The organism is Shewanella sp. 0m-6, assembly GCF_052977325.1.
The window spans coordinates 1-115,343 of record NZ_JBRIMD010000001.1 but is presented as its reverse complement, the minus strand read 5'-3'; the positions used below and the strand labels follow the sequence as shown (position 1 = coordinate 115,343).

107 protein-coding genes and 1 riboswitch (1 of these 108 running past the window's edge) are annotated in these 115,343 nt (G+C 45.4%); of the genes, 33 read left to right on the top strand and 74 right to left on the bottom strand.

Annotated features, from left to right (window positions below):
• The 3 genes from ACVBJC_RS00535 to pip form a co-directional block, all read right to left on the bottom strand.
• Positions 1-1,381, bottom strand: the 5' portion of a protein-coding gene (locus ACVBJC_RS00535; RefSeq protein WP_447159031.1) for a BCCT family transporter. 572 nt of this gene lie to the left of the window's left edge; only the first 1,381 of its 1,953 coding nucleotides appear in the window; its start codon is at positions 1,379-1,381; the stop codon falls past the left edge of the window.
• Positions 1,382-2,069: 688 nt separating this feature from the next.
• Positions 2,070-3,161 carry an NADH:flavin oxidoreductase gene (locus ACVBJC_RS00530; protein ID WP_447159032.1) on the bottom strand — a complete coding sequence of 364 codons (1,092 nt, stop codon included), beginning with the start codon at positions 3,159-3,161 and terminating at the stop codon, positions 2,070-2,072.
• Positions 3,162-3,478: 317 nt separating this feature from the next.
• Positions 3,479-4,438: a prolyl aminopeptidase gene (gene pip / locus ACVBJC_RS00525; protein ID WP_447159033.1), complete on the bottom strand. Its 960-nt coding sequence runs from the start codon at positions 4,436-4,438 to the stop codon at positions 3,479-3,481.
• Positions 4,439-4,802: 364 nt separating this feature from the next.
• On the opposite strand from pip, the gene ACVBJC_RS00520 reads away from it, so the two are divergent.
• Positions 4,803-5,948, top strand: coding sequence for a hypothetical protein (locus tag ACVBJC_RS00520; RefSeq protein WP_447159034.1), 1,146 nt, complete (start codon positions 4,803-4,805; stop codon positions 5,946-5,948).
• Positions 5,949-6,192: 244 nt separating this feature from the next.
• Here ACVBJC_RS00520 and ACVBJC_RS00515 read toward each other — a convergent pair whose 3' ends face one another.
• The 6 genes from ACVBJC_RS00515 to ACVBJC_RS00490 all read right to left on the bottom strand — a co-directional run bounded on the left by ACVBJC_RS00515 (position 6,193) and on the right by ACVBJC_RS00490 (position 12,138).
• Positions 6,193-6,837 (bottom strand): hypothetical protein, encoded by a 645-nt coding sequence (locus ACVBJC_RS00515; protein ID WP_447159035.1) that lies wholly within the window; start codon positions 6,835-6,837, stop codon positions 6,193-6,195.
• Positions 6,838-6,953: 116 nt separating this feature from the next.
• Positions 6,954-7,175 carry a hypothetical protein gene (locus ACVBJC_RS00510; RefSeq protein ID WP_447159036.1) on the bottom strand — a complete coding sequence of 74 codons (222 nt, stop codon included), beginning with the start codon at positions 7,173-7,175 and terminating at the stop codon, positions 6,954-6,956.
• 687 nt (positions 7,176-7,862) lie between these two features.
• A complete protein-coding gene (locus tag ACVBJC_RS00505; RefSeq protein ID WP_447159037.1) occupies positions 7,863-9,020 on the bottom strand; it encodes a M20 aminoacylase family protein in 1,158 nt (385 codons plus the stop codon).
• A gap of 82 nt (positions 9,021-9,102) precedes the next feature.
• Complete coding sequence (locus ACVBJC_RS00500) at positions 9,103-10,089, bottom strand: DMT family transporter (protein ID WP_447159038.1); 987 nt, start codon at positions 10,087-10,089, stop codon at positions 9,103-9,105.
• Between the two features lie 39 nt (positions 10,090-10,128).
• Positions 10,129-10,908, bottom strand: a complete 780-nt coding sequence (locus ACVBJC_RS00495) for a maleate cis-trans isomerase family protein (protein WP_220782605.1) — start codon at positions 10,906-10,908, stop codon at positions 10,129-10,131.
• A gap of 63 nt (positions 10,909-10,971) precedes the next feature.
• A complete protein-coding gene (locus tag ACVBJC_RS00490) occupies positions 10,972-12,138 on the bottom strand; it encodes a M24 family metallopeptidase (RefSeq protein ID WP_447159039.1) in 1,167 nt (388 codons plus the stop codon).
• A gap of 340 nt (positions 12,139-12,478) precedes the next feature.
• On the opposite strand from ACVBJC_RS00490, the gene ACVBJC_RS00485 reads away from it, so the two are divergent.
• The 4 genes from ACVBJC_RS00485 to ACVBJC_RS00470 all read left to right on the top strand — a co-directional run bounded on the left by ACVBJC_RS00485 (position 12,479) and on the right by ACVBJC_RS00470 (position 16,445).
• A complete protein-coding gene (locus ACVBJC_RS00485; protein ID WP_447159040.1) occupies positions 12,479-13,159 on the top strand; it encodes a helix-turn-helix transcriptional regulator in 681 nt (226 codons plus the stop codon).
• A gap of 19 nt (positions 13,160-13,178) precedes the next feature.
• The gene (locus ACVBJC_RS00480; RefSeq protein WP_012157267.1) at positions 13,179-13,562 is read left to right on the top strand and encodes a RidA family protein; all 384 of its coding nucleotides are present in this window, start codon (positions 13,179-13,181) and stop codon (positions 13,560-13,562) included.
• 84 nt (positions 13,563-13,646) lie between these two features.
• A complete protein-coding gene (locus ACVBJC_RS00475; RefSeq protein WP_447159041.1) occupies positions 13,647-14,825 on the top strand; it encodes a diaminopropionate ammonia-lyase in 1,179 nt (392 codons plus the stop codon).
• A 681-nt stretch (positions 14,826-15,506) separates the two neighbouring features.
• Complete coding sequence (locus tag ACVBJC_RS00470) at positions 15,507-16,445, top strand: YeiH family protein (RefSeq protein ID WP_447159042.1); 939 nt, start codon at positions 15,507-15,509, stop codon at positions 16,443-16,445.
• A gap of 413 nt (positions 16,446-16,858) precedes the next feature.
• Here ACVBJC_RS00470 and ACVBJC_RS00465 read toward each other — a convergent pair whose 3' ends face one another.
• The 8 genes from ACVBJC_RS00465 to ACVBJC_RS00430 form a co-directional block, all read right to left on the bottom strand.
• Positions 16,859-17,578: a DJ-1/PfpI family protein gene (locus tag ACVBJC_RS00465; protein WP_447159043.1), complete on the bottom strand. Its 720-nt coding sequence runs from the start codon at positions 17,576-17,578 to the stop codon at positions 16,859-16,861.
• 212 nt (positions 17,579-17,790) lie between these two features.
• Positions 17,791-18,975 (bottom strand): HD-GYP domain-containing protein, encoded by a 1,185-nt coding sequence (locus ACVBJC_RS00460; RefSeq protein WP_447159044.1) that lies wholly within the window; start codon positions 18,973-18,975, stop codon positions 17,791-17,793.
• A gap of 255 nt (positions 18,976-19,230) precedes the next feature.
• Positions 19,231-19,446, bottom strand: a complete 216-nt coding sequence (locus tag ACVBJC_RS00455) for a hypothetical protein (protein ID WP_447159045.1) — start codon at positions 19,444-19,446, stop codon at positions 19,231-19,233.
• A 32-nt stretch (positions 19,447-19,478) separates the two neighbouring features.
• Complete coding sequence (locus ACVBJC_RS00450; protein ID WP_447159046.1) at positions 19,479-20,240, bottom strand: DNA-binding protein; 762 nt, start codon at positions 20,238-20,240, stop codon at positions 19,479-19,481.
• A gap of 51 nt (positions 20,241-20,291) precedes the next feature.
• On the bottom strand, positions 20,292-20,837 hold the full coding sequence (locus tag ACVBJC_RS00445; protein ID WP_447159047.1) for a core component of ECF transporter: 546 nt from the start codon (positions 20,835-20,837) through the stop codon (positions 20,292-20,294).
• On the bottom strand, positions 20,834-21,514 hold the full coding sequence (locus ACVBJC_RS00440; RefSeq protein ID WP_447159048.1) for an energy-coupling factor transporter transmembrane component T: 681 nt from the start codon (positions 21,512-21,514) through the stop codon (positions 20,834-20,836). The genes ACVBJC_RS00445 and ACVBJC_RS00440 overlap by 4 nt, the downstream gene beginning before the upstream one ends.
• Positions 21,504-22,949 carry an ATP-binding cassette domain-containing protein gene (locus tag ACVBJC_RS00435; protein WP_447159049.1) on the bottom strand — a complete coding sequence of 482 codons (1,446 nt, stop codon included), beginning with the start codon at positions 22,947-22,949 and terminating at the stop codon, positions 21,504-21,506. The genes ACVBJC_RS00440 and ACVBJC_RS00435 overlap by 11 nt, the downstream gene beginning before the upstream one ends.
• A 16-nt stretch (positions 22,950-22,965) precedes the next feature.
• The gene (locus tag ACVBJC_RS00430) at positions 22,966-24,915 is read right to left on the bottom strand and encodes a TonB-dependent receptor (RefSeq protein ID WP_447159050.1); all 1,950 of its coding nucleotides are present in this window, start codon (positions 24,913-24,915) and stop codon (positions 22,966-22,968) included.
• 460 nt (positions 24,916-25,375) lie between these two features.
• On the opposite strand from ACVBJC_RS00430, the gene ACVBJC_RS00425 reads away from it, so the two are divergent.
• The 3 genes from ACVBJC_RS00425 (at position 25,376) to ACVBJC_RS00415 (ending at position 28,189) form a co-directional block, all read left to right on the top strand.
• Complete coding sequence (locus ACVBJC_RS00425; protein WP_447159051.1) at positions 25,376-26,734, top strand: isochorismate synthase; 1,359 nt, start codon at positions 25,376-25,378, stop codon at positions 26,732-26,734.
• A gap of 215 nt (positions 26,735-26,949) precedes the next feature.
• Entirely contained in the window at positions 26,950-27,609 is a 660-nt protein-coding gene (locus tag ACVBJC_RS00420; RefSeq protein WP_447159052.1) for a 7-cyano-7-deazaguanine/7-aminomethyl-7-deazaguanine transporter, read from the top strand.
• A 121-nt stretch (positions 27,610-27,730) separates the two neighbouring features.
• Positions 27,731-28,189 (top strand): GNAT family N-acetyltransferase, encoded by a 459-nt coding sequence (locus ACVBJC_RS00415; RefSeq protein ID WP_447159053.1) that lies wholly within the window; start codon positions 27,731-27,733, stop codon positions 28,187-28,189.
• A 667-nt stretch (positions 28,190-28,856) separates the two neighbouring features.
• Here ACVBJC_RS00415 and ACVBJC_RS00410 read toward each other — a convergent pair.
• Positions 28,857-30,995, bottom strand: coding sequence for a sensor histidine kinase (locus ACVBJC_RS00410; protein WP_447159054.1), 2,139 nt, complete (start codon positions 30,993-30,995; stop codon positions 28,857-28,859).
• 33 nt (positions 30,996-31,028) lie between these two features.
• On the bottom strand, positions 31,029-32,411 hold the full coding sequence (locus tag ACVBJC_RS00405) for a sigma-54-dependent transcriptional regulator (RefSeq protein ID WP_447159139.1): 1,383 nt from the start codon (positions 32,409-32,411) through the stop codon (positions 31,029-31,031).
• 276 nt (positions 32,412-32,687) lie between these two features.
• Between ACVBJC_RS00405 and ACVBJC_RS00400 the strand changes: the two genes are divergently transcribed.
• Genes ACVBJC_RS00400 through moaA (ACVBJC_RS00375) form a run of 6 tightly spaced genes read left to right on the top strand, consistent with a single transcriptional unit; the run spans position 32,688 to position 38,449 of the window.
• Positions 32,688-33,500, top strand: a complete 813-nt coding sequence (locus ACVBJC_RS00400) for a substrate-binding domain-containing protein (RefSeq protein ID WP_447159055.1) — start codon at positions 32,688-32,690, stop codon at positions 33,498-33,500.
• Entirely contained in the window at positions 33,497-34,204 is a 708-nt protein-coding gene (locus ACVBJC_RS00395; protein WP_447159056.1) for an ABC transporter permease, read from the top strand. The genes ACVBJC_RS00400 and ACVBJC_RS00395 overlap by 4 nt, the downstream gene beginning before the upstream one ends.
• 16 nt (positions 34,205-34,220) lie before the next feature.
• A complete protein-coding gene (locus tag ACVBJC_RS00390) occupies positions 34,221-34,979 on the top strand; it encodes an ABC transporter ATP-binding protein (RefSeq protein WP_447159057.1) in 759 nt (252 codons plus the stop codon).
• A gap of 52 nt (positions 34,980-35,031) precedes the next feature.
• Positions 35,032-35,634: a molybdenum cofactor guanylyltransferase MobA gene (mobA, locus tag ACVBJC_RS00385; protein ID WP_447159058.1), complete on the top strand. Its 603-nt coding sequence runs from the start codon at positions 35,032-35,034 to the stop codon at positions 35,632-35,634.
• Between the two features lie 8 nt (positions 35,635-35,642).
• The gene (locus tag ACVBJC_RS00380; protein ID WP_447159059.1) at positions 35,643-37,442 is read left to right on the top strand and encodes a bifunctional molybdopterin-guanine dinucleotide biosynthesis adaptor protein MobB/molybdopterin molybdotransferase MoeA; all 1,800 of its coding nucleotides are present in this window, start codon (positions 35,643-35,645) and stop codon (positions 37,440-37,442) included.
• A 20-nt stretch (positions 37,443-37,462) separates the two neighbouring features.
• On the top strand, positions 37,463-38,449 hold the full coding sequence (moaA, locus tag ACVBJC_RS00375; protein ID WP_447159060.1) for a GTP 3',8-cyclase MoaA: 987 nt from the start codon (positions 37,463-37,465) through the stop codon (positions 38,447-38,449).
• Between the two features lie 340 nt (positions 38,450-38,789).
• Here the strand turns inward: moaA (ACVBJC_RS00375) and ACVBJC_RS00370 are convergent, their stop codons facing one another.
• Positions 38,790-39,617 carry a DUF2971 domain-containing protein gene (locus ACVBJC_RS00370; protein ID WP_447159061.1) on the bottom strand — a complete coding sequence of 276 codons (828 nt, stop codon included), beginning with the start codon at positions 39,615-39,617 and terminating at the stop codon, positions 38,790-38,792.
• 479 nt (positions 39,618-40,096) lie between these two features.
• On the opposite strand from ACVBJC_RS00370, the gene ACVBJC_RS00365 reads away from it, so the two are divergent.
• Positions 40,097-40,285, top strand: a complete 189-nt coding sequence (locus ACVBJC_RS00365; RefSeq protein WP_447159062.1) for a hypothetical protein — start codon at positions 40,097-40,099, stop codon at positions 40,283-40,285.
• 630 nt (positions 40,286-40,915) lie between these two features.
• Here ACVBJC_RS00365 and ACVBJC_RS00360 read toward each other — a convergent pair.
• Together ACVBJC_RS00360 and ACVBJC_RS00355 are read right to left on the bottom strand one after the other, a co-directional pair.
• A complete protein-coding gene (locus tag ACVBJC_RS00360; RefSeq protein ID WP_447159063.1) occupies positions 40,916-41,077 on the bottom strand; it encodes a hypothetical protein in 162 nt (53 codons plus the stop codon).
• Between the two features lie 400 nt (positions 41,078-41,477).
• A complete protein-coding gene (locus ACVBJC_RS00355) occupies positions 41,478-41,732 on the bottom strand; it encodes a hypothetical protein (RefSeq protein ID WP_439267530.1) in 255 nt (84 codons plus the stop codon).
• 565 nt (positions 41,733-42,297) lie between these two features.
• Between ACVBJC_RS00355 and ACVBJC_RS00350 the strand changes: the two genes are divergently transcribed.
• Positions 42,298-42,750, top strand: coding sequence for a hypothetical protein (locus ACVBJC_RS00350; RefSeq protein ID WP_447159064.1), 453 nt, complete (start codon positions 42,298-42,300; stop codon positions 42,748-42,750).
• Between the two features lie 119 nt (positions 42,751-42,869).
• The gene (mutM, locus tag ACVBJC_RS00345; RefSeq protein ID WP_447159065.1) at positions 42,870-43,685 is read left to right on the top strand and encodes a bifunctional DNA-formamidopyrimidine glycosylase/DNA-(apurinic or apyrimidinic site) lyase; all 816 of its coding nucleotides are present in this window, start codon (positions 42,870-42,872) and stop codon (positions 43,683-43,685) included.
• Positions 43,686-44,274: 589 nt separating this feature from the next.
• Here mutM and ACVBJC_RS00340 read toward each other — a convergent pair.
• From ACVBJC_RS00340 to moaA (ACVBJC_RS00255), 18 genes are all read right to left on the bottom strand, one after another.
• Positions 44,275-45,996, bottom strand: coding sequence for an ArnT family glycosyltransferase (locus ACVBJC_RS00340; protein ID WP_447159140.1), 1,722 nt, complete (start codon positions 45,994-45,996; stop codon positions 44,275-44,277).
• A 59-nt stretch (positions 45,997-46,055) separates the two neighbouring features.
• Positions 46,056-46,721 (bottom strand): TVP38/TMEM64 family protein, encoded by a 666-nt coding sequence (locus tag ACVBJC_RS00335; protein WP_447159066.1) that lies wholly within the window; start codon positions 46,719-46,721, stop codon positions 46,056-46,058.
• Between the two features lie 2 nt (positions 46,722-46,723).
• On the bottom strand, positions 46,724-47,455 hold the full coding sequence (locus tag ACVBJC_RS00330) for a glycosyltransferase family 2 protein (RefSeq protein WP_447159067.1): 732 nt from the start codon (positions 47,453-47,455) through the stop codon (positions 46,724-46,726).
• Between the two features lie 346 nt (positions 47,456-47,801).
• On the bottom strand, positions 47,802-49,301 hold the full coding sequence (locus ACVBJC_RS00325) for a capsule assembly Wzi family protein (RefSeq protein WP_447159068.1): 1,500 nt from the start codon (positions 49,299-49,301) through the stop codon (positions 47,802-47,804).
• Between the two features lie 6 nt (positions 49,302-49,307).
• Positions 49,308-49,787: a pantetheine-phosphate adenylyltransferase gene (gene coaD / locus ACVBJC_RS00320; RefSeq protein ID WP_447159069.1), complete on the bottom strand. Its 480-nt coding sequence runs from the start codon at positions 49,785-49,787 to the stop codon at positions 49,308-49,310.
• Positions 49,788-49,992: 205 nt separating this feature from the next.
• Positions 49,993-50,673: a TIGR01621 family pseudouridine synthase gene (locus ACVBJC_RS00315; protein ID WP_447159070.1), complete on the bottom strand. Its 681-nt coding sequence runs from the start codon at positions 50,671-50,673 to the stop codon at positions 49,993-49,995.
• Positions 50,674-50,719: 46 nt separating this feature from the next.
• Positions 50,720-51,943 carry a sensor histidine kinase gene (locus ACVBJC_RS00310; protein WP_447159141.1) on the bottom strand — a complete coding sequence of 408 codons (1,224 nt, stop codon included), beginning with the start codon at positions 51,941-51,943 and terminating at the stop codon, positions 50,720-50,722.
• A gap of 82 nt (positions 51,944-52,025) precedes the next feature.
• Positions 52,026-52,703, bottom strand: a complete 678-nt coding sequence (locus ACVBJC_RS00305) for a response regulator transcription factor (protein ID WP_447159071.1) — start codon at positions 52,701-52,703, stop codon at positions 52,026-52,028.
• A gap of 3 nt (positions 52,704-52,706) precedes the next feature.
• The gene (locus ACVBJC_RS00300; RefSeq protein WP_447159072.1) at positions 52,707-53,228 is read right to left on the bottom strand and encodes a PepSY domain-containing protein; all 522 of its coding nucleotides are present in this window, start codon (positions 53,226-53,228) and stop codon (positions 52,707-52,709) included.
• Positions 53,229-53,271: 43 nt separating this feature from the next.
• Complete coding sequence (locus tag ACVBJC_RS00295; protein ID WP_447159073.1) at positions 53,272-53,622, bottom strand: NirD/YgiW/YdeI family stress tolerance protein; 351 nt, start codon at positions 53,620-53,622, stop codon at positions 53,272-53,274.
• Positions 53,623-53,753: 131 nt separating this feature from the next.
• Positions 53,754-54,860 carry an ABC transporter ATP-binding protein gene (locus tag ACVBJC_RS00290; protein ID WP_447159074.1) on the bottom strand — a complete coding sequence of 369 codons (1,107 nt, stop codon included), beginning with the start codon at positions 54,858-54,860 and terminating at the stop codon, positions 53,754-53,756.
• Positions 54,841-55,521, bottom strand: coding sequence for a molybdate ABC transporter permease subunit (gene modB, locus ACVBJC_RS00285; protein ID WP_447159075.1), 681 nt, complete (start codon positions 55,519-55,521; stop codon positions 54,841-54,843). The genes ACVBJC_RS00290 and modB overlap by 20 nt, the downstream gene beginning before the upstream one ends.
• Entirely contained in the window at positions 55,521-56,300 is a 780-nt protein-coding gene (gene modA / locus ACVBJC_RS00280) for a molybdate ABC transporter substrate-binding protein (RefSeq protein WP_447159076.1), read from the bottom strand. The genes modB and modA overlap by 1 nt, the downstream gene beginning before the upstream one ends.
• A 28-nt stretch (positions 56,301-56,328) precedes the next feature.
• Positions 56,329-56,781 (bottom strand): molybdopterin synthase catalytic subunit MoaE, encoded by a 453-nt coding sequence (moaE, locus tag ACVBJC_RS00275; protein WP_447159077.1) that lies wholly within the window; start codon positions 56,779-56,781, stop codon positions 56,329-56,331.
• Between the two features lies 1 nt (position 56,782).
• The gene (gene moaD, locus ACVBJC_RS00270) at positions 56,783-57,034 is read right to left on the bottom strand and encodes a molybdopterin synthase sulfur carrier subunit (RefSeq protein ID WP_447159078.1); all 252 of its coding nucleotides are present in this window, start codon (positions 57,032-57,034) and stop codon (positions 56,783-56,785) included.
• An 8-nt stretch (positions 57,035-57,042) separates the two neighbouring features.
• Positions 57,043-57,519 (bottom strand): cyclic pyranopterin monophosphate synthase MoaC, encoded by a 477-nt coding sequence (gene moaC, locus ACVBJC_RS00265; protein ID WP_447159079.1) that lies wholly within the window; start codon positions 57,517-57,519, stop codon positions 57,043-57,045.
• Positions 57,520-57,598: 79 nt separating this feature from the next.
• On the bottom strand, positions 57,599-58,123 hold the full coding sequence (gene moaB / locus ACVBJC_RS00260) for a molybdenum cofactor biosynthesis protein B (protein WP_447159080.1): 525 nt from the start codon (positions 58,121-58,123) through the stop codon (positions 57,599-57,601).
• An 81-nt stretch (positions 58,124-58,204) separates the two neighbouring features.
• A complete protein-coding gene (gene moaA, locus ACVBJC_RS00255; protein WP_447159081.1) occupies positions 58,205-59,185 on the bottom strand; it encodes a GTP 3',8-cyclase MoaA in 981 nt (326 codons plus the stop codon).
• Positions 59,173-59,309: riboswitch (molybdenum cofactor riboswitch) on the bottom strand. It overlaps the preceding gene by 13 nt.
• A 255-nt stretch (positions 59,310-59,564) precedes the next feature.
• Here moaA (ACVBJC_RS00255) and ACVBJC_RS00250 point away from each other — a divergent pair.
• Positions 59,565-61,214 carry an electron transfer flavoprotein-ubiquinone oxidoreductase gene (locus tag ACVBJC_RS00250; RefSeq protein ID WP_447159082.1) on the top strand — a complete coding sequence of 550 codons (1,650 nt, stop codon included), beginning with the start codon at positions 59,565-59,567 and terminating at the stop codon, positions 61,212-61,214.
• Positions 61,215-61,326: 112 nt separating this feature from the next.
• On the opposite strand, the gene ACVBJC_RS00245 is transcribed toward ACVBJC_RS00250, so the two are convergent.
• The 4 genes from ACVBJC_RS00245 to ACVBJC_RS00230 all read right to left on the bottom strand — a co-directional run bounded on the left by ACVBJC_RS00245 (position 61,327) and on the right by ACVBJC_RS00230 (position 65,133).
• Entirely contained in the window at positions 61,327-61,677 is a 351-nt protein-coding gene (locus tag ACVBJC_RS00245; RefSeq protein WP_447159083.1) for a DUF4870 domain-containing protein, read from the bottom strand.
• Between the two features lie 57 nt (positions 61,678-61,734).
• Positions 61,735-62,433, bottom strand: a complete 699-nt coding sequence (locus ACVBJC_RS00240; RefSeq protein ID WP_447159084.1) for an MOSC domain-containing protein — start codon at positions 62,431-62,433, stop codon at positions 61,735-61,737.
• 132 nt (positions 62,434-62,565) lie between these two features.
• Positions 62,566-64,023, bottom strand: coding sequence for a sensor domain-containing diguanylate cyclase (locus tag ACVBJC_RS00235; RefSeq protein WP_447159085.1), 1,458 nt, complete (start codon positions 64,021-64,023; stop codon positions 62,566-62,568).
• A 264-nt stretch (positions 64,024-64,287) separates the two neighbouring features.
• Complete coding sequence (locus ACVBJC_RS00230) at positions 64,288-65,133, bottom strand: PfkB family carbohydrate kinase (protein ID WP_447159086.1); 846 nt, start codon at positions 65,131-65,133, stop codon at positions 64,288-64,290.
• A gap of 326 nt (positions 65,134-65,459) precedes the next feature.
• Between ACVBJC_RS00230 and ACVBJC_RS00225 the strand changes: the two genes are divergently transcribed.
• Complete coding sequence (locus ACVBJC_RS00225) at positions 65,460-65,648, top strand: hypothetical protein (RefSeq protein ID WP_447159087.1); 189 nt, start codon at positions 65,460-65,462, stop codon at positions 65,646-65,648.
• A 51-nt stretch (positions 65,649-65,699) separates the two neighbouring features.
• On the opposite strand, the gene ACVBJC_RS00220 is transcribed toward ACVBJC_RS00225, so the two are convergent.
• The 13 genes from ACVBJC_RS00220 to ACVBJC_RS00160 all read right to left on the bottom strand — a co-directional run bounded on the left by ACVBJC_RS00220 (position 65,700) and on the right by ACVBJC_RS00160 (position 81,331).
• Positions 65,700-67,028: a coproporphyrinogen III oxidase family protein gene (locus ACVBJC_RS00220; RefSeq protein ID WP_447159088.1), complete on the bottom strand. Its 1,329-nt coding sequence runs from the start codon at positions 67,026-67,028 to the stop codon at positions 65,700-65,702.
• Between the two features lie 258 nt (positions 67,029-67,286).
• Positions 67,287-68,270, bottom strand: a complete 984-nt coding sequence (locus tag ACVBJC_RS00215) for a formate dehydrogenase subunit gamma (protein WP_447159089.1) — start codon at positions 68,268-68,270, stop codon at positions 67,287-67,289.
• Between the two features lie 80 nt (positions 68,271-68,350).
• Positions 68,351-68,920 (bottom strand): formate dehydrogenase FDH3 subunit beta, encoded by a 570-nt coding sequence (gene fdh3B, locus ACVBJC_RS00210; RefSeq protein WP_447159090.1) that lies wholly within the window; start codon positions 68,918-68,920, stop codon positions 68,351-68,353.
• Positions 68,921-68,949: 29 nt separating this feature from the next.
• On the bottom strand, positions 68,950-71,805 hold the full coding sequence (locus ACVBJC_RS00205) for a molybdopterin-dependent oxidoreductase (protein ID WP_447159091.1): 2,856 nt from the start codon (positions 71,803-71,805) through the stop codon (positions 68,950-68,952).
• An 18-nt stretch (positions 71,806-71,823) separates the two neighbouring features.
• Positions 71,824-72,021: a twin-arginine translocation signal domain-containing protein gene (locus tag ACVBJC_RS00200; RefSeq protein ID WP_447159092.1), complete on the bottom strand. Its 198-nt coding sequence runs from the start codon at positions 72,019-72,021 to the stop codon at positions 71,824-71,826.
• Between the two features lie 762 nt (positions 72,022-72,783).
• Positions 72,784-73,791, bottom strand: coding sequence for a formate dehydrogenase subunit gamma (locus tag ACVBJC_RS00195; protein ID WP_447159093.1), 1,008 nt, complete (start codon positions 73,789-73,791; stop codon positions 72,784-72,786).
• 53 nt (positions 73,792-73,844) lie between these two features.
• Positions 73,845-74,432 carry a formate dehydrogenase FDH3 subunit beta gene (fdh3B, locus tag ACVBJC_RS00190; RefSeq protein WP_447159094.1) on the bottom strand — a complete coding sequence of 196 codons (588 nt, stop codon included), beginning with the start codon at positions 74,430-74,432 and terminating at the stop codon, positions 73,845-73,847.
• Positions 74,433-74,458: 26 nt separating this feature from the next.
• Entirely contained in the window at positions 74,459-77,308 is a 2,850-nt protein-coding gene (locus ACVBJC_RS00185) for a formate dehydrogenase subunit alpha (RefSeq protein ID WP_447159095.1), read from the bottom strand.
• Positions 77,309-77,323: 15 nt separating this feature from the next.
• Positions 77,324-77,524, bottom strand: coding sequence for a twin-arginine translocation signal domain-containing protein (locus ACVBJC_RS00180; protein WP_447159096.1), 201 nt, complete (start codon positions 77,522-77,524; stop codon positions 77,324-77,326).
• A 177-nt stretch (positions 77,525-77,701) separates the two neighbouring features.
• Positions 77,702-78,376, bottom strand: coding sequence for a TorD/DmsD family molecular chaperone (locus tag ACVBJC_RS00175; protein ID WP_447159097.1), 675 nt, complete (start codon positions 78,374-78,376; stop codon positions 77,702-77,704).
• A 10-nt stretch (positions 78,377-78,386) separates the two neighbouring features.
• The gene (locus tag ACVBJC_RS00170; RefSeq protein ID WP_447159098.1) at positions 78,387-80,105 is read right to left on the bottom strand and encodes a 4Fe-4S binding protein; all 1,719 of its coding nucleotides are present in this window, start codon (positions 80,103-80,105) and stop codon (positions 78,387-78,389) included.
• Between the two features lie 111 nt (positions 80,106-80,216).
• On the bottom strand, positions 80,217-80,867 hold the full coding sequence (locus ACVBJC_RS00165; RefSeq protein WP_447159099.1) for a DUF3306 domain-containing protein: 651 nt from the start codon (positions 80,865-80,867) through the stop codon (positions 80,217-80,219).
• Entirely contained in the window at positions 80,864-81,331 is a 468-nt protein-coding gene (locus ACVBJC_RS00160; RefSeq protein ID WP_447159100.1) for a DUF3305 domain-containing protein, read from the bottom strand. The genes ACVBJC_RS00165 and ACVBJC_RS00160 overlap by 4 nt, the downstream gene beginning before the upstream one ends.
• A gap of 284 nt (positions 81,332-81,615) precedes the next feature.
• On the opposite strand from ACVBJC_RS00160, the gene ACVBJC_RS00155 reads away from it, so the two are divergent.
• Both ACVBJC_RS00155 and ACVBJC_RS00150 read left to right on the top strand, forming a co-directional pair.
• The gene (locus tag ACVBJC_RS00155; protein WP_447159101.1) at positions 81,616-82,458 is read left to right on the top strand and encodes a formate dehydrogenase accessory sulfurtransferase FdhD; all 843 of its coding nucleotides are present in this window, start codon (positions 81,616-81,618) and stop codon (positions 82,456-82,458) included.
• A gap of 47 nt (positions 82,459-82,505) precedes the next feature.
• Positions 82,506-83,411 (top strand): substrate-binding domain-containing protein, encoded by a 906-nt coding sequence (locus tag ACVBJC_RS00150; protein WP_447159102.1) that lies wholly within the window; start codon positions 82,506-82,508, stop codon positions 83,409-83,411.
• A gap of 4 nt (positions 83,412-83,415) precedes the next feature.
• On the opposite strand, the gene ACVBJC_RS00145 is transcribed toward ACVBJC_RS00150, so the two are convergent.
• From ACVBJC_RS00145 to ACVBJC_RS00135, 3 genes are all read right to left on the bottom strand, one after another.
• Positions 83,416-83,787: a nuclear transport factor 2 family protein gene (locus tag ACVBJC_RS00145; RefSeq protein ID WP_447159103.1), complete on the bottom strand. Its 372-nt coding sequence runs from the start codon at positions 83,785-83,787 to the stop codon at positions 83,416-83,418.
• A gap of 120 nt (positions 83,788-83,907) precedes the next feature.
• On the bottom strand, positions 83,908-85,038 hold the full coding sequence (rlmF, locus tag ACVBJC_RS00140; RefSeq protein ID WP_447159104.1) for a 23S rRNA (adenine(1618)-N(6))-methyltransferase RlmF: 1,131 nt from the start codon (positions 85,036-85,038) through the stop codon (positions 83,908-83,910).
• 66 nt (positions 85,039-85,104) lie between these two features.
• Positions 85,105-85,506 (bottom strand): flagellar basal body-associated protein FliL, encoded by a 402-nt coding sequence (locus ACVBJC_RS00135; RefSeq protein WP_447159105.1) that lies wholly within the window; start codon positions 85,504-85,506, stop codon positions 85,105-85,107.
• A 153-nt stretch (positions 85,507-85,659) separates the two neighbouring features.
• Between ACVBJC_RS00135 and ACVBJC_RS00130 the strand changes: the two genes are divergently transcribed.
• Entirely contained in the window at positions 85,660-86,223 is a 564-nt protein-coding gene (locus ACVBJC_RS00130) for a chorismate--pyruvate lyase family protein (RefSeq protein ID WP_447159106.1), read from the top strand.
• 51 nt (positions 86,224-86,274) lie between these two features.
• On the opposite strand, the gene ACVBJC_RS00125 is transcribed toward ACVBJC_RS00130, so the two are convergent.
• From ACVBJC_RS00125 to ACVBJC_RS00110, 4 genes are all read right to left on the bottom strand, one after another.
• Positions 86,275-89,079 carry an immune inhibitor A domain-containing protein gene (locus ACVBJC_RS00125; protein ID WP_447159107.1) on the bottom strand — a complete coding sequence of 935 codons (2,805 nt, stop codon included), beginning with the start codon at positions 89,077-89,079 and terminating at the stop codon, positions 86,275-86,277.
• A 1-nt stretch (position 89,080) separates the two neighbouring features.
• Positions 89,081-89,383, bottom strand: a complete 303-nt coding sequence (locus ACVBJC_RS00120) for a hypothetical protein (protein ID WP_447159108.1) — start codon at positions 89,381-89,383, stop codon at positions 89,081-89,083.
• Between the two features lie 143 nt (positions 89,384-89,526).
• Entirely contained in the window at positions 89,527-91,689 is a 2,163-nt protein-coding gene (locus ACVBJC_RS00115) for an MGH1-like glycoside hydrolase domain-containing protein (protein WP_447159109.1), read from the bottom strand.
• Positions 91,690-91,861: 172 nt separating this feature from the next.
• The gene (locus ACVBJC_RS00110) at positions 91,862-92,458 is read right to left on the bottom strand and encodes a YhgN family NAAT transporter (protein WP_447159110.1); all 597 of its coding nucleotides are present in this window, start codon (positions 92,456-92,458) and stop codon (positions 91,862-91,864) included.
• 217 nt (positions 92,459-92,675) lie between these two features.
• Between ACVBJC_RS00110 and ACVBJC_RS00105 the strand changes: the two genes are divergently transcribed.
• A complete protein-coding gene (locus ACVBJC_RS00105; RefSeq protein WP_447159111.1) occupies positions 92,676-94,307 on the top strand; it encodes a metal transporter in 1,632 nt (543 codons plus the stop codon).
• Positions 94,308-94,406: 99 nt separating this feature from the next.
• Entirely contained in the window at positions 94,407-95,177 is a 771-nt protein-coding gene (locus ACVBJC_RS00100; protein ID WP_447159112.1) for an NRDE family protein, read from the top strand.
• A 290-nt stretch (positions 95,178-95,467) separates the two neighbouring features.
• Here the strand turns inward: ACVBJC_RS00100 and ACVBJC_RS00095 are convergent, their stop codons facing one another.
• Entirely contained in the window at positions 95,468-95,890 is a 423-nt protein-coding gene (locus ACVBJC_RS00095) for a YybH family protein (RefSeq protein WP_447159113.1), read from the bottom strand.
• 140 nt (positions 95,891-96,030) lie between these two features.
• Between ACVBJC_RS00095 and ACVBJC_RS00090 the strand changes: the two genes are divergently transcribed.
• Positions 96,031-96,582 (top strand): lysophospholipid acyltransferase family protein, encoded by a 552-nt coding sequence (locus ACVBJC_RS00090; protein ID WP_447159114.1) that lies wholly within the window; start codon positions 96,031-96,033, stop codon positions 96,580-96,582.
• Between the two features lie 64 nt (positions 96,583-96,646).
• The gene (locus ACVBJC_RS00085; protein WP_447159115.1) at positions 96,647-97,273 is read left to right on the top strand and encodes a LysE family translocator; all 627 of its coding nucleotides are present in this window, start codon (positions 96,647-96,649) and stop codon (positions 97,271-97,273) included.
• A gap of 105 nt (positions 97,274-97,378) precedes the next feature.
• Here ACVBJC_RS00085 and ACVBJC_RS00080 read toward each other — a convergent pair whose 3' ends face one another.
• Complete coding sequence (locus ACVBJC_RS00080) at positions 97,379-98,632, bottom strand: mechanosensitive ion channel family protein (RefSeq protein WP_447159116.1); 1,254 nt, start codon at positions 98,630-98,632, stop codon at positions 97,379-97,381.
• 190 nt (positions 98,633-98,822) lie between these two features.
• On the opposite strand from ACVBJC_RS00080, the gene ACVBJC_RS00075 reads away from it, so the two are divergent.
• The gene (locus ACVBJC_RS00075) at positions 98,823-99,359 is read left to right on the top strand and encodes a TonB-dependent receptor (RefSeq protein ID WP_447159117.1); all 537 of its coding nucleotides are present in this window, start codon (positions 98,823-98,825) and stop codon (positions 99,357-99,359) included.
• A gap of 405 nt (positions 99,360-99,764) precedes the next feature.
• On the opposite strand, the gene ACVBJC_RS00070 is transcribed toward ACVBJC_RS00075, so the two are convergent.
• Positions 99,765-100,007 (bottom strand): hypothetical protein, encoded by a 243-nt coding sequence (locus ACVBJC_RS00070; protein WP_447159118.1) that lies wholly within the window; start codon positions 100,005-100,007, stop codon positions 99,765-99,767.
• Positions 100,008-100,361: 354 nt separating this feature from the next.
• On the opposite strand from ACVBJC_RS00070, the gene ACVBJC_RS00065 reads away from it, so the two are divergent.
• Positions 100,362-101,084: a DUF3157 family protein gene (locus tag ACVBJC_RS00065; protein WP_447159119.1), complete on the top strand. Its 723-nt coding sequence runs from the start codon at positions 100,362-100,364 to the stop codon at positions 101,082-101,084.
• Between the two features lie 555 nt (positions 101,085-101,639).
• Here ACVBJC_RS00065 and hutH read toward each other — a convergent pair.
• From hutH to hutC, 3 genes are all read right to left on the bottom strand, one after another.
• Positions 101,640-103,172 carry a histidine ammonia-lyase gene (gene hutH, locus ACVBJC_RS00060; RefSeq protein ID WP_447159120.1) on the bottom strand — a complete coding sequence of 511 codons (1,533 nt, stop codon included), beginning with the start codon at positions 103,170-103,172 and terminating at the stop codon, positions 101,640-101,642.
• Between the two features lie 40 nt (positions 103,173-103,212).
• The gene (gene hutU / locus ACVBJC_RS00055; protein WP_447159121.1) at positions 103,213-104,877 is read right to left on the bottom strand and encodes a urocanate hydratase; all 1,665 of its coding nucleotides are present in this window, start codon (positions 104,875-104,877) and stop codon (positions 103,213-103,215) included.
• A 179-nt stretch (positions 104,878-105,056) separates the two neighbouring features.
• Positions 105,057-105,761 carry a histidine utilization repressor gene (hutC, locus tag ACVBJC_RS00050; RefSeq protein WP_447159122.1) on the bottom strand — a complete coding sequence of 235 codons (705 nt, stop codon included), beginning with the start codon at positions 105,759-105,761 and terminating at the stop codon, positions 105,057-105,059.
• A gap of 176 nt (positions 105,762-105,937) precedes the next feature.
• On the opposite strand from hutC, the gene hutI reads away from it, so the two are divergent.
• Positions 105,938-107,182, top strand: coding sequence for an imidazolonepropionase (gene hutI, locus ACVBJC_RS00045; protein WP_447159123.1), 1,245 nt, complete (start codon positions 105,938-105,940; stop codon positions 107,180-107,182).
• Positions 107,183-108,161: 979 nt separating this feature from the next.
• Entirely contained in the window at positions 108,162-109,211 is a 1,050-nt protein-coding gene (locus ACVBJC_RS00040; protein WP_447159124.1) for a murein transglycosylase domain-containing protein, read from the top strand.
• 96 nt (positions 109,212-109,307) lie between these two features.
• Here ACVBJC_RS00040 and ACVBJC_RS00035 read toward each other — a convergent pair whose 3' ends face one another.
• The gene (locus ACVBJC_RS00035) at positions 109,308-110,456 is read right to left on the bottom strand and encodes an alpha/beta hydrolase-fold protein (protein ID WP_447159125.1); all 1,149 of its coding nucleotides are present in this window, start codon (positions 110,454-110,456) and stop codon (positions 109,308-109,310) included.
• A 406-nt stretch (positions 110,457-110,862) separates the two neighbouring features.
• On the opposite strand from ACVBJC_RS00035, the gene mtnC reads away from it, so the two are divergent.
• Positions 110,863-111,543 carry an acireductone synthase gene (gene mtnC, locus ACVBJC_RS00030; protein ID WP_447159126.1) on the top strand — a complete coding sequence of 227 codons (681 nt, stop codon included), beginning with the start codon at positions 110,863-110,865 and terminating at the stop codon, positions 111,541-111,543.
• A 54-nt stretch (positions 111,544-111,597) separates the two neighbouring features.
• On the opposite strand, the gene ACVBJC_RS00025 is transcribed toward mtnC, so the two are convergent.
• Together ACVBJC_RS00025 and ACVBJC_RS00020 are read right to left on the bottom strand one after the other, a co-directional pair.
• On the bottom strand, positions 111,598-112,527 hold the full coding sequence (locus ACVBJC_RS00025; RefSeq protein ID WP_447169946.1) for a hypothetical protein: 930 nt from the start codon (positions 112,525-112,527) through the stop codon (positions 111,598-111,600).
• A 336-nt stretch (positions 112,528-112,863) separates the two neighbouring features.
• On the bottom strand, positions 112,864-113,613 hold the full coding sequence (locus tag ACVBJC_RS00020; protein WP_447159128.1) for a DUF4344 domain-containing metallopeptidase: 750 nt from the start codon (positions 113,611-113,613) through the stop codon (positions 112,864-112,866).
• A gap of 120 nt (positions 113,614-113,733) precedes the next feature.
• Here ACVBJC_RS00020 and ACVBJC_RS00015 point away from each other — a divergent pair, with 120 nt between their 5' ends.
• Complete coding sequence (locus ACVBJC_RS00015; RefSeq protein ID WP_447159129.1) at positions 113,734-114,165, top strand: acyl-CoA thioesterase; 432 nt, start codon at positions 113,734-113,736, stop codon at positions 114,163-114,165.
• Between the two features lie 94 nt (positions 114,166-114,259).
• A complete protein-coding gene (locus tag ACVBJC_RS00010; RefSeq protein WP_447159130.1) occupies positions 114,260-114,532 on the top strand; it encodes a GNAT family N-acetyltransferase in 273 nt (90 codons plus the stop codon).
• Between the two features lie 49 nt (positions 114,533-114,581).
• Here the strand turns inward: ACVBJC_RS00010 and ACVBJC_RS00005 are convergent, their stop codons facing one another.
• On the bottom strand, positions 114,582-115,025 hold the full coding sequence (locus tag ACVBJC_RS00005) for an acyl-CoA thioesterase (RefSeq protein WP_447170474.1): 444 nt from the start codon (positions 115,023-115,025) through the stop codon (positions 114,582-114,584).
• Positions 115,026-115,343: the final 318 nt, after the last annotated feature.

The window sequence follows — 115,343 nt, the reverse complement described above, 5'->3', positions numbered from 1 at the left end:
ACAAGGTGAATGCCCAGAACAAACGGTTCCAACGCATCGGATCTTCGGTCACATTGGTTTGTACAACCGACGCCAGAATATAAGAAATCGAGTCAAACGTGGTGGCGGTAAAAATCACACATAACAGCGTAAATAGTGCGATGACGACAGTGCTAAACGGCAGTGTTTCTAAAATCGCGAAGATCGCGCGAGTCGCGCCCTCAGCATTAAGAATGCTAACCACATCAAGCTGTCCAGATAGCTGCAACGATAAACCGTAGTTACCTAGGATGATGAAGTACAATGAACAACCGAGTGAACCGAAGAACACCGCACCCGATACCATCTGCTTGATTGTTCTACCACGAGAAATACGCGCAACGAATAGACCCATACTCGGTGCAAATACTAACCACCACGCCCAGTAAAAAATGGTCCAATCTTGTGGAAAGTGTGTATCCTCAAAGGTTCCCATACCACCAAAAGGTTCAGCCCAAGTCGCCATAACAAAGAAGTTAGACAACATACGACCGATAGAATCTAGTCCGGTTTCCAACATGAAGATTGTTGGGCCACAAACCAATACAAACAGCAGTAAAGCTAACGCACCCCAGAAGTTGATATTACTCAAGATCTTGATGCCTTTATCCATCCCCATATAAGATGAATAAGCAAAGATGGCCGTACACACCATCAACACGCCAATTTGACTACCCGTCGAGGCTGGAATGCCAAACAAGTAGCTAATACCTTCGTTGATCAAAGGGGCCGCTAAACCTAACGTGGTTGCCGCGCCGCCTAAAAGACCGAAGATAAATAGAATATCGATGACTTTACCCAATTTACCAAAACTATTTGCTTCGCCAATAACCGGCATTAATGCCGCCGACACCTTAAGTACTGGCTGTTTACGCACATAAAAGAAGTAAGCGATAGGGATGGCTGGGATCATATAGATACACCAAGCAATTGGTCCCCAGTGGAACAAACCATAAGTGGCCGCCCAACGAACCGCTTCTTCACTTCCCGCTTCTAGCTGGAAAGGTGGGTTTTGGTAATAGTAAGCCCATTCAATCGTGCCCCAGTACAAGATACTGGCACCAATACCGCCACAAAATAGCATTGCCGCCCATGACGCCAACGCAAATTCAGGCTTTTCATCAGGATCGCCCAGTTTGATTTGGCCGATATCTGAAAACACGATATAGATCATGAAGAAAAAAGCAGCCAATCCCAGACCTAAATAGGCAAAGCCTAATTTGTCTGTCATAAACGTTTTAGCTACCGCAATCCATTGCGCCCCTTGTTCAGGAAATACCAGTAAGGGGAGAACCACAGAAAACAGTAATACTAACGCGCCGAAAAATGTCGGCTTGTCGATAAGCTCAAAGTGCTTTTTCATTTTTATTGTCCGCAACAACCTAAAAACAGATTTGATTAAGTGCACGCCACAGGCTGCTCGCCGCACTGAGAGAACCAGACGGGTTTGATACTAAGTTAAAGAGTATGAGTATTGTGTGTGAACGGTTTTTTTTGTGAGTCTTATAACACTCGAAAGTTATCCAGATTACGATTAATATGGACTAAGGATAAAATAATGTTAATTAGCCTAACTGTCGACAAACTTATCTCTCGAATCAATCAGAATTGTGACCAAGTTCTCACATAGTTTTACCCGCCAAAAATTAGGCGTTCAGAAAACAACCAAAACACAACCAACCCCTTTATAGACAGGCTTTATGGACACGCATAAAATGGTTATAACGCCTCACATATTTAGGTTAAAAGTATATAAATGAGGCTTTCGGGCAAAATCGAGCCTAAACATGCACAATTCACTTTATTAGGTTGTTCCAGCACATTAAATCAACACGACAGTTCTCTCTAACAAACAAGCTGTAACGTGGATTTTTCTGTGCGATTCTGCTGATTGAAACTGGCGGAGAGAGTGATTGATATAAAGGGAAGTTGTAAAAGTACCTGTAGAGGAGTGTGACAGGAGCGGCTAGAACAGTGTCAAAGTAGCAGGCACGATATCATCGTGCCATACAAAACAAGAATCGCTTAACGCTAACAGCGTCAGCAAACAATTATCGCCTCTTATACACCACACAGAAATTACCGCGCTTAGTACGGCACTTTGAACATCTTTCACAATCCACTTCTGCAGTACTCCCCTCAGACCAACGCTTAAGCAGGTGTGGCTCGGCAAGTAAAGGTCTTGAAAGAGCAAAGAACTGAATATTGGTACTCGCTGCAATCTCTTCAATGGCGCAGATATCCGCTAGGCCGCCAACGGTAATAATGGGGACGTTTACCTCCTGGCTAATCACAGCGCCATATTCACGGAAGTAACCTTCACTTTGTATGGTATAACCATCGAATGATTCACCCACTACGGCATTAGCATTACCGTGAATGTTACCGGATATAATAATTGCATCGACACCAATCGCAGCAAGCTTTTTACAGATAGTGCGGGTTTCAGCAAAAGTTAAGCCACCATCGAAAAACTCAGAGGCCGTTAACTTAACGAGAATTGGGTAGTCCTCGCCAACCAACTTGCGGATCTCAGCGTAGATCTCCAGCAAAAAGCGCATGCGGTTCTCAAGACTGCCGCCGTATTCATCCTCTCGCTGGTTGTAATAAGGGCTTAAAAACTGATTGATTAGATAGGTATGCGCAGCATGAATTTCAACCCCATCAAAACCAGACTCTTGCGCGCGGCGACTCGCCTGTGCAAACGCGTTAACGATGTAATCGATCTCAGGCTTAGTCATCGCCTTACCCAAGGTTTGAGTACCGCGCTCAGCAATGGCACTCGGGGCAAAGATCACTCGCTCACCCACATTGTAAGTGGTCTTAGTGCCACCATAAGCCAACTGCATAACAATCTTCGAGTCGTAACCATGTACCAGCTCAGTTAGCTTTTGGTATTCAGCGATAAACGAGTCATCGTACATACCCATCATGCCAGCATTAGGCTTTTCTTCAGCCACAATGTTGGCGTAGCCCGTGACGATTAATCCCACCTCACCTTTAGCCAGCTCTTCATACACCGAGTACAGCTTGTCGGTCATATGGCCAGTTTCAGTTGCCATATTTTCCCACGTCGCACTTCTTACAAAGCGGTTTTTCAGTGTCATGTTGCCAATATGGCTGGGTGAAAACAAAATGCTCACGTGCAATCCTCTTAAATCATATTCAATGCTAGCTAGCGACGTTGCCAAACAGTAAAAACACAACAGCCACGCATAAGGCATGGCTGTTGTGTTTTTACTGTTCTCTCTCAATCAATGTATCTTGATCAATATAAGAGCGCAGCAGGCGCAGGATCCTACGCGCAAAATATAAGAAATTCCTTAAGCTAGGTTCAGCTTTTAGAAATTAATCTTGCATATGATTACCCAGAGCATCCATCTATACCCAAATGACCTCAAGATGCTCGTTTCAGAGCTCTATAGTTTAATATGTTCGAAACACTCAGCCATGGATATTGCTACTTGTTAGCAAAGAAATCCGTCGCTTCTATCAATGCAGTTCTGATCCCGGGCTCGCTAACCGCGTGCCCTGCATCTGGGATCACTAAAAACTTCGCCTCTGGGAACGCTTTATGTAGATCCCAAGCCGCTTCAAAAGGTGTGATCACATCATAACGCCCTTGTACGATAACTGTAGGAATGTGACGAATGACATCGATATTCTCGAGTAGATAATTATCGCTTGGAAAGAATGCACGGTTTTCAAAGTAGTGGCACTCAACACGAGCAAATGCTTCGGCAAATTCATCTGAACTAAAGTGCTCTTCACGAGCCGGATCGGGTAACACAGATAACATGCTGCCTTCCCATTTTCCCCACACTCGCGCAGCAGCGATTCTTAACGCTTTATCATCACTGGTAAGGCGCTTGTAATAGGCATGAATCACATCATCACGCTCATCTTCAGGGATAAAACCAATATATTGCTCAAATAAATCAGGGAATAGCGTGTGCCCCCACTGATAGAACCATAAAATTTCTTTACGGCGCAGCAAAAATATTCCACGCAATACCAACTCATCAACAACTTGTGGATGATTAATCGCATAAGCCAGCGCCAGTGTGCTGCCCCACGACCCACCAAAGACTTGCCATGTATCAATGCCTAAATGCGCTCTAATCTGCTCCATATCGCTAATAAGACCCCAGGTTGTATTATCTTCGAGGCAGCCTTTTGGGGTACTTTTACCGCAACCTCTTTGATCAAAAATAACAATACGATACAAGGCAGGGTCGAATAAACGTCGACACTGAGGATCGGTACCAGCACCAGGGCCACCGTGCAGATATATCACCGGCTTGCCATTAGGGTTACCTGATTGCTCAACATAGATTTCGTGAACATCAGACACTCTCAGCATTTCTTGATGATAAGGTTCTATTGGCGGGTAAAGTTCGGCGATCTCATTGTTATTCATATACAGATCCTAATATTGTTATCTTGATGTGCTGTTCAGCAGCGAGATGTTGATTGCGTCAAGACGCTGCAGCCGTTTATCGAGGATAAGCATTGCGACTTTGACGATGCATTATTGCATACGCTAATCCAGCAAAATCATGAAACCTTTTCAGCTCAAAATCGAACATGAAAGTGCAAAAGGCTTGATGTTATGAATTGGGTCCATTAACGAGAAATATTGAAGTATATGATTCTAGCGGTCTTGGTTATTCTTGCTGAACACTTTGATTTAAAATCACTAATCCGCTAATGTGTCGCTTTAAATCCAAGCCTATCATTCAGCTTGGTTGACGTTTTTTTAGTCACCTCCAGAGACAAGCCCTATGTACACTCGGATGTTGCCTTGTATTTTCGCTTCACTAGTTTCAAGTATTACTTTTCCAGTATTCGCCGCCGATGACTTAAGCGGGATCTGGCAAGGCACCTTAGGCAAGAGCAAAATTCGTGTCTGCTTTAATGAATACGGCACAGGCAGTTATTACTATCAGCGTTACTTAACGCCAATTAGACTCGAGCAGGTCGATAACCATTGGCAAGAAGACAAGCAAACTGGCTTCTGGCAGTTTGATAATGTCAGCTATCAGCAACTTACGGGGCTCTGGTTCAATAAAGAACGCTTTAAAACCGAGAGGTTCAATAAAGAGTTGTCCAATACTGAGCCCTCTCAAAATAAGCCCACAAAATCATTAGCCATTACGCTTAAACGCCAAATCAGTCCTGATGGCATCAATGACTGCAGCAGCGACGCTTACAACCTACCGCTAGAGACAGCGCCAAAGCTTAGCCGTGGTAAATGGCAGCCATTTGAGAATGAAGACTCTGAGTCATCTACTTCTGACCAAGCTAATCCTCAGTTATCAGGATCTCCGCAGATTAGCTATCGCCAACTCAGCTATGGCACAGAAATCAGCTTGGAGCTTAAAGGCGAGCAAGCAGGCATACCGGCGATTAACCAGTGGCTAAAGCAGAAACTAACGAGTAAGACTCAACTTGCAGAAACCTTTGAAACCCGCCGCAGAATGTTGGCGCAAACCGGCCTGCCAATCACAGATGAAACCGGAGCTGAAATCGATTTTATTAACCAAGATTGGCTTAGCGTACGATTTTACCGCTGGGCAGCAGGTTATGGCGCCGGTGGCATCAATCGCACTTTCACTAGCTTCAATCTAAGTGATGGCCAAGCATTCAACCCATGGCAATGGTTTAAACAAGACGTCGCCCTTGATGAAATGCGCCACCAACTGCCACCAGCCCTACGCAAAAAACTGTTTGCCGACATGGAAGTTTATGAAGATTGCGACAACTCAGACGGCTCAGGCTATTTCTACCTCACCCTCAGCCCAAAAGGCATCGAGCTTTGGGAAACACCTAACGGCAGCGGCTGTGAAAACGAGTTCACACTCAGCCCCCAAGAGGCGATGCCGTTTGCCACCGAATACGGCAAGAGTCAGCTGAAGCTAATGGAGTAAGGCTCCATTGTTGACTCAGGTATTGGAACCTTAGAGTAGTCTTTAAGCCGAACTTAAATCGACTATCTGTGGTTCCAATGGCCTGCGGCCAGCGCATGTGCAGATACTTCCGTGACACGCAGCAAGTCCATCCATGGAGGCTCGGCCATGACGTCCATGTCATGGACGGTCACGGCCGTACCTACACTGGATTAGAAAAGCGGAACAACTAGCTTCCGTGTTAGCCATAAAAAGAGCTGGATATTTAATTCATCAAATAATCCGCTAACCCATTTAAGACTATAGGTAAAAACCAACCAATAAGGCCACCAATAATTAGGCTCGGAATCTGATATTTGAACTTAGACTTTTCTTTTAACTCTCGAGTTAATGTACTTATTTCTTGAGATTGGACATCAACTTTTACCGAATGTTTTGTAATTTGCTCTGAAATCATGTTGATCAAAGATGAATCAATCCCCAAACCTAAACGATTAATCAATATATTTTCAGACATCAAAATAGGTTTACCATGTTTTAAAATGTATGGGCAACCTTCGGAAAAAGCTATGGAGTCAGATTTGACAACTTTGATTAGATAGACTTGTTGAAAACGAGGACTATGCTCCTGAATTTCAATATCAGCGCCTTCAATGTAAGCTTTAGCATCATTGATAAGAACTCGGTCTACATTTTGAAAGCCCGAGCCATACCCTGCTTCAGAATAAGCACCAATCAGAATGTAGCCTCCGTTTAAATTACTCATACCAACAATATGCTCAGACAGCGATTTAGCTGTGATTGTCGCTGGTAATATGAGTCGCGTTTTGCCATCTACAGTTTCTTTAAAATCAGAAGCCCAATCTTGTTGAGAAGTATCCACTAGCGGCAGTACTACATTATCGTCCATAGCGTAACCTCGATAATTTCAATGCTAAATACAAATTAATTTAGGTACTCGATGAGCCACACCTGTTGGGTGATAATACGTATAACCTGCGGTGCCTAAATTTAGGGACGTAAAGATCAAAACATCAAGTCCATAGATGGATGGCACCGTAAATCAACTGATGAAGTGAGTATCCCTTCCGCTACCATGATTTTTCCGCGATTCCCCTCTGAAGATTCAACATCCCTGATCTCAGTAACGACAACATTTTCAAAGTAAGGGAGCGTATCACCCACCTTAATTAAAGATATGTAATCTGATTTCAATTCTTCTTTATTGAACTCTAAAGTAACTTGCATAATTAATCTCCTTATTATTGAGAAGCCATTATAGCACTAATGAAAAAAATATTTTCCCGCAAGCAACTGATACTATTGTGTTTAATTTTCCGTTACCTCTAATTATATTTACCTTGTACATTGTATTTATGAAAATTTGAACACAAACCTTTGATATTACTAAGCACAGTAATGAGCTATTTCTATTAGATTATTAATCTATGCATACCTATGGTTTTACAGCCTCTTTGGCACTGAAAGCTCACAGAAAACACCGACTTCCCCATCGGAGTTGCCGAAGTACGTTGGAATAAATCGCGTGAGCCCGACAGGGATGTCGGGTTAGCTTTCGCGGGGCAGGATGCCCCATCGGAAGCGTTAGTGATTTATCCTTAAGTATGAGGATCAACAACTTCGTTAGGGGCGGCAGGGGTGATCCAAGAGGGGATTGCTGTTGATCCCCTCTTGGCCGAGTGTGAGCTGGAAGCTCACGACCTTTACCAAGCGCAGCTTGATTGCTTACCGCCGTAAAGCATTAAATTCAGGCACAGCCTGATAAAATTATCAAACGAAGTTTGATTGCTTCCACCGAGCAAACGGTAACAAAAAGGCTATGAACCTAAGCTCATAGCCTTTCTATATCGACCTCGTTTGAGACGAAACTCAAACTCAGTTAACTCATGTGCAAATTACTTAGCCAAACACTGCTCAAGCTTTATTTAAACACTGCTCTACGAGGGTCTGCCAGTATCTCAGACCAGATACCAAGATATTGTCGTTGAAGTCGTAAGTTGGCTTGTGTAGCGCTACGCTACCACAATCACAGCCTGCGCCGTTACCCACTAGGATGTAACAACCTGGTGCTTCACGTAGCATGAACGAGAAGTCTTCACTGATAGTGAATGGCTGACAGCTGCCGTTAACTTTATCTTCGCCAACCACTGTTTCAGCCGCGCGAATCGCGAAAGCCGTTTCAGCTGGGGTGTTGATAGTCGATAAGAAACTGTTGTTAAACTTGTAAGTGTAATCAACGCCTGCAGACATACACTGACCAGCAACGACGCGTTCAAGTGCTTTTTCAATCTTGTTTAACGCGATATCAGTAAAGCTACGAGTATCACCCGTGATAGTCACTTTAGTTGGGATAACGTTAACCGTACCGTTAGTGGCAAACTCAGTGACCGAGATCACCGCAGTTTCGTCAATCGCGCTTAGGTTGCGCGATACGATCGTTTGGATTGCAGTGACGATTTGCGCGCCAACAACGATTGGGTCAGTGCCCATGTGTGGCATAGCCGCGTGGCCGCCGGTTGCTAGCACTTCGATTTCAAAGCTACTTTCACTGGCCATTACTGAGTGTGGACGCGTCACAAAGTGACCTGCTTCAATACCCGGTAGGTTGTGCATGGCGTACACGCCGTCGATTTTCCAGCGGGTAAATAGGCCGTCGGCGATCATCGCTTTAGCGCCTGTGCCACGCTCTTCATCTGGTTGGAAAATGAAGTAAACCGTACCGTCGAAGTTTTTAGTTTGTGCCAGCTCATGGGCTGCAGCAAGTAGCATTGCCGTGTGACCGTCGTGACCACAAGCATGCATGGCGCCAGTGTTTACTGATGCGTAATCAAAGGTATTTTCTTCATGAATATGCAGGGCATCCATGTCGGCACGCAGACCAATTGAACGGTCGCTATCGCCACACTTTAAAATACCTACAACGCCAGTACCGCCGATACCTGTGTGTACTTCAATGCCAAACTCTTCTAGTTTGCTTGCTACAAATGCTGCAGTCTCGTGCTCTTGGGTACCAAACTCTGGGTGCTGGTGAATGTGATGACGCCACTCGATAACTTTCTGTTCGATATTCATATTCTTTATCTCTTCTAACAAGCACCGGTGACTAGGTCACCGGTGATAAAAATGGTTTTTATTTGCTAACTGAATAACTCAGTTATTGGCTGCGGCAAGGCTTTGGCGCTAAAGGTAATTCAACTTCAACCTCTTCTGCTTTCACCTTGTTCTTGTTACCTAACTTCATGAAGGCAATCATTGAAGTGATAACCACTGCGATTGCGATTAAGCGCATCGGTGTTACCTGCTCACCTAGTGCAAATACCGCTAGGATGAATGAAGACAGTGGCATTAGGTTTAGCGCCATACCCGTACCGTCAACACCTACACGTTCCATACCGTAGATGTAAACTAGGTAGCTCATACCAGAGATACACACACCTAAGATAACGATACACATAATGCGTAGTGGCGAGCTAAATACATTCAATGCAGAGCTAAAGTCAGCGCCTACAACTAGCAGGTACAAACCAAAACCTAGTGCTGCGAATACAAACTGGTGGAACATAGTCGCAACTGAACCGTATTTCTCTGCTAGCTTGGCACGAGCGTAAGCCATTGTTGCAAAGCTTGCTGCTGAGCCGAAACAGATTAGGTGACCAATGTTGAAGCCTTGAGTCTCTGACTGTGGGTCCATCACTAGAATCGCCACACCTAGGAAAGCACCTAGCGCACACATGATTTGCATAACAGTGAAACGCTCACCGTGACGTAAGAAGCCAACACTTAAGATTAGGATTGGGATCAAACCTTGGATCACGCCGTTTTCAGAGGCGGTAATATAATCCAAAGATAGGAATGATAGGAAGCTGAAAGAACCTTGACCAATGATACCGCAACATGCAGCCCAGAAGATGTCCTTACGGTTTTCCCAGTTAAGTTTGAAATCGGCTTTCTTAGTCATCTTGCCCGTTGCAAGACCGATGTTGAAAATCAAACCTAGTGTAATAAATGCAACAGTGTAACGTAACCAAACAAGTACTTGAGGATCCATCACCTCAAGAATAGGCGTACCAACAATCCACGGAATACCCCAAAGTAGACCTACGAAAATAGCAGCCATCCAACCTTTTTGTGTATTAGTCATTATTATTTTTCCAACAATTTGTAATTGGTAGTCAACAGCTTAAGCTGTTTGATTATTAAGTAGTTTGCCGTAACCTGGGCATTGAGCCACGTTGCCGGTTAGGTGCATTGCATGCCAGAACATTGCAGAGTTGCTGCACACTACTGGGATGCCGAATTTCGCTTCGATCTCTTCAATATAATCAAGTACACGTAAGTTAGTGCATGACATAAATACTAATTCTGCGTCAGAATCTTTTAGCATCTGCTCAAGCGCTGCGAACATTGATTCTTTAGCGACTAGAGTGATGTCGGTATCGCGTTCGATACCAAGTGAACCTAGTGTTACTACGTCAAAATCTGCATCAGTTAACTGCTGGTACAGTGGGTAGTTAACGCTAGTTGGGTAAGGAGAAAACACAGCAATCTTTTTCGCATTCAAGTGCTTGAATGAAGCTTTTGCTGCTGTCCATGGGTTAGTCGCTGGGATGTCACCACGGTTTTGAGTCAATAAATCTGCGACTTTTTCTTCACCGATAATGATTGAAGCTGATGTGCAGCCAAATGCCATCACATCCATAGGTAGACCTGTTGCGATCAAGTCAGACGCTTCAACGATTCCGCTAGCGATTTGATCAAGTGCTTCAGGGGTCATTTCGCTTGAGTAGTAGACGCGAGAGCTAAATACGCCTGCTTGTGTGCCGAGTAACTTAGCCCAGTCCATTTCTAAACTGTGGTCAGTGCTTAACTGCACTAAGCCGATGTGTACACGGTTAATTCTTGGTGCCTGCTTGTGTTCAAGCGGCTGTTCAAACGAGGTAAAGGCTTCAAAACTCATCATAATGAGATTCTCTTCAGTATGATTTCTCCAGCTCCCTTTGGAGAAATCATTGGCTATATTAAGTTATTTAATAATCAATAGTTCTGGTTCAGCGCGCTTGCTTAACCACTCTGCACCGTTCTCGGTGATCACGATGTTTTCTTCGTGAACCATAGACTTGCCTGGTGCGTAAACCATGCCTGGCTCTAGTGTCATCACCATGCCTGGTACTAATATCGTGTTGTCTGTTGCCGTGTTTGATGGACGCTCAGTTAGCTCGATACCTAGGCCGTGACCTAGACGACCTACGTCGTTACCTAGCGCGCCATTAGCTTCTAGTACTTTCCACATTGCGTTGTAGATATCTGAAGTGGTGTTACCTGGGCGTGCAGCTTCAAAGCCCATAGTGGTTGCTTCGTAAGTTGCGCGGTAAGCGGCTTTAGTTTGCTCACTTGCGTGGCCAAATGCCCAGTTACGGTCAAAATCAGAGAAGTAACCGTCACGTACTGCACCGGTGTCGATGATTAGCACGTCGCCATCTTCGATTACGCGGTCAGTTGGACCCATAATGATGCTGTCGTAACCGTCTTGGCCTGAACCTGCGATGATGTATGGACATTCATCAGCGCCTTCCATCAGCATGTCGATACCGAACTGCTTACAAATTTCACGCTCAGTCATACCGGCTTTGGCATAACCTGGGATTTTGTCGAAACCGACGTTAGTGATACGGCAGATTTCACGCACCTTTTCAATTTCAGTCACTGACTTAACTTGGCGAATGTCGTGAATCGCTAGTGAAACGTCAACGAACTCTTTGCTTACTAAAGTGGTTAACTGTAAGTAGTTAGCAACAGGCATACGTAGGTGAGACTCAATACCTAGCGTGGCACCCACACGACCAAAACGTGAAGGTAGGCTGTTAAGCACGCTAGCTACAATGCTGATACCGTCGTCATCTGGACGTGGTGAAGCCCAAGTGCGGATGTCATCAACCCATGTACCTGCCATGCCGCTTGCACCGATTTCAGGAATAACGGCAATTGGCTTGCCTTCAGCAGGTAGGATTAGAAACCATGGACGAGTCGGGCTGTGCCAGAACTGAGTGTGGAAGCCTGAAAAGTAACGCACATTAGGCTCAGTAGTTAACAGAATCGCATCAACTTCTAGCTCGCGCATCTTCTGCTGAGCTTTAGTTGCACGCATCTCAAATTCTGCTGTTGTAAATCCACGCTGTAATATGCTTTTCATTTTTATCTCCACATCCCACACAACTGGCCTATTTGCCAAAAGGTCACTAAAGTGACCGGAAACCTGTTTTAGTCAACTATCGTTAACTTGGTGCGCATCATACTGTTTGCAGAATTTAAAAATGTGACACATATCTCATAGTCAAAATCTGTTAACTCAAGATGCATCATCAAACTGAAATTTCATGACCAAAGTCAAATATTTTGAACCACAGTTAAATATTACTTGCGTAAAAGTCCTAAAAAACGTCCCATAGTTACATAAAGTTGATTCAAGGGTTGAATTGTTAACTCAAAAAGTTGACAATAACAGCATCTATAGTTCACAAAAGTAATCTGAAATGATCAAAGCGGCAGAACAGGCATTCAAAACAGAATTTACAGCTAGAGATCGTGCGCTACTGCAAAGCTATTTCCATCTAGCTGAAAGCATGGCCGATCTAATAGGGCCTCACTGCGAAGTCGTGATCCATTCTTTAGAAAGCTTTGAACAGTCAGTGGTGAAAATCGTTAATGGTCATCACACCGGTCGAAAAGTGGGCTCGCCGATAACAGATTTAGGCTTAAAGATGCTGCGCCAGTACGAACAAACCGGCGAGCTGACCCCTAAGAGTTACTTTAGTAATAACAAAGGTGGCGAGATGTTGAAGTCGAGCACCTGCATATTACAGGGTGAGAAAGGCAGACCGATTGGCATGTTTTGCGTCAATATGAACTTGTCGTATCCGTTCCCTGAAATTATTAAGACCCTGATGCCAGATACAAGCCAGCATCACAGTTTTGATATGACCGAAAACTTCAGCGCATCAGCTGGAGATGTGGTTGAGCAAGCGCTAAACCACGCGATTTCAGAAGTTGAAGCTGATACCAGCGTTAACCTGAAAGGTCGCAATAAAGCTATTACTAAGGTGTTGTTTGATAACGGCATCTTTGAATTAAAAGAAGCAACTAACATTGTTGCTAACCATTTAAGTATTACCAAACATGCGGTGTACAAGTACATCCGTGAATTTAAATCCTAATTATCGAGATAACAACGCTATGAAAACTGTAATCCATACTGAAAATGCTCCTGCTGCAATTGGTCCATACTCTCAAGCTCTTGCTTTCGACAAGTTAGTATTCACCTCAGGTCAGCTACCACTAGATCCTGTGACTATGGCTTTCGTTGAAGGCGGCGTTAAAGAGCAAGCTTACCAATCTCTAAAGAACCTTAAAGCTGTTCTAGAGCAAGCTGGCGCAGGTACTGACACCGTACTTAAAACAACTTGTTTCCTAGCTAACATGGAAGACTTTGCTGTTTTCAACGAAGTTTACACTGAAGTATTCGGTACTGAAGCAGCTCCTGCTCGTTCTTGTGTACAAGCTGCTCGTCTTCCAAAAGACGCGTTAGTTGAAGTTGAAGCAATCGCCTTCATCAAATAATTTAGTTTTAAAGTAAGCCCTGCTGTCCACTTACCTTTAGTGAGTGGACAAATGCCTCCTTGTTCATAATTTATAGTGGTTACCATGCTAAAGCTGACTCAAAATGATTTCTTTAACGGCGAGACTTCTGATCTTTTTACAGCTCAGATCGCTGAACAAACTCGTCAATTCCACCAGCAGATCGAAGCTTACCAACCGACTCCGCTTATCTCTCTAGAGCAGCTAGCGGCGCGTCTTGGTGTTAAAGCGATTCTGGTTAAAGACGAATCTTACCGTTTCGGTCTAAATGCTTTTAAAGTACTGGGTGGTTCTTACGCTTTAGGTAAGCAACTTGCTGAGCACTTAAATGTAGATATCAGTGAAATTGATATGAAAACCGTAGCAGCTAAGTTAAGCGAGCCATTGGTTTTCGCTACAGCAACTGCTGGTAATCACGGAACAGGTGTTGCCTGGGCTGCACGTGAAATGGGTCAAAAGGCTGTTGTTTACATGCCAAAAGGTTCATCTCAAGCAAGTGTGACTCGCATTAAGAATTTGGGTGCTGAGTGTATCGTTACTGACTGTAACTACGACGATACGGTACGTATTGCTAACCAGACTGCAACTGAAAATGGTTGGATGCTAGTGCAAGATACCGCTTGGGAAGGCTACGACAAGATCCCAACTTGGATCTCGCAAGGCTATATGACTATGGCTGTTGAAGCGCAAGAGCAAGTTGAAGCTATGGGCCTTAAGCCGACTCACCTAATGCTACAAGCTGGTGTTGGCGCTATGGCTGGCGGCCTATTAGGCTACTTCGCTGACAAAGTTGGCGCAGCTAACTTCAAGACTATTATTGCAGAGCCTGCAAAAGCGGATTGTATCTACAACTCAGGCATAAAAGGCGAAATGGTTGCCGTTACTGGCGAGCTAAACTCTATCATGGCAGGTCTTGCATGTGGCGAGCCTAACCCTGTGACTTGGCCAATCCTAAAGCAGTGCAGCAGCTTCTTCGCATCAGTTGAAGACGAAGTGACTGCAACAGGTATGCGCGTGCTTGGTAACCCACTAGCTGGCGATACTAAAGTGGTTAGCGGCGAGTCAGGCTCACTAACGCTAGGTCTACTTTACATGCTAGCAAGCCGAGAAGAGTACAGCGAGTACCGTACACAGCTTGGCCTAGACCAAGATGCGGTTATCATGCTGTTCAGCACTGAAGGCGACACTAACCCAGACCGTTACCGTCAAATCGTTTGGGAAGGCATGCACAGCACTGCTAAATAAATTCACTGAATTTAGATGACAAAAAGCCGCTTAACTGCGGCTTTTTTGTTATTAAAAGAAAGGACGGACTACGTCCTGATAGGTCCTAGGTTCTAGATCCTAGGTGCTAGGTGCTAGATCCTAGGGCGTTCGCAGGCTCACAGCGTAAAGATAGAGCGCTCACAGGCTCGCTTCTAGAACGGTACTGCGTACCTACGAGGACGCCAACAAGTTGGCTGCTAGGAAAAGCATAAAAGCAGCCCAACAGAACCTCTTAGCTTTACCGTCTTAGCTTTACCGTCTTAGCTTTACCGTCTTAGCTTTACCGTCTTAGCTTTACCGTCTTAGCTTTACCTAGGACCTAGAACCTCGCACCTAGGATCTTTCTTTTCCTAGAACCTTTCTCGTCTTTCTGTAGGTCGGCATTTATGCCGACAAATTATTTATATAAACCAAGCTTGATGGGTTAAAGCCCAACCTACTAAAAAATATGCTTTTCCGTCTTAGCTTTTTTCCGTAAGCACAGCGTTCCGTCAGTGACGCAGTCACGTTCCCTAGGCTGCAGGCCGTCCGTCTTAGCTTTTCCTAAAACCTTCCAGACATTCAATTTTGCTGACTACAACCGTCAACACTATTTAATTTATTAAATCTTGTTCGAGCGTTATAATTATCAACCGATCTGCTATATACGACTGCCTTTTAATGACCAGCGAAACCCGCAACAAAACCCATTTAGCCATTTTTATTATTGTTGGTCTCATCTGCCTATTACCTATGGTGTCGTCTCCTGTGGCGCTAATTTTGGGCTTTACGCTTGCCAGCATAGGCTGGGCGCCGGATCAAATACATCTTGGCGCGCTGACCAAGAAGCTTCTGGCCTATTCGATTGTCGGTCTTGGATTTGGCATTCAGCTTGACGCCGCTGTTAGCATTAGCTTAGCCAATCTCCCCCTCATTTTGGGCTCGATTATATTCACGCTGATTTTAGGTTTTGCCTTAACGCGCCTACTCAAGCTAGATCATAAAACCGGCCACCTAATTGCCTCTGGCACCGCTATTTGTGGTGGCAGCGCCATTGCGGCCGTATCTCCCGCAATTAAAGCCAACAGCGAACAAACGGCTATTGCCTTAGCCACGGTATTTATTCTTAACTCGATTGCACTGTTTGTGTTTCCGGCCATCGGCCATGCTCTATCGATGAGCCAGCATGATTTTGGGGTTTGGAGCGCGATTGCTATTCACGATACGTCATCTGTCGTGGGAGCTGCTTCAGCTTATGGCAGTGAAGCCCTTACAACCGCTACGACGATTAAGCTGGCACGCGCACTGTGGATCATTCCAATCGCACTCATCAGTGCCATGTTGTTTAAAGGCGATAAAAATAAGATTGCTATCCCCTACTTTATTGGCTTTTATTGCTTAGCGATTGCGATTGCCCATTGGCTGCCGCAAGGCGAAGTCGTGTACGGGGCAATATTTGAGGTATCAAAACGATTACTGGTAGTGTGTCTGTTCTTGATTGGTGCCGGTATTACGATTAAGAAAATGAAATCAACTGGTCCTAAGCCACTCATTTTAGGCGTGTTGTTATGGCTGGCGATAGGTAGCAGTTCACTGGCGTACATTTTACTGCTTAACTAACTCATTACTGCTTAACTAACTCATTACTGATTAGTCTCATTACTGATTAGTGCGCTGTACAATCGCGCGATATAACCATAAAGCAGTGCCCTTACAGGCGCTGCTTTTTATTGCGACGTCTTACTACCTTCTCTATTACGATCTCGAGCGCTATGACGCCAAACCAATAAGCCAAGCAAGCAACTAAACGCACCTAAATCTATTAAGGCGCGCGTTAAACCGCTGGTGAGTAAAGAGGCAGTAATTAACACTGCGCAACACAATAATATTAGCCAGTTATTCAATGTAATCTCCCCTCTTAGGCAGGCTAAATGAATGGCTATTATTGGTGCTTAGTACTGATCTCGCCAATATCCTTTATTACTAATAAATAGCAATAACTACTAAGGCTAGATGATTTACTTATAAATGACCTAAGCTAAGTCCGCGGCATAAGGGTCATTATTGGGGTCTTCAATCCAGTTATATTCGGTTAGTGTTTGGATACGCTTCGCCTCCTGCTCGCCATGCAGGTGCTTGACCCAAAACAGCGCCGCGTCTGTGCCTGCCGATACGCCCGATGAGGTTAAAAACTTACCATCAAACACCCAACGCGCTTTGGGCTGCCATTGTGGATTATCGTTTAGTGATGTCACCCATTGAAACGCCATTTTATTGGTGGTGGCTTTACGCCCGTTAAGCACAGAAGTCATTGCCAGCAATGCGGTACCCGTGCACACAGTAAACACGTTTTGACTACGGTCAATCTGCTTAATAAGCCATTGGCGCAGTGCTGTATCGCTAACTAATGTGCGAGTACCTAATCCACCAGGAATTAATAGCAGATCGCAGTCATAACTCTCTGTTGTTAAACAATCGGCAACCACACGCGGCCCCTGATAACTTTTGACGATCTCTGTGGTGGCCACCAGCTTTATCTCGGTATTGGGCATATGCCCAAGCATCTCAACTGGGCCGTGTAAGTCTAGGGTTTCGTAGTCATCAAACACCAGTGCCAGTATGCGGTATGTGCCCTTGGTGAACGGTGTGTTAGTAGCAGATAGCTGCAAGCTTGTTTTAGCCTGTAGCGTAGGCGCAATAACACTGCCGGCCATCATCAGCGAAGCCCCTTTTATAAACTGTCTACGTTGCATTATTTGTTCCCCATCAATCTCAATATTTTATGTAGGCTTAGTCTATGACCAGTGAAATTAATTCAATGCTTATTCAGCCGAAATAACAAATCGTTCACCAAAAATAGAGGCGGCTCAAACTTTAATTTCTTATTGAGATCTAAGAGATGTGAAATCGGCACAAAAAAGCGCCCAATTAAGGACGCTTGATGTTCGATAAACCCGACTTTTCACTAGTAGAATTGTGTCGGATCGATATCTAAACTGCTTGGCGATATGCCTTTTTCGATATTAAATGACGATCGAAGCAGATCGACAATCTCCACCTTGGTGTAGCATTTATGCTTCATAGAGTAGAAGCACTTCACTTTGGGGTGTAATGCGTCTCGTCCTTTAGATTCCCATACAATCCCAATGCGACCATCTGATAGCTGTACTAACGAACCTACCGGATAAACGCCGACACAGCGGATAAATTCATAAACAAGTTGTTGATCTAAGTGAAATGGCGTCAAACTCAATAAGATCTTAAATGCGGCTGCAGGGCTCATAGCTTCTTTATAACAACGGGTCGCTGTTAACGCATCGAAGATGTCGACAATACAGCTCATCCGCCCATGAACAGGGATCTCATCCCCCTTCAATCCCAGCGGGTAGCCTTTGCCATCGAGTTTTTCATGGTGCATCAAACTAATATCTTTACTGACTTGAGATAACCCTGTGGTCTGCTCCATAATTTCAACAGCATAAGTTTGATGCAGCTTAACGTGCTCATACTCTTCGGCAGTTAATTTACCCGGCTTGTTTAACACTTCACTATCGACCTTAATCTTGCCAATATCATGCAAAATTCCACCAACCGCCATTTGACGCAGCATGTCAGTATCGAAGTTTAGGTAACGGCCGAAAGTCACCAGCAAAAAGGCGACATTAATAGAATGCTCGAGCAGATAGGCGTCTTTGGAACGCAAGGCTGAGACACATTTGAGGGCATCGGCATCGAGCATCACCGACTCAATCATGCTATCTGCTAACTGTTCGAACGGCTCGACCTCGACTGCCTTGCCTTGAAATGTTTCAGATAGCACTTTTTGGATGAGATCTTTAGCCTCAACAATCAGCTCTTTTGCCTGCTTTTGAGTAGTGGCACGTTCAACACTGACTTTTTTTACCACTGGCTTAGGCGCAGCTGTTGGCCGCTGTAATCCCAAGTCTGGTGCTGAGCGCTCAGCATTAACCCACACATGAGTCACTTGGCTCTTATGTAGTCTTAAAATGGCTTCAGCACTGCGAATTTGCCCAGCGCTCGCAATATTAACTTGGCTGTTACTTTTGTCTATTGCTTCAACAAACATACCTACTTTCAACTTAGAAACAGGTATCTTTATTAAGTTATTTGATTCGAATGAATCACCCATTATCTCTTAGGTCCCCGGATGATTTAGCCATAAATACAGCAACTAATTAGTCACGGTATCCCTCACAGATCTCTGATGTTGTGACCCGGCTTACGCAGAGCCCATCTTGTTATTTCCTGTAAGAAGTTGGCTATTCTATTCTCTGAACTGTTAAATCACCATAGACAAAGTTAATTAATATTCACTAATGCACGACAAATACACACCAACTTGTAAGAAAAAACGATATTTCATTACTCATGCAAATATCAATGGCTATTCGGCGCGCCGCTTATGACATTGAAAACTCGTCGGCTGCCAGCGGCGATACATACAGTTGTAACAAGAGCGAGCAACATTATCAGTATGCTCATCTTCGTCATCACTGAGAAATATCTCACAACTGGCGGCGGCGGCGCGGGCCGGCAGATAATCTTCTACGCCAAACTTAAACTGCCATAAGCCATCTACTTGGGTAAACCACAGCACCATACTCCCTCCTATTATCCTAAACGGTATGAAAATTAGTAAGGCTTTAACTGCTGCTTAGTCGCATTTAACCACCGGCCAGTCTCAGCGCTAACGAGTAGCGCAAATTGATACTGAGTGAATACCGCCTTGATCTTACCTTTAAGAAACAGCTGTTGATCATCTGCTAGCTTCTCTCCATCAACGGAGATCACCGCCTGTAATCCTGTCAGTGCTAATACCTCTGCTACGCTCATCTGTACTTCATCTGACTCATCCGCAGCTTGTCCTAGCTTTAGCTGGCCTTTCACGCGACCATCTTGACCGCTGAGACGTAAGCCCAACCCCGCAAGTGCACCGATCACGCCTTGGCCTGTACCGCCATGCTCAGAGAGATCAATGCCTAGCGCTTCAGCCAAGGTGTAAGCCTGCGGTTTTGTCTTTACTTCTACTTTTGCCTGCTGACCAAAAGCGATCAGTTGCTCGATGTCATAGCGGGAGGCTAAATCTAAGATGGCTAAACCGGGATCCGATGCCGCTGCCGATTCTTGCTTTAAATGCGCAATACAGATGGCTTTAATCTCATTAAAGCTCAATGTTGTAGCAATCTGAAAGCACATGGCACTATTGTGCGATGTGTAAGGAATATCAGGATGCACAAACAGTTGATGACGTGTCACCAGTCGACTAACAGCAAGTGCATTGTCTTCGGTTGATGCTACCACAGCCAGTTTTGCCGCAATCTCTTCGGCAATTTCGCCCGTGCCCTTGGTACCGATATCATCAGTATCATCAATGCAGATCAGCCACTCTTTCATCTAAAACCCTTATTTATTGGTGCAGTTATTAATTGTCATTTTTAAACGGCGTTACTTATCATCAAGCTGATCTCTATGTAGCAGATCGTGGGCATGCAGCCGCCTTAATACTGTGGGCACTAATAGCGCTGCCGCGATAGCAAATGCACCACCTTGTATAAAACTGAGTCCAAATTGAGCCAACGCAACTTGGCCGCTCATTCCTGCAAGCAAATTACCAACCCAACTTTTACCCGCCCAGGCTAAACAACCCACTAGCGCTAAAATAATGCTCTGCCAACGCACGCTAAACAGCCCCGCCATCATGAGTAACATCAGATCCATTGCCAATGCTGGCAGGCCAAATTTAAGCAATATCAACGGCCCTCCTTTGCCCACGCTTAACATCATGGCCACTAAGCCAGCGAGAAAACCACAAGCGGTAATGCAACCCACTCGGCCCACAGCGCCATAGCAAACCAAGTAAAAGAAGGTCATTAAGAACATAGAGTGCCCGCTCAATCCTAGCTTGAGGCGTAACATGCTTTTTAATACCACCAGCAAGGTGGCACAAAACCCAATAAATAGGGCATCTTGTAGATCAAATGGAGATTTCATTCATCCTCTCTTGTTGCAGGCCAATGTGTTGGCTGATTAACTTTACCGAAATGGCGTAATTTGGCTGCTTGTGCCATCTGCTTTGATAGCTTTAATAATTGGATCAGTACCGGGAGCACCACACAATAGATGAGCTCTGGCCAGTTTTTAGGGTTCCTCAGTGCCTTAGGGGTAATGTTTGCTCCTCGTAAGCACTGAATGGCGTATATTTCTTTGGTTTCTTGCAGCATATAGGGCAGCAAACCAATGGAAGCGGCGATGACAAAAGCCCATTTAGCGGGGAGCCCCCAACTCAACACCTCACCAAGGCGCTCCGGGCTCTGAGTACTCGATAGCCACCAGCCTGGTAACATGGCCAGGAATACTCGCAGCACCACAATCACCCCCTCTAGCAGTTGCGCTTCGCCATGTAATAGATAATAGAGCGGTAACGTTAATGCCAACTGCACGAGACCGAGTCTCAGTAAGGCGATGATCTTGTTCTTAAGATATAAACCATGAGCAACCAGTATTAGATCCACCAGCACTAGCCAGATGAGCCCAGTGTTGGGAAGAAAAAAAGCGCTACTCGATAAGACTAAGCTCAGTACTAACGCCAGCGCGCAGTATTGAGTCGCACTCAAACTCAAGCCTGAATGCTTATTGGCGCGCCGTCCTATGCGGTGCTTAGCCCACATTACGCGACTCTATTTGTTCTGCGCCATCAACCAGCTTGCCAGAGCCTATCAACCAGTAGCGATCAACCTCGAAAGCGGGGATCGCACGATGACTCGTAAGCAAGATCCCGCAGCCTTGCTTACTCAATTGCTGTAGTAAGTTCACCACCTTGTCGACATAGCGCTTATCAAGCCCGGCAAATGGATCATCAAGCAGTAAAATCTTAGGCTGCAAACAAACCAAAGAAGCCAGAGCGATAAGATGCTGCTGACCATAGGACAATTTATGCGGTGAGCACTTAGCCAGATGAGTTAAGCCCAAGGTGTCTAACATCTGCTCTGCACGCACTAAGGGGAGCTTGAAACGCTTTAAGCTAAATTGCAGCTCAGCGAGGACATTTTGCTCAAATAACTGACGATTTGGCCGTTGCATCAATAAACCTAAGTTAGCGCCATAAATCCCCAATTGCGGCCGCTTGCCCAGCACAGTAATAGGAAAGTTAGGGATATTGGCCTGAATACCTGCCAAGGTTTTAAGCAAACTGCTTTTACCTGCGCCGTTATCACCGACTAAGGCAATGACCTCACCACTAAACAGTGACAAGCTCTGCTGGCAGTCAAACAGACAATCTTGATCGATGAATCGAAAGTGATGTGGTTGTATTTTGATGAGGCATTCGCAGCTCTCAAGTTTAAAACCAGACTTGATACCAATGACAGCGTCTTTATCCGATCCCGAGGCTAGCTTAAAAGCACTCTCTTGCCCGTCACCTGATACGCCTTTGCCTGTAGCGGTTTTCTCTGTGCAGCTCCTTGTAGCGGTTAACACTCCCTCTTTTAGCACGCCATCTTCTAAGTGCCATAGGTAGTTAACTATGCCAGCAAAAGCACTAGGGTTATGCTCAACCATGACAATTGCAACGCCCTCATCTAACAGGGACTCGAGAACACTGTGCAATTCACGTACGCCACCGTCATCGAGCTGCGCCCAAGGTTCATCAAGCAGTAATAAAGAGGGCTTAAACACCAGCTGCGCTGCCATCATAAGCCGATATTTCTGCCCTAATGACAACACCTCTACAGGCGTATCTAAACTGATGTAAAGCCCTACTCGCCTTAGTGATTGCTGAACTTTTTCAACCATCTGCTCGGCATCAACACCGAGGTTTTCTAACGCAAAAGCGATTTCTGCTCCGGCACTTTTACGCAGAATTTGTACATTGGGATCTTGCATGACTAAGCCGACCAGCAATGAGGGGGCACGATACACCTCCCCACCATGGGGTCGAGTCAGCTCTGAAGCCATCAAGTGCAGTAAGCTTGATTTTCCGCATCCTGTCGGGCCGTTAATACAGTGGCATTCCCCACGATTAACCACCAAATTGAGATCATCCAAGATCTCACTTTGGTGCGAGCCATAGCCAAATTGAATCCCTTCTAGCGCTATGAGTTTCATACTTTCCCCCGAAAACCTAGATCTGCCAGTTTATGCCGACGAATACCTGACGACCCGCTTGTGGCATAAAGTCGCTTTGATAATAAAGCTCATCAAATAAGTTCGTTGCTCGAACATATAACTCTAAATTTTCATGCCAAATATTTTGGCTCAAACTTAGATCAACTAAGGTGTAATTATCTAATTGAACACCTTTGCCGTTGACTTGATCTATGATGCGCTCAGCATCTAAACGCGTCGTTAAACCAAAGGAGAAGTCATAACTCGCTTGTAAGCGAAGGTTGTGAGTTGGGCGGTATTGCAAACGCTCATTGGTAGCACGGTCTTCTGTATCTATGTAGCTATAGGCGAACGTTAATCCCAGATCATCGAAATATTGGTTAGTCATCTGTAGATCAACACCCATAAAGCGGTAGTCGCCTATATTTTGTTCTTGACCAAGATCATCTTTAGCAATGTAATCATTGGCATCAGTAACATAGCTACTAATGTCTAATTGGCTATCAAAAGGTAAAGATTGTTGTAGACCAAGTTCAAACTGGTGAGCTACCTCAGCCTTAAGATCCACATTACCGCTAGTAGCCGCATATAAATCACTAATTGATGGGTAACGTACTTTTTGTGCGATACCGGTATGAATACGGCTTGAATCTGTTACTTGATAAAATGCTGACGCTTGTGCTGAAAAGTCTGTTTCACTATTAATATCGCGATCATAATTATGTACAGCTGCACCTAAGCTGTAACCATATTTACCGTCATCTTGATATTGATACTCAGCAGCGCCGGTATAAATAACAATGCTTTCGTCAATATCGCTTTGGCCAGCTTGCCCGCCACCAGTGCCGTTGCCACCACTTTTAACGCTAACACTGCGCAATTTGTTGGTATAAGAGAACCAATCTTGCTTTTCTACAATCACTGACGTCGTTAATACCGCGCCATAATCAAATTCATTGATAAACTGTATGTTGGTACCACTGACTTTCGAGGTACTGTCCACAATACTGTTTACATTATTCATTCTATGGTTATAAAAGTTTTCAACCATATCTGTTTGATTATAATAAACAAAGCCACGTAGAGTCTGAGCATTATTTATTTCATGCGCCGCACCTAACTGCATGCTTTGCTCGTTATAATCTTCAACTCTTGATGGCGGTTTCTTACGATCTACTGTGGGTGATAGTCCCCATTTACCATCACGTTGGCTGTAGTTAGCCATCAGTTTGGTTGAATCATTGATGAAATAACTACCTTGAGCATAATAGTTAGTTAGTTTTCTATCAGAGTTAAAACGTACGTCACCGGTTTGATTTCTAGTATCTTCAAAATCATCTGCCATTGGTGTGCCATCTGTTTCTTGATGAGTCACACTCATAATGCCTTGCCAGTTATCGCCGCTACCCGCTGCACTTAAGTCGCCATTAAAGGTATTGTCATGCGCAGCCTCTAAACGACCAGAAAGAGCCGGCGCATTATCACCTTGCTTGGTAATAATGTTGATGACACCGGCACTTCCGCCAGGCCCGTACAGCACCGAGGTAGGGCCAACCGAAACTTCAACCCGGGCGATTTGATTGGTTGGAATAACAGTGGGATCAAACTGACCATCTTCAGTGCTACTTGCAGGTACACCGTTAATTAAGAACGTAATATGGCGAGTTTTTAAACCGCGAATATCAACTCTTGGAATGCCTGCAGCCCCTGTTCTTACATAGATACCTGGTACATTTTGAAGTACTTGATCTAAGCTTTGCGCGCCTGATGCCTTAATCTCGTCAGCATCGATGCTCCAGTGAGTAGTGGCCGCTTCAGTCACAGAAGCACGTTCACCATGCACCACGATAACGTCTGTTACATCTAAAATAGGGCTTCGCTCGAGCTCATCAGCTTGAACTTGATAAGCTAAGCTCATCGCCAATGCTAATGTGGATACTTTCAGCACTTTTTGTTTCATTTTCATCTAGTTTCATCATCCTAACGATCTGTTTTTCGCTATTCTCAAAAAGCTGCGCCTATCTCTCAAGTAAATAAAATCATAAAACAAACTTAGATCGACTAATTTGAACTTTAAGGTAAGAATGGAAACTCAATGACGGACAAATTGACCCACACTTTGTGTGCAAAGGACAAAAGGGGGCACGAATGTCACAGATTAAAAAACGCACACTGGGTATCGGTAATGGCTAAGTGGCTATAACTAAGGTTATTACTAAAGAATAAGGAAATGATTTCGGTTAAATCTAAACCATGCTGATAAAATAGTCAGTGGAAGCTCACACAGGTAGAGTAATCGACTTGACACTGCATGCTCAGACTATTAGTTTGTGGTAAAGATTCTTATTACCAATGTGCGATGGGTGTATCCCAATTAGAGGCAGCTCCTCTAAGCAAGCCCTAATGATATTTGTTTGGAGTACTTATTGACCATCCCCTTGCTGCCTCAAGCTATTAAGTCTTTAACCGACAAAATCAAATCCTTTACTCTTCAACCAAACAGCGACCCGATTGTGCAGCTGTCTGTGGTGGTTTCGCCGATCCCGGTGATTGCCTGGCTGGCAGCGCAAACCACTTACCCTAGAGTGTATTGGAAAGGCCGTGATACCCAGGAAGAAGTTGCAGCCATTGGCTGTTGCAAAGATTTTTTCTTTGGCGATGACGTTGATGATAGTGAGCTCTCTGCTGAGTATCAAAAACAGCGGTCCCTTACCAACAATCAAGACATACGCTATTACGGTGGCGTGGCTTTTGATCGCCGCAATGAAAGCTGGCCTGAATTTGGTAAAGCACATTTTATTCTGCCGCGCATCGAGCTTCGCCGCAGTGGTAACGAATTCAAACTATTAGTTAACCTCAATTTTACCGAGCAAGCTTTCGCTCAAGAAATTGATGATGCGCTACAGTCATTGCAAGCATTAGATGCACCTAAGCCATTAGCACCACCTAACAAAGTGGCACTGATGAGCCGTAGCGATCGGCCTGATAAGTATCGTTGGAACGAATTGGTTAATCGTGTCACCCATCCTAAATTTATTGAAGACACCCCTAAAGTGGTTTTGTCTCGACTGACTCAACTTGAGATCAATGAAGTCGTTGACCCTTGGATGTTACTGGCCTGCTGGCAAGGACGTAATCCAACCAGTTTTCAGTTTGGCTTTCAGTTTAGCCCAGACAGTACTTTTATCTCTTGCACCCCTGAGCGCTTATATCGCCGTCGTCAACGTGAACTATTTACCGAGGCGCTAGCGGGCACGACTGTGCGCGGGCTAAACCAAGAAGAAGACAAAGAACTGGCGCAGGCGTTACTGGATGACACTAAAAATAGCCACGAAAACCAACTTGTTAGACAGCATATCGTTAATGTTCTTAACCCACTCAGTAATTATGTCGGCGCTGATGAAACACCAACGGTATTCAAACTAAGCCACATTCAGCATCTGCACCGCTCTATTCGTGCCGAGCTAAAGCCCGGTGTGAATGACTTTCAGCTGATCCAGGCGCTGCATCCAACACCTGCCGTAGGCGGCTTGCCTAAAGAGTCAGCGATGAACTTTATTCGTCAGCAAGAAGGCTACGTTAGAGGCTGGTATGCGGGAGCATGTGGGTATTTTAATAAGCATGAAAGCGAATTTGCCGTGGCAATACGCAGTGCACTGATTGAACCTGGCCGCATCAATTTATTTGCTGGCGCTGGTATTGTTGCGGGCTCAGAAGCCGATAAAGAGTGGACCGAGCTTGAGAACAAACTCACTACGATTTTATCGATATTGACTGAGTTGTAACGCTTAATCCCTATTGCTAATCATACTCAGCACGCAGAAATTATGCTGCTGCTGAGATTTAAGCTTGCTCAAATAAAAAACTGCTCTATAATTTGCGCCCCCCTATATTCAGTAGGGGACGAACCACTCTGTTTAACCAAAAATTGTAAAATTATAGCGATGTTCGCTATTGCGGGTTCCCTAACCCCGCCCGATTTATTTAAAAAGGCCACAAGATGTTGATGTTAACCCCTGCACAGGTTCGCCGTGCATTACTGCTATTAGCAGGCTTTCATATTGTTATTATTTGTGCGAGTAACTACCTTGTACAACTTCCCTTTCAGATATTTGGCTTCCATACCACATGGGGCGCATTTAGCTTTCCCTTTGTCTATTTAGCTACCGATCTAACGGTTCGAATATTCGGCCAGCAAGCGGCAAGAAAAATTATCTTCCTCGCCATGGTACCAGCACTGATCATCTCTTATTTGATGGGCGTGGTGTTCCACCAAGGTAGCTTCCAAGGCGCTGAAGCACTACTTGAGTTCAACAGTTTTGTGTTCCGAATCGCTTTTGCAAGCTTCGCGGCCTATCTGGTTGGGCAGCTGATGGATATTTTTGTTTTTGCCAAGCTCAGAGAGACCAAGTCTTGGTGGGTTGCACCTTCAGCATCTACCATAGTCGGCAACCTGATAGACACTATCGTGTTCTTCGGCCTAGCCTTCTACGCTTCAACTGACGAGTTTATGGCAACACACTGGCCAGAAATCGCCACTGTCGATTACGGATTTAAGCTAATTGTTAGTTTAGGCCTGTTCTTGCCCGTATACGGTCTGTTATTAAAGTTCTTACAAGATAAGATCTTACAAGATTCGGCTCGCAAAACCGCCAGCTAACGGCAGTTAACGCTTAACAACAACTGGACTGACCTGTTATAATTTCGCCAATTCGTTCACCTTTCAGCCAATGGTTTGGTTGTATTACAGGGTGAACTGGCGAAGTTATTGAGAGTTAGAAATGTACACCATTGAAATTGAAGCCGTAACTGAGTTTACGCCTGAAGTGCTTGAGCTGATCCAGACTGTCTATTCTGCCATTCCTGAATTTGAACAAGGTTACGCTAGCCAAGAGATCAGCCAGCGCCTACTTGCTGGCCCTGCGTTATTGCTTGTTGCTAAAGTCGAAGGTGAAATTGCCGGTTTTAAACTTGGCTACCAAACTGAAGACCAGGTATTTTACAGCTGGCTAGGTGGAGTAACACCTGATTTTCGTGGTCTAGGTTTAGCTAAGAGCTTACTTGAGTATCAAGAACGCTGGGCGACTGAGCAAGGCTATCAACGTATCGACGTTAAAACCCGTAACTGCTTCCCTAGCATGCTAAACATGCTGATCAGTAATCAATATCAGATCACCGCTATGGTTAGCGATGCTCAAAATCACAGCCAGAATAAGCTGCACTTACAAAAGCATTTTTAATACTGCTGGGTATAACTGTTAGTGAAATAAGTGAGTAAATTGGCTAAAAGTGCGTAATAAAACTTGCAAACCCAAATGAGAATGATTATTGTTGCCTTGCGTTCCAAAACTCGGATTAACACATAAAGTTCTCATCATCTTTATCTGCAATAGAGTTTTATTAAGCACGACATTGCTCACACACTCTTTGTGGCCAGGATTATTTCCTGGCTATTTTTTTGAGTTAAGTTCAAAGAAATACATATTTCAGTCTGAAACTGAGTGGGTTTTCAATGTAAATAACGAAAGCTAAAATACTGTTTTAAATCAAGTAATATTTATTTTTGAAATAATTACGATTTGATTGGTTATTGTACTTGCAAGATCAAATGATAATGATTACTATTTGCATGCGTTCCGAAACTCGCTAATACTTAAAGGCATCTCATCTCCTTAAAGTTTGAGTTTTATTAAGCACGACATTGCTCACACACTCTTTGTGGCCAGGATTATTTCCTGGCTATTTTTTTATCTGTCATTCAGTTGTGCTGAGATTAATACCTGCATGTAGGCAAGCGACACCGCATTGGCCATACTCTTTAAAAGGCCCTGTTCAAGCGTTCTACTGAAACACTCTTGTTTAAGAGCTCTGAGCAAGAGCTCTTGTTTAAGCGATCTGATTAAGCAGCTAGTCTTTCGACATATCGCTATGCTTACCGCTAAACTGCAAGCCTTCATAGGGAGTATTACTCTGGTCTTCGATGGCCTTATGGTACAAACCAATAGTAAACAAGCTGCCCTTGCCTACTGTAGAACTCACCTCAATGGTGCCACCAATACGCTTAATAATGCCGTAACTCAGCGATAAGCCTAATCCAGTACCATCTTTACGCGTGGTGTAAAAAGGGTCGAAAATACGGTTAAGCTCTTCCTCTGGAATACCCTTACCTTCATCTTCGACTTCAATTTTCACTCCAACTGGCTCGCCATGCTGCACCCAGTCATAGGTACGGATCCAGATTTGGCCTTTACCGTTCATTGCATGGGCGGCGTTTACCACGAGATTAATAAGCACTTGCAGCAGTTGCGGGCGGTTCACCTGAATGGGATAACTCGCATTGAGTTCTTGGTTAAGCACCACTTGCTGCTTTTGAATCGAGTGGCGCACTAATACCAGCATCTCTTCGATAATGGGGGTGATCTGGTGCATCTCTAACGGGGCGTTAAACTCCCCAGGACGGCTGTATTGCAACAAGCTGCGGATAATGGTGCTAATACGACCCACTTGCTGGATCACTAGCTCAATCTCTTCTTCAACGTCATCAGCTCTATCGCCTAGCTCGTATTTAAGCAATTCCATATTGCCTAAGATCACCGCTGTCGGGTTATTGATCTCATGAGCAATACCCGCTGTAAGCTCACCCAACGCGGTCAATTTTTCATTGATCACCAACTGTTGTCGAGTCTCATTAAGCAGTGCCACATTAGCTTGTAGCTCTTCAGTTTTTTCTTGCAAGCTGCGAGTACGCTCTTCAACTTTAACTTCTAACTGCTCGGCTGCGGCTTGAATTTGGGTGTTGCGTCGCTGCAGAAGATCCAGCATGCGATCAAACTGCTCTGCGAGGTTAGACAGCTCATTGCCACTGTCTAGACCCAATGATCCTATGCGTAAATTACGACCCGATTGCACCGCTTTTACCACATGGTGAATACGCTCTATCGGTTGCAATAAGCTGTAGGCACCGCGATAAACCAGCCAACCAGAGACCAGCAACACCAACATCAAGATAGTCCCGAGCTCAATAATGTTAAGCAGGTAATTATGGATAAACGGCGACTCAGAAAATCCGGTATAGATCATACCGATACGTTTACCGTTAATATCTTCTAGTGGTGAATAGGCTGAAATAAACCAATCGTTGAAAACAAATGCTCTATCGACCCAGAGTAGGCCTTGATTAAGCACCTTTTCGCGCACTTCAGATGACACCAAACTGCCGAGTGCTCGACCTTGTTTGTCATCCCCTTGAGGGAAGAAATGCAGCGGAACGTTAGTACTGATGCGGATATTATCGAGGAAGATGGTGACAGTACCGATTGAGCGTTCTGGTAATGTGCCCTTGTCGTACACTAAGTCGCGAATGTGATCGACGATACGGGTGTCACGGTTAAGCATGATACCGCCATCTAAATACCAGGAAACGTTGCCATTGGTATCAGCAACGGGCAGTAAGCTTCTGCTTAACAGGCCACGTTTTTCTAAATGTTTACTGGGTTCTTGTGCCCGCAATGTCTTCATTACAGTCACTTGGGCTCTGTCGGCGAGTTCAGGGTCTATGCGGGCTAAACGGCTTGGTTCGAGTACCATTAAGCCAGAGAAAGGTGCCACGCCTTCGATGTGGGGAAGCATCTGCCTTAAATCGGGATCGGCCGCGGCTTCAGACACACTAATCAGCCGTAAAAAATCTAAGTTAAGATCTTTTTTGGCCTGGTCTAAAACCTGCTGCAGATTATTGCGCTGTTGCTTGGAGTCATTACCAATTTGGCGAAAATCATTCTGAAACGGCCAGGACTCCATCACCAACTCAAGCTGTTTTTCTTGATTATCCTGGACGGTAATTAGAGTACTGTTTGCCACGGTCAAATCGGCTTTGACCTTCATAAACAGCTGCTTACCTGTGTAGCTTATATTCCAATATATGGTAATAAAAACCAAACTGACTAAGGTTAGCAAGATAGGCAACAAGGTTAAAATCAAGATGCGATAACGCACCTTAGCCTGCATTTGCTGCCAACTCACACCAAACATATTGGAAAAAAACGACACAGCTACTCCCCTAGAGCGATCTCATTGTTATTGTTATTCTTCTTTATCGGCTTCGCCGCCGAACCACTCTTTGTATTTTCTATCTAGCGTCTTACGTGACACACCTAAATCGCGCGCGGCGGCTGATTTATTACCACCATGCACATCAACAACACGTGTCACATGGTCACGCTCAACGTCTTTAAGCGCCCATTGTAATGGATAACCCGACTCAACCAGCATTTCAGCCTTAGGTTGTGCTTTCCAGTACTCGGCGGGTGGCTTACCTAACAAAATGCAGCGTTCAATCATATTGCGCAATTCACGAATATTACCTGGCCATTCGTGTTGTTGCAGCTTTAATAGGTCTTCATGACTCCAGACCACCTCTTTTACCCCCAACTCTGCTGCCAACTGGCAAGTAAAGTGATGGGTTAGCTCAACGATATCTTCAGGGCGATCGCGCAGTGGCGGGATCACGATATCGAGCACGTTAAGACGGTAGTACAGGTCACGTCTAAAGTTGCCGGCTTCAACTTCTTCCGACAATTTACGGTTAGTTGCCGCCAACACGCGCACATCGATATTAATTTCTTTTTCGCTACCCACAGGACGAATGGTGCGTTGCTCAAGTACGCGCAATAATGCCGTTTGCATCTTAAGTGGCATTTCACCGATTTCGTCGAGGAAAATTGTACCACCTGAGGCAAAGCTAAATAAGCCTTCTCTGTTACCTTTTGCACCGGTAAATGCGCCCGCTGAATGACCAAACAGCTCACTTTCTAATAGCTCTGGTGCAATCGCGCCACAGTTAACGGGCACAAACGGCCCCTGGCGACCACTAAGAATATGCAACTGTCTGGCGACCAGCTCTTTACCCGTACCCGATTCGCCCTCAATCAACACCACGGCGTTGGTTGGTGCGACGCGTTCGATAATATGCTTCACTTCCGTCATCGCATCGCTTTGACCAATGATGGTCGAGGATTGGTTAAATGACACCTCTCGGCGCAGCATCAGATTTTCACGCTTAAGCAAGCGACGTTCAATACAGCGGTCAACCGCCTTCATCATCTGCTCTAAATGGAAAGGCTTCATAATGAAATCAGACGCGCCAGCTCGTAGTGCCTTGATCGCCACATCCATATCGGCATAGCCCGTCATAAAGATGATATCAGAGCGGCGTTCTTGATCGTTGAGCGCCTCATGCCATTCAATACCTGAACGACCGGGTAGACGAATATCAACAATTAACAGATCAAAATGACAGCGCGAACGCAGTTGCTCAGCATCTTCGACGCTGGACGCGGTTTCGACTAAAGCAAACTTTTTAGCAAGCGCTTTCTTTAAAAAGCTGCGCATGCCGGGTTCATCATCAACGATCAGTACAGATACTGCAGAAGGAAGTGGCTTCATATTATTTATTCTCTGTCCCACCTTGTCTGGCCGAGGGACAATTTGACTCATTATGCATCAAGTCTAACATCTAACCCGTTCAAATAGGTCACTATGAACCATGTAATCGCGATCTTGGGACATAATGTCTGTGCTTTTTTTGCCATCAACGCGACCAAGATCACACATGAGTTACAAATGTGAACTGAAATAACGCAAACCAAGCATGGCATCAAACTTGCTTTTAAGTCGATTGAATTCGATTTCAATCAGGTGCTCAGGTATCGAGTAGCCCATTTTATTTTCCAAGGAGTAAAAATGCTAAACCTTAAACGCGTTATTGGTCTTGCGGTTACCGCTGCGCTATTTGTTGGTATGCCAGCTCAAGCTAACGAAGTCATTAAGCTTGCTACCACGACTAGTACTGAAAACTCAGGTCTACTGAAGAATTTATTACCCAAATTTGAAGCTGAAACAGGCTACCAAGTACAAGTTATTGCAACAGGTACCGGCAAAGCCCTTAAGCTTGCTCGCCAGGGTGACGTGGACGTTGTGATGACTCATGCGCCAGGCGCTGAAGCAAAATTCGTTGAAGAGGGTTACGGCCGTCTACCACGTGGCATTATGGAAAATGACTTCGTAGTGCTAGGTCCAAAGAACGATCCTGCTCAAATTCGTTCAAGCAAAACCGCTGAAGAAGCCTTTGCTAAAATCGCTAAATCAGGTGTACCTTTTATCTCACGTGGTGACAACTCCGGCACCAACATGAAAGAGCTGCTTATTTGGAAGAATGCTAATATTACTCCAGAATTCAAAGGTTACACTGCAGTTGGTCAAGGTATGGGCAAAACGCTACTAATGGCTAGCGAATTAGAAGGTTATACACTATCTGACCGTGGCACTTTTGTTGCTTATTCAGGTAAAATAGATCTAGCAGTAGATTTTGATGGCGGTAAAGCACTGGCTAACCCATACCAAATCATACTCATCAGTGAAGCTAAGTACCCAACACTAAACCACAAGGGTGCTAAAGCATTGAGCGACTGGCTGATCGGCGCTGAAGCGCAAGGCATGATCAACAATTATAAAGTTCAGGGAGAACAATTGTTCAAGGCAACATATAGCGAATGAATGAAGGCTGGTTAGCCCTTATACAGCAGGCATTAAGCCTGCTGTTTTCATTGGACCCAGAAGTGTGGTCCATTATAGCTGTTTCTTTTTCAGTCTCATTTGCGGCTTTAGCGATCACGCTATTGCCTTCTATGGTGCTGGGCTTTCTGTTGGCCTTTACTCGCTTTCCTGGCCGCTGGTTAGTCACCAATCTAATCCAAACCTTGCAATCTATTCCAACAGTTGTCATCGGCCTGCTGGTCTATCTGCTGCTAACCCGCATGGGTCCCCTTGGCGATCTCAAATGGCTGTTCACCCAAAAAGGCATGATTTTAGGCCAGATGCTAATTTGCGCTCCTGTATTAGTTGCCATGAGCCAAGCGGCTTTTACCAGTGTCGATCGCCGTGCATGGGAAACCTCTCGAACACTAGGTGCACCAGCATTAAGTGCCATCTGGGCAGTCTGCAGAGAACTTAAAGTTCCACTATTATTAGCTATTGTTGCCGCGTTTAGTCGTATATTGACTGAAATTGGTTGTTCGATGATGGTCGGCGGCAATATTGCTGGCGTCACACGTAATATTCCCACCGCAATTGCACTGGAAACCAGTAAAGGTGACTTTGCCCAAGCGATTGCACTCGGACTTGTACTACTCGTTCTAGCACTCATTTTAAACTTTGCTCTAGGTACACTTAGAGGCAAAGCCGAGCCGAGGAGTCATTAAACAAATGGCATCTATCATGGCAGCGAAAACAGCAAGCAATAATACAAAAGCGGGTGCGAGGATCATTGCACAGGATCTTGAGATGCGTTTTGAAGGCAAGCATCTGTTTAGCGCTGCTAAATTAGTGTTTGAACAAAACCGTGTCATTCATCTACAAGGTGACAACGGCTGCGGTAAAACCACCTTGATGAAATTGCTCGCAGGCTTTATTCAGCCAACATCGGGGACGATTCAAGCCCAAGGCTTTAGCATTGCCCCCTGGTGGCGTAGCAACTCTATCACCGGCAAGGCCATTTATTTGCACCAGCACCCTTACTTGTTTGAAGGTAGCGTGTTGTATAACTTGACCTACCCGTTAAGATTCTTACACGCAGATACACAGCTTCTCAAAGCTCGAACCGAGCAAGCGATCGACAAAGCGCAGTTGCGCCACCTGTTGACCCAAGCCGCTTCTAGCCTGTCTGGCGGAGAAAAGCAGCGCTTAGCGATTGCTAGAGCTTGGATTATCCAGCCCAAGCTACTGATGCTAGATGAACCGACCTCTAATATGGATAAACACTCGCAACATTTAGTTTTGCAGATGATTAGCGACTTAAAACAGCAGGGAACTGGCATGTTAATTAGTAGCCATCAGACTTGTATGTTAACCAAAGTATGCGATCATGCTTGGCTGATTAGCGATAAAACCATTACCACCGATACACTTTGCGCACTTAAAAGCAGTAATGATGCGCAGGCTGAGTTTTCAGCTAATTTGAACGTATCGCTTGGGTAACTTAAATGAGCAAGTTTTAAGTAAAACTGCAATAAACAATAGGGTAACAGTGATGACAGCACGAGTTGATGCAGTAATCCTTGCTGGCGGTATGGCCAGACGCATGGGTGGAAACGACAAAGGTTTAGTCGAGCTAGAAAATCAGCCGATGATTAAACATGCTATTGATCGGATAAAACCTCAAGTTAAGGAGATCCTGATCAACGCAAATCGAAACCAAAACCGTTATTCTGAGTTTGGTTTTAAAGTGATCAGTGACCAAGATAGCGGCTATTTAGGCCCACTAGCTGGCATGATCACCGCAATGAGCAATACCGATGCAGAATATTTACTGGTCGTTCCTTGCGATTGCCCACTGTTACCAACAGATTTAGTCGCTAGAATGCTAGCGAAATTAACGGCTGAAGATGCCGAGCTCGCTGTGGCGAGTGACGGTAAACGCGAGCAACCTGTCGTCATGCTGCTCAAGCCAAGTTTACGTGCATCCATGAAAGCATTTTTAGATGCTGGCGAACGCAAAATCGATTTTTGGTACGCCAAGCATCACTATGTGGTCACCGAGTTTTCAGATCAGCCAAATGCATTTGTAAACGTGAACACACCAGAACAAAAACAGCAGCTAGGTGAAGCCATAGCTAATGAAAAAAATCACTAGAGGTGTAAATGAGCATACCTTTTACTAATCCGTTATCGATTCCTGTACTCGGATTCTGCGCCTACAGTGGCACAGGCAAGACCACATTGTTAAAGCAATTAATCCCTGAGCTTAATCGCCGAGGTGTGCGACTCGCAGTCATTAAGCATGCTCATCATAACTTCGACGTCGATATTCCAGGTAAAGACAGCTATGAAATGCGCAAAGCAGGCGCAAAGCAGATGCTGGTTGCCTCTCATGTACGCTGGGCGTTAATGACTGAAGACGCCAAAGACGGCGACCCTGAGCTACCACATTTGCTGAAACAGATTGAAGCCGACAAGGTTGATATCGTCCTCGTTGAAGGTTTTAAAAAGCTCGAACTGCCTAAAATTGAACTGCACCGCGCCGCTCATGGCAAGCCTTTCATCCATACCAATGATGATAATATTCAAGCCATTGCCTGCTGTGATGACACAGAATTACCCAGCGAACTACGCCGCTTAGACATCAATAATATTGAGCAAATCGCTGACTATGTGGGTGAGTACATTGCCGCATGGAAGCCATGCCCGGTTGATTTGCCGATGGCGCCAACCTGTGGCTGCGAGTTAGATAACAGCAGCACGCTGTCAGTGCGACAAGGTATCGATAAGATTTTATCTTACGTTAAGCCGGTAACCGCAACAGAAGCGGTTGAGCTTGATGAACTAGAGAACCGTATCCTTGCAAGCGACGCCATTTCACCTGTCGATGTGCCACAGCACACCAACTCAGCAATGGACGGTTACGCCTTTAAACTGAGTGATGACAGCAGCGCAGCGTACAAGATGGTTGGCGAAGTGATGGCTGGCCACGCTTACAACGGCACAATTGCCGCTGGCGAAGCCGTGCGCATTATGACAGGCGCACCATTGCCAGCAGGAGCAGACACGATTCAGCTACGCGAGCTTGCCAACGAGCAAGATGGCGAAGTGCGTTTTGAAGGTGAAATGAGCCTAGGCCAGCACGTACGCCAAGCGGGTGAAGACATTGCTCAAGGTGCAACAGCCCTTGCAGCCCACACTCGCTTGCACGCTGCAGAGCAAGGTTTACTCGCCTCACTTGGCTTTGGTGAGTTACCGGTATTTAAACGTCCAAAAGTTGCCGTGTTCTCAACTGGCGATGAAGTTTGCCAGCCAGGGGAGCCATTAAAGGCTAACTGCATATTCGATTCTAACCGCTACACCATCAAGTCGATGGCGAAAAAGCTAGGTTGTGAAGTGATCGATTTAGGCATTATTCAAGATTCAGAAGCGGCACTGGCGCAAGCGTTAAAAGATGGCGCCGCCCAGGCAGATATTGTGATCAGTTCAGGCGGTGTATCAGTCGGCGACGCCGATTATATTAAAACCGTACTTGAACAGGTCGGACAAATTAACTTCTGGCGCATCAATATGCGTCCGGGTCGCCCACTAGCCTTTGGCCAAATCGACGATAGCTTATTCTTCGGTTTACCGGGTAACCCAGTAGCAGTAATGGTGTCGTTCTTACAATTTGTACAGCCAGCAATTCGTAAGCTTGCAGGCGAGCAAAACTGGGCACCGGCTATGGTACCCGCGATTACCGACAAACCGCTGCGCAGCCGTACTGGCCGAACAGAGTTTACCCGCGGCATCTATCATTTAGCTGCTGACGGCAAGTTACATGTAACCACAACAGGTGCTCAGGGCTCAGGGATGCTTAGCTCAATGGTAAAAGGAAACTGCCTCATCGTAATAGGCGAGAAAGATGACCAGTTAAATCCAGGTGACACAGTTTATATTCAACCTTTTGCCGACCTTCTATAGAGGTCATGTAGGTAGTTAGTATGAGTTTAATCGTTGACACTTTTGGTCGCACGGTAGAATACCTGCGCCTATCAGTCACTGATCGCTGTGATTTTCGCTGCGTGTATTGCATGAGCGAAGATCCCTGCTTTTTAGGCAGAGAGCATGTGTTAAGTCTGGAAGAATTAGCTTGGGTTGCCCAAGCTTTTACCGAACTTGGCGTAAAGAAAATCCGCTTAACCGGCGGTGAGCCGTTAGTGCGCACCGACTGCGATCAGCTAGTGAAGCTATTAGGTAAGTTACCTGGGCTTGAAGAGTTGTCGATGACAACCAACGGCTCGCGTTTAACCCGCTTCGCGGCAGAGATGCATGATTCAGGGTTAAACCGACTCAACATCAGCCTAGATACGCTAAAGCCGGATCTGTTTACCACGCTGACCCGTAACGGCAAAGTTGACCGCGTTATCGCGGGTATCGACGCCGCCATTGCAGCGGGCTTTAAAAAGATTAAGATCAACGCGGTGATTTTGCGTGGTCAAAACGATGATGAAGTCTTAGATTTAATCGAGTTTTGCCGCGAGCGAGACCTAGATATCGCCTTTATCGAAGAGATGCCGCTTGGCGTTATCGACGAGCGCAAGCGCAGCCGCCATTGCAGCAGTAAAGAGATCCAGGACATTATCACCGAGCGTTACCCACTTATCGCCTCAAACCGCCGTACAGGTGGACCTGCGCGTTACTTCACCATGCCCGGCAGCGACATCCACGTAGGCTTTATCTCGCCACACAGCAACAACTTTTGCCACGAATGTAACCGTGTCCGCGTCACCGTAGAGGGCAAACTGTTACTCTGCTTAGGCAACGAAAACTCGGTCGACTTAAAAGCGATTGTACGCGAGTTCCCCGGTGACATAGAAAAGCTTAAAGTAGCGATTCTAGACGGCATTCAACACAAGCCAAAAGAGCACCATTTTGACCCCAACGGCGAAACCCAGATCCTGCGGTTTATGAATGCAACGGGCGGTTAACTGTTGCTTGAACAGTTAGTTTTCGCTTGTTGGTGGTCTGGTGTTTTCTGCAGCCACTGTGGTTAGCTTTGAATTAGCTGTACGCTAGATACATAAAACCCGACGTCACTGTCGGGTTTTATGTATATGCCTGTTTTGGGTAAAACATCAAAAATTGCAGATGATTTAACACCGAAACAGCCAAAAGTATCACGTTCGCTTAAGAACTTTTTTGCTTCTGGTCTATTAAGATTAGATGGGTAAAACAGGTTTTCGCTCCAAAACTTGGCATATTATTTATCTAAGCTAATGCGGTATGGGGCTATATCCAATATAACCTAATCGGCACACGTACTAGATCCTATATTCTTATTTCTTCTGTTATGACACTATAACCACTCGGATGAACACAAACCTTCAACACCTTAACATTTGGAAAGTATTGACTAGCAATAGCTAATATAACCTTCTGCTGTCCTAATGGCATTTTCTCTCCAATATAAATAGCCTCAAGAGCATCGATAGAGTAACGATGCAGACCTTCATTATGAGAGATAAAGCGCAATTCACCTTCATAATCCCATTGCTCATGTTTGGTTAAAATAGGTCGACAATACTCGATATCATCTTCACTTAAATAATCTAAGATGTTGAAATTCTTAGGCTCACTCACATAATCAACGGTACTCCAAGCAATTTTTGGATTAAGCACTTTGAGTGACCGATAAAACTCACTAGCAGAAAACTGCAAACAAAATCCAGAGAAGCCGTTTCCATAATGCGACCACATCAACATATTGGCATAGTTGGGATAAGGGTATTCGGGTATGTCCACTGTAGTTGAAAATACACACAATGAATTAAAAAAAGCCTCTCGCTGTTTTTTAAGTTCGATCATAGAGTTATTCATTTTTTCAATGAACACCTCGCTGTCAACTAAATACCTTTGCGTTGCGATTTCTAGGGCTTCTTGAGGAGCCACTTTACCTTTCAAAAACTCTGCACCAAACTTAATAAGTTGTGTGACTTTCTCATCCTCATCTTTCGGTTCTATATAGGAGACAAAACCTTCAAAAGGATCATTGAGATTTTTAACTTTTGAAAACCAGACAGCCCCTTCTGCTAACGCCGAAATAGAGTTATCGCTAAATGACGAGAATTTATAGATACGATCTGTAGGAAATTCCACATTCCCCTCCCAAAAAAATTAATAGCCCCTAACGAAACAGGTGTGTAATCCTTCTATCCGTACAGAACTTTAACCATTATAAATAAGTCTAGTTAATGTTCATCAATCGAATATAACCCATTGTTTTAAAATAACACATCAAATTACTTGATACACTTTATGTGTCTTTTCAGAATGTTAATTCCACTAGAAATAAGGTGTGAACCTTTGCCTCATCAATGGTTCCAATTGCCTGCGGCAGGCAATTGTGCAGATACTTCTGAGGCTCGCTTTTTCTCTTCATAATAGAACTGGCCCTGACCGCTCTGCGAAAACATCCTTGTTTTCGAAGGCCTAAGCCGCATCTACACCGGGTTAGAAAAGCTGGAAACTTTCAGTTCTGAGTTCTCAATATAAAAACAAAAAACAAGAGGCTCACCTGTAGTTACAGAAAACACCAGTTCCCCATCGAAGTTGCCGAAATACGGAAATGAAAATGCGTGGAACCATCATGGATGATGGTTCAGGCTCAGCGGGACATGGATGTCCCATCTGAGCCGTTAGGCGATTTTTATTGGAGTATGAGGATCAACAACTTCGTCGGGGCGGCAGGGGTGATCCAAGAGGGGATTGCTGTTGATCCCCTTTTGGCCGTGTGTGAGCTGGAAGCTCACGACTTTAGTTGTTAGACGAAGTCTAACTTAGAAGTCAGGCGCAGCCTGATGCACTACCAATGTGAAGCGAAGCGCCACGACCTTTATCAAGCGCAGATTGAAATCCACCATCTGTGGTTCCAATGACCTGCGGTCAGCGTATGTGCAGATACTGCCGTGACACGCGGCAAGTCCATCCATGGAGGCTCGACCATGACATCCATGTCATGGATGGTCACGGCCGCATCTGCACTGGGTTCGAAAAGCACAACCTTTCAACCTCTGCGTTAGACCTATAAAAAGACAAAGAAAAAACAAAGACACTGCAAGACCAACAACGACTCAAAGGTTACAGAAAACGCCAACTCCCCATCGGAGTTGCCGAAATACGGAAATGAAAATGCCGTGGAGCCATCATGGATGATGGCTCAGGCTCAGCGGGACATGGATGTCCCATCTGAGCCGTTAGGCGATTTTTATTGGAGTATGAGGATCAACAACTTCGTCGGGGCGTCATGGTGGATGCAAGGAGGATAAGGACGAGCAGTCCTCCTTGCCCGGGTGTGGGATGGAATCCCACGACGTTAATTGTTAGACGAAGTCTAACTTAGAAGTCAGGCGCAGCCTGATGCACTACCAATGTGAAGCGAAGCACCACGACCTTTATCAAGCGCAGATTGAAATCAACCATCTGTGGTTCCAATGACCTGCGGTCAGCGTATGTGCAGACACTGCCGCGACACGCTGCAAGTCCATCCATGGAAGCTCGCCCATGACGTCCATGTCATGGGCGGTCACGGCCGCATCTGCACTGGGTTCGAAAAGCACAACCTTTCAACCTCTGCGTTAGACCTATAAAAAGACAAGAAAAAACAAAGACACTGCAAGACCAACAACGACTCAAAGGTTACAGAAAACGCCAACTCCCCATCGGAGTTGCCGAAATACGGAAATGAAAATGCCGTGGAACCATCATGGATGATGGTTCAGGCTCAGCGGGACATGGATGTCCCATCTGAGCCGTTAGGCGATTTTTATTGAAGCATGAGGCCCGTATCTAATGCATGTAACTTCGTCGGGGCGGCAGGGGTGATCCAAGAGGGGATTGCTGTTGATCCCCTTTTGGACGTGTGTGAGCTGGAAGCTCACGACTTTAGTTGTTAGACGAAGTCTAACTTAGAAGTCAGGCGCAGCCTGATAGATTAAGCAAAAACGAGCAAGAGTCTCGCTACTCAAACATCTGATGACTCTTAATCAAAGTACAAGACGGATCATCTTCGCGCTTATTGATATTAACCAATTGGTAAGACGCTTTAATCTCTTTACCAATTTGCTGGTTTACCGATTCAACACCATTCGCCTCAACAGCTTTTAGGTAAGCCTGCATTAATTCACGGTCATTCTGAATAATCAAAAAAATTTCGTTAGATAACTTCTTATTTAGCTTCTGCACAGCCAATTGAGCAATTTCTTTAGGTAACATGATTGTTCTCTGCAAGTATCAGCTAGGTCGCTGATTTCATGTTTATTAAGCGACTATCCATCGAAAAAAATGAAATAGATTAACAAGCAGAAACCACGATTTCCCCATCGAAGTTGCCGAAATACGTTGAAGAAATAGTCGTAATGCCCCCACGGATGTGGGCATAGCTTTCGCGGGACAGGCCGTTCCTAGGCATTCATGCCTTCACGGCATTTGTGAATCCATTCACATCAGATGTCCCATCGGAAGCGTTAGGCTATTTCGAATAAGTACGAGGCCCGTATCTAATGCATGTAACTTCGTCGGGGCGGCAGGGGCGATCCAAGAGGGGATTGCTGTTGATCCCCTCTTGGCCGAGTGTGAGCTGGAAGCTCACGACTTTTATCAAGCGAAGCTTGATTGATTTAATAGTTAGACGCAGTCTAACTTAAAAGTCAGGTGCAGCCTGATGCACCAAAAAGTGGTAAATGACGGTACACCCACCGTTAGCATAATTTGTGGTTCCACCCACTTGCAGATACACTTATCAGATCCCCTAAATAAAACAAAAAGCTGAATTCCCAACATGGCTTTCTCTCGCAAAAAGTGGAACACCATCATCATCCTCGCATCTATTTTGATGATTTCAGTGCTTACCGTCATTGACGATAACAGCAAAATAACGCCACTGCAGACTCAGGCACTCTTCGACAAAGCTGCGCCGCTATCCCAGTTACAATACGGTGAGCTTTGGCTGCAAAAACGCCAGTCTGGTTGGCAATGTAGCAGCGAAGTGCTCAACTGTTTAGAGTGGTCTAATGCGTGGGAACAAGTGCATATCTCGGCACTCACCGATAATCCTGAAACTTCAGGCGAGCCTATAGAGTTGGTGATCCAGGTCGATGACCTGATTGATGCACAGCTGTGGATTTTATTTAGTGAGCAAGGCTTGCTAAAGTCACCTGCTGGGAATTGGTATCAGATCCCAGCAAGTTTACGTGAAAGCTTAATCCCTATTGTTCGTGCTCAAGCAAACTAAGCTAGTAATTTAGGCTAGCAAGCTAAGTGCGTAATATAGGCTCGAATCCTGAACGTAAAGTAAGTTCGTCGTATCGCGAAATTCAAGCCATCACTAAATAACCATAAAAGAGAGAATACATGCCGGAACTCCCCGAAGTTGAAGTCACCAGGCAAGGTGTATCGCCTTACCTTATTGGTAATGAAGTGACTGAGTTAATCATCCGTAACCCTTCACTTAGATGGCCAGTCCCCGACATTGCTAAGCAGATTATCGGCCAGACCATTCGTAATGTACGCCGCCGTGCTAAGTATCTGCTGATTGATACGGATGCGGGAACCACCATAGTGCATTTAGGCATGTCGGGTAGCCTTCGTATTCTGCCCGCCTCCACGCCAGTGGAAAAGCATGATCATATTGATCTGGTGCTCGCGAGCGGTAAAGCCCTGCGCTTTAATGACCCAAGGCGCTTTGGTGCTTGGCTATGGTGTGAACTGCCTGAACAAGCTCACCCGTTATTATCAAAACTGGGCCCTGAACCACTCACTGATGCTTTTAATGCCCCCTACCTACTTGCAGCCTTGGCCAATAAGAAAAAGGCCATAAAACTGTGTTTAATGGACAATCATATCGTGGTTGGCGTGGGTAATATTTACGCGAATGAGGCGCTGTTTGCCGCAGGCATTCATCCACAGACTGAAGCTGGCAAAGTCGATGCAGAGCGTATTACTATTTTGGTTAGCGAAGTGAAACAGATCTTGGCAAGGGCGATAGAGCAAGGTGGTACGACTTTAAAAGACTTTACTAATGCCGATGGCAAACCGGGCTACTTTGCGCAAAAGCTGCATGTTTATGGCCGCGGCGGCGAGACCTGCACTCAGTGCGGACATATGCTGAGTGAAATAAAGCTTGGCCAGCGGGCGACGGTTTTCTGTAGCCTTTGCCAAAAGCTTTAAAAGAAGGTACGAGAGCGTTCGCAAGCTCACTTCTAGGACCTAGGTTCTAGGACGGGCTGCGCCCTGCGAGGAAAAGCAAATGCAAAAGCCAAAACCGTAGCTTTGGCTTTGCTTAGCTTTTACGGCTTTTCCATCTTGACTTGTACCGTCTTAGCTTTTCCTAGGACCTTTTTTTCCTAGAACCTTTTTTAAACCGTCTTATCCTTTCCGTAGGTCGGCATTTATGCCGACAAATCCTATATAAAACAGAATTGATGGGCTAAAACCCAACCTACATATAGAGAACATACTTTCCCTTCTTTGCCTTTCCGGCTTTTCCGTCTTAGCTTTCCTAGGACCTAGGACCTAAGCTCTAAATCCTAGGACCTGCTTTTCCTAGAACCTTTTTTAAACCGTCTTAGCCTTTCCGTAGGTCGGCATTTAGGCCGACAAATCCTATATAAACCAGAATTGATGGGCTAAAACCCAACCTACATATAGAGAACATACTTTCCCGGCTTTTCCGTCTTCGCTTGAACCGTCTCAGCTTTTCCTAGGACCTAGGCTCTAAATCCTAGGACCTGCCTTTACTAGGACCTAGAACCTAAGATCAATCCATCCAGCGCCCTGGCGTCGGGGTGACATACTGATAACGTCTATCTGGCTCGGCGCATGTCGGTAGCAAATTATCTTTGCTTAACAATACCCAATCATCGCGATGAGCGACGCCCATGCTTTTCGCACCAGTAAAATCAAAACAGTTAAGCTGTTGATGATCGCCGACTAAGATAAAGCGCTTATCGCCTTCATGCATCCACTGCCATGCATTTCGCTCTTGCTGCTCAAGCGGGGCAAGGTAGCTAAAGTGGGTAATATCAACAGGAGAGAACAAGATAAACTGTTCTTTAAATTTAACTAAGCCAAGTTGACCATCTGGGCCTATCGCCTTAGCAGCGTTAGCCATTAAGGCTTGCGGCGTACGCATAGGCTCTAAAATACTGTAACCCCATGTGCTCATTACAATCCATGTCAGCGCTAGGCTAATCCCCATTCTCACCATGGCTTGTGAGCGGCGCAGCGTAATGAGCACAGCAAACCAGATAAAACCAACCGTCAGCAACAGATAGCCCATATGCGTTAAGTCAGCCGAATAATCGGCCATCGCCTTAACAACGACGGGATGATGAATTAGCGCCAAAATACCCGCTGTGGTAAACACTAAGCCAAGCAACCAAAGTAAGCCTGTTAGGCCCCACTCAAACCAACGCTTAGGCTCGGTACCTGTAATAATCGCCGATAACGCGAGTGCGAGCATTGGCAGTGCAGGCAAGATATACACGCCTCGCTTACCCGGACTGATACTGAAGAACACGATTACGAGTACTACCCAGACCAACAATATGGCAATGGTAGGCTCGGCTTTTACCTTGGCGACAAAGCGTTGCCAGTGAGCCACTATCAATAGCGGCAACGGGAACCACATTACAGGTATCACACTCATCAAGAAGTAATACCAAGGCTCAATATGGTGCCAAGCATTAACGTATCGCTCACCGGTTTGCTTAAACAAAATATTGTTTTGATACTGAATTAGCTCCGGGGTGCCTTGGCTTTGAACAATCAGCACCATAGGCACCAGCCAACAGGCAATCACCGCCAACATGGCCAATGGCCCTGCCAGGCACCACCATTTAAGGCGGCCTTTAAACAGATCTTTTTGGATCAGCGCATAAGCGATAATCGGGATAAGCATAAGTAGTGGTAAGAAACCCACACCTTTGGTAATAACCCCTAGCCCCATAAATGCCCAGCCAGCAAAATACCAGCGCCAATGGGGCCCCGTCATAAAGTGACGCAGCAAACCATAACAGCCCAAGGTGATCCAACACATCACCATGGCATCGATTTGCGCGTTTTTACTCTGAATTAAAAACTGCGGTGCCAACATCAACAGCAGAGCGGCATTACGGCCGACACGTACATTCCACAGTCTTGAACCTAGGTCATAAACGAGGAATAGTGTTAAAAACCCTGCTAATGCATTGGGTAGCAAGAAGGCGACTTTTAAGCTGCCTGTCAAGCCATAAAACAGCGCGATTGCCCACATAAATACGGGCGGTTTATCAGGGTAAAACTCCCCTCCGCGCTGGGGGAAAAACCATTGACCTGAATCCACCATCTCTCTGGCGACTTCGGCAAAACGGGGTTCATCAGCAGGCCAAGGCGAACGCCAGCCAATGCCGACAAGCAAAATCACTGCTGCAAACAGCAGCAGCATGCTCAGCACTTGATAATAGTCATCACTATTGAATCGTTGTTGTAGCGATTTCAATACCATTTTATTAGACCTTGTTGTTAAAGCCAGTTGTTAAAACTAGTTATTAAAACTTATTATTCATCGGTGACAATTTCATCTACCTGTTTACGCAAGCGTGTTTTATACAGGTATGCACCGATCAGAGAGGAGAAAATAAACAGCACAATACTAATGATTAAGTTGTTGTGGTCTGACAGGCCAATGCCTGCACCTGCAAAACTAAAGATAAGCATCTGCGGCAGGTAACCTATACCGCTACCGGCAAAAAATTTCCACGCACTCACATGAGTCGTGCCTGCAAATAAGTTGGTTAAAGCGTTACTGCCAATAGGTAACAATCGAATCATCAGTACCTTCAAGAAAGTACGATGAATGATCAACCTCTCGAAACGAAACAGTTTATCTTTGAAGCGTTTCTTAAGGCTGCTTCTGAAGGTTAACCGGGCAAAGTAGAAGGTGATCACGCAACCGAGCAGTGCTGACAATGTGGCCAGTAATGCACCATAAACGCCGCCTAAGGCAAAGCCCAATACAAAAGCGATGACCTGACGAGGCCCACCAACACTGGTGAATGCCGCCCCCATCACAAACAGTACCGCCAAGGCGCTGTTGCCATTACTTTCTACGTAGTTAGCCACCCAGTTACTATCGGTTAGGTGTTCAAATAGACCTTGCTGGGCAGCAAACATCAGCAATACCAGTATTGCGATAACGAATAATGTTTTAGCTAAGCGTTTCATTACTACTTGACCTGTGTGGTCTCAGTTTTAACTACATTGGGTAAACGCGTTCTGCGGTTAAGCCACATCACACCCATGATATCAACAATGCCCACCCACACACGGTTCCATGCGGTGTACTTTGACTCACCTTCCATGCGGTCTCTGTGATTGACTACCGAGACTTTTATCTCACCGCCATGGCGACGGATAAGTGCTGGAATATAGCGGTGCATATGATCGAAATAAGGCAGCTTTAAAAAGCTGGCTTTTGGGAAGACTTTTAAACCACAACCAGTATCTGGCACGCCGTCACCGAGTAGGGCGTCGCGAATTTTATTGGCGACACGAGACTGAAAGCGTTTCCAGGCGGTATCTTTACGGTTTTTACGGTAACCGGCGATACAAAAATCACTATGGGTCATGGTGGGAATAAGATCTAACATCGCGGGAATATCGGCTGGATCATTTTGACCATCGGCATCTAAGGTGGCAATGATGTCTCCACTGGCGTTTTGTACGCCTGTATGCAGCGCGGTACTTTGGCCGGTGCTTTTTTGATGACGAATTGCTTTCGTCGCACAACCGAGTCGCTCGCCGGTGCGCAGCAACTCACCAAAAGTATCATCACTGCTGCCGTCATCAACAACTATCACTTCAAAAGGCGTTTTATCTTTTAGGGCTCGATGGATCTCTTCGACTAAGGGACCGATATTAGCTTGCTCGTCTTTTGCTGGGATAACGACTGAAATCAAAATATGTACTCCAAAAAAGTTGTTAGAGCTAAACTTAGCCCTGTTCAATCTTTGACTGAAACCACTACCAAAGAGGTGTATTCACTATCGGCGAGCACTGGGAAATTCAGGCTTTCCTCTATGATCCTCACCAAACATCTCTATACAGAAACTGATTAAGCTTCTGCTGTAACCTACAGAAAAAGATAAAGATTTAAAAATAAAAACGTACTTTAACCCACTATTATGTAATTTTTAGTTAGTAGGCTCGATAGAGATCAGTACAAGCTGCATCTTTGCAGTGCCAACCTCATCTGCTTTAAATACTAAAAAGCCAACGCTTTTGGCGTTGGCTCTATTTAATCATCTAGAATTTGTACTCGTATGTACCAAATACGGTGGCATTGGTTTCGTTGTCTTGCACCTCAAATTCTGATTGAGACACAGTGCCACCCACGCTCATCATGCCATACCAAAATGGCATGCGATAGCTCAACTCCAGCATCAACAAGTCCTCTTTTTTCGGCTGTGGTGCCCATCCGTGGCTAGGGCTTTTACCATCTTTATTAAGCTGAGCATAACGCAGTAACGAGGTAAAACCTTTGCTATCAGCAAACTGACCGATTAAGCCTAAAACATACACATTAGCGTCACTGTCATAGGTGCTACCCAATGCGCGGCCGTAATAACGTGAACCACTTCTATAGGTTGAATGCTCATAGAAACAGTTAAAGGCATTTTCATCTTCACCGCAGAACACCATAGTATCTGTGTACTCGAGGAACAATTTATACTGCTGACCATCTAAGTTAAAACGCGTATCGGCACCGAACATTGAACCACAATCTACGATATCCCATGGCGCAGAGCTTTTAGCATCTTCACAGGTTCTTTCGTAATACACACCAAACGGCACATTGTACCAAGTATCGCTAAAGCGGATGTCGTATCCGGCCATCTGGTTGCCATAGTTACTACAGCCCACTTCATCGACGTTATCTGCACGGCAATCGCGCTGACCCGTTATCGATTTAAAGGCGCTGTCCCAAGTACACTCTTGACCATCACCACAAAATTGAGTGGTCCACGACAGCCCCATTTCAAGTTGTCTAAAGGGGCGAATCGAGCCTCGGAAATTCCATAACAGTGCATTAGGAGCATAGCGCTCCTCTTCAAATCGACTAATGCCTGCGGTAAAGGTCCAAGGGCCGAGCCAAGATAACCAAGGCGTCTCGAAAGCCTGTGCATTATTACGGCTCAGCATTAACGACGGCATTGGCCTCGCGTTATTCGACTTATGCAGCGCCGAGTCAAATCCCGGCCCCCACCACTGTTCAACAGCGCCAAAGGTAAACATCCAGTTACCCAGTGCCATCGCAAGATAGGAGTCATCGAAACGAAACTCTTCGTCATCACTCGGTTTATAATTGGCTGACGCCGATAGCTTATAAGCAAATCGCTCGCCTACGTACTCGTATGATGCACCCAGCTCACCTTGCTCACGATAATCTGAGCCAAAGTGTTGAAACCGCGCTGGGTCGCTTGCTGCCGCAAGCTTTATACTGGTATTACCGCGATTATCGACCGCATTACGGTAGTAATAATTCACCCGCGAATAGGCATCGATTAATGCAGGTGTGAGCGTTGATGGCTCAGTGTTTGCAAGATCCGCCCCAATACCTGACCACATTAATGGATAGGTATTAACCGGAACCGTAATCACACCCGCATCGGCCAGGGCTTGAATATCGGCTCTAAGGTAGATATCTGAGGTGTCGACCCAAGGTGCTGCAATGCTAACACTTGAGTAAACCAGTGCTAATACCGATAAAAGCTGAATGGCAGATGTTTTAATAAATTTAAGCATGGACAACTATTTAGCCTTAACCGTTAATGCATTTGCGACTTCAGCGTGAACAAACTGGCTAACATCGCCGCCATGAAGCGCAACCTCTTTGACTAGGGTCGATGAAATAAATGAGTTTTCTTCTGCCGGAGTTAGAAACACGCTTTCAAGATCAGGACTCAAACGACGATTCATATTGGCTAGTTGGAATTCATACTCGAAGTCTGATACTGCGCGTAATCCTCTGACCAAGACGCTAGCATTTTGCTCCTTTGCGAAATCCACTAATAAGCCACTAAAGCCGACCACCTCGACGTTATCGAGGTGAGCCGTGACTATTTTTAATAAATCGACACGCTCTGCAAGGGTAAATCTAGGCTGTTTAGAGGGATTCGCCGCAATGCCAATAATCACGTGCTCAAATAAATTGGCGGCACGCTCAATAAGATCGGCATGACCATTGGTAACTGGGTCAAATGTTCCAGGATATATGGCTCGCTTATGCACGTTTAAGTCTACCCTTAGTATTGTCACTCAGTGATATGAGCGACCATAAAATTCATAGCCCAATGATAAGGACTTTTTAGGGGCACTATCCTACTCGTTATCGCCTGAATTGTGAATGCAAAAGCCAATATAAGCCACAATACTTACCGATTATTGACACTTAAACCCACAAGACGAAACATAAATAAAAAACGTGCTAACGCATCTAGCTTTTCTTTAGCTTAGGCCAAGATAAATCATGAGGCTGCTGCCAAACGTTAAGTTGCGCACTGACTGCGGACTGTTGGAAGAACTCTCCGGAGGTTGGTGCTGCAATATATTGATACTGCACACCTAAGTAATCGAACTGCAGGCAGTAAGCATGCAGATAGCCCCTATCAGCATCCGCTCCGCCGTAAAGACTATCGCCTAAGATAGGCACACCTATGCTAGCGAGTGCGACTCTAAGTTGATGCGTTTTACCACTATGGGGCTTGAGCAGATACAAACGATCGCCCTCTGCAATAGAATGAGAAAAGAACTGGGTAATTGCCGGGTTGTCTGTCGTGCGAAGGAGTTTATGCATGCTACGACGAGATTTGGCCATGTCACCAATCACCCAGCCTTGCTTCTTTTTAGGCTTTCCCTTTGCCAGTGCGAGATAATACTTTTGCACTAAATGCGTTGAAAACATGCGAGTAAACTCAGCCGCAGCAGCACTAGATTTAGCAAGGATAATAAGCCCAGAGGTCATGGTATCGAGTCGATGGACGGCGTAGAGCTTAATCCCAAGATCGGCCTCGGCTTGAGCAACTACGCCAGCGCTACCGTCTTGGCTATGGAAATGCACCTCGGCGGACTTATTAATAACAATAAAGTCGCGTTCATCGGCAATGACTTGATACATAGATTGAGATTTCCAGGAATTGGCAGTAGCTCGGCTAGCGCAAAGATTAAAACGTAATAATAACCTTTAGACCAGGCTGATTATCGGTTAAGGCTATTTTAGCATTATGACGCGACAGAATCGCCTTCACCATAGATAAACCTAAGCCCGTGCCTTTATGGTGACGACTCGGATCTAACCGCACTAAGCGCTCGAATACCTTCTCACGAGAAGTCTCAGGGATCCCGGGGCCATTATCTTGAATTGAAATAACATTACGGTTCTGAGAAATGCTAATTTCAGCGCCCTCACCCGAATATTTAATCGCGTTATCGACCAAGTTAAACAGTGCCTGAAATAATAGATACTTGTCGCCACTGACCTGAAACTCTTCACCCGTGCTGAGCTTCAACGACTGACCGTTAAACTCGGCCATCGCATCGGCCATTTCAAATAGATCTTGGCTGATATTAATTAAGCTAACATCTTGCAGTTCGAGTGTTTGCTGCCCCTCTTCGATGCGTGTTAATGACAACATGGCGTCGAACGTCGCCAAACAATGATCGAGTTCTTCAGTGAGAATAGCGCAACTTTCAGCAAGCTCAGCCTCTGGCTTACTCGGTAACTGCTCAAGCCCAATACGTAGGTGAGACAAGGGCGTACGCAGATCGTGGGCGATATTATCGGTAACCCCACGCACTGCCGCTAAGTTCTTCTCTAGGGCATCGAGTACCCCATTAAATTGGCGTGCCAGCATATCAAACTCATCTTGACGCCAGCTCACTGGTAATCGAGTCGAATATTGTCCCCGCTCAATCCGCTTACTCAAGCGGTTGTACTGTACTAGGCGGCGTAAAATAGCTTTAGAAAATAGATAGCCCAGTGCTAGCGTTAGCACTACGGTCAGCATCAGTGCGGTAATTGCCGCATTAGTGAATTTGTCGATTAACGCGCCAAGCTGGTCGACACGGGTTGCGATGAGCATAGGGCCATAGCGAGTCATCACCATGCCACCCGTTAAGATATGCAGCTTTTCGGGCCCACCGGTAAATACCGGAAACTCACGTTTCTCGGGAAGCATAGGCATATCTTTGGGGATCATACTTAGCGAACCAACCAGATCGAGGGAGTCACGCCAAACAATCAGGGCAACTTTAGGGTCGGCACCGCGCACCTGAGTCGCAAAACTGCGCCTATCAAGTGTTAACGCCATCTGTTGGTAACGGGTCTTTTCTGCATCTAGATGTAAGTCCAGCTGATGCTCTTGTTCATTTATCAGCTGGCGATACATGCCCAGTAACAAGGTGCCAATAATGACCGTTACTAGGGCTGAGAAAATGATGGTAATGCGCCAGGCACTACTCTGATAGGGCTTAATGCCCTTGGCGTAACCGATATCCGGCACCTCGAACAGTTTCGATTAATTCGCCATGACCAAGCTCTTCAAACTTACGTCTTAGCTTAGCAATATGCACGTCGATAACATTGGTACGTGGATCGAAATGGTAATCCCACACCGCTTCAAACAGTAGCGTGCGACTGATCACTTGGTTTACATGCTCCATCAGGTACTTAAGTAACTGGAATTCTTTTGGCTGCAGCATGATCTCTTGTCCATCTAAGGTCACTTTGCGTGTCAGCAGCTCGATGCTAAGCGGACCAACAGTCAAGTCGGTAATAGTGGGCTGAGATTCACCACGTTGCATTAATTTTTCAGCACGAACCAACAACTCAGAGAAAGCAAACGGCTTAGTCATGTAGTCATCGCCACCCGCTCGCAACCCTTTGACTCGCTCATCAACATGACTGAGTGCAGACAAGATCAACACAGGTGTTTGACTGCCGGTCGCGCGCAGCGCAGCTAACAGTTTTAGCCCATCGAGCTGTGGCAACATACGATCTAAAATGATCAAGTCGTACTTCATGCTGGTAGCCAGCAATAAGCCTTGGTGACCGTCTGTTGCTGTTTCTATATTGTGCCCTTGCTCAACAAATCCCTTAACGACATAATCGATGGTAGTCGCGTCATCTTCAACCATGAGTATTTTCATGTTTTAGTCCCATTTGAGCAGTGGTAATAATTGTTTATTTTCAATATCGAAGGCTAACTGACGTTTACCATCAATATCAAGAATTTCTAATTCTATATAGCTAATACCTAGATCGTTGTCGACTTCAGCTTTGACAATGTAGCCGCTGGTTTCTTTACCGACTAAGGTAAGCATATCAGATAGCGATAAACCATTTTCCTGCAGCATAACCACACCCGCAAGCTCATCGTTATCGTCTTTTTTAATACGGCCGACTTCGCGCTCTTTTAAGCTGCCATCTATGGCTCGATATTCATATTCTGTAATGGTGTTAGCTTGCTGATCGATCATCTTGAATTCATAAACCAATTCACCATGTTCGATATTCGCTTCAAATTCAGAGATCACGCCCACATGTTGCTGTTCAAGCTTCTGCACCATTTCTGTAGGCGAGGGATAATCTCCCGTAGACAGCAATGAATACAAGCCTTGTCCAGCAAACGAACTACCAGAAACTAACAATAAACCAATTAGCCAGCGAGCCATGGCTCCTCCGAAAAATAAACGCTAAACCACTTTCAATAAAGGATTATTCAGAAATCAGACGTATGCTGTCAATTTCTATTTCAATACCGCTCCACTCATCATCAACTTCACCGACAAGCTTCACTTTCGAGTCGCTAGAAACTTCGATGTCACGCAGCAGCTTATTATCGATTTCAACTTCGACATTACCGCTGTCATCACGGAAAAGGTACTTTTCATCGCCTAGGCTTTGCACTAAATAGCCTGTCAGCTCTACAGGAGTATCGTCTTTTGCTGTCGCTGCGTCAGAAGCGGTTTTAATCTGACTTACTGGACCTGGACCATTATATGCGGCCATAGCAGGAAGGGTTAACACTGCAGACAACATGATTAAACCCGTTAATTTTTTTGACATAACATAATACTCCTCTTACATGTAGGAGCACATGATATGACACGCTATATAACATCTAGATGGTGCAAAGATTAAACTTTGATCATATGCGTGAAGCCGAGTCTAACTTGGCTAAATTGTCTGAAAATAAGTTACTTTTCCAGTATATGGATTAACTCAGATTTTAGCGCCACCGTTGTTTGCGTGCCGACGCTTAGGGCTAACTTTTGTGCTAAATGTAGTGGTACTTCGGCATGAATTTTATGCTGCACGCCAACGACACTTGCCAGCACTCGCACTGTCTCCCCCATGATCAACATCGAGTCGATAGTAATATCCAGTTTATTGAAGCTACGGCACAAACGGCCTTTTTTAATCGAATTGAAACGCACGCCTTGATTGGGGATCACCCAGCGGACTTTAGCACCGACATCTAAGCTTTCAAAATAGGTACTCGCAATGAGGTGCTCACCAAACTTAAGCCAGGTGATCTGTCGCTCCGCTTCTTGCGCAATCACATCGGCGTCGAAGATGTTACGCAGGCCCATCTGTTTGGCAACGGCTTCATCGCGTGGACGAGTTAATACCTCACGTGGCCTGCCTTGCTGCAACATTTTTCCTTGGCTAATCAAAATCATGCTGTCAGCTAATAACATCGCCTCATTCAGATCATGGGTCACCATTATCACCGGAATCGCTAACTGCTCTTTAAGCCTAGCGAGCTCCAGATAAAGACGCTCACGGGTTTCTCTGTCAACTGCCGAGAAAGGTTCATCGAGTAGTAATACTGACGGCTCTCGCGCCAATGCTCTAGCCAGTGCCACCCTTTGACGTTGTCCGCCAGAAAGGTGCGCAGGCAGTCTGTCGGGTAAACCATGTAAGTTCACTCGCTCAAGCCAATCTTTTGCCCGCGCTTCACGCTCGGCTTTAGGTATATGGTCCAGCGCTGCCACCACGTTCTCTAACGCGGTTAAATTAGGGAACAGTCCAAAATGTTGTGGTACATAACCTAAGTGACGTTGCTGCGGCGTTAGCTGTATGCTCTGCTGGCGATTAAACCACTGCTTATCACCGTAACAGATCTCGCCATCTTCTGGCTGAGTCAGACCTGCTATCATCCGCAGTAGCGTCGACTTACCGCCTCCTGAGGGACCAACAACGGCCAAGACCTCTCCAGCCTTACAGCTGAACTCGGCATCTAACTTAATATGTTTGGTCTGTTTAATGCGGCAATATAGATCAGCGACGGTTTGCGACATGCTGGCCTCCAACACGACGCGACAAACTAGTGGTCAATGCCAATACCGTTATCGCAAACAGCAGTAATACCAGCGACATATTACCCGCACTGGCAAAATCAAATGCCTGCACGCTGTCGTAGATAGAGATAGCAATGGTTTTGGTTTCACCGGCAATATTACCGCCCATCATCAGCACCACGCCAAACTCACCCAGCACATGGGAGAAGCACAACACTATAGCCGTTAATACGCCCGGCCACACCATAGGAAGCTCAATCTTGAACAGCACTTTAAAGCGACTCATACCGCAGCAGGCAGCCGCATCACGCACATCTTCAGGCACGGCTTCAAATGCGCGCTGAATAGGCTGAATAGCAAAGGGGATATTGACTAAGATGGAGGCTACGACTAAGCCAGAGAAGTGAAATACCAGCTGATGCCCAAGCAGTTGCTCTAGCATTCGACCTAGCCAAGACTCACTGCCAAGCCCCACCAGCAAGTAATAACCAATAACCGTAGGTGGCAACACCAGCGGCACCATGACTAAGGCTTCTACCCAGGACTTACCGGGAAAATGTCGATAAGCCAAAAAACGTCCCGCTAGAATCGCCAGCGGGATCAAGATCAGTACAGTGACACTACTGAGCTTGATTGATAGCAATAGCGCTTCCCAATCCATTACTGTGTCGCTCTCGCAAAGCCGTAATCGGCAAAGATATCCTGAGCGGGTTCAGACAGCAGGTAGCTATAAAATAGTTTGGCAGTTTCACCCGCTTTTAGGGTTAGCACCATGCGCTGATCCAATGGCGTATAATATTCTTGTGGGATAACCACATAATTTGCACGCGCCTTAAAACGTTCCGCCGAGGCTAGCGACAAGGCAACTAAGCCACCTTGAGTGGCACCACTAAGTGCAAACTGTGCCGCTTGAGACACGTTTTCGCCAAACACCAGATAGGGTTGAATCGGTTGCCAAAGTCCCAGCTTTTGCAACACTTCTTTGGCGCGCTCACCGTAGGGAGCATGGTCAGGATTAGCGATGGCGAAGCGTTTAAGCTTATTTGCAGCCAGCAACTGCTTAAGCCCCTCTAAGTTAGGGTTAAGCGTTAGTGGCGATGACTTAGGCGCTGCAATGGCGAGTTGACCCACTGCGTATATCACCCCGTCATCGAGCGTCTGCTTAGCTTTGGCTAGCTGTTTGATATAACGCTCATCAGCAGAAAGGAACAGCTCAAAGGGAGCACCATGCCTAATCTGCGCAACAAAATTGCCAGAAGAGCCATAGGAGATCCTGACTTTACGGCCAGTCTCTTGAGTAAATTGCTTAGCGATATCATCCAGTGCAAACTTAATACTCGATGCAGCCGCTATCGCGGGCACATCTTGTGCTGCTAGCGCACCTTTGCTTATTGCTAAAAATGGCAGCAATAGAGCAAGCACCATAACCCTAAACTTCATTGAGCCGATCTCCTTGCTAAAGCGTTTGCTACGCTTTTTTATCCCACATTTTTGCAGCTTGTTCATCGGCGTCACGGGCCTCTACCCAGTTAGCGCCTTTGTCACCGGCTTCTAATTTCCAAAACGGCGCTTTGGTCTTAAGAAAATCAATCAAGAACTCACAAGCAGCAAAAGCTGCCTTTCGATGAGCACTGGTTACGCCGATAAAGACAATCTGCTCACCCAGCGCCATAGCACCCACGCGGTGAATAATCGTGACGTTATTGAGCGGCCAACGCTCACGCGCCTGCGCTTCAATCTGGTTCAATACCGCTTCGGTCATGCCTGGGTAATGCTCAAGAGTGAGATCGGTCACCGCACTGCCATCGTTAAAGTCACGTACTTTACCGACAAAAGTCACCACGGCGCCATCGCTATTGTCTTGACTGATTAAGTGGTATTCCTCTGGAACATTAAAGTCCTGGGTCTGAACACGGATCATATTAACCTCCGGTAACCGGTGGGAAGAATGCCACTTCATCACCATCTACAATCGCCGCATCCCACTGGCTAATGGTTTGGTTTACAGCCACCAATAGCTTGTCAGACGCCAACACTTTGGCCCATTTATCGTCGGTAGCGGCTAGCGTTGCACGTAGACCTTCAGCGGTTTGCGTGTGCTCACCGGCTTCAACTTTTACGCCAGCGGTGCCAAGTAGTTCTCTAACTTGTGCAAAAAATAATACGTTAATCATATTGGTCTCTATACCTTAAAGTGCCCAGACTTACCGCCACGTTTCTCAGTCAAACGCACCTGAGAAATCACCATATCTTTTTGCACCGCTTTACACATATCGTAGATAGTCAGCGCCGCAACCGAAGCGGCTGTAAGCGCCTCCATTTCAACCCCTGTTTTGCCCGAAAGCTTACAAAGACTGCGGATCCACACGCGGTTATGCTCAGGTTGCGCTTCTAGTTCAACTTCAACTTTGGTCAGCATCAGCGGATGACAAAGTGGAATAAGATCAGAGGTCTTCTTCGCCGCTTGTATGCCCGCAATACGTGCGGTAGCAAACACATCACCCTTGTGATGACTGCCGCTCATGATCATCTCTAAGGTTTCACTCGCCATTTCAATATAGGCTTCAGCTCGTGCTTCTCGCTCGGTAACAGACTTATCTGTCACATCTACCATGTGAGCATTACCATCTGCATTGATATGGGTAAAAGCATTGGTCATTGGGTTTACGCCTTTTATAAAATATGGGTCATAGAATATGAATCAAAAAGAGTACCGTAACATTGGCCTCTAGTGAGGCTTATTCGGTAATTTTTTTCACATGCATCACAAAGTTACAAGGACGATGAGTTGCATCAAGTTGTTCTTTAATCAGCTTATTCCAGCCAGTCTTGCAGGCACCTGTTGAGCCAGGAAGACAGAAAACCGCAGTTTTATTGGCAATGCCACCTAAGGCACGCGACTGCACTGTCGAGGTGCCAAGCTCGGTATAAGTGATATGACGGAAGAGCTCACCAAAGCCTTCGATATCTCTATCGAATAACGGCTTTACCGCTTCAGGGGTATTATCTCTATCGGTAAAACCGGTGCCCCCCGTGGTGATAATCACCTGTACGTTATCGGATGCAATCCATTGAGAAAGCACCGAACGAATTTGGTATTTATCATCTTTGATAATCTGGCGTTCGGCAAGCTTATGCCCCGCCGCTAACAGTGCGCTTTCAAGAAAAGCACCTGATGTATCAGATTCAAAATCACGGGTGTCAGATAAGGTTAAAACAGCAATGTTTAGCGCCGTAAATTGGCTTTGAGTGCAGTGTCCCATTATGGTCTCTTATTTATCAGAGTCTAGCGACGATTATACCTAGCTTCTGACGCAACTAAGTTGCGTCAGATCAGAATTTAATTAGCCACCAATAGAAGCGAGGTGCTGTGTCACACCAGTGATGCCGTCATGCAAGAAGTGCGTTTCTTTCTTCTGCGCAAGTTGACCGTGTAAGCGCTCTATTAATTCAGCTTGTTGATCTGGTGTTTGCAGTAAATCACGCAGATCGACACCGTTTTCTGTGAACAAGCAAAGGTGTAATTTGCCTTTGGCCGATACCCGCAAACGGTTACAACTGGCACAGAAATTTTTCGCATAAGGCATGATAAGCCCAATACGACCTTGGTAATCTTGGTGACTGAAGTTTTGCGCTGGGCCATCGTCAACCGCTGGCGTATCAAACTGCCAACCCGCCTGCTCAAGCTGCAACTTGATATCGTTACCCGCTAGATGATGCGCCTTGAAATAGTCGTGACCTAAGCCCGTTTCCATTAGCTCAATAAAACGCAAATCAATAGGCGTGTTTTTAATCCAATGCAAGAAGCGCGGTAAGTCTTTATCATTAAGACCTTTAAGCAATACCGCATTGATCTTCACCCGCTCAAAGCCCGCTTCTAGAGCAGCATCCACACCACGCATCACTTCATCAAACTTATTCTCACCAGTGATCTGGTAGAACATTTTCGGGTCTAAACTATCGACCGAAATATTGATGCGTCTTAGCCCTGCGTCATACCATTCTTGGGCATGCTTAGCTAAGCGATAACCGTTTGTCGTAGTCGCAATGGTATTAATCTTATCGTTATCTTTAACGATACGAATAATATCAGTGAAGTCTCTTCGCAAAGATGGCTCGCCACCTGTGATACGGATCTTCTGAGTACCGACTTTTGAAAAAGCCGAGACTAAATGTTCGATTTCGTTGAGATCGAGAAATTTAGGCTTACCGTCTGGGCGGTAGCCATCGGGGAGGCAATACGTACACTTAAAGTTACATACGTCAGTAACTGACATACGTAAATAATGAAACCGTCGACCAAAGTTGTCTTGTAGTTGGGACATGATCACCTTTCCAAGTAAGGGGAGGTGAGAGCATTTCTTTTCTCACCCCGGTGGCGTTATTGCCACGGCTAAAAACCCGTATCTGTCTCGACGTAGGGTAAGAAGCTCGGAGAACCGTCAACCTTGATTATAGGCGTATTTCTGTGACAAACCATACCCCAAGAGCCAGAATTGCTGGCCAAAAGCACCAAATGCAAAGATTTTGTGACAACGATCATGCAATGAGCTGCTTAAAATATCTGCACTGTTATCGTGGAAACACTGTGCCCTTGAGCGATTTTCAGGTAAGGTGAACTAAAACATTAAAACACCCGTTTATAGTGTTGTTGACTCAATTAGCGCTATTGTCATCGGGGGAGAAAGAAGGAAAGGTGATCTGATGGAACGCGAATCGATGGAATTCGATGTTGTAATCGTGGGGGCGGGTCCCTCAGGATTAGCAGCAGCATGTCGTTTAATGCAAATATCTCAAGATAGTGGCCAAGAGCTAACCGTCTGCGTAGTCGAAAAAGGCTCCGAAGTGGGTGCGCACATTTTATCTGGCGCAGTATTCGAACCCAAAGTACTTGATGAGCTATTTAACGATTGGCGCGATAAAAATGCCCCTCTACTTACCGCTGTCACCCATGATGAAATTCACATGCTTAACTCGCCAATCGACGCGCGAGCCATGCCAAATGCGTTTGTACCAAAAACCATGCACAACCAAGGTAACTACATCATCAGCGTCGGCAACCTATGCCGTTGGTTAGCTGAGCGTGCTGAAGAGTTAGGTGTCGAAGTCTTCCCTGGTTTCCCTGCAAGCGAGTTGCTGTTCAACGAGGATGGCAGCGTTAAAGGCATTCAAATTGGTGACATGGGTGTTGGCGAAGACGGTCAGCCCAAAGATGGCTATGAGCCAGGCATGGAGCTGCACGCCAAATACACCGTATTTGCTGAAGGCTGTCGTGGTCACTTAGGTAAACAGCTCATCGACAAGTACCACCTCGACAATGGCAAAACCCCACAACATTACGGTCTAGGCTTTAAAGAGATCTGGACCGTACCCAGCGAGCAACATGAGCTCGGTAAAGTGGTGCACACTGGCGGCTGGCCATTAACTGAAGGCGCCTCTGGCGGCGGCTTTATGTATCATATGGAAGATAATCAGATTGCAGTGGGCTTAATTGTCGACCTTAACTATAAGAATCCACATTTAAGTCCGTTCGATGAATTCCAGCGTTATAAGACTCACCCAGTTATCGCTCAAACGCTAACCGGTGGTGAGCGTGTTGCATACGGCGCAAGAGCTATCACTAAAGGTGGTTTAAACTCACTCCCTAAACTGACCTTCCCGGGCGGTATGATTATCGGTTGTGATGCTGGCACACTCAACTTTGCTAAGATCAAAGGCACTCATACCGCAATGAAGAGCGGCATGCTAGCTGCTGAAACACTAGCACAGGCCATGATGGCTGGGGTTGAAGCGGGTAAAGATCTCGATTGCTTACAAGACAGACTTGATAAAAGCTGGCTTAAAGAGGAGCTATATTCTTCCCGTAATTTTGGCCCAGCTATGCATAAATTTGGTACCTATCTTGGCGGTGCATTTAACTTTGTCGACCAAAACTGGTTTGGCGGTAAGCTGCCTATCACCCTAAGGGACGAGAAACCTGATTATGCGCAGATGGCAGAGTCGAGTGCCTACAGCAAAATTGATTATCCTAAGCCGGACGGTAAGTTAAGTTTTGATAAGCTTTCTTCAGTGTATCTCTCAAATACCTTCCATGAAGAAGATCAGTTATGTCATCTACGTTTAAAAGATGTTCGTATTCCAATTGATGTGAACCTGGTTAAATTTGATGAGCCTGCCCAGCGATACTGCCCTGCTGGCGTGTATGAAATTGTCGAAGAAGCAGGTGAGAAGAAGTTTATTATCAACGCTCAGAACTGCATTCACTGCAAGACCTGCGACATTAAAGATCCAAGCCAAAATATCACCTGGGTAACCCCTGAGGGTGGCGGTGGACCAAACTACCCTAATATGTAGCATCCAATATGTAGTTTGATTGCAGAACTAAATAAAGAGCCAAATAAAATGCCTATCGGATATTTCCAATAGGCATTTTTGTTTAAGGTATCTTACCTAGGCGGTAAAGAAATTAATAAACCCTAGGCTTAATGAAGTTAATCGTCAGCGGATATTTATAACTCTCACCCTCGCTTGCTTTAATTATCGCGATAATAGTAAAGACGATATCGGCTATTGCGAATAGCGCAATGAGAATAAAACCAATACCCACCAACATCAAAATGGCACTCACAGTGACATAGATAAGCATACTGATTTTAAAGTTTAAACAGTTACGACCGCAGCTCTCAACCAGAGGAAACTCATCACGTTTCATTAACCAAACGATTAAGGGCCCTAAAATACTGCCAAACGGGACAAGGTAACCAGAAAAACTAGCAACCTGTACAATAATCCCCATATTTTTTTCATCTTGCGTCATACACACCACTCCTTGCATTAATTGTGGCCATTAGTTAGCCCCTTATCAGATAAAGCCTTAAGGAGTTTGTGGGCCATACAGGCGCATTTGCCAATCTTCGATGGCATTGTTCTCTATTCGTCGCTGTAAACTATTGACCCAGGCAGCCGCTAAACCTTCGCAATCAAGCAAACGTTGATATTGCTCTGCGTTAAATTCTGGCAAGAAATAGATATGCATAGCCTCTGCCACACTGATATCCGTTAAGCGCTTAATCCGCTCGATGGTATCGGTTTCAACAACCGTGCCGGGCTTTAATACTCGGTAAAACCAACCACATCGTCCACTTTGCTGCATCGCCAAAGCAAACTCATTATGACCAAACTGTAAATTGAGCTTAAAACAGGGAGAGCGCGGTTGAGTTACTTGCAGTTCGACCTCACCGATTTTGATGATATCGCCAATATTCACCTCGGTTTCATCTAAGCCAACAGTACTGATATTCTCCCCCATAGCAGGGGCATCTTTAAAGCTCGCCATCATGTCCCAGCGACGATACTGACCATAATGCTCCCGAGGGAAATGATGCAACACTCGATCGAGTCCACCATGGTGCTTAACATCGGCCTGAGCATCTCCGGCAACGCCTTGGATACCGACTTGCAATTGAACCGCACGGCGCTTGTGATTAATCCCAGAGGTCACGCTACCTAGCCCAACGATGACTTCACCCTGGTATAAGCCTGAGATCTGCTCCACTAATGTTTGAGGTGCCATTAATATCTACTCTGCTGAAAAACTTGAACTATCCTAACATCGTCAGCAAAAGATGCAGTAACTTGATTTAGGCTGAGGCCCCCAGAGCTAAGCAATAGAAGATCCCCACATTTCTGTAGCCTAGGGCACGCGCTAATAAGACAGCACGACTCGATTACGTCCTTGCTCTTTGGCTTGATAGAGCGCGATATCGACACGATTGATCAGGTCTTCGGCATTTTCTGTTGCCCGGTGCTGCGCAGCACCACAACTCAAGGTGACATTGATTTCACAACCATTGACGCGTAATAGTCGCTCAGCCACCTGCTGTCTTATCTTTTCGGCTAGCTCACTACTCTGGCTTAAACTGCTATTAGGCAGCAAGATTAAAAACTCCTCGCCGCCCCAACGACACAACAAGTCATCCTCTTTAAGCTGACTTTTGAGCATATGGCTAACGGTTTGGATAACCAAGTCACCAATATTATGTCCGTAAGAGTCGTTGACCTGTTTGAAATGATCGATATCGACTAATAATAGCGATATCGGACTATTATCAAGCACTGATCTTGCCAATGAATGAGCAAAATGTTCTTCAAAAGCTTGTCGATTAGCCGCGCCAGTGAGCTTGTCGGTTGATGCCATCAATTCCAACTTACGTTGATACTTCCCCAGAGTCATATTGGCGATTATCAGGATCCCAATAGTCACCAACAAACTTAAACCAATATTTATCCAAAAGGTGGTTAACAGCTTTTGCTCTCCCCGCGCCTCATTCTGTTCCACAATTAAGTACCACTTAAACTCCGGCACTAAACGGCTATTAAGGAAGATGGTGTTGCCATCTTTTTGATACGAAAATGCGGTGCTTGGGCTGGTCAGTATTCTTGTTGCAAGCTTTTCAAGCCCAGGACTCGTTTGCAGCGTCGACGCGCCACTATACTGCTCACTCTGCAGAGTAATGTTGCCTTGCCTGTCACTAAAATATACGCTGCGATTATAACGAGTCTGATAGAGCTCGATGAGATGCTTTACACTTTCAACCGCTAACCCTACCCCTGTCACGCCGATAAAGTTACCTTCAAAGTCAAACACCTTATAGTTAACGTAAATAACGGTTCGATTTAGATCTGCTGAATCGGGATCAATATTGACCTCAAAATGTTCAGATTCAGGTAGAGAGCGAACTCTAAAATACCAAGCATCCTCAGGATCAATATCTTTAATCTGTTTGAGCACGCCACTTGAGTGGTAATACTTACGTGAGGCTTCGGAAACAAAAAAGCTAGTGACAGTGCCGTACTTCTCTTGGATCTCTTTCAAATAGCGAATAAGTTTTTCTGGATTCTTTTCTTGGTTAAGGGTCCAATCACGAACAAAAGTATCTTGCGCCATCAATGACGAGATAAAGATAGGCCTAAGCAGATCTTGTTGAATTTCAGAGTAGATATTGTCACTGGTCAGTGGCAGGTTATTATCTTTAACCTGTTCACTGAGTGAATCGTGGGCGACTTGATAACTGATCCCACTGGTCACCACGAAGGCAACTAATAACAATAAGGATAAAATCCATATAAAGCGTTTCTTATCGTTAAAAAACCTATCGCCCATAAACCGTCCTTGCTTAACATCTAAAGCCACAGTCAATAAAACCTAGCCAGCGTTAACTATTTGTTAAATTTTCTCAATCGTAACTGAAAACCCATGGGCTCGCATCGACTTTTAGTCTTTTTATAGCGATTTGATAGAGGCTAGAAAAAGAAAGCCCTGTCGCAGTGACAGGGCAAAAGGAAGTGAAAAAGTTACATTCAGAGATGATTCAATACCAATTCTAGGCTGAATTGATGTCAGTGACATGACACCAATATGACAAGCTCATGGCGCTTCAGTGAGATATTGCTTTAAGCCTTTTCCAGGAATAGAGCTATGACACGCCACTGCAAAGCCGGACCAAATAGCGGCCTCTTGCATCGATTCGATAATATCTTTATGACTCACTAAGGCGTGAATCAGCCCTGCCGCGTAGGCATCGCCTGCACCAGTTGTATCCACAACGTTACTCGGGACTGCCGCAACCGTTACAGGCTCTGCTGCGCTATATAAGATCGCCCCGTTTTCGCCGTCGGTAACCACAAAATATTTGAGATTGTCACCCGCTATCGATGTTGCAAAATGCCAAAGATCTCCATCACAACGGCCCTGCATATCACTTAAGGATGCGATTAATACGTGGCATGGGCGCGGACGTTGATCTTTAGCCAGTTGGGCGACGACCCAACAATGCTGCATTGCAGTTTTGGCCCAACTCACCGCCCCTTCGCTTGAAGAGTTAATATAAAGGGCATCAATATTTTGCCAGTTCGGTGGTAATGGTAATTCAAACTTAGGTCGCTCAGGCCGGATAATGGTTCGCTCACCATCCGGCGTCATCATCAGTAGCATCTCACAAGTATTACCCGCGCGGCGCTGGATCAAGCTGCAGTTAATCCCCTGAGTACTGGCTTCGGCTATCAACCAATCACCAACATCATCACGGCCCACCTCGGTGACAAGGGTGACTTGGTTACCCGCCCACACTAAACCTATGCCCGTGTTAGCTCCGCCGCCACCTAAGCGCTGACCACCATCTTGATAATGGAATCGCCCACCGGGCTTGATAGGTTGATTTAGGTTAAAAATACGATCGCAGTTGAGGTTTGCTACCAACAAGATATTCGCCATAACAGCTCGATATAAGCAAGAGTTCACTCGATAGTAAGAGATTTTATTCAGGGTTCCAAGCTCTGGCCAAGAAATCAACAAACAAAGCCTCTGTAATGCTTTTATTACCAGCGATGTAAGCGATCTCTTAAACTAATGTGAGAGCTTATAGTCAGTGGCTTTAGCCCTGTTTTTTCAATTTACGGGTAACTTATTGAAAAAAATCCACTCCATACAGAGTAATTCACTGGGTATAAGCTACCCTTATCGTATCTGAGTTGATACTGCGCTATGCAAATCAAATTTACGATTTATGATATTGGTAAGCCTACTTACAGGATAGTTGAATGGACTCAATTATTGGCATGCTCGATCAAATGGAATTTGGGGCGACACCTGAAGCACAGCTTGCTCGTTATCAAGCGTGTTTATGTGAATTTGAACAACTGCAGTACACCGATGACTATGTTTTGCAGATCAAAGAAGATATTAAGAAGTTACAGCACCTTATAGAAAAAAAGGGTGAAGCTATATAGCTTCACCCTTTTTTGTTGCTGAACCGCATATAACGGGACTCGCGAGATTGTTTACATGTCGCAGGCTTTAAGCGGCTTGCGCAACTGAGCTCGTACGTTATCCATACCTGAATAGAACTCTTTCATCATCAGTAAGCCCATCATCTTACCGTTATCGGTCACAATCAACTTATCAGGGTCAGTTGGATCGTTCTTAATCGCACCGATGGCTTTCATCGATGTCATCTCTTTAAACAGAGCGGTATCAAGATTTACACCAAAAGTATCGCGGAAATATTTACGCGATAAACGGCCAGAGAACATACCGAGTAAGAAACGATATTGCATCACTTCCTTACGACCATAATTCTTCTGTTGATCAACACCCATACGACCATCAGCAATGCGTTCTTGGTAATTTCTGAGTGAGAATGTATTCACATAAAGCGTGTCATTTAAGAAACTAAATGAACCTGAACCGACACCTAGATACTCATCATAATCGATAACGTATTCATCAAAGCCTTCGTTATTCGCCTTACCAAACGCCCAAGCTGATAACTGGTTATATTGACCATTCAAGCTATTCAGGATTTGACGATACTGACGCGCCATATCACCATGGGGGGCTGCTAACTTACCTTTGACACTCTTACGTGTTTGGTGAGTAATCATCAGCGGATAAGTCGTAATTTGGCGAGGGTCCAAACGAGAGGCCATATCCAAGTCATGCTGGATCACCTCATCGGTCTGGCCACGGAAGCCAAAAATAAGATCGACGTTAATGATCGGAAACAGCTCTTTAGCCGCCATAATCTTATCGAAAGTCTCTTGTCCAGAACCGAACTTATCAAGACGGTCTGTCATCGCGAGGATATCATCATTAAAGCTCTGCACCCCGATCGACATACGATCGACCAAGCCTTCTAGCTGTTTAAAGCCAGGGCTATCTAAGTGCTGTGGATCTGATTCACACGACACTTCTTTTATACTTGGGAACAACTTCTTTGCGTGCTCGATGGTACGGGCAAGCTCATCTTCTAATACGGTTGTGGTACCGCCACCGATATACATAGACTCGAAGTCATAGCCTAACGCTTTAACCATATCCATCTCTTTACGCAGAGAGATAAAATAGGCGCGTGCCTTATCTTCTTTAAATAGGAAGCGGTGGAAGGTGCAGAATGAACACAAGGTGTGACAGAAAGGCACATGCGCATAAAGCATGTATTTCTTACCCTCAATTGGGTTTGGCATCATTTCAGCCGAAACGGTGTCCAGTCTTAAATTGCGATCAACATAAAACTGCATGACTTTCTCCATACCGCTAATCATCCAGTTAGGCGTGGTGATATTGGCGCTATAGGGTTGAGCAGTTCCAGGCAAAATAATTGAAGACATAAAAGTTCCTATAAGAAGAATGCTAATGACAAAAGAATCGGAAATTGGAATGCAATTGAGGTGAACAAAATTAGCACGTTAAATGAGCATAAAACGTGATTAGGTTATAACTTAGCGTTTCCTATCAATGAAATGTAGTTTTTTTTGTTAAGCAGATCATACTTTAGCGATTGCGCATAAATTGTACGACGAGTACTTAATATAAAAACACCCCAGCTACGAATAGCTAGGGTGTTTAGGCGTTAAGCATAAAGAGGATTACTCTTTGTACTTAAGCGTACCGTTCTCTTTGATTTCATCGAACCAAAGATTGTGGTGTTGGCTTGCCCAAGTTTCATCACAGTAACCAGAAACCATACACTCCATACCACCTTCAGACATAACCGTTGCCATAAAGATATGCACGATTGAGAAAGCAGTAATGATGATAGCACTGACAGAGTGAAGTACTAACGCAATTAGGCTTAATGTACGGCTAGGCTCGAACCAGTTCGGGAATAGCAATAACATACCTGATGCAGAAATCAGTAGGCCAAAGGCAGCGAATGCCCAGAACCATAATTTCTCACCCGCGTTAGCAAAACCAGCGTCTGGATGCTTACCTTTAAATGGACCGAAATTGATGTAACCACCAACAACCATCATCCACTTAATGTCGTACATCTTAGGCATCTGATTTTTAGCCCATAGCGTAACCATAAGCGCCCACCCCAACATGAACGGGATCGCCATGATGTCGTGAACTTGCTTAGCAGCGTTTACCATACCAGCCCATAGGCCTTCACCGATGTACGGCTGGACGAAATAACGACCAGCAAGTAGCGTTAAGCCTGTCAGGATCAATAGCAGGCAAGGAATAGCACCTAACCAGTGAATTGATACGTCAAACTTAGACCAACGGTAAACCAGCTTGCCTGAGTAACCACCGTGAAGCTTAGAAATGCCATTCACTTTGATAAACAGAACAAAAATAATGATCATGCCGAAAAGGGCAGCCATTAATGCTGGAGCAAGAATATCACTACGTAGCTCTAAAACACGTAAGTCATACGTGTTGATTGCTTGACCGTGAAACTCGCTTGTTGATGTTGTACGACCTTCTTCGCCAGCTTTAAGCTGAGCCCAAACTTGGCCGTTGTTGATATCAACAGTGTCACCTAGTTTGTCTGAAGCATTGGCAAATACTGACACACTGAAAAACAGTGCAATTGCCACGCCTATGTGTTTTAACCATTTGTTCATAATACGTCCTCTGTTACCACTAAGTGGTTCAAGTCAATGAACCACTCAGGGTATGTTGGATGTTAGTCAACCTAAGTTGATTAACCCCAAGCTGCGTTTTTAGAACCACGGTATGCAACACGCTCACGGAAGATTGAAGAAACAATCTCAGCATCACCCGCAAGTAGCGCTTTAGTTGCACACAACTCAGCACACATAGGTAGCTTGCCTTCAGCAATTCGGTTTGCACCGTATTTCTGACGCTCTGCTTCAGAGAAGTTCTCTTCTGGGCCACCGGCACAGAAAGTACACTTGTCCATCTTACCGCGAGCACCGAAAGCGCCGCCTTGAGGGAACTGAGGAGCACCAAATGGGCAAGCATATAGGCAGTAACCACAACCGATACAAGTATCTTTGTCGTGCAATACGATGCCATCTTCAGTCTTGTAGAAACAGTTTGCAGGGCAAACAGCCATACAAGGTGCATCACTACAGTGCATACATGCTACTGAGATAGACGCTTCGCCTCTCTCACCATCATTGATAGTCACAACGCGACGACGTTGAATACCCCACTCTAGAGCAGAGTCGTTTTCGTTCTTACATGCTGTGACACAACCGTTACACTCGATGCAGCGCTTGGTATCACATAAAAATTTCATTGTAGCCATTCTGGCAATTCTCCTAGCTAATTCTGCTATTACGCTTTAGTGATCTGACACAGCGTTGCCTTGGTTTCCTGCATCTGAGTCACAGGGTCATAACCATAAGTCATTGCAGTGTTACAAGATTCACCGATAACGTAAGGAACAGTACCTTCTGGATAGTTAGGCGCTAAGCTTTCACCTTCCATGACACCCGCAAAGTGGTAAGGCATCCAAGTTACACCAGGCTTAACGCGTGGAGTGACCATAGCCTTAATCTTAATGCGACCGCCTTCAGCACCTTCTAGCCATACTGTGTCACCGTCTTGAATGTTACGGTCAGCAGCATCAGCAGGACTGATTTCAACAAACATCTCTTGTTGAAGTTCAGCCAACCATGGGTTTGAACGCGACTCTTCACCACCACCTTCATACTCAACTAGACGACCAGAAGTCAGACCTAGTGGGTACTTATCTGTGTTGTCCACCTCTTGGATTGACTTGTACAGAGTTGGTAAACGATGAACTTGCATATCGTCATAAGTTGGGTACTTAGACACAAGATCACGACGAGGCGTGTATAACGGCTCACGGTGAACAGGCACTTGGTCTGGGAATGTCCAAACGATACAACGCGCTTTAGCGTTACCGTATGGGATACAACCGTGCTTCATCGCTACGCGAACGATACCGCCAGATAGATCGGTCTTCCAGTTTTTACCTTCTGCTTGCGCTTTTTCGTCAGCAGTCAGTTCATCCCACCAGCCAAGCTGCTTAAGCATAGCGGCAGAGAATTCTGGGTAACCGTCTTGGATTTCAGCGCCTTTAGAGAAGCTACCGTCAGCCAAGATGTTTTCGCCTTTATACTCAACACCATAACGTGCACGGAAGTTACCACCGCCGTCTAGAACATGTTTGCTTGTGTTATAAAGGATCTGTGTACCAGGATGCTTCTGCTCTGGCGTACCCCAACATGGCCAAGGTAGACCATAAGTTTCGCCTTTAGCAGGACCGCCAGCAGCTTCAAGAGTCTTGTTGCTGAAGGTACCCCAGTTCATTGTGTGCTCTTTAATACGCTCTGGGCTTTGACCAGACATACCAATCGTCCACATACCGCGGTTAATTTCGCGAGTGATGTCTTCGATAACAAGAACGTCGTTGGCATCTTTAGCGATACGCTTAGTATATTCGTTAGCAAAACCAAGCTTTTGAGATAGACGGTACATGATCTCAAGGTCGGTCTTAGATTCGAATAATGGCTCGATAACCTTTTCGCGCCACTGCTGGCTACGGCCAGAGTTAGATACTGAACCTTCAGTTTCAAACTGAGTTGCAGCAGGCAATAGGTAAACACCATTCTTACGACGGTGCATAACACCCGCCATAGTTGGGAATGGATCCACAACAACAACAGTGTCCATCTTGTCTAATGCATCACGTACGTCGCGCTGACGCGTTTCAGTGTTAACTGATTGACCCCAGAAAAATGCCATGCGAACACGATCTTTCTGAGCTAGCTTTTCAGGTGTTTCTAAAACACCGTCGTGCCAACGTGAACAAGGAATACCAGGTGTGTTCATCGGAACGCGACCTAAGTATGAGTTTTGATCGAAACGACCTTTAACCCAGCTAGGATCTAGTTCCCAAACGTTAGTCCAGTGATCCCATGCGCCTGAAGTCAAACCGTAATAACCAGGAAGGTTGTCGAACAATAGACCTAAGTCAGTCGCACCCTGAACGTTATCGTGACCACGGAAAATGTTAGTACCGCCACCAGATACACCCATGTTACCTAGGGCTAGCTGAAGGATACAGTATGCACGAGTGTTCGCGTTACCCACGTGATGCTGAGTACCACCCATACACCAAACTACAGTGCCAGGACGGTTGTCGGCCATAAGCTTAGCGGCTTGGTAAACTTCTTCTTCGCTACATCCAGTGATGTCTGTAACTTCTTTTGGTGGGAACTTCTTCGCTTCAGCGCGAATGCTTTCCATCTCAAATACACGCTCTTTAATGAACGTCTTATCTTCCCAACCATTTTCAAAGATGTGCCAAAGCATACCGTAAATGAATGGGATATCCGTACCTGGACGCAGTGCACAGTGAAGATCAGAGTGAGCTGCTGTACGAGAGAAGCGTGGATCAACAACGATTAATTTAGCGTTGTTTTTCTCTTTAGCGATCAAGATATGCTGCATTGCAACAGGATGCGCTTCAGCAGGGTTTGCCCCGATGAAGAAGATTGCGTTTGCATTCTGGATATCGTTGAAAGAGTTAGTTTGCGCACCGTAACCCCAAGTGTTAGCAACACCGGCTACCGTGGTAGAGTGACAAATACGTGCTGAGTGGTCGACGTTGTTCGTGCCCCACATAGCCGCAAATTTACGATACATGTAACAGCCTTCGTTCGAGAACTTAGCGCTACCCATAAAGTAAACAGAGTCTGGACCTGATTCTTTACGAATGGTCTGCATTTGGTCGCCAACTTCGTTGAAAGCCTGCTCCCAAGAGATTTTCTTCCACTTGCCATCAACAAGCTTCATTGGATACTTAAGACGCTTTTCACCGTGACCGTGTTCACGAAGTGCAGCACCTTTAGCACAGTGACCGCCCGCGTTGAATGGGTGATCGAAAGCAGGCTCTTGACCTGTCCATACGCCATTTTGAACTTCTGCGTAAAGACCACAACCTACCGCACACGCACTACATACAGTACGTTTGATTTCAGTTGGTACATCATGTGGGATATCTTTGGCTTCTGCTTTGCGCATCATGCCTGTACCCAACAAAGAAGCCGCAGCAATACCACCAGAGGTGATACCAGCTTGCTTCATAAACTGACGACGGCTAATACCTAGAGACTTTTTCTCTACCGTAGATGCCGCGTTGGATTTGCGAGTTAACTTCATCGCTTAAATTCTCCTAAACTAGCCGCGTAAGCTATTGTAATAACTGCGTATATGCGCAGTTTCATGATAGCCATTGTCATTGTTCGAGCTGACTTTACTTTCACTTGCTTGAGCAACACTCACGCCCGTAGCGGCGATAGCAACACTTGCAGTGCCACCAATGGTCAGTGCTTTCAGCAAAGATCTGCGGTTCAGATCAGGCTGTTGCTTCTTCATTTTTACTCCTGGTAGAAAGGAATACTCTGGTTATAAAAACTTAAGATACGTTTAAAAATTGGACGGCATACACTTCAACTGAATCATTTGTAAATAAAATGATCAACATTGTAAAAAGTGTTTACTTATTAAAGGTATCCATTCAAATCACCTGCGTAATATAAAGAATTTTATGTCAGGAAAAATTGATCTGAATCTGGTTAAATTTCTACTTTGGGACAAATTTTACCGGAAGTGTTAAGCAGCGCATGTTTACAGAACTAAAGACGGTATAGAGCACTAATAAATCCGCAGTTACGGCAATAAAACAGTTAACAAAAATTTAGCAACTACAGTACTTTAAAGCCGATATATAAGCTAAATAGCAACTATTAACATATATAGCCCTTAGTGCTGGTTATTTGTACTAAACTGACTATTTAAGACAAGAAATCATTAGCGGGTTCGGCAATAAAGACAGACTACAAATCTGTCCATACACAAAACGTTAATATCTCTTAACCACTGCAGTAAAACTTTTACCTTTTAAAACAACCCCTCCCAGTCCTATCGCTGACGCACTTTGCTAAATGGGGGAAAACGGGCGTTAAACAAAAGTCGTTACAATCGCATTTTGTCTAACCCGTCCGAATTAAAATCCATCAGTATAGAAAAGTGAACGACTCAGAATGTGTTTGGCAAACTCATTCAACGCAGAAGTAGACAGCAAAAAAAATGCCCCGACTAAGTCGAGGCATTTTTCATATGATAATGGATCTAGCGTTAGTCTTTATAAACGATACTATTACCATCTTTCATTTCATCGTACCAAACATTGTGATGTTGGATTGCCCAGTTTTCATCGCAATAGCCCGATACCATACACTCCATACCACCTTCACTTAATACCGTTGCCATCCAGATATGCACGATAGTAAATGCGATAATAATAATCGCGCTGATAGAGTGGATTAATAACGCGGCCATCGAGGCTTCACGTGGTAAATCTAAACCTGGTAATACAAGCATTAACCCAGATGCGGCGATAAATAAACCGAAAAGAGTTAAGCTCCAAAACCACATTTTCTCACCAGCGTTAGCAAATCCACTGTCAGGATGCTTACCTTTAAATGGGCCAAAGTTGATGTAACCACCAACTACGAGGAACCATTTTAAGTCATACATCTTGAAGGTCTGCATCGGCATCCACTTAACAACACACAAGACCCAAGACACGATAAATATCGGTCCAACCCAGTCGTGTATTGTCTTACTACCATAAATCAGTGCAGCCCACAGGCCTTCACCGATATAAGGTTGTAATACGTGTTTACCCAGCATGATATTTAGACCCGTGAAGATTAGCGCCAAACAAGACGTCGCTAATACCCAGTGGATCCAGAGATCTGCTTTAGACCAACGTAGAACCATTTTTCCTGAAAAGCCTTTACTCAATTTAGAAGGGCCGTTCACTAAATAGAAAAATAGAAATGCTGCAAATACGCCAACAACAGTAATACCCATCACAGGGGTTAAGTACTTATTGCGAACGATTTCGCCCTCATTACCTACAACGTTAATTAGAACACCAGTCTCAATACCTTTTGCAGTGGTGTAACCCGAATCACCAGCCTTAACGGCACGCCAAAGATCGACGTCATTGGTTGCAACTTTTTGCTGATTCGTTTGACCATCCGCTGCCATTGCAGAAGCGCTAAGCCCTAACCCCATTGAAAGTACCAATGGAATAACTAGCAGTGCAAACAGGCTGCGCAGTGATTTCATAAACATATTCACTCCTTTATTGGACCGCAAGCCAAGGCTTGCAGCCCTATTCAGCCAGACTAGCCAGTGGTTGGGGTATAACCCCAAAGCGCTTCTGGTGCACCTCGTGCGGCAGAACGTTCACGGAAGATGTTAGAAATGACTAAAGCATCCCCCGCAAGTAGTGACTTAGTCGAACAAAACTCTGCACATAAAGGTAATTTCCCTTCTGCAATACGGTTCGCACCGTATAATTTCTGCTCTTCTTCAGAGAAATCGGGCACTGGACCACCCGCGCAGAAGGTACATTTATCCATCTTGCCGCGACTACCAAATGCATCCTTCTTAGGGAACTGAGGCGCTCCAAAAGGACATGCATAGAAACAGTAACCACAACCGATACAGGTTTCTTTGTTGTGTAAGACGATGCCTTCATCAGTACGATAGAAGCAATCTGCAGGACAAACTGCCATACAAGGTGCATCGGTACAGTGCATACATGCCACTGAGATTGATGCTTCACCCGGCTCACCGTCATTGAGCGTAACCACGCGACGACGTTGAATCCCCCACCCAATAGCAGAAGCATTGGCGTTTTTACATGCTGTGACGCAACCGTTACACTCGATGCAGCGTTTGGTGTCACATAAGAATTTCATGACTGCCATAATGGCTTATCTCCTCATCAAGTTAATTAGGCTTTACTGACCTGACACAAGCTCGCTTTCGTCTCTTGCATCTGTGTCACAACATCATATCCATAGGTCATTACGGTATTAGCAGCTTCGCCAATAACGTAAGGAACCGTTCCTTCTGGGTAGTTCTTCTCTAGGCTCTTACCTTCAAATACACCCGCGAAATGATATGGCATGAAGCATTCACCTGGTACAACTCGTGGAATGACCATGGCCTTAACGGTGATTTTCGCACCTTCAGGGCTATGAACAAACACTGTGTCATTATTACGAATACCGCGATCGGCTGCATCAGCTGGATTGATCTCGATAAACATCTCTTGCTGAAGTTCAGCAAGCCATGGATTCGAACGCGTTTCTTCACCACCACCTTCATATTCGACCAAACGTCCAGTCGTAATAATAAGTGGGAAATCTTTAGCGAAGTCCTTCTCCTGAATAGTCTTATACAGGGTAGGCAGACGTGCAACCATACGGTCTTCGTACGTTGGATACTTAGCCACTAAGTCACGACGAGGCGTATATAACGGCTCACGGTGCAGTGGGATATCATCAGGGAAGTTCCAAACAATACAACGTGCTTTCGCATTACCGTAAGGAATACAGCCATGCTTAATCGCTACTCGCTGAATACCACCAGAAATATCGGTCTTCCAGTTTTTACCTTCAGCAGAGACTTTCTCCTCTGCTGTCAGATCATCCCACCAACCAAGCTGCTTGAGCATCTTGTCGGTAAACTCAGGGTAACCATCTTTGATTTCACTGCCCTTAGAGTAAGAGCCTTCAGCCAAGATGTTAACGCCGTCATGCTCAACACCATAACGGGCGCGGAAGTTACCGCCACCATTCATCACTTCGCGACCGGTGCGATACAGGATCTGAGTACCTGGGTGCTTAAACTCTGGCGTACCCCAACATGGCCAAGGTAAACCATAGGTTTCTCCCTTAGCTGGGCCACCCGGTGCTTCAAGCGATTTGATATCGAAAGTGCCCCAGTTTTCTTGGTGCATCTTCAAACGCTCAGGGCTTTGGCCTGTGTAACCAATGGTCCACATACCTCTGTTGAACTCACGCGTCATATCTTCAATCAACGGCTCATCACCGTTCACTTTGATATGCTTACAGAACTCTTTTTCAATGCCCCATTTCTTGGCGAGCTTGTACATGATCTCGTGATCAGGCTTAGACTCAAACAGAGGTTCAATAACCTTGGTACGCCATTGCAACGAACGGTTTGAAGCCGATACCGAACCATAGGTTTCAAACTGAGTACATGCAGGCAGTAGATACACGCCATCGGTACGCTCGTGCATAACACCTGCCATCGTTGGGAATGGATCCACAACAACCACGGTTTTCATTTTGTTCAGTGCTTCACGGACTTCACGACCACGGGTTTCAGTGTTAACTGACTGCCCCCAGAAGAATGCCATGTGGATGTTATCTTTCTGAGCAATCTTAGACTTGTCTTCAAGTACACCATCGTGCCAACGTGAACACGGGATCCCCGTCGAAGTCATTGGATCTTGACCTAAACGTGGCTCAGGGTCGAAGCGGCCCTTCACCCACTCATAATCTAAATCCCAGACGTTACACCAATGCTTCCAAGAACCTGTTTTTAGACCGTAATAACCCGGTAGAGTATCGAACAACAGACCCATGTCAGTTGCACCCTGTACGTTATCGTGGCCACGGAAAATGTTAGTACCGCCACCAGATACCCCCATGTTACCTAGGGCTAGCTGTAAGATACAATATGCACGAGTGTTGGCATTACCCACGTGATGCTGAGTACCACCCATACACCAAACGATAGTGCCTGGCTTAGTTTCAGCAAGTAACTTAGCGACGCGACGCATTTGCTCTTCGGTTGCACCAACAATATTAGCAACTTCAGCAGGGTGATACTTCTTCACCTCTTCGCGAATACGTTCCATGCCGTAAACACGCTGGTCGATAAAGGTTTGGTCTTCCCAACCATTTTCGAAGATGTGCCATAACAGACCATAAATGAAAGGAATATCCGTACCTGGACGAATATGCACGAACTCATCAGACTTAGCTGCAGTTCGGGTGAAACGAGGGTCGACAACAATAATTTTTGCGCCGCGCTCTTTACCAATCAAAATATGTTGCATAGCAACGGGGTGAGCTTCACAAGGGTTTGAGCCGATGAACATCATCGCCTTCGCATTGCGAATATCGTTAAAAGAGTTAGTTTGCGCACCATAGCCCCAAGTGTTTGCAACACCGGCTACAGTGGTAGAGTGACAAATACGTGCAGAGTGGTCGACATTGTTGGTGCCCCACATTGCCGCAAATTTGCGGTACATATAAGCTTGTTCGTTAGAGAACTTTGCACTACCCATGAAGAATACAGAGTCTGCACCCGATTCTTTACGAATATCTAGTGCGTGTTGGCCCACTTCTTCAATCGCTTGATCCCATGAAAGACGCTTCCACTTACCGCCTTCTAGCTTCATAGGGTATTTCAGACGCTTTTCACCATGGCCATGCTCACGAAGCGCGGCACCTTTTGCACAGTGTCCACCCGCATTAAATGGGTGATCAAATGCTGGCTCCTGAGTTGTCCATACACCGTTTTGAACGCCGGCATAAACGCCACAGCCTACAGAGCAGTGAGAACAGATAGTACGTTTAGTTTCGGTGGGAACATCGTGGGGGATAAATTTAGCTTCTGCTTTACGCATCATTCCTGCGCCAAGCATAGATGCCGCTGCAATACCGCCTGTCGCGAGGCTTGCGGACTTGAGGAATTGGCGACGGTTTAGACCTAAGACTGGCTTATTGCTTTTGACAGCTTGGTCTGCTTTGCGGGTTAATCGCATCACACTCTCCTTTAATTAGTTACTGCGCAATGTGTCGTAATAACTACGAACATGGTCAGACTCTTGATAACCAATACCTTTTTCCGCAATAGGTGCGACTTCAGGTTCTGCGGCAAGAGCTTGTCCACTTGCAGTTGCAACTGCGCCAGCCGCACCGCCGATAGCCAATGCCTTTAGCAGTTGACGACGGCCCATGTCGGAAGCTTGCTTCTTCATAGTGTCTCCTTAGATTTACTAAAATTAAGATAAATTGCTTATGTTTAAACGCTCTATCCAGTTCTTGTGGGCTTCTTGCTGAGAAGAATCCCTGTTTTTGTCTATGTCAGCTCAGGCTGAGTCAAAATTGAGCCCAAGCACTGAACTGACATAAATCCAAACCTCTACCGATAGCGATTAAGACGCTAGCTCATTGGTAGAAGGCTCAATCTTTTCAGAAGATTCTGCTTCACTGCCTGGGCAGTTAACCGGAATATTCAAACTTAACTGTTCAAACTCTTTCGCTTCGAGAACGAAAAATGCTTTAGCAAGCTGAGCAACGGTTGCATAAAAAGCCGCACTTGGCGCTTTAGCTAAGTTATCGCAAAAACGCTCAATCCAGCTGCCCATATGGCGTTGGTAGAAAGCTAGCTGACGGTAACCTGGCGCTTCTAAGATCAAGGTGCCCATCACTTCGCAAAGTGCTGCCACATGATCTTCAGGCTCTTTAACGTCTTCTTCACGCTCAAAACCAAGCTGCATCAGGTCATTACGTAGCAGCGCTAATGGCTTGTCCATTAGTGAACCAGTCATGAACCAGCTACCATAAGGTAGGATCTCACCACAGCCCACACCGAGGAATACGCTGAAATACTCATCTTCAAGCTGTTCTGAACTAAACTGCTGAGCAGCCAATTTAAGTCCAACCCAAGCCTTAGTCATGTCGCTATCGTCATCAGCATCAATTTCTAAACCCGCTAAGAACTCAAGGAGTTCAGGGCTAGGTTGACGACGTAATAGCGCAGCAAACAACTGATAAATATCGGCTCTTAACTGATCGTTTTCTGAAACTTCTCTTACTAATTCGGTCATGGCTAAACTCTTATCGCAGTTGCTTTTCAGGATCTTGAAGAATGTCTTCAAACATGTCTTTTACTCGACAGTCACCACACATTTTTAAACGCTCTGTGTTGGCACTGAAGGCACTGTGGGTTCCTACCACTTCTAACATCCGCTTCACCATGGATTGTGTTGCGAACGGTTCGCCGCAAGTAATACATTCGAAGGGAGCTTCCTCATGCAGGGTTTTACGCTCCTGACGCGCAGCTTTATCAAAATTAACCTGAGACGTTAAGCTGATAACTTTCTCAGGGCATGCTGTTTCACACAAACCACACTGCACACAATCTTGCTCAACAAAATAAAGCGCTGGTCGATCACCGCCATCGGTCAATGCCATCGTTGGACAGGTCGCCACACAAGACATACACAAGGTACAGTTTTCAGTGTTAACACTGACTTGACCGTATGGCAGGTTGCTCTGTGACAAACACGTATCGACAGATGCAGCCTGTTCATTTAGATGATCGATTGCGTTGTAAATGGTTTCACGCTTAGTGGTTGCCACAAACTCAGCAGGCACTATCACTGGCCAGCTTGCACTGGTAACAAGCAACTCTGAAAGCTCTTTAGCACCGGCTTCGTTAAGATGAGCCTCGGTGATAAGGCTCACGCGTCGCGGTTGCCCCATTTCATCAAGAATGTCGTTGGCTAGCGCTAATTCACCATTAAGCATTTGAGTTAATGTTGGCGCAGTCGCATCCGTTTGCAGGATTAATACCTGACGCGCACCCCATGCTAATGCTGACAACCAATGGTCCATGCTCGCAACGGTGATCTCCTCCATTGCAATCGGGATGATTTCACCCGCGAGGGCTTCAGTTATCGCCTCTTCGCCCTTACCCATATCATGAAATAGGATCACTGGAGCAATTTGTGCTTGGGAGCGGAAGTTCGTCACCAGCTTATTCAGGTAGGTATGCATAGCTTGCGGCGTTGGCAAGTCATAACTAATAGCACCTGTTGGGCAAGCATTAGTACAACTACCAGCACCGTGACAAAGGTAAGGATCAATTTCGATCATCTTCCCTACGCTAGTAATCGCATCGGCGGGACAGAAGTTCAAACAACGAGTACAGCCTTCATTGCCGTGACGGTAATGGGCACAAATATCACTGTTAATTTTAACGTAGCGTGGCTTATCGAATTGGCCAACCAGCTCTGGAAGCTGCTCTAGCGCTTCATCGAGCTTAGCTTGGTCTTGACCCACATAGAAATAGCCTGGTGGCAGCATTTCAAGATTGATGCAAGGGCTCATGCTAAGGTCGAGAATAAGGTCGAAGTGGGCTTTACGAATGGCGACAGTACTTAATTCTGCATTACCGTTTTCGTGTTCAACCTTGACTTGAAACTGACCTAAGAAACCTTTAATTTCAACAAGCTTGTTGTAATAGCTCTCTACGTCTTCAGCAGCAGTCATTACTTTTTCAAGATGGGCTTCGTCCTGGCTAGTGATTGGCTCGTTCGCCAAAATGGCGCACTTACCCATACTAGACAACTTGTCCGCAGCTAAACGTGCCAAATCTTCTGGCCCGATAACAAGAACATTACCTTCGGTGGTGTAGCTAATGGTCGGTGGGATCAGATTTTGAATCATCTGAGTCCCAGCAAGGACCTTTTGTCGAACCTCTTTGAGTCCAACTTGTGTTTCACTATTGCTCACATTGCGTTCCTGAACAGTTCTTTGGCTGTTTCTGTACATGAGTATCGCTGTTATCTCATCGCGCTTTTCATTAGCACCAGCTTTTATTACTCTCTAAATACAGCAATTCACATACCAAATTTGTGGAAATAAAAACACTCTATAGTGACGTTAAACAACTTTATCGGTCGTAACATCACTGCTTTTTGGTTCATTTTGGGACAAGTCGTCTTTATTGTCGTCCAAAATGTCCGATACAGCTTTTGTATCATTAAGGTGTTCATTCTGATCGGTATTTTCAGCTGCAATCATCTCATCTGATGCTGCCTCAACGCCGTCTTTGGCTCCATTCTCATCATCTTCATCTTTGAAGTTATGGCGGAATACTTTCTTAAATAGCTCAGCAGAGACATCAGCTGTTAGCTTAGGCTGATTACTGTAATCAAGCGCATATTCAAGCAAGCCATCAATTTCGCTGTAGTGTGGCTGCTTCCATAGTGCCTTTAGTGCTGCAGCTTTTGCAGCCGGGTCTACATTAGCGCCCATAAAGCTGGCAAAACTACCACCGACTTCAATTTTTTCAGGATCAGGCAAGTCCTCTGCACGCAAAATCTTATCGGCTTGCGCTTCAGCTTGTGTGTCGTCAGAGGCTGGGGTTGAATCTGATGCTGTTACTTGCTCTGCTTCAGCTTGCTGTTGGGCTGCTAGCGCCTGCTCTTCGGCTTGTTGCTGTGCCGCGGCTTCTGCGGCAGCGACTTCCGCTTCACCCTCAGCCTCTACTTGTTGCTTACGTAAATTCCAGCGGGATAAAAATCCACTCATGTTCTGTCCGCCATGTGGTTAGTACTTGGCCCTTGGTTCTTACGGCGATCCACATGTTTACGGCGATGTGCGCTAATTTCGACTTCACCATGACGAGTAATGAACGCTTCAATCCAGCAGGCAATAGCCTTGGGCATAGGGATGTTTAATACTGGGGTATCAGCTTCTAAACAACCGGCTGCGACATTTTGGTCAGCAGATAAGGCAACTGGGATCCACTCACCTTCGAGCGTTTCATCACAGACGATATACAGCATCGCGTTATCCATATCGATATTGATACGGTAGCTGCCGCGCTCATCTTTGTGTAGCTCAAGTAGAATTAGGTAGGCACCTTCAGGTGCGGCGTGGGTGGCAGGAAGTATCTGATCGACCTCCCACTGTACTGAGGTCCATCTTCCGACTTGCTTCTCGGTCTTCTTAAGAGAAACGTACATTGGCCATTGGCTTTCGGTATGTTGCATTCAGTCTCCGTCTTGCCTGAGGTGGCTGCCGATATAGCAGTCCAACTATATAAATACTCCCCTAAGCTAAAGCAATATATGTGCCATACGATATCAATTAAATAGTTTGAACTAGATCAACTATTCCAAGCAAAGACTAGGACATTTTGTCTAAATAGCAATTACCGATAGGACATAAAAGGGCGACCCTAACACTAGAACTGTGATCTACTGCTAATTTATTCCCCCTATAAAATTAGGTACAGATATTGCTTAGAACTAGGCGCAATTATTCCCTTTAACAGATGATGGGTCACATGACAGCATACAAAAGCAATCCAAAGTTAATTAAAACCAATACTGAAGTCCCTCTTACGATTGCTGTAACCGCCATTAATGAAAATGGTGAAAAAGTAGATAAGTTCATTGCTTGCGAACGCCCTCTCACTGTTTATCTAAATTGGCAGCCTATTGTGACGTTAATGACACTTGGCGCCCGAGCTGAAGCATTGTCATTAGGCTATCTTAAAAACCAAGGATTCATCTCAGATATCAATAAGCTAGAATCTGTCATCGTTGACTGGGATGTGAATTCAGCCGCCATCATTACCAGTGAGAAAATTGAAAATCTAGATGAAAAACTGTCTGAAAAAACCGTCACAACAGGCTGTGGACAAGGTACGGTTTACGGCGACTTTATGACTGGACTTGATGACATTAAGTTACCCACGCCTCAGTTAAAACAGAGCATGATCTATAGCTTGCTTAAAAATATCAGTGCCTACAATGAAACCTACAAAAATGCCGGTGCAGTGCATGGTTGTGGCTTATGCCAAGAAGACCAAATTGTTGGCTTTGTTGAAGATGTCGGTCGTCACAACGCTGTTGATACCTTAGCCGGTGAGATGTGGTTAAACCAAGATTCGGGTAACAACAAACTGTTTTACACCACAGGACGTTTAACCTCTGAGATGGTGATTAAAGTCGCCAAAATGGGGATCCCAGTGGTGTTATCCCGCAGCGGCGCAACACAGATGGGATTAGAACTCGCACAACAGCTTGGAATTACCATGATTGCTCGCGCTAAAGGTCGCCACTTCTTAATTTATAACGGTGCTGAGAATATTGAATTTGATGCAATTGCCTAACCGAATAGACCTAATAACTAGTATTAAATGCGCAACAAGGATTAATCATGACCGAGCCGACTGACCTGATCTATATGAGTGCCAAACAGGTATCTGAGTACCTAGATCTCAATGAGAAGAAAGTCTACTCAATGGCCAACGACCGCATTCTTCCCGCGACTAAAATAACGGGTAAATGGCTATTTCCAAAGATCTTAATCGATAGATGGGTGATGGATTCATGCCACAGCGGCATGCTATCTGATCGTATGCACATCACAGGTAGCGATGACCCACTCTTGTCAATGTTGGTCGCTAGAATGATGTCACAGGTGGGTAAAACCGAGCTCATCAGTTACAGCTCTACTGGTTCACGCTTAGGTTTAGACTTGCTTTCACGAGGTTATGCCGATGTGTGTACTCTGCACTGGGGCAGTGTTGAAGAGCGTAGTGTTCGCCACCCTGCTTTGTTACAGGGTTACGCTAACCACCAGCAATGGGTCATGGTGCACGGCTATACCCGTAAACAGGGCTTAATGATGCGTCCAGACATGCATCACCGCTGTCAGGAGTTGGACAAAGTGTCCCAACAGTCTTGGCGTTGGGTCGCTCGCCAAGCGGGAGCCGGTAGTCAACAACACCTTGAACAGTGGCTGATGAAGCAAGGTGCTTCATTTGAAGAGCTAAATTCAAGTATTGTGGCACAGAGTGAACGAGAGTTAGCGGGTTATATTGCTCGTAACAATGCCGATATCGGTTTTGGCTGTCAGTCGGTGGCACTCGAAAGTGGCTTGAGTTTTGTGCCACTCGTCACAGAGTCTTTTGATTTTGTCATGCCGCAGGGGATCTACTTTAGACGCCAGCTGCAAAGACTTTTCAACTTATTAGCTGAGCCACAAACCCAACAACTAGCAGCTACGCTTGGGGGATATGACTTAACAGATTGCGGTAAGTTACTCTGGAATGGCCAGTAATAAACTAGAACGGCTTACATTGGGTACCTTGATGAAATACCATTTGCCATAAATCTCGATTTTTTCGCCAGATAGAACTGCGAATTGAAAAGCTGATGACATTCTCATCAGCTTTTTTTAATGTAGCTCGATAGGTTACCTGACAAACATCAGGCGCCAACTCTCTCACTGCAAATTGGCTAGTTTCAATCAATGGCATACGTTCATCGGGCAATCTAGAAAGCACTTCCGCTTTGCCAAAGCTATAGCCGCTGGCTGCAAACTCTAGAAAATCATCACTCAGCAAACGCTCCAGCTCAGCACGAGAAGCTCTCACTTCAGGCTTTTGCAGATAGAGTTCTAGCTCAACAAGTAGGTTTTCCAGTTTGAAGTTCACAATAGAATCCCGTAGCGCCAGTAGATTTATCCCTTTATCAGTCTAGGATAGCTTTTGATATTTTTGAAGTATCTCAGGTGCTTATTTAGCGATTAAACCTGACCACCTTCTGAAAGGTTACTACTGCGCATCACGAAACTGTTGCCACAACTCTCTTTGTTCAGGTTTAAGGAAAGTCCAAGCTAACACTCGAGTAATTTTATTTCCCTGATGCATCTCGATCTCTTTCACCTCATCGGCTTGTACTTTTTCAAGTAAGGCCATCGCCGGTTTCAAGTTTTCTTTTTTAGACACCAAGGTGGTAAACCATAAGCATTGATTGGCAAAATCTCGACTCTCGCTAATCATCACTTGTAAAAACTGCTGCTCACCGCCCTCACACCATAACTCAGCTTTTTGCCCGCCAAAGTTCAGTACTGTGTTCGACCTATCCGCGATCGCTTTAGGTTTATCCGCAGCAAGTTTTACTGATTTAGCTCTATTTGCCGCTAAGTTTTTAATTTTACGAGCTGTACCTTCATTCGCCTCGGCCAAAGAGGCATGAAACGGTGGGTTACATAAGGTCAGATCGAAACGGTCATCGGCTTGGATCACACCACAAAAAACCTGTTTTGGATTTGTTTGTAGGCGTGCACCAAAGTGATCACTGATCTCTGGATTATGAGCAAATATTGTTTGTGCATTCGTTATCGAAAGCGGATCCACATCACTGCCCACAAAGTTCCATCCATAAGACTGGATCCCCAATAATGGATAGATAACGTTGGCACCGGTACCGATATCTAACACCTTAACTCTCGGCCCTTTAGGTACTCGTTTCTTACTGGATTTCTTAACCGCGAGTAGATCTGCCACATAGTGAATGTAATCGGCACGACCAGGGATCGGCGGGCATAAAAAGCCAGTTGGTATATCCCAGTTATCAACGCCATAATGCAATTTCAACAGCGCGGAATTGAGCATTTTAACCGCTTGTGGATCGGCAAAGTCTATCGATAGATTACCGTAGGGATTAGGCTTAACAAACGGTTTTAACGCTGCAAAGGCTGCGATCAAAGCTGGAAAGTCATAGCCCTGGTTGTGCACATTTCGCGGATGCAGCGACTTAGTCGTTTGCCCCTTAACAATCGCAGTTTTCTGCCCCTTAGTCGCAGGCTTTGAATGTGGCGATGTAGAGGCTACTTTTCGCTTGGGTGCTGAAGGCTTACTCGCCTTGCGCTCTTGAGTTGAAGATTTAGTTTTATGACTCATGTTTTAACGCGCCAGCACCTGTAAAAGAGCAAACACTACAAATGTTTGCATTGAAAATTAATCTTATTAATCATAAAGGTATTTAGTAAACAGTAAGTTTACTACCAGAGGACTACCCGTTTCTTGTTCCAGAAGTTGATTCACTTTCTCGTAGCATTGACGACGGATCTCTTCCTTACCCGTTAAAGACTTCACCTTGTCTTCAGTCTGGTTGCCTAAGATCTCAACAATCGCAGCTCTTAACAGAGGATCATGCCTCTCTAAACTAACCAGTTGTTCTGGTTTTTTAACCATTAATTCGACACTTAGTCTGACATAGCCCAACTTCTTTCTATTGGAAATATAGTTAGTCACTATCTCAGGTTCGAAGCCATAGTAAGCGTACTCTTCTAGCGGCTTATTGTCGGCTGCCACAGCACTAAAGCTGCTGCAGAGCGCCACGAGTAGTACGGCTATTATTTTGTTCATCTTCAAACTTACTCCCTAGTCGATATTCGATGAGACCGAGTCTCATTCCATGTTGTTACATGCCGAGCTAATCACTCTGAGTCGACAACCTCTACCTGCAACGGCATGGGCATGCTAGACTGCTTCGGTTTGCTGTATTGTACCGAGAATTTGATGACTGTGACTAGGCTAAGCTTCCCTTATGGTGAATCAATCCAATGGTTTTCACCAGAACAAATCGCCAATTTACCTACGCCACCTTTTAAGGACTGGCTATTAAGCACTTGTAGCTTAACGCAAAAACTAAAAAAGCAATGCACTCACTTTGAAGTCCGAGTTCTTGGAGAGGACACCCTAATTCCCCCTGTAGAAGAGGCCTTTGGCAACGAAAGCATGTGGATTAGAGAGGTGTTACTCGTTTTAGATGGGATCCCGTGGATTTTTGCGAGAACCCTAATCCCTGGGCGATTACTAGAGAAAAAACAACAAGATTTTCTAGGCTTAGGCGGCAGACCATTGGGCGAATTACTCTATTCAACCGATGAGTTTACTCCAGGCAGAATTGAAGTGGCGCATTTTGAAGCCTGCAGCAAAATAGCTAAACTGGCAAAATCACTGCAACAAGATGTCAGTGAAGAGTTGTGGGGGCGCCGTCGCTACTTTCAACATGAAACCGAACAATTGGTGGTGAGCGAGGTTTTCTTACCCGCCGCTCAAGCAGCCATCGCTAAACTTTAGCGCTATCGCTGGCATAGAAAACGATCTGTTTTATGCCAGCGAGTCATGCTGTTATTGGCGACGATACACACCCAGTAGAGCAAGCATTACCAGCGACAACCAACCTAAACTTCCACCTCCAGAAGAGCCCGCAGGCTCAATAACTGCAGCTGCCACCGTAATGAGTTCACTCTTTTGCGCTGTTTGCCCCATACTGTCTGTCACCGTTAACTTAACGGTATAGCTACCTGCTACGCCATAAGTGTAACTAGGAGATTGAGCAGCGCTGGTATTGCCATCGCCAAAGTCCCAAAGGTAACTCAAGTCACCATTACCGCCTGTCGACTGATTGATGAAGCTCACTAATAAGTTAGATGTGGTTTGAGTGAAGCCCACCTCTATCGCTGACCCCACAACAAGGTTGGCGTTATTGGTAAAACTTATGCCATTACCATCTGTTACGGTTACCGTGATGAGGTAATTACCATCAGTTGCGTAGGTGTAGCTGGGTGAAGCCTGACTACTGGTGCCATCAGTGGTACCAAAATCCCATGCGTAAGTATAATTGCCATCACCACCACTCGCATTGGCGGAGAAGCTTGCTTCTCGACCTTGTAAGCTATAACTAATACTGCTGTTGAGCTCTTGTGAGTCTGCTGGCGTTTGGCTGGTATACCTAAACTGCACCATCGCATTACTGCTATTGCCTGATTGAGTCATCACCTCCATGGTTAAGCCCAATTCCGGTAACACAGTGCCAGACTCCTTTTGCAGTGGCGCACTGTAATCATTGGCATCATCGAATAACTTAGCCGCCCCAAGGTGTTCATCGTTAAGGTAGCTCGACTGGTTAAATAAGCTAAAAGCTGCATCTCTGACTTGAACACTCGAATCATTGCTGCCAATTAAGTTTTGATCAGCATCGACCACACTAATCAAGCTATAGCCGGGGTGGTTGCTCACTTCATTGTTAATGTACTCTTGGTTTTCAAACCATAATACAACCCCAGGATCATAAGATTTAGATTTAAGACCTTTATCAATACCTTGCTGGCTTCTTAGCTGAACAATGTAACGCCTGTCTTTACCTGGACGCTTATTACTTACTCTGGCAAACCCTGCATAGGCAATATCAGCCTCTAACTCACCACCATTAAAAAATATCGTATCGGTGTTATCGAGCATGATGTCGATATCATCGATCACTATGCCATAGTCACCCACGGCCTGATCCGTCACATATCGCACCGAGAGACGTACATCTCGGCCAGCATAAGGACTCAAATCAAACAGCAGGTTAACCCAAGCATCTGCGCCTTCGGCGCCAGCTAAATCGCTAGATTTACCGGTAATAATATTGCGTTCATTATTCTTCGAGTTACTCGCCTTAGTGTACTGACCAGCTATAGGTACACCATCGACCAGCAGCTGCGCGTAATCATAATCTTGCTCAATGCTCCAATGTGCTTGCATCGATAATACAAGTGGGGTGGCAGCGGGTAATTCAACATCGAATGACATGGCATGATTAATCATATCGCCTTGATCTGAATAGTACTGATACGAGCCGCTATATGGCTGTTTAAACTCAACATCCACAGCAGGGATTGGAATTGAGATTTGGTTGACCTGCTCATGGTTGACCGCCTCTACAAGATTAATATCTAACCCAGTATCGGCAATAGAATCGAGGGGCACAATTTGCTCAGTAACCCAATTACCGCCATAGATACTCTGTAGGTAAGAACGCGCATAAGGGCTAAAGCCTGATGGCATTGAGCCAGCAAGCGAACCGGCCCAACTCCCTCCCGCCATGAGCGACCAAAACCCTACCGGAGCCCCTTTACCGAGCTGCGTCGTGTCATACTCGTCAGGCAAGCCTAGGTCATGGCCAAATTCATGCACACATACACCCAGTGCCGCATCAATGGGCTGAATGGTATAGCCCGAAAGCTTAATGGCTGTTCCAGGTAGCATATAACTGCCCCCATCGACAAACGAGCGATGGGACCAGATAGCATCGGCGCCCAACATCCCTCCACCCGCTTCTTCACCAATGCTCGAGTGGAAAATCATCACATGGTCGATAATGCCATCGGCTTCATTTGTTACACCGTTATTGTTTAAGTCAAAAGGATCTTCGATATCATAGCGAGCTAATTCAGCATCACTCATACCAGCAACCGCAGCAGTAACAGCTTCTTTGACTAAATCAGACACCGCGATGTCGTTATCATTATCATTGGGATCGTTACCGCCATAAACAGCCGCATTATTATCCGCTCGATACCAGCCCTTTACATCACCGGTAAAGAAAAAACTGCCACCCGATTCGGCTTGATAGTATTGATACCCTGTCATCAAGGTTTGCCCTTGAGGACCGTCATAACCCGTTTCAGAAAATAACAATGAGCGATAATGTTCGACCGAATAATCGTTATAGAACATCTGAGTATCACTACTGGTTAAGCCATTGTCGTTATGGGGAAGATCTGGGAAATCGATAAGTACGGTAAGCACTTTGACCGTTTTATCATTAAAACTCTTCACCAAGGGTGATGAATTGCTAGCTAACTTCGCCCGCTGTTTAGCCCGCTCAAGTCGTTTAAATTGCTGCTGTGCTTGGATCAATGGGATTTTCTTCACCCCACCAGCTCGTTTAGTAAACGCCTCTATCGCTTGCTGTTTTTCAGCTTCAGTTGCGTCAGCAGAAATATCTCCGCGTTTAACCAGCCAATATAGCACCTGCTCTTTATTGATAATGTTGGCATCAGCAGTCGTACCCGATGTCACCGGAACTGCCAGAGCGATAGGAGAAAATGAAATGAATGCACCCAAAAATACTGTGAACAATTTAGTTTTAAGCAATTTATTCATACTACTGACTTCCTTTTTTACAGTCTTTGAATGCCTTTTGACGCTTGCGGATATATTCGTTTACCGCCTCTTGCGCTTCAGCCTCAGTCATCTGCTCAGTAATCAAGCCACGCTCTTTAAGGTTAGCCTGTAATTTACTGGTATCGTGAATGGGTGACATAGAGCTGCACAAGGCTTGCTTGCGAGGAACATCGCTATGGGAGTCGGTAATAATCGACTGCTGTTGTATCTCGTGAGAGCGACTATTGCAGGCCGATACCAAAACAACACTAAGAAAAATAAAGACAAAAACAGAGACTTTCATAGACCACCCAACACTGCTGAATCACAAAACAATAACAATAACAGCAATACATTAACAGTCAGATTGATATATTTAGGTGGTCAATTTATTAAAAATAGGATTATCGACTAATTTTCATTGAGTTAGCAGCAAAAACATTGTGATTAATTATTATTCACATCGGTCAACCATGATTGATAAATAAGCAATAGTACAGAAGCTGACCAACTAAAATTAGTGCAGTGCAACCCCTCACCTGTGAGTGGGTTGTAATTTTCCCGAATCGGACTCTGGCCCAAAATCCCCTCTCCCTGCATCACCAATTGTGTTGCAAGCGCCTGAGCTTGCGAGTGATAACCGTAACGCTCAATCCCTTGCAAGCCAAATAATGCCTGATCTAACCACACTGGTCCGCGCCAATACTTTGCAGCAGCAAAGCTAGGACTGTCGGCACTCACTGTTGGAAATGGAATCAAGGTGCCAAATTGCGCAGCCCCAAGATGACGTTCAACAATAATCTTGGCCTGGGCATCACTTGCAGCCCCAGCCCAAAGGGGAAGCCAGCCTTCAACGCCCTTACCTTGCTCTATCATCAATTCGCTGCCTGTTGCAAAATAACGAATATCATAGAAAAACCCTGATTCAGGATCATACATCTGCATCTGGATCTGCTTGGCTAACCTCGTCGCCTCCACATCCCACTTCTTGGCATCACCATTACCCAATGCCTCAGCCATCTGCTGCAAAAAACGTTTCTCAGCATACAGATAAGCATTAAGATCAACCGACTCCTGTGATACCGAATAACCTACTAATTGACCTGCACTATGGTTTTGCCACACAGTTAATGCACCATCCACATCAAATCGTGGCGCGTTATCCATTCCCGACTCCCACGCAGCCGCTTCAATAACAGCTTCCGCATTAATAGAGCCATCTTCATTGAGGTGCATTGGATGCAGATTAGCGCCGTACTCGGCTAAACCGTTATCGTTGTTGTCACGGTTGCGATACCACCATTCATGATACGCCACCAATTTGGGATACATGGTCGTGAGAAAGCCCACATCCTTATCTTGCTCGTAGATCTGCCACACCGCCCACGCGGCCAATGGCGGCTTACCATTACGCTCGTTCCAGTTGCCTCCACCACCACCACGCTGACCATCTTTATTGTAAAAAATGGCGTCAGGCAGATTGCCTGCATCTTGTGGTCTTAACGGATCTTGCGCCGTAAATTGATAATCAAACATGGCGAGTACATTCGATTTCGCCAACTCAGTATCGAATCGGGCTAATGCAACCGCCTGCTTCCAGGTATCCCAGGCCCATACACCGTTAAACCATTTATAAGTAATCGATGGGGTAATCGCATCATGGGCAAGCGCTCCAGCTGGGCTACGCCAGTTATGCAGCAAGGTCAGCATGCTTTTCACGCCCAGTTGGCGAGCACTTTTATCACCACCTTGAATAACGTTATCGAGTCTTGATTGCCACTGACCGCGATTGCTCGCAAGCTGGGTATCAATCAGGGCCCAGTCGGGTTCCTTATGTGCTGTGCGCTCGGCTTGAGTATGAAAATAACGCTGCGCCGATACGAAGGTATGCTGCTGGCCCGCCTCTATGGCAATTGGCTTGGCGATGGCGCGATAACCGGATTTCTCGTTAAGATTAATCTTCATATCGCGATCAAACCAAAGATCATACTCGGCATCAGCTAACTGAATTTGCCAAGTTTCCATGATCGGATTAAGTTGCCATCGAATATGGTTTTCCCCGGCTAGCGTCTGCTTTATCAAGCTGTAATCAGGCAATGAAGGATGTGAGGTGAAGGGCGCGCCATGCCACACCAACTGCCAGTGTTGCGGCTGATGAGACAGGTTGATTAACTCAGTATGGATCACTGCTGTGCGATTATCGCTATAACTCAGGCTTAAATTCACCTGCAGATCAGACCAAGTAAAAGACTGCACTAGACCATCAGGCTTACTGTAAATCTCAACCTTATTGGCACTTTCAAAGGCAATAAACTCGTCTTTATCTAGATTAATAAGCTGCAAGCGCTGCAAACTATCACTCAGATGCAAACTGTACTCTTGCGCGATAAACAAGGGCCCAGTAAAACTCGCGTAGTAATCCGCATTGTCGGGCAAGTGAAAGCCATGCCAGGCACCCTGGTCGGTATAAACAGAGCCTATGGCCAGATTACCCTTATTATCGCGCTGCTCCATCGAGCTTGGCGTCCCCTGATACGGCAGCAGGTTTTGATAATCGGGAGAATCGAGTGAGGAAAGACTGGCGATACACAGTAGCAGGCAATTTAGCATGAGTTATTGTTATTTTTGAATATTATATCCAGAGTATTACAGGCTAAAATTTGTTCTGCAAGCCCGTTTAACCTTAGTTCACGATCCAAAAACTGAAATCATTATTGTCAGTCATTGATAGCGAGACTTAACTGACTGCCCACCAGTGGTAGATGCGCGTTTGCCAATCAGCTTACTGCCCGGTGTGACTAATGTAATTAGCGACACCGTCGAGGAACATCTGCACCGAGATCATCACCAGTACCATCCCCATAAGACGCTCGACAGCAGTTAGGCCTTTTTCACCTAAGACTTTAGTGAACGCTTTATAGAACAGCAAAATCACCGCACTTACGCCCCAAGCAGATACCAGTGCGATAGTCCAATCGAGCATGCGCTCATTGTCCGTGTGCGCCAGTAAAATCAATGCGGCTAACACAGAAGGGCCAGCCATTAATGGGATAGCCATGGGTACAATAAAAGGCTCTTCACCTGCCGCCAGACCAACCACGCCACCGGGTTGAGGGAAAATCATCCGAATCGCGATTAAGAAGAGAATAATACCGCCTGCAATACTCACCGACTCAGTGCGTAAATTCAGAAAGTTAAGGATAGCTTCCCCGGCGAACAGAAATAACATCATGATCACCAGCGCAAATAGCAACTCACGGATCAACACGCCACGGCGCTTTTTAGGTTCAATATGACGTAATATCGACGCAAAAATAGGTAAATTACCTAAAGGGTCCATAATAAGAAATAACATGACTGCCGCAGAGAAAGTATCCATAAGTAAATAATTCTATTCGCTGTAAAATATAATATTCTATAGTGTTTAACCGACAACTTAACAAATAGCAGCCAAACAACACCACATAAATTCACAATTAACTTGAATTAGTTGCGACTGAGTATCAATGTAAATTCAACATTGCACTCTGCTAATTCGCCACAACACTGGTATACTATGGCGTTTTTTCCGTGCTGCCGGTTTAATTTGGAACTCAATGCTGTATCTCTTAGCTAGCTGTATCGCACTATTATTAGGTCCGCTGTTTTATCGATTCTTTTCGGCAGGCAATGGATTACAAAAAGGCCTAGACGGATTTATATTCGTGTCTCTGGGCGGCTTAGTGCTGATCCATATTCTTCCAGAGCTATTAGAACATGGCGGATTTCTGGCCATTGTATTTGTCGTTATCGGCATGTGGGGGCCCACTCTCAGTGAGCGTCTGTTCCACCGCTATTCAGAAGTGACCCACAACCTCACCTTAATTCTAGGTATTGGCGGCCTATTGCTGCATACCATCACAGATGGTGGCGCGATGATCTTAGCCCAGCAAGAGGGCAACTCCATCTTGCTAGCACTCGGCATTATTCTACATAGATTACCTGTAGGCGTTGCGATCTGGTGGTTACTCAAACCACAAGTCGGCAGTCGCTGGGCAATGGTGGTATTAGCTGCCATGATGCTACTTACCTGTGTAGGCTATTTTGCTGGTGAACAACTACTGTCGCAGTTAAGCCTAGAAAATACAGTTTACTTACAAGCCTTTGTAACAGGCTCAATCTTGCATGTGGTGCTGCATCAGCCTCACGGCTCACCCGACACTGACAAGCAAGGCAAATACGAATATCAGGCTGGTATCGGCAGCTTGTTGGGTATCGTTTTACTGGTACTACTGCTAATGGTAGATTCAGGCGGTCACGAGCATCATCACCATAGTCATACAACAGAACACCTGCTCGACTGGATGCTGACGATAGCCCCAGTGTTATTACTGGCTTACGCGGTGGCGAGTCTGCGCTTTCATTATGGACTCACGCCTCATGATCAGCAGTTAAGCCGTCTCTGGTTACAACGATTACTTGGCCCTGAAGCCATTATCATTACCGGCTTACTTTTAGGACCAACATTTGCGTTATTACAAGCAATCTCGGTACTGATTATTGGCTGGCAATTGACACGCTGCAATGTTGAGCCGACGGATCCCCATGACCACCTTCCCGCTTCAGCGTGGCGCTTTGGCTTCGCACACTTAGTTGACCGCAGTGCGCCATGGATCCTATTGAGCCTAGTGTTAGCCAATCTAATTGGTCACCCTGCAGTGCCATTATCGAGCCCGCTAGTACAGGTTATTGTGCTGTTATTGGTATTTTTACCTATGCGCTTCTGTAATTTAGGTGCTGCGGTATTATCTTTATCGTTAGCCTACAGTGGCTGGACGACCACAGCGGTTATGCTGCCATTAATCGCCGCGCCAATATTTAATTTAGCTCAGCTAAAATTGATGAATTGGACGCAAAAGGCCAGCTTATTTGCGCTACTGATCACCTTGCTAGGTGCAATTGAGTTATTACACCCTAAATGGCAAGCCCTGGTTCATCTGCCTGCCACGCTAAACAATATCTGCTTAATCATAGTGGCTATCTTGTTTGCAACCAGTTTGCTTCGCCTTGGGCCACGTAAGTTCTTGAGTCGATTAATGCTACTTAAGCCTAAATCACATGCCCATGATCACGCTCACGGGCACGCACATTCAGACAAGCATGCGCACTCTGATGCACAAGAACATAACAATAGTCATGTGCATAACCATGGCCATAAAAAGAAGCATAACCACAAACATCATCACTAGGCTTTAGACATTAGACTTTAGGTTCTAAACCTCTAGTCGCTAGCTTTTCTAAGTCATGGGCATTAACCTGTATCCATGACTTAGATTTGAGCTTTGTTTATGTGCATTCTATTTGTAGCCCTGCAAACCCACCCCGAATTCCCATTAATCATCTGCGCGAATCGCGATGAGTTTCACTATCGGCCAACCGAACCCGCTCATTTCTGGCCCGCATTAAATCAGTCACATAAACTGCTAGCCGGAAAAGATCTCGAAGCCGGTGGCACCTGGCTTGGAGTAAACCAGCAAGGTAAGGTTGCCGGCCTCACCAATATTCGCGCGCCAGAACTTAACCAAAATGACATGAAAAGCCGGGGTGAACTGGTGCTAAAAGCCCTTGAGGCTGATGGTATAGATCAACGCTGGTTGCAGGATTACAGTCGCTTCTACAATCCATTCAATTTGCTCTTTGGCGACGAACACCTGTTGCAATGCTTCGATAGTCGCAGTCAAACGCTGACTACTCTCAGCCGCGGATTTCACTCCATCAGTAATGGTGCGCTAGATGACATTTGGCCTAAGATGGCTCGGGGCACTCAAGCAATAGAACAGCACATTAGCAATCACACCACGCCCGATATCGACGCCTTAATCAATATAATGACCGACAATACCCAAGCGCCCGATGCAGAGTTACCGGCAACAGGCGTGAGTGTAGAGTGGGAACGCCACTTATCATCAATCTACATTCAGCATGAAGAGTATGGTACTCGCTCGACCAGCATTATTTTAAAAGACAAACAGGGCAAGATACATTTCACTGAAGTGAGGTATGACGGCAAGGGGCGAAACTTAGGTAGGGATGAGTTCGTTATAGCGCCAGCAAGTTAAGCTGGCTTTTTTGCGAGCCGAATATTGAGCTCATCTGATATTGTACTCACCTTAGAGCGAGTTCAAGCAATAGTAAGATGAGCGTCTCCGGTATTAATCTTTTACTTTACGCTCATCTATCACAGCATGCCCAATCAAAAAGAGTGAGCCTATAACCAGTAAGGCCGCAGGTAATATAAACGCCATATAAACTCCTTACTTTTGTTAAAGCTATCAATATCAAGCTTTGCAGTCTAAAAGTTTGCTCGCTCAGCGAGAGGTTAGCTAATGACAGTTTTAGTCTAGCAGGCTCAATCCGATGTGTGGTCATGAGTGATCACCCAGCGATCATCGATTTTTTCAACCAGCAAAGTAAACACACCATTAGGGTTATCTTTAGCTCGCTCTAGTGACCAGCGTCCGACAACGATCGCCGCATAGTTACTTAGCATCTTGGTTTCTTTAATCGTAAAAGTGAGTGCGCCTAAAGCCGCCTTGTCTGGATAATGCTTCTTGTATGCCGCTAAGGTTTTATCCCAGCCGTAGCTAAATTTGCCATTCGACACAAAACGCATTTTGTCGTTATTCCAATAGCCTTGCATGTAAGCATCCAAGTCACCGCGATTCCATGCAGCCTGTTGTTCAGCCAAAATACTCGCAATATCATCCGTTGGCACAGCGTTGGCATTAAAGGCCAAACACAACAATAAGACACTGATTCCTTTTTTAAACATTGCCACTCTCCGATCGGGCTTTATTAGGTGTACTATACCCAAATATCCATCTGACGTCTTGCCGCCAATCATAGCTAATGATTGGCTAAAGCGGCAGAAAACATCAATACTCTAAAAAAAGGCCGGAAGGTTTTCGTTATATGTTTCAATTATTTTGGAAAGGGCTGCTAAAACTCATCGGCTGGAAAATATCCGGCGAGCTGCCAAAAGATAAGCAATTTATTGCGATTGTCGCACCGCATACCAGCAACTGGGACTTCATCATTGGGGTTATCGCCCGTGGCGCACTAGGCGTACAAATCAACTTCTTAGGTAAGCATCAACTGTTTATCCCACCGTGGGGCTGGTTTTTTCGTGCTATTGGTGGCACCCCCGTCGACAGACGTCAAAGTAACAATATGGTCGATGCCGTAGCCGAGTTATTTCAAGCCAATCCCAATTTCCGTCTAGCTTTGGCTCCAGAGGGCACCCGTAGCCCAGTATCTCGCTGGAAAACTGGTTTTTATCATATCGCCAATAAAGCTCAAGTACCGATCATAACCGTCGGACTCGATTTCGGTAGCAAGACAGTCGTGATTGCCGAAGGCAAAACACCAACAGGCAACATTCGACAAGATATGAACGAAATCGTCGACTTTTACCGCTCAATTCAAGGCCGTCACCCTAAGGCTATCCCCGACTATAATCCTTAGGTGTTTGCCTAAATAATGTCTGGCGGCTATAGTGCTGCCAGTCATTTAAAATTGTATAAAATCTATGAGCTTTGATACCTGGTTACTCTACCTCTTTGCCATATTGTTGATTGCCGTGTCTCCTGGCACCATGGCTGTATTGTCTATGGGTCACGGCATTCACTATGGTAAGAGTCGCAGCATAGCCACTGCATTTGGCAGCGTCACTTCGGCATTGATATTAATGATGGCGTCAGCTGCTGGCTTAGGCGCCCTGTTAAGCGCGACTGAATACGGCTTTACGATATTAAAATGGTGTGGCGCAGCTTATCTTCTGCTTCTTGGGATTAAATTACTGCTCACCAAGGGCGATGGTAAAGGCTTAGAGCTTAAGACAACCCAAGGTAAAGGCACGCCAAAACAGCTATTTAAACAGGCCTTTTTGGTGGGCATTAGCAACCCCAAAGATCTGCTGTTTTTTGCCGCATTGTTCCCTCAATTTATCGATATTACAGCGCCTCAAGGGCCACAACTGGCCATACTTGCTGCAACTTGGGCCGTGGTAGATTTTAGCTTTGTCATGATCTACGCCAGCATGGCGAATGTGCTCGCGCCAACACTGAAGTCGAGTAATAAACTGCATTGGTTTGATAGAACTAGCGGTGGAGTATTTGTGGCATTAGCGGCAATTTTGGTGACTCGCGAAAACTAATTTCTCACCAATACCAATCAGTGTAAGCCACAAAATAAACAGCCAGGATTAATACTGATGAGTGTAAACCTGGCTGTTGCTATGTATCGCAATATCAAGAAAAGATTAATGCTTCAAGCTGCGAACATCCGCTCCCGTCGGGCCTTGGAATACTCTTAAACCAAATTCAGGCAATATCGCAAACAGGTGATCAAATATATCGGCTTGAATGCCCTCGTAAAAATCCCATCTTGTATCGTTAGTAAACACATAAAGCTCGATAGGGACGCCTAGCTCGGTTGGTGCCAGTTGACGCACCATCAGCGTCATATCTTTACGGAGCTTATCGTGCTGAGTTAAGTACTCTTGGATATAAGCCCTAAAAGTACCTAAGTTGGTTAGATGACGGCTATTCACATACATGTCTGCATCTTGTACATGAGCGTTATATGTAATGATCTCCGCCGACTTTGCAGAGAAATAGTCTTTAAGATGATTGATCTTGCTTAAGCTACGCATATCATCTTCAGTTAAAAAGCGCACCGATTGAATGTCAATTTGTATCGCACGTTTGATCCGTCGCCCACCAGATTCAGACATGCCACGCCAGTTTCTGAAGGCCCCAGAAACCAAAGCATAAGCGGGTAACATGGTCAGGGTCTGGTCAAAGTTGCGCACTTTAACAGTGGTTAACGACACCTCCTCTACTGTGCCATTGGCTCCAAAGTTGTCCATTTCGATCCAGTCACCCGGGCTCACCATACGGTTAGCAGCAAGCTGAATACCCGCCACAAAGCCCAAAATGGTATCTCTAAATACCAACATGACTAAACCCGTCGCGACACCTAAACCACTTAAGAAATAAACAGGTGATTGGTTTGCTAACACTGAAATAGAGATGATGATAGCCACAAAGAACATGAACAATTTAGCCAGCTGCACAAAGCTCTTAATCGGTAATCTACGACTCACTAAATTATAATCAGCGATTTCATTGGCAGCGTCTAACGAGCTATAAATAGCGCGAACGAGCAACACCACAATCATCACGTCGAGTAACCGGTCGCTTAAGCTACTCATTACTTTATGGTCACTCAACGCCAGCGGCATCAAAATATTCAAGATAAGAACGGGAACCAGTATCGCGATCTTCTCGAGTACTTGATGACGCATGAAAATATCGTCCCAATGCGCTTTCGAACGCAGAATAACCATATTCATGGTGGTTACAACGCCGCGCTTGACGAAGAAATAACCAATAAAAGCGATAATAAAGCATGCAACCACCATAATAGCGCTAGACATACCATCTGATGGCTGAGCATCAATGCCGAACTTGGTAAGCCACTCCACTATCGATGAGCGTAATTTCTGATCCAAAATCTCTCTCCACTTTTGATCGACCCCACACGGAGCATCGATCTAAACAAAGCCCAACATCAGTATCGAGCTAGTTCAACACTATTGTTACAAACCGCTATTATTTCGGCTATTTTAGCACTGTTGGTTGACTGTAAACAAAAGATTGAGAACAATCCATCATCCTATGTCAGACGTTTAAGAGATAAGCATGATTAGATTATTAGTAGCCAGCTTAGTCGCTTTATTTAGCCTTAACGCTATGGCAAATGATTACAGCCAAGACGACACGTTCAAACCAGCCCCCGTAATGGCTATAACTGTAGACTATATTCCCGCCGCAGAAGCTATGTACGGTATCACCGTTGCGCCTCACCATTATGACCGTGACTATGCCGACTGGGGCTATTACATAGGTTATGCCCAGAGTAAAAAAGAAGATGTTTACGTCGAGCCGCCGGGTGAAGCCTACACTCGTGACACCCTCTGGCGCTTTGGCCTCAGTTATTCACTCACCAGTGATCTCAGCCTCTATGGCGGTGCCGCGGCCTATACAACAGAGTATTCTTCAACCACCAATATCGTCCCTTATATTGTCGGTACTGAGCCCGTCTGGGAAACAGATAAAAATACCACATGGGGAGCAGAAGTCGGCCTGCGTTACGTTATAGGTAAACGCCTTATACTAGGTGCTGGCTATAACTCGGCAACAGAGTCCGCAGTCTTTAGCATCGGTTACTCTATGTAAGAGCTAGCTACTATGTATGACTTAGAAACTATGTATGACTTAGAGATGATGTATAAATTAGAAACTATGTATGAATTAGAGATGATGTATAAATCATAAACTATGTATAAATTAGAGATGATGTATAAATCAGAAACTATGTATAAATTAGAGATGATGTATAAATTAGAAACTATGTATGAATTAGAGATGATGTATAAATCAGAAACTATGTATAAATTAGAGATGATGTATAAATTAGAGACGATGTATGAATTAGAGATGATGTATAAATTAGAGACGATGTATAAATTAGAGACGATGTATAAATTAGAGACGATGTAAAACATAATGCTCAAACATCGTCAAAGCATCATTTTCTCAGTTTAAGTTATTCCCAACGGACTAGAGTTACTTACCCCTAATTCAATTTAACATATTGAAACTTCTGCAAAATAAAATCGCACCTTTAACTTGATATTCCCCAGCTTTAAAAGACGTAAAAGGTGTATTACCGGAAAAATGATGCTGTTTAAAAAACACATTATCGACATGAACACATGACTCTGTATAGTCCGCCGTTTTTACAGCACCCATCCCCATATTTATAACGACAAAAACGAATCCCAGCGCAACAATAGCAATGATACAAACATTCAATATTTTCATGATTCCCTTCTTTATAAAGTCCCTACGATCATACTCATAATATTGTTTAATGTTATAAAGTTAACTGCTGTTTAAATTTTGCAGGGAGTGTACTGTATCGCTTATATTTCGTCCACCCGCTCAAGCAACAGTTCACCCCAAGCGATGCGTTCGAGCTTATACTTGAGTCTCATCATGAGTATAGGGTTGCAACGCAGGGATCATAAAGCCAGCATAGAGGCAGGATAGTTTTTTAGTGCGACCCTTAAGTTCTGAAACGTTTAAATCTCTACCGTTTAAATCTAACTTCATGCAGTATCAATCCTTTAGTAGTTTGTCTATGCTAAGCCAATCTCAGTTAATAGGTTAACACTCATGTATAAAACCCTGCGAATCTACGCCTCGATTGCGTTCTTAATGTTTTCTATCCCAGCTCTAGCTGAAGAAGTAACAAGAGTTACCTTAGAAAATGGCGCCACGGTTAAACTAAACGACGACTTTACTTGGGAATATGTCATTCTTGAGAGTCAAACAAAGCCTGATACCGCAGTGCCTGTCACTCTACCAGCAACTGTCGGCGCTGCAGCGATTGCAGACAGTACAGCGGTTGCAAAAAGTGCAGCAGTAGCAGGAAGCGCAACCGCAGTAGAAAATACAACTGCCACAAAGAATGCAACGCGAGCAACAACGGCAGCTGTGCCAACAACACTACCGGCTAACACAGAAACACTGACATCAAATGCTATTGCACAATCTGAACTATTAAAATCAACTGCTAAAAGCGGCGTAAAAGTCAGCTTGTTAAACAGCCAATGGGATGACGATGGCCGTCTTGGACTCACATTCGATCTGAGCAGTAACAGCCCTGAGCACTATGTAATGATTCAGTTAGAGATCAGCCTATTCGCCGATTCAGGTGCATTAATCAAAAAAGAAACCGTCAAGGTATGGCAGGCTATTTTCAGAATGCCAGATACTTATCTTCGCAAAGGACAGACTCGCGATAGCCGCGTATTCTGGGTAGAGGGCATCGACAAAGCTCAGTGGAGCAAGCAGCTGATGAGTTTAAAAATCGGTGAGATGGATTCACGCATGTAAGCAATAGCGAAATGAATACCTAAGCGCACAATCGAAGCCTGCGGTGCTCTACCAACGCAGGCTTTTTGCTTTATCCCGCCCGCCCAGCTGCGATAATACTATTCTAAGTTTTCCACAAATCTATTTACAACAACAGAAATAAAACCATTAAATAATACTATCCGCACTAACAAGTATAACAAGCACACCTAAACCAAGTTAACTTAATTCAAAATAATTATATTTTCAGGACGTTCAAAAAGTATTTATTAAACCAATAAAAACTATTTCATTAAATTTATCAAAAACACAAAAAACAAAATAAAAACACCACTCAAGCACTTACACAAGTAAGCACTCCAGTCACTAGCTAGCTACACACTCAAAATATTAGACAGCTTATTACACACTGAGATTAATCTTTAATATAAATAAAAAATAATTTTTTACTCTTTTTCGCTAGCGACAGATCTAACTTTAAAATGGCGAAAAAAACGTCTCAGCTCTACTTCACTAAGTGACAGCCAAAAAAAGGGCCCTTAGGCCCTTTTTGCAACGACTAACTGGATCTACAACCTATAGGCTTGGCAAAATACCGGCTGGCAAGTAAGCGTTATAGCTAGCGGTGATCAGTAGATCGGTGGCCGCTTCGATATCTGGGCCGAAGAAACGGTCCTTATCGTAGTAAGTCACCAGCTCACGTAACTCTGCTTTGGCTTTAGCCACGGCGAACGCTGGTTGCAGTGGACGACGGAAATCTAAACCCTGCGCAGCAGCAAGCAGTTCAACCGCCAATACACCACGAGTGTTTTCTGACATGTCGCGTAGTCGGCGCGCCGCAAAGGTTGCCATCGACACGTGATCTTCTTGGTTTGCAGAGGTTGGCAAGCTATCGACTGACGCAGGGTGCGCGTAGGTCTTGTTCTCTGATGCCAATGCAGCAGCCGTTACCTGCGCAATCATAAAGCCTGAGTTAACCCCGCCGTTTTCAACCAAAAATGGAGGCAGTTTCGACAGATTAGAGTCAATCAACAACGCGATACGGCGCTCAGCGATAGAACCAAGCTCAGCAATCGCAATCGCTAAGTTGTCCGCTGCCATAGCCACAGGCTCGGCGTGGAAGTTACCACCAGAGATAATATCGCCAGTGTCTTGGAACACCAGTGGGTTGTCGGTTACGCCGTTAGCTTCTGTGCCAAGTACATCTGCCGCGTGGCGAATTTGAGTTAAACATGCGCCAAGCACCTGTGGCTGACAACGCAGTGAGTAAGGATCTTGTACCTTTTCACAGTTAACGTGATCTAAGCTGATCTCTGACTCATCACCGAGCAGATGACGGAACACAGCCGCCGAATCAATCTGACCTTTTTGACCACGAGCAGCGTGAATACGTGCATCAAACGGGCTACGACTGCCCATTGCCGCTTCAACGCTCATGGCACCAATCACTGAGCTTGCAGCAAACAGATCTTCTGCGTTAAACAGACCTTCAAGTGCTAATGCCGTTGAAGCTTGAGTACCGTTAAGCAGTGCTAACCCTTCTTTGGCCGCCAGTTCAAGTGGTTTAAGCCCGGCGATTTCAAGACCCTGCGCGGCGCTAATTAGCTGACCTTTATAACTCACTTCGCCTTCTGCAAGCAGTGGCAAACACATGTGTGATAGCGGCGCTAAGTCACCCGATGCACCGACAGAACCTTTCTCTGGCACACAGGGATAAACTTCAGCATTCACTAGTGCGATCAGGAAGTTAATCACCTCTAAACGAATGCCAGAAAAACCACGGCTCAGTGAGTTGATCTTCAATACCATCATCAAGCGCACAGTCGCATCGCTCATGGGTTTGCCGGTACCTGCAGCGTGAGACAGCACAATAGAGCGCTGTAGCAGTTGCAGGTCGTCAGCAGCAATCTTGGTGTTTGCCAACAAGCCAAAGCCGGTGTTAATACCGTAAACTGTGCGGCCTTCATCCAATACTTGCTGTACTAGCCCTGCACTGGTGTTGATATCGGCGATAGCACTTTGTGCTAGCTCTAATGTTACCTTGCCACGACTGATCTCACGGATTTGCGATAGGGTTAACGTACCCGGAGTTAATACTAAATGACTCATGTTAATGCCTCTTATTCTTATACTGCTCGATGAGAGCGGCTTATAGCATTGGCAGGTCTAAGCCCTGCTCTTTTGCACATTTTTTAGCGATATCGTAGCCCGCATCGGCGTGACGCATCACCCCTGTTGCCGGGTCATTCCACAGTACGCGACCTAAGCGCGCCGCAGCGTCATCACTGCCATCTGCCACAATCACCACACCAGAGTGCTGGCTAAAGCCCATACCAACACCACCGCCGTGATGCAAGGATACCCAAGTGGCACCGCTTGCCGTGTTCAGTAGTGCGTTCATTAACGGCCAATCCGATACCGCATCAGAACCATCGAGCATAGATTCTGTTTCGCGGTTAGGGCTAGCAACAGAGCCGGAATCTAAATGGTCGCGACCAATCACAATTGGCGCAGAAAGCTCGCCATTTTTTACCATTTCGTTAAAGGCGAGTGCCAAACGAGCACGATCTTTTAAGCCTACCCAGCAGATGCGTGACGGCAGACCTTGGAAAGCGATACGCTCGCGCGCCATATCTAACCAGTTGTGTAGATGTGGATTATCAGGAATAAGCTCTTTTACTTTTGCGTCGGTCTTGTAGATATCCTCAGGGTCGCCAGACAGTGCCACCCAGCGGAATGGGCCAATGCCCTCACAAAATAGCGGACGTACATATGCAGGCACGAAACCGGGGAAGTCAAAAGCGTTTTCAACGCCTTCTTCAAATGCCATTTGGCGGATGTTGTTACCGTAATCGGTGGTCGCTGCGCCCGCCGCTTGTAGTGCTAGCATGGCTTTTACTTGCACTGCCATTGACTGCTTGGCCGCTTTAACCACTGCCGCTTCGTCGGTTTTACGCATTTCAATCGCTTGCTCTAGCGTCCAGCCTTGTGGCAGGTAACCATTTAGCGGATCATGCGCCGAGGTTTGGTCAGTCACTACATCAGGGGTAATACCGCGTTTAACCAGTTCGGCAAATACGTCAGCTGCGTTACCAAGCAGACCAACCGAAACGGGCTTGCCATTAGCATTAGCTTCATCAATCATCGCTAAGGCTTGATCAAGGCTAGTGGCTTTTTTGTCGACGTACTTTGTTCGTAGACGGAAATCGATGCGGGTTTCATCCACTTCACAGGTCAATACAGAGTAACCCGCCATAGTGCCCGCTAGAGGCTGCGCGCCGCCCATGCCACCTAGGCCACCGGTTAAGATCCACTTGCCTGCAGACGAACCATTAAAGTGTTGCTTAGCCATAGCAACGAACGTTTCGTATGTGCCTTGGACAATGCCTTGTGAGCCGATATAGATCCACGACCCCGCTGTCATCTGGCCATACATGGCCAGCCCTTTTTTATCTAACTCGTTAAAGTGTTCCCAGTTTGCCCAATGTGGCACTAGGTTAGAGTTAGCGATGATCACCCGTGGTGCGTTACTGTGGGTTTTGAATACGCCAACTGGCTTACCCGACTGCACCATTAAGGTTTCGTCTTCTTCAAGGCGCTGCAGTACCTCAATGATTTTGTCGTAACACTCCCAGTCACGTGCCGCACGGCCAATACCGCCATAAACCACTAAGTCTTCAGGACGCTCAGCCACATCGGGGTGCAGGTTATTCATCAACATTCGCATAGGTGCTTCAGTCAGCCAGCTCTTACAGCTGAGTGTTGTTCCTGTCGGCGCTATAATGCGGCGGCTCGGATCATGTCTCTTATCCATCGGTACTACCTCGTTCAATTTGTTTTTATGTTTTTCTTATCAGCTTATTTTTAAGCTTTATATTTACTGTCTTACTGTCAATTCCTTGGTAAATCATTAGTGAATCATTGCTAAAGCGTTTTGTTGATCGCTTTTACTTACATAGCGGCAGCCCACTGCGTCTTTACTCCCCAGCGTCTTTAACTAAAGGTCAGGTGGCCACCTAATTTAAATCGACTGCCGGGATGCACTAAGCGTGCAAAACTCACCACACCTTGGCGTGACCAAGTTCGGCGAGTAATCTGTAAACACGGCTCTGTGGCGGCAATTTGTAACAGGGCTAACTGCGCAATATCGGCCATTTTGGCCTCGATAGTGTGCTTAGCTTCGGTTAACGGTGCCACCATAGATAAATATTCATGGGGAGTTTGCAGGGTAAAATCTTGTGCTAAATACTCGGGTACCAGTTTAGGGTTAACAAAGCGCTCTTCTAGCTGCAGCGGTGTACCTTGCTCGCAGTGGACTAATACCGACTGATAAACCGCGCCGCCCTCTTCTAGCCCCAGCGCAATCGCAATCGCGCCCGTTGCCGTGGTTTGAGTCAGCAACACTTGTTGCACACTATAACCGTGACCACGGTCTTTGATCTCATCGGCAATATTGCGGATCGCCATCATCGAAGACTGGGTTTTTAGGCCTGCAACGAAAGTGCCTAAGCCTTGAGAGCGCTCTAATACGCCTGATTCGGTTAGCTCAGTAACGGCGCGACGGGCCGTCATGCGGCTGCAATTAAACAACTCGGCCAATTGATTTTCAGATGGCACACGGCTGTCTTCAGCCCATTCGCCAGACTCAATTTGCGCTAAAATATATTGCTTAATCTCTTCAAACTTTGGCGTTGCCATTAACTATCCCGTTGCTATTAAACTTGCTGCCCGCTATTTACATGCTCAAAAACTCGGCTACAATCCTAGCTTGTATATACAAGTAAATACAAGCTAGCTCACAAATTAATTTTAGTGCTGATATTTGGTGTTAGTATTCAAGTGCCACAAAAAACAACCTTAAAGAGAACTGCATCATGTCATGGGATCAAGTCTGGATAGATATCAACATCGCTACAATGTCGCCAAACATTTCAGCGCCTTACGGTGCCATTACCGATGCAGCGCTTGCTGTACAGGACGGCAAAATAGCTTGGGTTGGTAAGCGTAGCGAACTGCCTGAATTTGATGTATTCGCTACCCCAATTTACAAAGGTAAAGGTGGCTGGATCACCCCTGGATTAATCGATGCCCACACCCATTTAATATTTGCAGGCAACCGCGCTAATGAATTTGAACTACGTCTACAAGGCGCGAGTTACGAAGAGATCGCCCGCAGCGGCGGTGGCATCATTTCAACCGTCAAAGCCTGCCGCGAAGCCGATGAAGCCGAACTATTTGAGCTGGGTCGCCAGCGCCTAAACGCACTCGCTAAAGAGGGCGTGACCACAGTAGAAATCAAGTCAGGTTATGGCCTAGATATCGAAACCGAGCTTAAAATTCTACGCGTTGCCCGCGAATTAGGTAAGCATCATCATGTAGACGTTAAAACCACCTTTTTAGGCGCACACGCTATTCCACCAGAATACAAAGACGCTCCCGGTAGTACAGAAAGGAGCGATGCCTATGTGGATCTGGTGATCAACGAAATGTTACCGCGCGTGATTGCAGAAAACCTTGCCGATGCTGTCGATGTGTTTTGCGAGAATATCGCCTTCAATTTAGAACAAACCGAACGCGTACTCACCGCCGCAAAAGATGCTGGACTGGATATCAAATTGCACGCAGAGCAGCTTTCTAATATGGGCGGCTCTGCCTTAGCAGCCAAGCTTGGCGCTAAATCGGTAGATCACATCGAATATCTTGATGAAGACGGCGTAAAAGCATTAAGCGAAAGCGGTACCTGCGCCACAATTCTTCCCGGCGCATTTTACTTTTTACGTGAAACCCAACACCCGCCAATCGACTTGCTGCGCAAATACAAGGTACCTATGGTGGTCGCCAGCGACTATAACCCGGGCTCATCACCAATATGCTCAAGCTTATTGATGCTCAATATGGCCTGTACGTTACTGCGTTTAACGCCAGAGGAAGCGTTAGCAGGCATGACCTGCAACGCCGCTAAAGCATTAGGGATTGATGACCATGTGGGCGTAATAGAAATCGGCATGACTGCTGATTTCTGTATGTGGAATATCAGTACCCCAGCGGAGCTAGCGTACACCTATGGTGTGGCATCGTGTGTGGATGTGGTGAAGAATGGTCACCTCGTACACCAATGATGAGCCATGCCTGAGTTAGCTATGCCTGAGCGATGAGGCATTTTCATCGTTTTGGTGGTTTGAGTGTGCCACCATTTGGCTATGGTGGCTTCTGCCTTTTTCGGCCTGTTGGCTAAAATATTTCGAATTACCTCAGAGGTAACTGTCTGCATCTGATGCAGCTAATGACCTGCGGTCGGCGTATGTATTCCAGCCATTTTCCTGTCTGATGATACTGGCGCTCCCAATATAGTTTCTCAGTTGCTGTTCGCATCTGATGCAACTAATTGCCTGCAGCAGGCGTATGTGCAGACACTGCCATGACACGCTGTGAATCCATCCCTGGAAGCTCGGCCATGACAAACAACATCCCGGTTTAAAGGCCAGTTCGGCATCCTGCCTCTCGTTCGAGAGCTTGATAACTCCGTTATCTCTCACCAGAACATTGACGGTCACGGCCGTATCTGCACCGGATTAGAAAAGCACTATCTCTAGGTTTCTGTGTTCACAGATACAAGCTACAGAACTAAAATTAGCCACTGAATTTACAGGAAACTCCAATTCCCCATCGGAGTTGCCGAAGTGCGTTGGAATCAATCACGTGATGCCGACAGGGATGTCGGCATAGCTTTCGCGGGGCAGGATGCCCCATCGGAAGCGTTAGTGATTTATCCATAAGCATGAGGATCAACAACTTCGTCGGGGCGGCAGGGGTGATCCAAGAGGGGATTGCTGTTGATCCCCTCTTGGCCGTGTGTGAGCTGGAAGCTCACGACTTTAGTTGTTAGACGAAGTCTAACTTAGAGGTCAGGCGAAGCCTGATGCTCTATAAAATGGGCGTATAGCCCATAAATTGTTATCAAACGAAGTTTGATCGATTTAAAAAATCGAAATCCAAATGACACAAAAAACAACCAAAGTTTGAAAAATCAGACCTCAACTATGAGGGTTATAGTCAATCAATGTATAATCACCCCACAAAAACCTAACCCACTGATAAATGTCTAAATACTTATCCAAACTACTCATTGCGATCTGCTGCGTAATCGCTATCGCCATAGCGAATCACGCTAGCGCTAACAGTAGCAAATTAGACTTGAGCGACTACGATGCCGATGTCGCGGCATTGCTACAGGAGTATCAGGGGCAAGATGCTAACTCGCGGCCAATCGTACCGTCTGTTTTGGTGTTTAATGAGAGCGAACAAGCCTCAACCTACGTCGACTTTAAACGTGGTTTAATCTTGGTCGAAACCAGCAGTAAAGCGCAGCTAAAAGAAGCTGTGGTACAGGTGCTGCTGACCCAAATAGACCCTAAGGTTATCGATGCGCAAACCGCACAAGACTTTGGTTTAATCGGTAAAAAGAAAAAGCCCTTCTTTTGGGGGCAAGTACTCGACCAAGAAGGTAAAGCGATTGAGTTTCAATGGCGGGCATCGCGTTACGCCGACCACCTAGTCGCTAAAAGTAAACGGGTTAACTCGCGCTTTAGAGTCGCGATTCACATGGTGAAAGAACACACCACCATCGCCGGTAACAAGTACATCAACTATGCCCGCAGTGCGAGCCGTAAACACGGCATTAGCACAGATCTAATCATGGCAATTATTGAAACCGAAAGCTCGTTTAACCCATTGGCCCGTTCGCGCTCTAATGCACTTGGGTTAATGCAAATTAAAGCCAATACCGCTGGTCGCGACTACTTCAGCTTAATCCAGGGCTATAAACATACTCCGTCATCGGCTTACCTTTATGATCCGGCCAAAAACATTGAGGTCGGTACGGGCTATTTAAAGATACTTTCAAGCCGTTACCTTAAGGGGATTACACATCCTAAGAAACGTGAATATGCGGTGATCTCAAGCTACAACGGCGGCGCGGGTAATCTGTGGAAGAGTCTCGACTCTAGGGGCAATCGCACCAAGGCCTTGGCGCGGATTAATAAGATGACGGTCAGTGAGTTTTATTGGTTTTTAACCCACCGCCATAACCGTGAAGAGACCCGAAACTACCTGAAAAAAGTCAGTAGCAAGCAGAAAAAGTACCTTTAACTGCGCTTAAAAAACGTAAAACGCTAACCAAAAGGCTAGCGTTTAAGTTGCCATAAAGGCTCGGGGCTTAAAGGTTAGAAATTTAAGCGTTAGGAGTTAGAGCTTGCTCTGCTGCTTATACATAGCCAGCTTTTCCGAATACTTCTTTTTATAAAAAGAGTGGTTAGTTTTATCTAGCGCTAATCCTTGATATTTTATCGCTTGCTCAAAATCCCCGAGCTTTGCATAAGCGCCAGCAACAGCGTCATAGGCGGAAACCGTTTTAGGATCATCAGTGATTGCCACTTTATATACTTCAATCGCCTTAGTCGGTTCTGTTTCAAGGTAAGAATCACCCAGCTTAATCAATGAGCGAGTCGCTGGCACTTTAAAACCGTATTTTTGCTCAGATAAATATTGATAATACGCCACAATAGCTTGTGGACCTTGCTTAGAAATCTCTGAATCTGCCGTCAATACTTGATGATAGTCATCAAACAAGGCTTCAATCGCATAAGCGGCTGCCAGCACAGGCTGAGTCATATAGTAACTGCCATCAAAACGCTTAATGCGGTAATCCAAAGTATCATTGGCGTTGGCTTCAAGAATGGCTTCCATTTCTGCAAATGCAGCAAGCTGCTGTTGATCATGTTTGCTGTCATTAGTCGTCATAAACAAAAATCGAGGATTACCTTGCATATCAGCAAGCTTTTTCGGCGCATCTTTAATGACATAGGCAAAATCTTTACTTAGCACAGGGCTTGCTACAAAGTAGGCATTAAACAAGCTGGGGCGATTGATTAAGGTATATAATCCCAGCCCTGCATTACCGGTAAAGCCATTTAAAATGCGAAAACCATTAGTGCGGTATTGCTTGTCGATAGCGGGCAGTAGATTTTGTTCAAGGTAATCAAGTAACTGTTGATTACCGCGTTCTTCAATCGCTGCACTTTTTAGGTCGCCTAAGCCTTGATGGCCATCAGGCGCCGTGACGATTATCGTCTCTAACCAGGGCCAATCACCGTTATGGCTCATCCAGTCATGCATGCCCGCGAGCAAGGCTTGGCTTCGTGGATGAAAATCAACTAGCACGATATATTCTTTATCTGGTTTGGTGCCATAACTGGGCGGTAACGTCACAGTAAACTCTGCGGGTTCGATTAGCTCTGAAGTTACTGTTAATGGCTCTACCACGCTATGTGTGGCGCTTACATTAGCACTGAAGAGTGGCACGAATAAGCACGCGATAATAAATATTCTCGTCATTTTTGGTCCTTGAAATCTACCTATTTAAATCTAGCTATCTAAATCTAGCTACCTAGATCTAGCCATTTAAATTAGCGCAGTTGCCGCCAACTCGCTAACCAAGTAGTTAAGCAAATCGTTAAATAAATGACCAAGTTAACAGTAGATTACTTAATAAACAACCACGACTCAGGGTTTAAACAAAATGAACCACGAGCAATCAAACTAACTGCTGCGAGAGTTTTAATTAATAACTCAGCTTGGTTAGTCAATATTAGATATTAGTCGCCAACAATCAGAAAAAACTGTAAATTTAGTACAGAGTGAGCGCCGATTACACTAGCCAGCCGAGCTAATTCAGCTTAGGATCTGAGCACTAAATCGATCTCGACTACAAGTCATCCACATTGCGGAGTAACCAAACATTATGGGTATCAGAGCCATCGTCGTAGATACAGCCGGTACGACTACCGACCTTACCTTTATTGAGGATATACTATTTCCTTATTCAGCTAAGGCCTTACCCGCTTTTCTGGAACAGAATCAACATAATGTACTCGTAGATAACTGCATTTGCGATGTGCAAGATATCGCACTTGAGCCTGATGCAAGCCTTGCTCGCGTCACTGAAATTTTACTGCAGTGGATTGAAGAAGATCGTAAGGCTACGCCACTGAAAACTATCCAAGGTTTGATCTGGAAGCAGGGCTATGCCAATGGTGAGTTTAAAGGGCACATCTTCCCTGATTTTATCGAAGCATTAGATGGCTACAAGCAACAAGGTTTACGTGTTTACAGCTTCTCTTCTGGCTCGGTTGAAGCGCAAAAACTATTATTTAGCCACAGCGATGCGGGCGATCTAAACGATAAGTTTAACGGTCACTTCGACACACGCACAGGTAACAAGCGCTTCAAGCAAGCGTATTGCAATATCGTCAACACGATTAGCCTAAGCCCGAAGCAGATTTTGTTTGTATCTGACGTGCTTGAAGAGCTAAAAGCCGCTAGTGAAGCAGGCTTAAAAGTCGTGCAGATGGTACGCGATGATAGCCAACGCACTGGTGACTTTAGAACCATTACTAGCTTTAGCGAACTGAAAATCGACTAAACTAGAGCACATTAAAAAAGGGCCTTTATGGCCCTTTTTTGTTACTTTTTATGGTCAACTTACCACTGGAAAGGCGGGTGAAATACACTTTTTCACTTCAAACCTAAAGCCATCCAGTTGCGCCTTATCTCGATAAACCTCCATGATCTCATAATCGTTTAGCTCAACCACTCTTGAATCAACATCCTTTTGACACCTAGATTTACTGTCAGCTTCAAACTCAAATGCAAAGAGTGCAATCATCTGTCGCACAAATGCTTGGTACTCATAACGTGTCTGCAAATACTCATCTGTCATACCCTTTAGCTCTGCATCTTCGGCACTTATAGTGGTCGCAGTCGGTACCAAGCCAACAGTGATATCACGAGTAATAGTTTGTTGTAACTGCTCTGCTTCAAGCTCTGGCAATACATATAAAACAAGGTGAGCAAGCAAGCCTGTTGCCAACATTAAACGCAATAGCCAAGTGAGTTTTTGAAAATGCACATTTTGGGTCAACTTAGGCAGTTTTATGCCTAATGGCGCGAGCATTAAAGCAAGCATTAAATAGAAAGGTACCAACAACTGCGCGGCGAGAATAACCAGGGCGGTGATAAACACAAACCATACTGGGATATAAAGCAAAATCGCTAAATTGTGAGTATAAGCAACATGCGCGGCAGACACCCCAATCACATCATTGACGACTCCGCCGGCCCAACTCAAAGCAAAGTTAGCCACCACGGCATAAAACAGCAACAGCACTGCTTTACCAACTAAGCTATGCCAAATTCGCTCAAAAATAGGTAACAGCTCTATCGTTAACGCCAACACAGTTAACACAGCAACCCAACTAAATGAGTCCGCAAAAATAGCAATTAATCCCGCTAACACATATAGGTATTGCGCGAAAGTCAGTACTGATAGCTTTTGCCCTAAGCCTGAAATTCGCTTTTGGTAGAATCCCTTAACCGAAGACAATATGATTTGAAAAGCTGCGGGCATTGTTATTATTTTTGTTGCCGTCATAAAAAAACTGGCCCCATTCATTATTAATTGCACAAGAAGCGTATACCATAAACGCTTGGCAACAATTTACCAACATTTTCTATTACTATACCCAAGCCACCTGAAGATGCAGGGTTCAGTGGGAATTTAATGCGCTTTAAGCAAGGCGTTGATTGCAGTTAATGGTTGTTCCCTTAGCAAGATCAATAACGCAGCAGAAAGTGCATTAAACCCCATCGAAGAAGGCTTTGCGCAAGGCCTCTGAAATGAGCATGTTCAAGTCGTTTGGGTATATAAGTAAACACGCTTAGCATTTGCCGACTTTCAAGTGCATTATTTTGCTAAATAGCGGCTTTTTAACCTCTCCCAGTTATCACTTTGACGAGCGTACTCCTCTTCACACATCACCGCTCTGTCTATGCCTTGTTCAGAGCCTGCCAGCAGACTTGCATATTTCTCAGGATTGCTACCATAAATTAGGCATACGCTTGCATGGTATCGCTGTGCATCTAGGCTATGTTCATCACTAAAATCACCATCTGCCAGCTCATCAATGCCTTCATCTTCGAGCGCAAATAGGTCAGCTGCACTTAACGCAATTTCTGCGCCCTGTTCAAAAGCATTGATAAGTAATAATGTCGCCAAGGTATCCACCGCATCTTCTTCCCGCCCAAGTACGATTACATCATTAGCGTAAATATAGGCGTGGCCATACTCGTGACCTAATGTATGGAGCAGAGCATCTTGAGTGGCGGTTTTTGGGCTTACTCCCGTTTGCTGATATTCATCTTTGGTAAAGCGATTAAGCACCTCAGTGACGAAGTGATAAGGGATTTCTATTTGCATTGTCTCAGGGTCAAACAATGGTCCATCTTGCGAACCAAACACCACGGTTAATTTGTGCTGCATGGGTAAAGTTAAGTACAGCTGTTGCAACTGCGGCTCAATACTTTTAAGCAATCGATATCCCCTAAGCTCTTGTCGAGTTTCAGCCTCAATAAATTGATTTACTACCGCCGCCTGACTCAGTTGCCCAAAGCTGAGCAGTAACGCGATTGCTAACCATTTAGTCATTCTTTGCATATACCCCCACTTATACTAGTTAGCATTATCCATTGCCTTGTTGCCTGATAAACATGCTGTTATGCTGGTCAAAAGTTAAACGTCCGTTTAAATATTGATACGAATCAAATAGAGAGCATTATGGATAATTTTCTTAAGCAATATCCCATCAACACCCAAATTGTAGTCGCTTGGGGCGAAATGGATGCCTTGCAACACGTTAATAATGTGGTGTATTTCCGCTATTTTGAGACAGCTAGAATCGACTTTTTCAATCAAATTAACTTATTGGAAGAGTTACAAACAACAGCAGTTGGCCCTGTGATTAGCGAAAACCAAGCGCGCTATAAGCGTCCGGTCACCTTTCCTGATACCTTAACGGTTGGTGTTAGCATTAGTGATATTAAAGATGACCGATTCATGATGCACTACAGTGTATATAGCCTGAGCCAAAAAGCCGTCACCACACTTGGCTCATCGCAGGTGGTGATGTTTAACTTTAAAACAGGCCAAAAAGCCAAACTCACGCCAGAGTTAATCGATGCCTTAAAAACCTATGAACAGACAGCATAATATTTAAGTTTTCGTGTTTAAATTTTAGTGTTTAACTTTAGTATCTAGCGCTGTTACTAAAGCACGTATCAGTAAAAAATGGATGGGAGCCTTTATGAGTGAAGTCGTTCACCTAGTAGATGAAAGTCGATTCGTTATTAACCTAGACGGGGCGCAAGCCGTATTAGCTTATGAGCTGTTTGATAATAGCAGCGCTGACTCACCGGCTCGCCGCTGTAATTTCAACAACACCTACGTGCCGCCGGAGCTGCGTGGCAAAGGCTTAGCTGAAAAACTGGTGCGTAATGGCCTAAGATGGGCCAAATCGCAAGGTTTTGAAATTGAAGCGAGCTGCTGGTACGTGCAGAAGTTTTTGAGCAAAAAATAACAACGTACTCAAACTCAAGGCTCATTTTCACGAGCCCATACTCATTACACTACTCGCCTGTCAGCAACGCTAACTGCTCTCGAATATCAGCACTTAGAGGCTGGCTTTTCTCGCTCGTATAGTCGTAATGCACCATGGTCGTTTGCGCTTCCGCGGTCTTTTTGCCGTTCTGCCAACAGCTTTGGGTTAACTCAAAACTGCTATTTCCGATACGGCTCACCCAGGTTTTTACCGTTACGTCGCTGGCAAAGTAGGTTGGCGCATTAAAGCCGATGGTAAAGCCCGCGACAATCAAGTTCCACTTAGACAAGTCTTGTGTTGGGTTGAAAATTTTGAAAATAGGCTCACGCGCCGCCTCAAACCACACCGGTATAACGGTATTGTTGATATGCCCTAAGGCGTCAGTTTCACAAAATCTTGGTTGTAGTGTCAGGCTAAATGCAGTCTCTTGCACGCTGGTATTCCTTGTTGTTATTGTTATTGCTGAGATCATTATTAGAGTTTTATCGGCTCCATTCTACCGATAAATAGCAGGCTTAAAAGGGCCGCAACGCAATTGCGGTTAACTGCGCTGGAATTAAAGATTTGCAGGTGGAAATACCAATAAATGAATGCAACATTTATGGCCAGACACAAATACCAACACTATCCGTCCATGGGTGTTGGCATAAATGTTCCAGACACAAATACCAACACTATCCGTCCATGGGTGTTGGCATAAATGTTCCAGACATAAATACCAACACTATCCGTCCATGGGTGTTGGCATAAATGTTCCAGACATAAATACCAACACTATCCGTCCATGGGT

Bases quoted from the DNA above. Each gene is read 5' to 3' on its own strand.
- hutC (WP_447159122.1), bottom strand. From the start codon at position 105,761: ATGGCAACGCCAAAGTTTGAAGAGATTAAGCAATATATTTTAGCGCAA.
- ACVBJC_RS00335 (WP_447159066.1), bottom strand. From the start codon at position 46,721: ATGAAACGCTTAGCTAAAACATTATTCGTTATCGCAATACTGGTATTG.
- ACVBJC_RS00290 (WP_447159074.1), bottom strand. From the start codon at position 54,860: ATGTCGCAAACCGTCGCTGATCTATATTGCCGCATTAAACAGACCAAA.
- moaD (WP_447159078.1), bottom strand. From the start codon at position 57,034: ATGATTAACGTATTATTTTTTGCACAAGTTAGAGAACTACTTGGCACC.
- ACVBJC_RS00465 (WP_447159043.1), bottom strand. From the start codon at position 17,578: ATGCAACGTAGACAGTTTATAAAAGGGGCTTCGCTGATGATGGCCGGC.
- ACVBJC_RS00215 (WP_447159089.1), bottom strand. From the start codon at position 68,270: ATGAACAAATGGTTAAAACACATAGGCGTGGCAATTGCACTGTTTTTC.
- ACVBJC_RS00025 (WP_447169946.1), bottom strand. From the start codon at position 112,527: ATGCCCGCAGCTTTTCAAATCATATTGTCTTCGGTTAAGGGATTCTAC.
- ACVBJC_RS00200 (WP_447159092.1), bottom strand. From the start codon at position 72,021: ATGAAGAAGCAACAGCCTGATCTGAACCGCAGATCTTTGCTGAAAGCA.
- ACVBJC_RS00075 (WP_447159117.1), top strand. From the start codon at position 98,823: ATGATTAGATTATTAGTAGCCAGCTTAGTCGCTTTATTTAGCCTTAAC.
- hutH (WP_447159120.1), bottom strand. From the start codon at position 103,172: ATGAGTCATTTAGTATTAACTCCGGGTACGTTAACCCTATCGCAAATC.
- fdh3B (WP_447159090.1), bottom strand. From the start codon at position 68,920: ATGGCTACAATGAAATTTTTATGTGATACCAAGCGCTGCATCGAGTGT.
- ACVBJC_RS00120 (WP_447159108.1), bottom strand. From the start codon at position 89,383: ATGAAAGTCTCTGTTTTTGTCTTTATTTTTCTTAGTGTTGTTTTGGTA.
- mutM (WP_447159065.1), top strand. From the start codon at position 42,870: ATGCCGGAACTCCCCGAAGTTGAAGTCACCAGGCAAGGTGTATCGCCT.
- ACVBJC_RS00485 (WP_447159040.1), top strand. From the start codon at position 12,479: ATGATCAAAGCGGCAGAACAGGCATTCAAAACAGAATTTACAGCTAGA.
- ACVBJC_RS00380 (WP_447159059.1), top strand. From the start codon at position 35,643: ATGAGCATACCTTTTACTAATCCGTTATCGATTCCTGTACTCGGATTC.
- ACVBJC_RS00220 (WP_447159088.1), bottom strand. From the start codon at position 67,028: ATGTCTTCAATTATTTTGCCTGGAACTGCTCAACCCTATAGCGCCAAT.
- ACVBJC_RS00305 (WP_447159071.1), bottom strand. From the start codon at position 52,703: ATGAAAATACTCATGGTTGAAGATGACGCGACTACCATCGATTATGTC.
- ACVBJC_RS00160 (WP_447159100.1), bottom strand. From the start codon at position 81,331: ATGCAACATACCGAAAGCCAATGGCCAATGTACGTTTCTCTTAAGAAG.
- ACVBJC_RS00205 (WP_447159091.1), bottom strand. From the start codon at position 71,805: ATGAAGTTAACTCGCAAATCCAACGCGGCATCTACGGTAGAGAAAAAG.
- rlmF (WP_447159104.1), bottom strand. From the start codon at position 85,038: ATGAGTCATAAAACTAAATCTTCAACTCAAGAGCGCAAGGCGAGTAAG.
- ACVBJC_RS00130 (WP_447159106.1), top strand. From the start codon at position 85,660: ATGACTGTGACTAGGCTAAGCTTCCCTTATGGTGAATCAATCCAATGG.
- moaC (WP_447159079.1), bottom strand. From the start codon at position 57,519: ATGACCAATGCTTTTACCCATATCAATGCAGATGGTAATGCTCACATG.
- ACVBJC_RS00390 (WP_447159057.1), top strand. From the start codon at position 34,221: ATGGCAGCGAAAACAGCAAGCAATAATACAAAAGCGGGTGCGAGGATC.
- hutI (WP_447159123.1), top strand. From the start codon at position 105,938: ATGTCATGGGATCAAGTCTGGATAGATATCAACATCGCTACAATGTCG.
- ACVBJC_RS00230 (WP_447159086.1), bottom strand. From the start codon at position 65,133: ATGGCGAATATCTTGTTGGTAGCAAACCTCAACTGCGATCGTATTTTT.
- ACVBJC_RS00040 (WP_447159124.1), top strand. From the start codon at position 108,162: ATGTCTAAATACTTATCCAAACTACTCATTGCGATCTGCTGCGTAATC.
- ACVBJC_RS00430 (WP_447159050.1), bottom strand. From the start codon at position 24,915: ATGAAAATGAAACAAAAAGTGCTGAAAGTATCCACATTAGCATTGGCG.
- ACVBJC_RS00065 (WP_447159119.1), top strand. From the start codon at position 100,362: ATGTATAAAACCCTGCGAATCTACGCCTCGATTGCGTTCTTAATGTTT.
- ACVBJC_RS00100 (WP_447159112.1), top strand. From the start codon at position 94,407: ATGTGCATTCTATTTGTAGCCCTGCAAACCCACCCCGAATTCCCATTA.
- ACVBJC_RS00455 (WP_447159045.1), bottom strand. From the start codon at position 19,446: ATGGTGCTGTGGTTTACCCAAGTAGATGGCTTATGGCAGTTTAAGTTT.
- ACVBJC_RS00445 (WP_447159047.1), bottom strand. From the start codon at position 20,837: ATGAAATCTCCATTTGATCTACAAGATGCCCTATTTATTGGGTTTTGT.
- ACVBJC_RS00515 (WP_447159035.1), bottom strand. From the start codon at position 6,837: ATGGACGATAATGTAGTACTGCCGCTAGTGGATACTTCTCAACAAGAT.
- ACVBJC_RS00475 (WP_447159041.1), top strand. From the start codon at position 13,647: ATGCTAAAGCTGACTCAAAATGATTTCTTTAACGGCGAGACTTCTGAT.
- ACVBJC_RS00085 (WP_447159115.1), top strand. From the start codon at position 96,647: ATGAGCTTTGATACCTGGTTACTCTACCTCTTTGCCATATTGTTGATT.
- ACVBJC_RS00505 (WP_447159037.1), bottom strand. From the start codon at position 9,020: ATGAATATCGAACAGAAAGTTATCGAGTGGCGTCATCACATTCACCAG.
- ACVBJC_RS00310 (WP_447159141.1), bottom strand. From the start codon at position 51,943: ATGTATCGCCAGCTGATAAATGAACAAGAGCATCAGCTGGACTTACAT.
- ACVBJC_RS00225 (WP_447159087.1), top strand. From the start codon at position 65,460: ATGGACTCAATTATTGGCATGCTCGATCAAATGGAATTTGGGGCGACA.
- modA (WP_447159076.1), bottom strand. From the start codon at position 56,300: ATGAAGTTTAGGGTTATGGTGCTTGCTCTATTGCTGCCATTTTTAGCA.
- ACVBJC_RS00015 (WP_447159129.1), top strand. From the start codon at position 113,734: ATGGATAATTTTCTTAAGCAATATCCCATCAACACCCAAATTGTAGTC.
- moaB (WP_447159080.1), bottom strand. From the start codon at position 58,123: ATGGGACACTGCACTCAAAGCCAATTTACGGCGCTAAACATTGCTGTT.
- ACVBJC_RS00020 (WP_447159128.1), bottom strand. From the start codon at position 113,613: ATGCAAAGAATGACTAAATGGTTAGCAATCGCGTTACTGCTCAGCTTT.
- ACVBJC_RS00180 (WP_447159096.1), bottom strand. From the start codon at position 77,524: ATGAAGAAGCAAGCTTCCGACATGGGCCGTCGTCAACTGCTAAAGGCA.
- ACVBJC_RS00155 (WP_447159101.1), top strand. From the start codon at position 81,616: ATGATGGGTCACATGACAGCATACAAAAGCAATCCAAAGTTAATTAAA.
- ACVBJC_RS00400 (WP_447159055.1), top strand. From the start codon at position 32,688: ATGCTAAACCTTAAACGCGTTATTGGTCTTGCGGTTACCGCTGCGCTA.
- ACVBJC_RS00315 (WP_447159070.1), bottom strand. From the start codon at position 50,673: ATGTATCAAGTCATTGCCGATGAACGCGACTTTATTGTTATTAATAAG.
- ACVBJC_RS00450 (WP_447159046.1), bottom strand. From the start codon at position 20,240: ATGAAAGAGTGGCTGATCTGCATTGATGATACTGATGATATCGGTACC.
- ACVBJC_RS00420 (WP_447159052.1), top strand. From the start codon at position 26,950: ATGTTGATGTTAACCCCTGCACAGGTTCGCCGTGCATTACTGCTATTA.
- ACVBJC_RS00035 (WP_447159125.1), bottom strand. From the start codon at position 110,456: ATGACGAGAATATTTATTATCGCGTGCTTATTCGTGCCACTCTTCAGT.
- modB (WP_447159075.1), bottom strand. From the start codon at position 55,521: ATGGATTGGGAAGCGCTATTGCTATCAATCAAGCTCAGTAGTGTCACT.
- ACVBJC_RS00295 (WP_447159073.1), bottom strand. From the start codon at position 53,622: ATGTCAAAAAAATTAACGGGTTTAATCATGTTGTCTGCAGTGTTAACC.
- ACVBJC_RS00350 (WP_447159064.1), top strand. From the start codon at position 42,298: ATGGCTTTCTCTCGCAAAAAGTGGAACACCATCATCATCCTCGCATCT.
- ACVBJC_RS00010 (WP_447159130.1), top strand. From the start codon at position 114,260: ATGAGTGAAGTCGTTCACCTAGTAGATGAAAGTCGATTCGTTATTAAC.
- ACVBJC_RS00300 (WP_447159072.1), bottom strand. From the start codon at position 53,228: ATGGCTCGCTGGCTAATTGGTTTATTGTTAGTTTCTGGTAGTTCGTTT.
- ACVBJC_RS00435 (WP_447159049.1), bottom strand. From the start codon at position 22,949: ATGAAACTCATAGCGCTAGAAGGGATTCAATTTGGCTATGGCTCGCAC.
- ACVBJC_RS00115 (WP_447159109.1), bottom strand. From the start codon at position 91,689: ATGCTAAATTGCCTGCTACTGTGTATCGCCAGTCTTTCCTCACTCGAT.
- moaA (WP_447159081.1), bottom strand. From the start codon at position 59,185: ATGTCCCAACTACAAGACAACTTTGGTCGACGGTTTCATTATTTACGT.
- ACVBJC_RS00170 (WP_447159098.1), bottom strand. From the start codon at position 80,105: ATGTACAGAAACAGCCAAAGAACTGTTCAGGAACGCAATGTGAGCAAT.
- ACVBJC_RS00195 (WP_447159093.1), bottom strand. From the start codon at position 73,791: ATGTTTATGAAATCACTGCGCAGCCTGTTTGCACTGCTAGTTATTCCA.
- ACVBJC_RS00510 (WP_447159036.1), bottom strand. From the start codon at position 7,175: ATGCAAGTTACTTTAGAGTTCAATAAAGAAGAATTGAAATCAGATTAC.
- pip (WP_447159033.1), bottom strand. From the start codon at position 4,438: ATGAATAACAATGAGATCGCCGAACTTTACCCGCCAATAGAACCTTAT.
- ACVBJC_RS00495 (WP_220782605.1), bottom strand. From the start codon at position 10,908: ATGATGAGTTTTGAAGCCTTTACCTCGTTTGAACAGCCGCTTGAACAC.
- ACVBJC_RS00490 (WP_447159039.1), bottom strand. From the start codon at position 12,138: ATGAAAAGCATATTACAGCGTGGATTTACAACAGCAGAATTTGAGATG.
- ACVBJC_RS00460 (WP_447159044.1), bottom strand. From the start codon at position 18,975: ATGGGTGATTCATTCGAATCAAATAACTTAATAAAGATACCTGTTTCT.
- mobA (WP_447159058.1), top strand. From the start codon at position 35,032: ATGACAGCACGAGTTGATGCAGTAATCCTTGCTGGCGGTATGGCCAGA.
- ACVBJC_RS00235 (WP_447159085.1), bottom strand. From the start codon at position 64,023: ATGGGCGATAGGTTTTTTAACGATAAGAAACGCTTTATATGGATTTTA.
- ACVBJC_RS00470 (WP_447159042.1), top strand. From the start codon at position 15,507: ATGACCAGCGAAACCCGCAACAAAACCCATTTAGCCATTTTTATTATT.
- ACVBJC_RS00250 (WP_447159082.1), top strand. From the start codon at position 59,565: ATGGAACGCGAATCGATGGAATTCGATGTTGTAATCGTGGGGGCGGGT.
- hutU (WP_447159121.1), bottom strand. From the start codon at position 104,877: ATGGATAAGAGACATGATCCGAGCCGCCGCATTATAGCGCCGACAGGA.
- ACVBJC_RS00175 (WP_447159097.1), bottom strand. From the start codon at position 78,376: ATGACCGAATTAGTAAGAGAAGTTTCAGAAAACGATCAGTTAAGAGCC.
- ACVBJC_RS00440 (WP_447159048.1), bottom strand. From the start codon at position 21,514: ATGTGGGCTAAGCACCGCATAGGACGGCGCGCCAATAAGCATTCAGGC.
- ACVBJC_RS00500 (WP_447159038.1), bottom strand. From the start codon at position 10,089: ATGACTAATACACAAAAAGGTTGGATGGCTGCTATTTTCGTAGGTCTA.
- ACVBJC_RS00090 (WP_447159114.1), top strand. From the start codon at position 96,031: ATGTTTCAATTATTTTGGAAAGGGCTGCTAAAACTCATCGGCTGGAAA.
- ACVBJC_RS00105 (WP_447159111.1), top strand. From the start codon at position 92,676: ATGCTGTATCTCTTAGCTAGCTGTATCGCACTATTATTAGGTCCGCTG.
- ACVBJC_RS00095 (WP_447159113.1), bottom strand. From the start codon at position 95,890: ATGTTTAAAAAAGGAATCAGTGTCTTATTGTTGTGTTTGGCCTTTAAT.
- ACVBJC_RS00150 (WP_447159102.1), top strand. From the start codon at position 82,506: ATGACCGAGCCGACTGACCTGATCTATATGAGTGCCAAACAGGTATCT.
- ACVBJC_RS00070 (WP_447159118.1), bottom strand. From the start codon at position 100,007: ATGAAAATATTGAATGTTTGTATCATTGCTATTGTTGCGCTGGGATTC.
- ACVBJC_RS00005 (WP_447170474.1), bottom strand. From the start codon at position 115,025: ATGATCTCAGCAATAACAATAACAACAAGGAATACCAGCGTGCAAGAG.
- moaA (WP_447159060.1), top strand. From the start codon at position 37,463: ATGAGTTTAATCGTTGACACTTTTGGTCGCACGGTAGAATACCTGCGC.
- ACVBJC_RS00395 (WP_447159056.1), top strand. From the start codon at position 33,497: ATGAATGAAGGCTGGTTAGCCCTTATACAGCAGGCATTAAGCCTGCTG.
- ACVBJC_RS00415 (WP_447159053.1), top strand. From the start codon at position 27,731: ATGTACACCATTGAAATTGAAGCCGTAACTGAGTTTACGCCTGAAGTG.
- ACVBJC_RS00325 (WP_447159068.1), bottom strand. From the start codon at position 49,301: ATGCTTAAATTTATTAAAACATCTGCCATTCAGCTTTTATCGGTATTA.
- ACVBJC_RS00165 (WP_447159099.1), bottom strand. From the start codon at position 80,867: ATGAGTGGATTTTTATCCCGCTGGAATTTACGTAAGCAACAAGTAGAG.
- moaE (WP_447159077.1), bottom strand. From the start codon at position 56,781: ATGATCCGTGTTCAGACCCAGGACTTTAATGTTCCAGAGGAATACCAC.
- mtnC (WP_447159126.1), top strand. From the start codon at position 110,863: ATGGGTATCAGAGCCATCGTCGTAGATACAGCCGGTACGACTACCGAC.
- ACVBJC_RS00135 (WP_447159105.1), bottom strand. From the start codon at position 85,506: ATGAACAAAATAATAGCCGTACTACTCGTGGCGCTCTGCAGCAGCTTT.
- ACVBJC_RS00520 (WP_447159034.1), top strand. From the start codon at position 4,803: ATGTACACTCGGATGTTGCCTTGTATTTTCGCTTCACTAGTTTCAAGT.
- ACVBJC_RS00125 (WP_447159107.1), bottom strand. From the start codon at position 89,079: ATGAATAAATTGCTTAAAACTAAATTGTTCACAGTATTTTTGGGTGCA.
- ACVBJC_RS00355 (WP_439267530.1), bottom strand. From the start codon at position 41,732: ATGTTACCTAAAGAAATTGCTCAATTGGCTGTGCAGAAGCTAAATAAG.
- ACVBJC_RS00480 (WP_012157267.1), top strand. From the start codon at position 13,179: ATGAAAACTGTAATCCATACTGAAAATGCTCCTGCTGCAATTGGTCCA.
- ACVBJC_RS00110 (WP_447159110.1), bottom strand. From the start codon at position 92,458: ATGGATACTTTCTCTGCGGCAGTCATGTTATTTCTTATTATGGACCCT.
- ACVBJC_RS00240 (WP_447159084.1), bottom strand. From the start codon at position 62,433: ATGGCACCTCAAACATTAGTGGAGCAGATCTCAGGCTTATACCAGGGT.
- ACVBJC_RS00185 (WP_447159095.1), bottom strand. From the start codon at position 77,308: ATGCGATTAACCCGCAAAGCAGACCAAGCTGTCAAAAGCAATAAGCCA.
- ACVBJC_RS00245 (WP_447159083.1), bottom strand. From the start codon at position 61,677: ATGACGCAAGATGAAAAAAATATGGGGATTATTGTACAGGTTGCTAGT.
- fdh3B (WP_447159094.1), bottom strand. From the start codon at position 74,432: ATGGCAGTCATGAAATTCTTATGTGACACCAAACGCTGCATCGAGTGT.